Origin of the sequence: Clostridium magnum DSM 2767 (assembly GCF_001623875.1) — a bacterium.
GTDB lineage: Bacteria > Bacillota > Clostridia > Clostridiales > Clostridiaceae > Clostridium_AM > Clostridium_AM magnum.
Genome location: NZ_LWAE01000012.1, coordinates 1 through 115,343, shown reverse-complemented (window position 1 = coordinate 115,343; position 115,343 = coordinate 1). Strand labels below are relative to the sequence as shown.

Below are 115,343 nucleotides of genomic sequence, written 5' to 3'. Positions count from 1 at the left end.
TCTAAATATAGAATCAACTATACTCCTACTTTCACTAGCATATCCAATAGGAGTTACTATTGGAAGCAGCTCATTTTCCTTAAGATCTATTGCTTTGGCAAATTCCCCTTTTTTAAAGGTTCCTCCCAGCCAACAGGTTCCAATTCCTAGAGAAGTACAGTATAATACTAGCTTTTCAAGTTCATATCCTAGCTCTTCCATGTTTTTATCTGCCTTTTCTACTGCAGCAGCTATAAAAAATGAAGTTCCTTTTATAACACCATAAGTGCCTAACTTTATACTTGAGTCATGGGACATCTCATTGCTGTTAAACAATTTAAATCTTACTTTTGAGTTAAAAGGCCCCTCTATATTAGTATAAAAATTTCTTAATTTTTCTTCTATTTCTTTTGTGATAGGCTCCTTTTTATAGGTTCTGACAGATGTTCTAGCTTTTATAATATCTGAAATAGATCTATCAAGTAGTTGAAATTCTTCATTCGCCATATTTATTCACACCTCCCTATATATCAAATTCTTTTTATATACACACTTGTATTTAATATGTTTCATAATGAACTAATTCACTCAAAGGCTTTCTGTTCTTACTTAGATTTGCTCCAGCTTCATCTGCAGCGTAACCTATAACTAATATATTTATAGCTTCTACACTGTCTGGAAGGTTAAACTCTTTTTTTACCAGACTTGGATCAAAGGAGCATACCCATACTGAGCCAAGGCCTAACTCTGTAGCTTGAAGCATCATATATGTAGTTACTATACTTGCATCTATATCAACTACATCTTTGTTATCTTGTCTTCTCTTCCAGGTGGCATCATGATCAGCGCAAACGATTATTACAAGAGGCGCTCCAAAAGTATTGGTTGAACATTTTTTAAGTTTGTTCATTCCCTCTTCTTCCTGCACAACGATTAGTCTTTGGGGCTGAAAGTTTACTGCAGTTGGCGCCATTCTTCCTGCTTCAAGAATTCTAAGAAGCTTTTCCTCCTCTACCTTTTGGATACCATATTTACGCACTGAGTATCTTTTCTTAGCTAGTTCTAAAAAATCCATAATATCATCCTTTCTTACATTAAAAGATTTATTACTATACCTTTTCTCTAAGGGTTATTATTAACTTGTAAGGCTCAGTAAACATATCATATGTAGAATTTTCAACTATACAATGTTTAGGTGTGAATAAAAATGAATTATTCACCGGGTAAGTTACTTCTTTTGTGTTAAGTATTACAAGAATTTCATCGTTAGTTAACTCCTTTTCTATATTATTCTCTGTAAGTACCTCACCATTTATGTCCTTGAATTCAAATACTACCTTCATTTTTTTACTCCTTAAAAATCTAGAAATTTAACTTTATTTATACTATTTATATTATACGATAGATTCCTATCTTTTAAAGTATCTTATATAACTATATCACTGCACTATGCTAGCCTCTCCAAGGTTGATTTTCAAGACTGGCTTTTATATTTTTTGAAGTATCCTCGTTATATACATAAATATAGGCCTCTTGAATTTCATTATTACAATTTACCACTTTAACTAGTTTTCTTATATATAGATCTCCTTCCTCCTCAAGCACATCTAGCCTCTTTAACGTATTGATATCTATTGCATATAGTTCGCCTTTTACCTTTTTGCCTTTATAACCAATTACTCCAGGATACTCTCCTAAATCATATAGGACGAAATCTACTGCTGTAAAATCACTTATGAATTTTGCATATGATTATAATTCTATAATTTCTTTAAATATCCTGTATAATAACAAAATAAAAACTATTAGAATTCGAAACGAAGACTAATAGCTATTTAATATTTTATCATTTAAAAATACTGCTCTAAATCCTTAATTTATCTTAAAATAGGAAAAAGGCCCTAACCTTTTGCGTCAATGCTTCCTTGTTTCTATCAAACTGATTCCTTCTATGACCATTGGCCCAGAGGGATGAGGAAATCCAATCAGACACTGATTTTCCTCGATAATACCTAAATTAATAAACCTAATCAGTATTTCCTCTATGGATTTGCCTAAGGGAACAATTAGTGCTTTATTAAGTGATTCTATTTGAGGATAAAAGTATTTATCTATGTATTTTAGTAATAGCTTACTCTTTAATATTTTAGGACTGTGCCCATTATAATTTTTACCGTCTACAAAAACAGCGTGGGGAATTAATGATGTAGTATGGATTAAATAATCCTTATCTTCAAAAAGCTCCATACACTTTTCTATACCAAGTACTTTATTTAACTCCAGTTGATCTAACATATCTGTTATGTTTCTTCTAAGGATTCCATAAAACCTGACCTCATGTTTGCAAATGTAGGGAATCTCACTTAGCGGTATATTTTCTTCTAAGCACTTTCTGGCTATTACTATCGATCTATTCATTTGCTGAAAGCCAGGAGTTATGCCTATAATAAAAATCTTTGCATTTGGATTTATATATTCATTGTGTGTACAATAGTATATCTCCATGTTCTCTTGCTTTTCTATTAAGAAATCTTTAGTCAACAATTCATCCTTACTGTAGCTTTCCTTAAGTGGAAGCCTTAACAGATTACTGTAGTAATGCTCAATATCTCTGAAATTCATATAGCTTCACCTTTGATCAATATTTTTAACAGAATCATTTCTTAATTTACTACCTTCAAATGTAGTAAAAGGCATAATTTTTCTACGATATGCTATTTATTATGGCTACTACTATTGTCATCTACTAAAGAAATGTATTCCTCATATCCTTCTTCTTTCATTTTTTCAAGGGGAATAAATCTTAACGCGGCAGAGTTGATACAATATCTTAATCCTCCTTCTTCTATAGGACCATCATTAAAGACGTGACCAAGATGAGAATCAGCATGCTTGCTTCTAACTTCAATTCTATGCATATTATGACTAAAATCAGCTTTTTCCTTTATAAACTCTCTGCTTATAGGCTTTGAAAATGCTGGCCATCCACATCCAGAATTAAACTTATGAGTAGAGGCAAATAAAGGTTCACCAGAAACAATATCAACATATATACCTTTTTGAAAATGACTATTGTAAGTGTTATTAAAAGGCCTTTCCGTTGCATTTTCTTGTGTAACCTTATACTGCAGTTCATCAAGCTTTTCCATTAATTCTTCTTTGCTGGGCTTTTTATAATTTTGTGCCATAAAATCACTCCTCTTCATATCTATCATCTTATAAATGTATTATTGCAATTTTATGATTTATTTATATTAGTAATAATATATTTTAAAAATATTATTATTAAGTTATAATAATAGATGTTATTATAACTTAATAATAAAACTTATAAAAAAATAACTTAATGGAAGTGAATTTATGTTTAAATTTGAAGATATACTTTCGGGGGATTTTTCAAATTACCCAGAAGATGTTCAGGAATATATGAAAAAATACACTGAAAAGCTTAGGGAATCTATAAGAGCAGAACTCACCAAAGACTTGGCCCACAGGATGTTGAAGGATGTTGATAAAAGCAATGAAACCTTTATTAATATCTTAACGGAAATATTAGATAATGGCTGTAAGGGCTACAATAATATGTCCACAAAAGCATTATTAGATGTATACCTACAAAAGAAAAATGAAGAAGATTTTATTAAGCTTATAGAGAAAATCAAAGTATAGCAAGATCCCCAATTGAGTATAATTGGGGGGACTATTTGTCTTTTACTTTAAATCAGTATGACGGAAAATAATTAGCATCCATACTCCCTTAAAAGTTATCTTTAAATTAATACATTATTTCTTTCGCTGGCATCCTATTATTTATCAAACCTATCTATTTTAAAAAGCTCTAAATCTTCCTGTTCTTCTCCAAAGTATAGTTTGCTGAGCATCATTCCTCCTAGTACAGCAAATAGAATACCATTTGCTCCATACCCTAAACAGTACCATAATTTTTGATTATTTGGGTCCTTTCCTAGAAAACCCAAGTTATCTTGAGTAGATGCAAAAGCTCCGCAATATCTATATTCTATCTCTATATTTAGACTTTGGAACAAATTTTTAAGTCTTTGCTCTAATTTATCATACTGTTTACTGCATAATTCTTCATTGAATATATCTGGAAGAAAGTTTATATCCTCTCCACCAATTATTATTCTGTTGTCACTAGTTGTTCTAAAATAATTGTATGGTTTTTCATTATCTCTAATTACTACCTGTTTATAGATACTATCTATATTGCTAATAGGCTTGGTTGCAACATTAAAAGCTGTAGCTTTTGTTCCAAAGGCCCTTTCGGTAAAGAGCTTAGTGTTATATCCGGTAGCCACCATAATAATTTTGCCCTTTACTTTATGGCCATATACAGTTTCTACAGTAACACCACTTTCACTATACCTAACACCAATAACTTCTGTGTTTTCATATATCCTTAACCCTTTCTTACTGCTTACCTCAAGCAAAGCATGAGTAAATCTATAAGGATCTAGCTTAGCTCCACCACCCTTGCTTAATACTCCAGCCTTTACATCAAAGGAAAAGGGATTATTTTGTTCATCAATAAGTTCTACAGGAAATCCAGCTTCTTTTCTAATCTTATACTCTTCCTCAATTTCCTTCTTTTCTATATTTTTAGCTGTGTAAAGAAGACTATCTGTTCTTTCAAAGTCACAGGTATTCCCATACTCATTTATGAATTCTCCAATCTCATCCAGAGCTTTTATTCCTAGCTGATATGATCTTATAACATTCTCTATAGAGGTATATTCCTTTAATTCCATTGCTTTACTGTCAAGCTCATACTGAAGCAGGGAAGTTGTTATGCTGGTACTGCCATGAGCTATTCTTGATTTTTCTAGGATTACAGCATTAATATTATTTTTCGTAAAATAGTATCCTAGTATCGCTCCAGTTACTCCGCCACCTACTATTATTACATCTGTATCGATATCATCAGTTAAATACTCATACTGCTTAATCAATTTATTAATTCTGGTGAAAATACACTCTCCTTGTACATACTGTATGTTCATAATAACTACCTACTTTCTTATGGCTTTTTAATTATATTCTAATAATAAACAATAATATTATTTACAAAATCCTATGTAGTATGTACTTATAACATCATTTTGCCATTCAATAGAGGACATTTATTACTATAAAGAAGATCACTGTTAATATATTGTTTTATTTAAAACTCACTACCTCTACACCTTCATCTTCAACTATTTTGCTTAACTCCCTTAAGTATTCCTTACTTGGAGTTTTATATTGTCTTGATGGCTTTTCCAAACCAAGAGCTTCATACTTGCTATCGCCAAAAGAGTGAAATGGTAATAGCTCTATTTTAGGTTGATCTACATTAGCTTTAACAAATTCAGCAGTCCTTCTAATATTCTCTATATCCCCATTTACACCGTCAATTACTGGTACGCGAACCACTACAGGTATTTTCAATTCTTTAAGCCTTGATATGTTGTTTAATATCTTTTCATTGCTGACACCTGTATAAAGTCTATGTTTACTGTCGTCCATATGTTTTACATCTATAAATATTAAATTTAATTTTTCCAATATATCTTTTACTTCCTCAAATTCAAAGTAACCGGAAGTTTCAATAGCTAAATCTATTGCTTTATCATAAAGCTTATTTACAAGTTCTCTCAGCATATCCTCCTGCAGAGTTGCTTCCCCTCCAGAAAAAGTAACACCACCACCAGAATATCTATAAAATATCCTCTGTTTTTCTATTATATTTAATATTTGTTCACTATTATACTGATAAATTAAGTTTTTTCTGCTATTGGTTGGGCAAGCCTCTGCACAAAGTCCACAGGATATGCACTTTTTTCGCTGGAGAACATCATTTAAACTTCTTCCTATTTCATATGGACACACCCGCACACACCTTTGACATTTTATACATGTTTTTTCATAGTATGCAATCTTATTAAAACTTGTACAACTTTCTGGATTAGAACACCATTTACATTCTAATGGACAACCAGCAAAAAAAATAATCGTTCTAATTCCCTGTCCATCATTAACTGAAAAATTCTGCGGTTCCAAAAAATATCCACTTATGTTATTCATAAACTTTCCTCCTACCTTTGAATTAAATATTAGGACTGTTGCACTACATAGATAAGAACATCGGACACTTAACTTATGCGCAGGTACATGTTGCCAAAACTGAAGGCACATATAAAAACTTTTTTATTATTCTTAGCTCAGTATTGGGGAAAATCTTAGAACTATTGATATGTCCGAGGTACGAGTTTATCAATAGTTCTTAGATTTTGCCAAATGCTGAGCTTTAGAATAATTAAAGGTTTTTATCGTGCTGAAGTTTGGCAACATGTACCGAAGTATAAGTTAAGTGTCTGCCATGTTTATCTGTAAGTGCAACAGCCCTATATTAATAGTTTTTATGCTCTGTTCTTGCAATGATTGCATCCTGCATTGATCTTGATAGATTAACAAACTGTGTACTGTAGCCAGCAACTCTAACTAATAAATCTTTGTAATCTTCAGGATTACTTTGAGCTTTACGCAATGTTTCAGTAGATATGGTATTAAACTGAACATGAAAGGCTCCTAGGGAAAAGAAGGATTGAATCATAGAACCTAAGTTGCTTTGCCCTCTCTTCGTATTTACTAAGTCTTCATTTAATCTTAAGTTTAATAATGTTCCACCAGAATGCACATCCTGGTTAAGCTTTGCCGCTGAACGCATGGCTGCTAGTGGTGTAGAAGTATCTGATCCTGCAAATGGTGATACCCCTTCAGATAATGGCTCTTTAGCTTTTCTACCGCAGGGAGTTGCTCCAACAACTTTTCCTGTAGGCAAGTAGTTAGAAATCCCCATAAATGCTGTAGTAAAACTATTACCGTTTATGTCTTTATATTTGTGCACTTCTTTATAATAGTGATTTGCCATATTTATAGCAATATCATCAACATATTCAATATCATTGCCATACTTTGGCACTGCAGCAGCTAATTGCCTTAGTTCCTCATAACCTTCCCAGTTTGCATCAAGTGCCTTTATCATAGTATCCATTGTTGCAATTTTATCTTCAAAAACAAGTTTCTTGATTGCGGCTAGTGAGTTAGATGTAACTGCAAGACCTATTCCTGTAAGTACAGGTCCTATATTATATTTTGCACCGGCATCAACTAAGTCTTTACCTTTTATCATGCACTCTTCTATACAAGAAGATAGGAATGGTCTTGGAACCATTTCCTTATGGAGTTTTTGCGCTAATAAGGTAGCTATAATTGAGTGTTCAATTAAATTATCAAATTGTTTGTAGAAAGCTTTTTCAACTTCTTCATAGGATTGAAAGCTACTTGGATTTTTTTCGTCCAAACCTATTTTCTCGCCATTAATCCTGCTTTTACCTTCATTTAGTGCAAATTCTAAAGCTGCAGTAAAGTTTATGTTTACCGCTGAGGTCCATTCACCAGTTTTACGGAAATGAGGCACTACACAGCCACAGTTATTCCAATCTCTAGCATCTTCTGGTTCATAGCCTGCATTTATAAGCATTTGATAACCTGCCGCATCATTATGGATTGCCGGAAATCCAGTACCTTTACTTACTAAATGGGTAACCCCATCTAAAAAACTACTAGGGCAATCTTGATGAATTCTAACGCTTAGTCCTGGTTGGTGAGTTTTCACTCTTTCAGTAGCTTTTAAACACATATAAGAGAGATCATTGATAGCATCCTTTCCTTCTCTTGTTTTGCCTCCTACTGTCAGATTCTGAAATTGATTGTATCCTGCAAAGAATTCAGCAGTATTTGCAGAGATTGTCCAAACCCACTCAGATAATTTTATCCAAAGTGCTTCAATAAGCTCTTGAACTTGATCCTTTGTCATTATTCCTTTATCTATATCAGATTTATAGAATGGATACATAAACTGGTCAAATCTTCCAACATTGAGTGCCAGTGGATTTTCAGATATTATTCCACCAACCTGTGTAAACCAAACAAATTGAATGGCCTCATAAAAAGTGACCGGAGGATTTTCTGGTATTCTACTACATATGTCAGCTATTTTTAAAAGTTCATGTTTTCTTGTAGAATCACTTTCTATAGCAGCCATTTCTCTAGCTTTTGCAGCATATCTATTTGCAAGTATAATGATTCCTTCAGAAGTAATTATTATAGAATCGTAAAAACCCTTCTTTTTCATATCTTCTGCTGAAGTAAGAGAAAGCTTGGAGATATTTTCTTTTGCCTCATTAATAATACCACCAAAACCTTTTTTAAATAGAACATCTTGATAATCCGGTGTTATTTCACCAACAGCCTGTCTCCATTTTGAATCATTATCAACGAAGCCCGTATCTACTGCAACTTTTGCAGTTTCTTTAGGTAGTTGTGCTAAAAATGCTTCTTCTAAGGATTTTCCTTTCCAATATGGGAATATATTTTTTCTAACGAATTCCCTTTGTTCATCTGTCATAACATATGGATCTTGGACTCTTTTATCGAAGTTATCCATTTCTCTATCTACCCAAGTCCATGAGAACTCAGGAGTTAAGATACCGCATTTTCTAAATTCACCAATGGCACCAACAATAAGTTCTCCTTCGAAAATAGTAACTTCAATCTGTTCACAAGTATCTTTAAATGCCTTGGCCCTTCTTATAACAACTGATTCCCCTTCTGTTTTTTTGTGTGACTCTGTCCAAATTCTTGCTCTTTCATAGGAAATTGCAGGCTTTGCATTGATATAGTTCTGTCTTGCAAATTCAATTCTTTCTGTAATCATAGTTATCTCCTTTCACCTTTATGTATTTATTTTATGACATACTTTGTGCGTTATAACATATTGAGTTTTTAAAATTAATCCAGAATATATTTTTATAGAGAACTAACCCAGAAGTTAACCTATTGTTTATGTAAGCTAACTTTCAACCCTAATTCTCTATTTAACACTCTGGATTGAAGCAAGATCTTAATTCAGATGGGGATTCTTTTACCCCATCTGAATTTTAGAGCTGCGAATGCATGGCTTACTTGGCGTTGAACTCCCACTTAAGCAGAGAACCAAAATCTATGATTTTGTGTGAATCGCTTACTCCTCTGACGTTAGGAAGAGGAGTTTCATATAAAGTGAGAGACTTACACCAAGTTAGTCAGGTTAAAATTCTAATATTTAATTATATTTTGAAATATAACTTCAGTATCATATGGATTGCTGTAAGTGTGATTCTTATTTGGTTTAAACCTCAATGCTGATGGAGCAGTAAGCTCAAAGGTCTGTTCATCCACAGTGAGCTTTAAAGTGCCTTCTGTTACTACAATGTATTCTTCTACTGAACTTTGATGAGGTGTAGAAACATGTTCAGCACCTGGAAGCAGTTTAATATAAAAATATTCAAAGCCTAACATTGGATTGAAGGGAAACACATCATATAATACCATCTTGCCATCGGATTCGTATACCGGTTCTATATCATCTATTGATACCGCTTCGTAATCAGTACTTTCACTGCCTAAGAGCTCTGAAAAAGAGATCCGTAACCCCGTAGAAATCTTCCATAATACTGATATTGTAGGATTTGATTCACCTCTTTCAATTTGACCAAGCATCGCTTTGCTTACTCCAGTTAGATTAGATGTCTCTTCTAAAGTCAATCCTCTTTCAAATCTCACCCTTTTCAAAACTGAACCTATATTGTATGTTGGATTCTTCAATTTATATCAACCTTTCTTAACATTGCCATTTTTACAATATATACATTATAACATATATTGTACATTATAACATACCTTGAATCAAAAATAATAAATGAAGTGAAAACTTGAATCAGATAGGGTTTCAACCCCCACCTGATCCTTAGTTGAACGAATCCAGTATCGGAGCAGGTACGTCATCAGATAAAAGCTTAGTGATCTATACGTTACATTGAGGTGATATCGATAACCTCTAACGCTGCAATTCTAATCTGATATTAAACTCTTTTTTAAGTTCGATTTTTATAGCCTCAACATAATGCTCATCAGCACTATGATTAATTGTAATATGATGAATGTCATCTGATTTTATACAAATTATAGGGTTTTCTTCACTATCTTCGTCTTGAAAATCTAGTAAAGTTTCTTTTTCACAATTTTGAAAGAGTTTGTAATCAAGATTCCTATATAATTGATTTGTAATTATATCATTACTAGTGTTTATTAAAACTTGTTTTCCTTTAAATTCTTGTAATGCTTTATCTAATCTTGCCATTATCTCACTTTGTTCTTTTGATAATCCCTGACTTGTTTCTTCCATAATTATTTCCTCCTATTTAGTTAACACTGTATTTTTGATAACCTAAACACTTTCTTGGGCTATTTTTAAGCTCACTTTGTTTGTAGTTTTTTAAGGGGTGTTAACAAACAAAGTGAGACAACTGTATAATTGTATTTTTTATTGAGTTTTTAACGATATAAGTTTAGTATTGAACCTTCATTTATATAACTATAGGATGCTATTAAGCTTTTATTATAGACATCTAGGATATTAACTCCAGCTGCTGTAAATGGATTCCTTGCAATTGAATCTGAATAATATTCAATCTTTACTGCTACTCTTTGATATCCATTAAAGGTATCTTTTACTGTCTTTATATCATTTTCTATTTTATCGTTAAGTTTCTTGTTATCTACAGAAAGAGTATGGTCTTCATTTATAGTAATACCCATTTTCTCTAAGCTACTTTTATTTCTATCAATAAGTGAAGTTATTCCTTTTAGTGCATTACTATTATTCATACCGTTACTATTAGTAGCTTCAATAAGGTTATTATAACTTTCCACAAAATCATTTATATCCTCTGCGATTTTGCTGCTGTCTTGTTTTACTGTTACTTTAACTGCCTCCGTTGTTGAATTCTTTAGAGTAAAGGTTACCCTACCTCTATCTGTAGTTACATCATTGCTATTAGCAGTGTAGGAAACATTATTTATCTCATATTTAGCATCTACTGCCTTTGAACTAATATTGTCTATTCCTGTACTTGCTACTGCATTTCCAGTTTTATCAGTAATGGAAAAAATATTATTTGTACCAGTTTTATCTGAAGTAAGTTGTAGGTTAATATTATTATTAGAACTGTTTTTTACTACTACTGCTTTTACTCCAGCCTGCGAATCATTGATTGCCTTTGCCATTTTATTCAATACTGCTTCATTACTGTCTCCTGCAGTTACTGAAAAGCTTATATCCTTAGACTTACCAGCGGCTGCAATTGTAATTGTATTGGTTCCTGCTTGTACTGAACTTATCTGGTTTTTATCTACTGCACCACCAGTGTTTACTTGTGCTGTGGCTATTTGATCTACCTTAATTTGATAAACAGTGTTATAAACACCATTTTCAGCAGTGGCTGTAACTTTAGTACTGTCTTCTGAGGAAGCAGATTTTTGTGCAAAAGTTCCGCTATTTGTGTTATTAGTAATTTTTTTTGCACTATTTACTAAGTCTTCTGCATCTTTTTTCAAAGTCAATGCAGAAGTTAACCTACTCATATTGTTTGCAGTTGAACTGCTGCTTTCAGTATTGCTATATCCACTTTTTACAACCTGATTTATTGAATTAACCATAGGAACATTTGATGTGGATCCATTATTGTTCCATAACCTTGAATAATAACTGTACACCTTTACCATATTACTAATATACATACTCTTCCCCCCTTTCTTTTTTCACCCCTAGTATTTTTATCGTGTTTTCTATGGAAATCATTACTACATTTTCGTTATGATTTTCCTATTTAGAAGCTATCTTTGAATTTTTCTTTCTTTTGAAATATATCTTTTAATGTTTCTGTATATGGAGCTCGAGCTATCCCGTACTCTGTTACAATCCCTGAAATCAAATCATTATCAGTAACATCAAAGGCTGGATTGAAAACTTTAATTCCCTCTGGAGACATTCGTTCTTTATACCACATTTCTGTAACTTCTTCCGCCGGTCTCTGCTCTATTTTGATATCAGCACCTGTCTTAGTACTCATATCAATAGTAGAGGTAGGCGCACAAATATAAAAAGGTATATTGTATCTTTTTGCCACAATAGCCACTACAGAAGTTCCGATTTTATTGGCCGCATCACCATTAGCAGCTACACGATCACACCCTACAAATATAGCCTTAACCCAACCATTTTTCATTACTGTAGCTGACATATTATCGCAGATTAATGTAACATCAAGCCCAGATTCAAATAACTCAAAAGCAGTCAATCTAGCTCCCTGAAGAAGAGGTCTTGTCTCATCAGCAAAAATTTTGAAGTTATAACCTCTTTCATGGCCTAAATACATAGGTGCAGTTGCTGTTCCATATTTAACTGTAGCTAATTGTCCAGCATTGCAATGAGTTAAAATACCATCTCCCGGTTTTACAAGGGTCAGCCCAAATTCTCCAATTTGTTTACACACCCAAATATCTTCTTTCCTTATAGCTATTGCTTCATTATGAAGTAACTCCTTGATTTCTGATACAGATTTCCCCCTATTTGCTTTAACAACACTATCCATACGGTTTAATGCCCAGAATAAATTAACAGCTGTTGGTCTTGATGAAGCCAAGTAATCTTTCGCCTGGTCAAACAGCTTATAAAAATCATCAAAATCATCTGCCTGAATTTCTTTAGCTGCCAAGTATACCCCTATAGCCGCAGCAACACCAATGGCAGGTGCTCCTCTAACCTTAAGAAAGTAAATGGCTTCCCATATATCCTTTTGATTTGTCAGTCTTAATATCTCCATTTTACCTGGAAGCTTTGTTTGATCAATAATTACTAAGGCACTATTTTCATCATCTAAAGCTACCGTATCATAATTCATGATTAATTTTTTACTTTCCATATTCTCTTTTCCTTTCTTTTACACTACTTATGACAAAAAGTCTTCTATTTACGAATATAGTTCAATAACTTCATTAATGGCTTTTCTATAGTCAGCTCCAGTATTGAATTTTTCTCTATTAATTATATAATTCTTAGCCAAAGTAATTACCATCTTTTCTACCATAGTTCTTTTGTCTTGATCCAGAATTGTTGTAATATCCTTGACATTAGCCATACCCACAGTTCTTCTTATAGATTCAAGACCTGCAACTCCTGCTGTGTCAGCTAAAATATTACCTAAATACCAATCCAGAAAACCTTCTCTTTTAGCCATTATATCCGCTGCACTTTCTCTAAATTTCACTTTGAATTTAGCTATAAATTTATCAACAATTTCTTCTATGGTGTCAATAGCCCAATTGCAGAACTTCTCTCTTTTTTCTTTATTTTCAATAGTTGCATATCCATTACACCAGGTAAAAAACATATTGGCGATAACATTGCCCACATCATATCCAATAGGACCATAAAAAGCAAACTCAGGGTCAAATATAAAAGTATGTTCTTTATTTATGAATATGGAACCAGTGTGTAAATCTCCATGAATTAAGGCTTGGGCATTATTCATGAAATCAAATTTCAACTTTGCTACTTCTAGGTGAAGTTGTTTATCTTCATATAATTCCTTTTGAACAAAATCTGCTACTGGCGGAAAAACATTATTTCTATGATTATAATCAATATATGGCTCGCTGTAGACTAAATCCTCTGTAATTTCACAAAGATCTGGGTTGATAAATTGTTTAACTAATTCTTTTTTTTCCTTATGATTCATCACTACATCTGTTGTAGGTAATAAAGTATTTACCATAAAAGTTGTTATATGTTCTGCAAATTTTGGATATATTTCATGATTCATTAATCCAGTACGCATCATAGTATGTCCAATCATATCTTCCATAATAATGGCGCACATTACTCCATCGTAAAGATATACTTTGGGAACAAGTCCATGAGCATATTTATTTTGCGTTTGCAATATTTTAGCCTCTATTCTACCTCTATCAGTAGATACTTTCATCTCTTTTGATATCCTCAGAGCTTCTCCTGCTTGCTTCACAATAATGGACTTACCAGATTTAGTATCCTTTATTCTGAATACATAATTTAAATTGCCGTCGCCTATCTCTTTTGATTCCAGTTTTACATCATCTTCAAAAAAATGAATCTTCTCTTGAACGTATTCTTCAACATCTTCAGTTTTCATTAAAAAATAAGTATCAAATCGAGACATAAACAATCACCTTACCTTTCTTAAGTATATGAAGTGGAAACTTGAATCAGATGGGGTTTCGTCTACGACCCGGGGCTTTGCCCGTTAAATGCCATTTAGGCATTTAACCCCCATCTGATTCTTAGTTGAACGAATCCAGGGACATAGCCGATCTTTACTCTCACTTTGGAGAAGATGGGAGTATTAGAGCGGGTAGTCATCGGATAAAAGATTCTATATAAATTAAGATAAAAGAAATCATAAAGATTTCTTTTTTAAGTATCCTTTTTATTAACGTAAGTAAGTGCTAAAGCTATTGCAAGCACTGCACCCTTTATAATATCTATCGCATAATATGGAACAGACATCATAATTAATCCATTTTCAAGCATACCTACCAGTACCGCTCCTGCCAAGGTACCAAAGGCATTTGGTTTACCTGCTCCAGCAACAGAAAAGCCAATATATGCTGCTGCCACCGCTGGCATTAGATAAGCAGCACCAGCATTAACCTGAGCGGTACCAACTCTTGCAGCTATCAGTATACCTCCTAAGGCTGCAAAACCTGCAGATAATAAATATGCAAATATTTTATACTTATTAACAGCGATACCTGATAGCTTTGCTGCCTCTGGGTTTCCTCCAACGGCATACATATATCTTCCATACTTAGTATAGTTTAAAAAGAAATGTGCAAATATAACTACAACTATCATAATTACTATAATCCATGGTTCCTTACCTAAACTTCTAAAGGCAGGGGATACTAAGCCTACAGATGCCTGCCCACTTTTCATCATCATGCGTTCTGTAATAGCACCGCCATTAGAATATGTCATTGCTACACCCTGAAACATAAACATTGTAGATAAGGCTGCAACCATATCTGGTATCTTCATTTTTACAATAAGAAAACTATTTATTAACCCAATAACTAGACAAACTATTATAGTAAGAACAATAGATGAAAATATATTCATACCATACCAAACAAACATTGACATAACTAAAAAGTCTGCAAAATTTGCATTAGCACCAATTGACAAGTCCATCCCTTTGACAGTTAATGAAAAGGTCAATCCAATTGCTATAATTGCTGTAATTGCTATACTTCTAATAATTGTAATTATGTTATCATTAGTTAGGAAAACACTTGAATTTTTACTGGTACTCCAATTGGCAAAGGTAAAAAATATAAATAGTACCACTATTGTTATTAAAGTTCCCCATTTGGTAATAAACTTCATTAATTCTTTACTTTTCTTATTTCCATCAACTACTTGTTCCTTCACTTGCTTCTCCCCCCATTGAATAATATAACAGTTCTTCTTCATTGATATCTGCAATACTGTTCAATTCCTTAATAATCTCTCCATCAAACATCACATACACCCTGTCTGCAATTGATAGTATTTCCTGAAACTCACAGGATGCATATAATATGCCTTTCCCCTGCTCTGCCAGCCGTTCAATTAGCTGATACATTTCACGTTTTGCACCAACGTCAATACCTTTTGTAGGCTCATCGAAAATATAGATTTCCGATTCAGAATTGAGCCATTTTCCAAGTACAACCTTCTGCTGATTACCTCCTGACAATAATGCAACTACTTGCTCCTCTAATGGAGTCTTAATTCCAAGATCACCAATCATTACACGGGCATCCTTCTTTTCTTTCTTTTTATCTACAATTGAAAAAGCTTTAGTATATTTCTTTATGGATGCAATGCTAATATTGGAGTATACAGGGTCAGTAATTAGTACTCCTTCCTTTCGTCTTTCTTCAGGAACAAGAGCAAATCCGCATTTTACTGCTCCATGGGGATCCTTATATTTAAGTTTTTTGCCATTTAGTTTTATATTACCGCTCTTTTGCTTTAAGGCACCAAAAAGGGTTTTACAGAGCTCAGTTTTTCCAGCACCCACTAGCCCTGCTATTCCAACTATTTCTACCTGATTAATTCTTAAGTTTATGTTTTTAACCAGATTATTTTCCTCTGTAAGATCTTTAACCTCTAGTAATGTAGGCCCAATGTTAACTTGCTTTTTTATATATTGATCCGTCATTTTTTGTCCAAGCATTAATTCAACTACTTTTCTCTGCTCTAATTCTGACTTAATAGGCATACTTGTAACAACTTGTCCATCACGCATTATGGTAATTGAATCACATATTTCGAATAATTCACTAATTCTATGGGATATAAATACTACAGACACACCTTCTTTAGCTAGTTGACGAACGATTCTAAACAACTCTTTTGTTTCTGAATTAGACAATGGAGCGGTGGGCTCGTCTAAAATCAGTACTCGGCACTTTTCAACTACACATCTAGCAATAAGCACCATCTGTTTTTCTGACAAGGTTAAATCTGAAGCTAATCGTTTTACATCAAGTTCTACATTTAATTTTTTTAGAATTGAACTGGCTGCAGCCCGTATGTTATTCCAGTTAACTAGTTGTTTTTTTTCCATATTGTTTACAAGATAATCAAACATAACATTCTCTGCAACAGAAAGATAAGGGATTAAAGCTGTATCTACCTCCTGAAAAACAATCTCAATGCCAAGATTTTTTGCATCTTTAGGGGATCGGATTTCAACCGATTCCCCATCTATAAAAATCTCACCAATATAATTTGAGTTGGCGCCTGCTAGAACCTTCATTAAAGTTGATTTGCCTGCGCCATTTGCACCAATAAGCGCTTGAATTGTTCCACCTTCAAGGTCGAAATCAACGTTAGATAAAGCTTTAACCCCTGGAAATTCAACTGAAACATTTTTCATTTCTAGTTTTATTTTATCCATTTGCTTCACCCTCACATATAATTACATAATGATTGTTACTATCTAAATTACTTGCCATTAATCTTTTTCACTTCGTCCATCCAAGGCTCATTAAGTGAATCTTCTTTTGAAGTAGCATCACCCCAACCATTAATAACTGTTATAAGATTTGTCATGCTTATGTCTGAGGATAATTGTGAAGTTTTAACTAAATTTGCTTTTAAATTAAAGTATTCTGGAGTTTCTAAGTTTAAAAATTTCTTAGCTAAAAGTCTAGTATCAACAATACCGATTAATTTAGGGTCAACTGCAGCTGTAGATTTCCATACATCTTTGTTTTTAAGCATTAACTGAATATCATCATTAGATATATCTATTGTATACATAGGGATGTCCGTTCTTTTAGCATCGTTTAATGACTGTAATACACCTTTTGCAAGTTCATCATAACAACCCCAGATAGCATCTACAGATCCTTTTGAATACTTAGGAAGAATAGCAGCTGTCTTGTTAGTCATATCACCACGAACGTTTGCTGTATCCGATGGAGCAATAACTTCAACAGTTTTGATCTTACCTTCTTGTTCTAGCTTAGTATAAACAACATTACGTCTATCTAAAGGTGGAATTCCAGGACCCATGAATGTCTTTAGAACTTTCATATCGAACTCTTCCATCATAAAGCCAAGTGATAAACTTGCCAACGCATTATCATCCTGTGCTGTTGAAGTAATATCTTGAAGTAACTGTCCTTTAGCGTCACCGTCTTTAAGAGGCATACTATCAAATGTAACTACTTTTATGCCCTTATCTATATCAGGTTTTAACATGTTATATGCATAAGATAACTGAGCATGGGAAATTATTAGTCCATCATACCCTTTTTGGATACATTGAGCAGTAACCTCCTGTGTTCTAGCATCATCACCATCTGTTACAAAGGTATCAACTGTAAATCCAAGTGCCTTACCCTCTGATACACAACCATCTAAAAATTGTTGTGTATGATCACCTGCTGCAAGATTACGAACAACTGCAACCTTTTTCCCCTTAAGAGCCTTAGCATAGGATGCCGTATCTCCTGCTTTTACTGCAGAATCTGATCCGGATGTAGTAGCATTACTTCCACCTCCACATGCAGACAAGGACGCACACATAAGCGCTGTCAACGTCAAAGCTAATAACTTTTTCATAAAAACTTTACCCCCTTCTAATTTACCCCTAATTTAAGCTTAATTTATTCTAATAAATACCATAATATTACAATATTTCACTAAACGTTTACACTCCTCTTATACCTTATATTTCCGAATATAAAATAATTGATATAAGAAAAAATTGGATTAAGCAAAAAATCTCGGTTTTATGAAGTTAAAACTTGAATCAGCTGGAGTTTCAAACTCCAGCTGATTCTTAGTTGAACAAATCCAGGGACGTAGCCGCTCGCAACGTACACTTTGAAGAAAAGCAGAGAACCAAAATCTATGATTTTGTGTGAATCGCTTTCACAGAGTGCGTATGGGAGTATTAGAGCGGGTAGTCATTGGATAAAAAGAGACTGTATATAAATTGGTTTTTCACACAAATCTATATACAGTCCTAAATATTTTTATCATATTAATTATCTAATTTACGTTTGGTATTCAATAGTTCTTCAACTTGATCATGAGAAAGTTCGTTTTGTTTTCCAATTATATAGCCTGTGTACATAAGTATATTAGCATAATACTCAATTGATTCCATTCTATAAAAGGCTTGATATATATCCTTACCCCAGCTTAATGCACCATGATGTGCCAAAAGCACACCATTATGTGTTTTGCAAAAGGGTGCAATTGAATCAGGAATACCTTGTGATCCGGGCGTAGCGTAGGGAGCTATTGGAACTGTCCCCAATTGAACAATTGCCTCCGGAAGAATTGCCTTATCTAAGCTGATTCCAGCAATTGCAAAAGAAGTAGCAACAGGTGGATGTGCATGTGTAACTGCCATAACGTCAGGATTTTCTTTATAAACACGAAGATGCATTTTAAATTCAGATGATGGCTTCAATTTTCCATCTACTATTTTCCCATCTAAATCCATCTTTATCATCATATCTTCCGTCATATACCCTTTAGAAACACCTGTGGGAGTTATCCATATGGTATTAGAATCAACTTTACAACTAATATTTCCATCATTTGCTGCTACAAATCCTTTTTCATATATTCTTCGTCCAATATCTACCAATGATTTCTTAGCTTCAGAATCAGAAGGATAATTAACACCTTCAATATTCATTTTATATCACCTCTTAATAGTTTTTATGATACAGATCTATACTTTTCTTATACCTTGTCCTATTTATTTATGTATAACACTAACATTTAATCATTATTTTGTAAACTATTACACCTACTTTTTATTGGTTTTAATGCTTGTCAAATAATCTATACTCTCAATACCTAGTCGTTAGATATTAATATCACTTATTCTATAAGCTTTTGTACTATTAGAAGACAATCGCATCTATAAGCTACTGATTTTATTGGATAACATTACTAGTCATATATCCCTTGTACAAGGACTTTAATTATGTTATTATAGTCTCACAGCAAGGAAATAACTAATTTAAAGATAGAATTCGTGCTAGATGGGGAGCTAGCGGTGCCCTGTAACCTGCAATCCGCTACAGCAAGATTGAATTCCCTCTATAGGCTTTAGTCTGTTGGGTCTGCCTGATCAAAGTAGTATTGAGAATTGGGTCCCATGCGACAGAAGCTCATGAACTCCGTCAGATCCGGAAGGAAGCAGCGGTAAGTGATCACTTCTGAGTGCCGTGGAACAACCTGGTTTGAGCTAACTTGATCTGTACCGCCAGTAGGGTAACTGTCGACAGAGGGTGCACGATATACATAGACCATATTTCTGAAATACTCGCTAAGCTCTTATTTTGAACCTACATTTAAGCTTCGGGAGTCCAATATTTAGATGAAGAAATGTACTTTCTTGTGAGTCCTTTTACGGCATTGAAGGCGATTGAGGCATCTGTGAGGACACCCACCTATCGAGAGATAGGTGTCAAAATAAGAGTACTGATATTTTGGATGATTTATTTTAGAAATTTTAAGCCAATGCTTATTATTGTTAAGCATTGGCTTTTGATCTATTTAAGTATTATCTTCCCTCATTACCCCTTCTAACTACTTTGCTTCCTGATGCTGTTTCTTAAGAAGAATTCCACCAGCTAAACCAAGCATTGAGAATATAATCGGGATAATAAAACCGTAAAAATATCCAACATTACTTGAAGCAGTATGGAAATGGTCTAGTACTTTTCCAAAAATACTTGGTAATAAAACAGCACTTAAAAATCCTCCCGTATTTGCAAATCCTGAAACAACACCTACTTCTTTTATAGGAAAAGATTGCCTGACAGCTGCAAATGTCAAAGTACTCGCTCCATTACAATAACCGATAACTAGGAAAAGGATAACTAATATAAAAAATGGAGGTTTTCCATGGAATAAAATAAAAGTACTCCAACTCACAAGGTTAATAAAATGAGCAATAACATAAAGGATTTTGATAGATTCTAATCGGCTAGAAATCAAACTAGTTAAAGGAGCACCAATAAGACCGCCGATAAGGCCTATCATGATGAGCTGACTTGCACCTGAACGGGTCATTCCATATACATGCATTCCATATGGCACTGCCCAGGAGCCAATAAAACCAACATATGTACCTACAAGACCAAAATGGCATAAGAATGTTGCCCAGGCCTGACGCTGGGAAAATATGCGCCTTAAGATAACAATAGTTTTTTCACGTTTATATTCCTTCTCCCTAGGATTGATTGCAGAATAGTTCTTTCCCATTTGTTTTGGTTTCCTAATAAGAACAAAATAAAGAAGAATGGCAGAAAGACATAAAATAATTCCTGTTACAAAAAACGGAATTCTCCAACCAGATAAAGAAATCCATGCTGAAAAAGGAACAGTTGCCGCTAAGAACCCAAAGCTTCCACTCATTCCAGCTAAACCAAGCAATCCAATAAACTCTCTTGCTTTAAACCACTGACTTAAAATCAATACTAAGTTAATCCAAATCGCTGCATCTCCCATTCCATCCAATAGTCTACCAAGAAACAGAACCAATACATTTGTTGCAGCACTATAAATTAAAGTACCTAAACCACTAAGTAGTGTCCCTGTAATAAGAAAAAAATTGGGGCCATAACGATCTGACAATATTCCAATGGGAATTTGTAAACTAGAATAGGCCAAAAACTGAATACTGGCCAATAATCCAATTATGGATGATGTCACATTAAAATCTTTTATTAATTGATCTGAAATTAATCCCGGTGCTGTTCTTTGACTTACGATTATAAAATAAGAAAATAATACTGCGCCAAAAACAACCCACCTATACTTGTTTTTTTGTTTTTCCAATTAGCCTCTACTCCTATCTATTTTCTTCTTTACTATTATAAACTTTTTTTAGTAGTTTTTGTACTCTTATAACTAGCTACCTTGGTTTAATTTATTTAACATATCATAATTAAAACTTTTCTTCTTCCAAATAATACTGTATAATATAAAATATTAATAAATAATTTATATTAATTAATATTCTATATTATAAATTTTATATAAATAGTTATTTTTAGGAGGGTTATCATGGAATTGTTTAGTAACTTAAAAATGAAACAAAAATTGTTATTAGGATTTCTATTTGCATCACTATTTGTTTTAATCGCAGGTATAATTGGCGGAACTAGTATGAAAAAGATGACTACAGTATCAAATGCATTATATAATAGTGATTTGAAAAATCTAAAAAACTTGGAGGAACTCAATGCTAATACAATGCATCTAAGGCTTGAAATAATAAATCTTGTAGAAAGCAGAGACAGTAATAAAACTCAAGTTACAATAAACACTAGCACTATGTATAGAAATAAGAATAATGAAATTATAAGTACCTATAAAAAATCCAATCTCACTGCTGAAGAAGAAATCTTACTGGATGAACTGGACACTGAGCTAAAAGATTGGAGAAATATATGCGATGAAATATTCAATCTTATGTCTCAAGGAAAATATGATGAGGCAATGAGTTTAAATAAAGAATCAGCATCTTATAGAAGTAAATTAACTGAAACTGTTGAAAAGTTAGTTAATATTACTGTAAAAAAAGCAGATAATAGAAATAATTCAAGTTATATGACATATAAAACTTCTCTTTTGATTATAGCCTCTGTTACTTTAATAAGTTTTATTATATCTATATTATTAGGATTGAAAATTACTAACTCTTCAATAAGAGAAATTAATAAAATTTTAAAGTTCAGTGAAGATTTGAGCAACGGAATTTTAAATAAACCAATAAAACTTAGCAGTAAAGACGAAATAGGTACGATAGCTCAAAGGTTAAATCATGCAACTGACAGTATAAAAGCTCTAGTAAAAGAAATAATGAACAGCACAGAGCATATGAATTCTACAAGCCAGGAATTGTCTGCAACTACAGAAGAAATTTCATCAATAATGTCTTCTGTAAATGAAGCAACAGATCAAATAGCTGAAAGCTCTCAAAATTTAAGCAGTGTTACAGAAGAAATAAGTGCATCCACTCAGGAAATAAACGGAAACATAAGTAAACTTTCCAATAAAGCAAATGATGCAGCACAGTCCTCAAATGAAATAAAAAAACGTGCAGTTGATATAAAAGAAAAAGCTTCTAAGAATATAGAAGAAGGTAAAGTCATATACGATGAAAAGAAAAAAAATATTATAAAGGCAATTGAAGATGGGAAGGTTGTTTCTGAAGTTAAAACTATGGCAGCATCTATTGCAAATATATCAGAACAGACAAATCTTCTTGCTCTAAATGCAGCAATTGAAGCAGCAAGAGCAGGAGTACAAGGAAGAGGTTTTGCTGTTGTAGCTGATGAGGTTAGAAAATTATCTGAAGAATCTTCAAAGGCAGTTCAGAGTATTAACAAAATGGTACTTGCAGTAGAAAAGGCTTTTAATAACATCTCTAATAGTGGTACTGAAATGCTTGATTACATGGCAAATGTAGTTGTACCTAACTATCAATTGCTTATGGATACAGGAATTCAATATGAGAAGGATGCTGAAATGATAAATAGTATGTCAAATGATATAAACGACTCCTTAAAACAAATAAAAGAGATAGTATCCCAGGTAAATATCGCCGTTGAAGATGCCGCTTCCACAGCAGAACAATCTGCATCCGGTTCCGAAGAGATACTTGGAAGTGTGAATGAGGTTGCTAAAACAATTGAAGATATAGCACATTCTTCACAAAGCCAGGCTGAGCTTTCACAAAAAATTGCAAGTATAGTAAATAAGTTTATTGTATAGTCATAACGGGGATACTACATGGTGAATTCACAAAAACAAACTTTACATTTTAACAATTTGTTAATTAATGCATATTTATTTTATTAATATTGCAATATTTTTATAAATGATATATAATAATAATTGTCCTAAGTTAATATAACTTGGAGGAAATCAAACTAAAATTGTAGACCAACCCTTTTATACAAGCATTAGTAGAAATACTAGTGCTTATTTTTTTATCCGATGACTACCCTCTCTAATACTCCCATACGCACTCTGTGAAAGCGATTCACACAAAATCATAGATTTTGGTTCTCTGCTTTTCTTCAAAGTGTACGTTGCGAGCGGCTACATCCCAGGATTCGCTCAACTAAGAATCAGATGGAGTTTGAAACTCCATCTGATTCAAGTTTTCACTTCATTAACTATTAAAACTTAGTAAGCCCGGGAGGACTTGCCTACCGAGCTTACTTCTTATATTATATCTTCCTATTTGTGAATACTTACTTGGTTACGTCCATTTAATTTTGAATTATACAAAGCCTTATCTGCATCTTCTATAAACTCATTTATAGAGTAATTGACCTTTGGTACAATTGTTTTAATTCCTAAACTCAATATAACATAAGGTGATACAGAGGAGTGTTCATGAGTAATTCGCAGCGCTTCTATATCTTTTCTTATTGTTTCCGCTATAACCATTGCTCCATCTTCATCTGTTTCAGGTAATATTACAGCAAATTCTTCCCCACCATACCTTGCTACAAAATCTAGTGGTCTCTTTATACTTGATGCCATAGCTTTTGCGACTTTAATAAGACATTCGTCACCTTTGAGATGACCATAATTATCATTATAGTTTTTAAAAAAATCTATATCAGCCATTATTAATGATATTGGCTTGTCCGATCTAAAGCAATTTTTTAAGCTCATATCCATATAATTATGAAAACTTCTTCTATTTGAAATACCAGTAAGCCCATCTAATGTGGAAAGACTCTCTAATTTGAAATTAGCTTTCTGGAGCTCAGACAATTCTTTAATCTTTAATTCCAGTAATCTAGTTTGTTCCTCTACTAATTTCTTTTGATTATAAAGTTCTAGAAAAACTTTAACTTTACTTTGAAGAATAATTGGCTCTATAGGCTTAAAGCTTCATTCCCTGACGTTGCCTTTATAATATTACAATCCATATCTTCAAGTAAACTTTCTAGAACAAGTAAGTTATCTTGTCTATCATCTACAATTAATATATTAATATCACTTTTATTTTTCATTTATATCTCCCACTAATTCAATTAGCTTATCACTTATTTTATTTAAAGAAAGTATATAATCTACTTCTGTAATCTTTATAGCTGCCTTTGGCATAAAATCTACTTCTGCAGTACTTAGATCTCTAAACATTTCCGTAACATTAATAGAGAAATCAGATAACAATGCTTTAAAAAATTCTTTATCATATAATAATTTATATTGCATCTCTGAAATTCTAGTCAATCCTTCTTTAGACATCCTCCTAAGAATACGCCTTTTCATATGAGCATTTGAGTAATTTCTAAAATCATAACCATATTTTAAATATATTGCCTGCAATAGTAGCGATATCTCGATATCTTCACTTTCAATTCTTCCTTTTATTTCATCCTGATTCATTTATACAACCACACCCTTAGAAGTGAAATAAGTTTATTAATATCCACAGGTTTTGTTAAATAGTCATTGGCTCCAGCTTCAATACACTTTTCTCTGTCATCCTTCATTGCTTTAGCTGTAATAGCTATAATGGGAATATTTTTAAATGTTTCTTCTTTTCTTATTTTCCTCATTGCAGCATATCCATCCATTTCAGGCATCATCACATCCATTAAGATTAAATCTGTATCAGGATTCTCCTGTAGTTTTTTAATACCCTCTACACCATTACGTCCAACAATTACACTTATGCCCTTTTCCTCAAGAGCACTTGTTAGAGCAAAAACATTTCTCATATCATCATCCACAATAAGTATTTTTTTATTTGTTAAAGAGCTTTCCTTTTCATGGGTAGATCTTATATGTCTAATTTGCTCCTTATCTATCTTTGAATCTACACTGTGAAAAAATAGATTTGCTTCATCAAGAAGCCTTGTAACGGAACTCTTTCCTTTTATTATAATACTTTCTGCGTATTTCTTTAGTTGCGCTTCATCTTCCTGCGTAATATTATTCTCTGTATGAATTAGAATAGGAAAATTTATCATATCTTCATATTTTAATTTATTTAGAAGCTCCATCCCACTCATATCTTTAAGTTTTAAATCTAATATCATGCAATCAAATTGTTCAGCCTTCAGTAAGTTATATGCATCTAATCCACTTTCTGACGTTGTTACCTGAAACCCTCTCTCCCTTAAACTATCATATATTATATTAGTTTGATCTTTATTTTCATCAACAATAAGAAGCTTCTTAAGGTCCTTTGATATGTTATTTTCAATTTTATCAAATAAATTGCAAAGTTCTTGTAAATTTACAGGCTTTTTAAGATATCATACCAAATTTTCTAATTTCTTATGAGAATCTTCATCCTGTTTGCCTGAGATTACATGAACAGGAATATCTTTTGTACCTTGTATATTCCTTAACTTGTCAATAACCTTCCATCCATTGATATCCGGTAATCCAATATCGAGCAAAATAGCATCTGGTTTATATTTTTCTGCTAACTTAATTCCTTCCTCACCGTTACTTTCAGTTAGAACTTCATAACCTTTTTTATTAGCTAATTCAGATAGTATGCCTAATAACTTTTCATCATCTTCGATTATTAAAAGCAGCTTTTCATCTCCTCTTTGAATCTCTTTATAGTCAGCTTTCTTCTCTAAAGAAACACTATTATTTTTTGATAGATTTACTTCTTCTAAAACAGTGCTAAAAGATTGATCTTCCTCTTGGTTTTTCTCTGTATTTAGCTCCACAGCATCACCATTGCTATTCAAAATAACTAAAGTAAATTCACTGCCCCCTTCCTCATTACTTTTTAAATAAATTGTTCCACCAAGTAAATAGGCAAGCCCTCTTGAGATGGATAACCCAAGTCCTGTTCCACCATATTTTCTACTAATTGTCCCATCTACCTGTCTAAAGGAATGGAAAATTAATTTCTTCTTATCTAATGGTATCCCTATTCCAGTATCCTTTACTTCTATACTTATTAGCTTTTTAATATCACCCTTAACACCAAACTTTACTATATCACTTTCTTTAGGCCTACATATGTTCATTGTAACAGATCCATGGTCAGTAAATTTGAAAGCATTGCTTAACAAATTATTTATTATCTGTTGAAGCCTTTGTCTATCAGATACTATTTCCTTCGGCAACCCTTTTTCAATTTCAATCTTAAAGTCAAGGCTTTTTTGTAAGGCTATAGGACTAAACAATCGTTCTATATCTTCAGCTAATTCTACTAGATTTACTTTTTCAAAATTAATATCCATCTTACCAGCTTCTACTTTAGATAAATCCAGAATATCATTAATAAGTCTAAGCAAATTTTTACCTGATGCATGTATAGTTTTAGCATATTCTAGCTGTTTCTCTGTTAAAGGCTCGTTATCCTTCTTATTTTCAAGTAACTGTGAAAGAACTAAAATACTATTTAAAGGAGTTCTTAGTTCATGAGACATATTTGCTAAGAATTCGGATTTGTACTTATTTGCAACTTCAAGCTCCTCCGCTTTCTCCTCTATTTCAGAATTTGCTTTTCTTAATCTTTCATTACTTTCAATTATAGCTCTTTTTTGCAGTTGTAATTTTCGAGTCTGTTCTTCAAGCTCTTCATTTGACACCCTCAATTCTTCCTGTTGAGTTTGCAAATTCATTTCAGATTGTTTCAAAATTTCAGCTTGCTCCTCTAATTCTTCATTATTTTGTCTTAATTCCTCCTGCTGAACCTGCAATTCCTCAGCCTGTACTAAAGTCTTATCAAGAAGTTCCTTCATTTTTGTTTGCGCTTTTGTTGAATTAATACTTATAGCTATATTTTCACTAACTTGTTGAATAAATTTTAATTGTACATCAGTAAATTCATTAAATGAACCTAGTTCTATAATACATTCAACTTCATCATGGTAAATACAAGGAGCAATTAAAATATTTTTAGGAACTGCTCCACCAATTCCTGAAGCAATTTTCATGTAATCCTGTGGTACATTTTTTATTATAATAGTCTGCTTTTCCAGAGCTGATTGTCCCACTAATCCTTCACCAACATTGAATTCATTAGGTAAATCTTCACCACTGTTGTAAGCATAACTGCCATATAATTTAAATGTATTGTCCCCTGTCTTAATATAGAACGTGCCAACTTGAGCATCTATATATTTGCAAATATAACTGATTATCTCTAGGCTTAATTCATTAATTTCTTGTACTCCCCGTATCTTCTCGCTTAATTCTGCCCTACCTGCTGTTAGCCAACCTTGATTTCTATTTTCATCAATTAACTCCTTTAACTTAGCCATAAATATGTTAAAATATTTAGCCATTTTACCTAATTCATCTTCAGAATGAATCCTTAACCTAGCTTCTAAGTTTACATCATCTTCTGCTATTTCTTTAAATGTTTTTGTTACAATTTTTACCGGGTTAACAATCATTCTAATTACTAAACTTGCTATAATAACTGCAGCAATAGTTGCTAAAGCTCCACCTATTAGCATGATAGCTCTTGTTTCTTTTTCCATTTTTATAAGATCTATATTTTTACTTTTCAATAGCGCTTCTTCTTTGTTAACTTCTTCAAGGATTGAACGTAAATTGTCTGTCATTGCCTTGCCCTCACCAGATTGGACAATAGCAATTAGATCTTCTAACTTTGCCTGTCCTGAAGTAACCTTCTGTCTATTAATTATTATTTTGGTTTTTTCCCATTCTAACCACTGTTCATATTGTTTTTGAACATCAATTAATCGTTTTTGCTGTTCAGGGTTATCTGCAGTAAGTTCTTTGAGTTTACTATAATGTTGTTCATAGGAAGCTTTTCCTTGATTAAATGGCTCGAGAAAACTTTGATTTCCAGTAATTACATATCCTCTTGCCCCTGTTTCCATATTTATTAAACTGGTAAGCAAATTATTAGACTCCTGAACTACTCTATATGTGTGAACATTCCATTCAATAGCTTCTGATTCTTTAGAAAAATTCACATAGCTGTTTCCTATCACCGTTACCATTATCAAAATAACTATACCAAAACCTAAAAACATCTTTTGAGCTATGCTTAATTTTTTTATTAACAATATTCTCTCCCCTTTATAAAGATCTTTCCATAGTCACTTAGTTTGCACTCTGAAGTAAACTTTCCTGTTTCAACAAAGTTATCTATTAATTTTGCTGTTTCCCACTTATAATGTATTTCTTTATGTTGATGTGGTAAAATAACAAAGTCCTCCAATCCCTCATAATATACCGAGTTTATTGTGACTCTTCCATCATTTTCTTCTTTTAATAATTTTCCTAATAAAAGTTTATTATTTTTTCCTGCAATAGCACCTATTCTGATTCTTTCATCATTGATAAAGTTAATCCTTCTTACATTTTCCGTTTTCAAAGATTTTAAAGTCTTAAAAATATAAGTAAGAACGTTAAAATAATTGGACGCCATATCTGCTAGTTCACTACCATTATTAGGTGTAGCAATCAAAATACAGCTATTTATTCTATCTCTATTTTTAGGCTTTAATAAATAATTTCTTATTATTAACCCTCCTGTACTGTGTCCAATCAGGTTAACTTTTTCATCTTGCCCTATTTCTTTTAAAGTTTCCTCTACAATTTCTTCGAATATGAAAGCAGCATGATCAATTTCCTTATATGTTAAAGGCAAATTTACTGAAATACACTTGTGATTTAACTTTTTCAGATTTTCCGATAGAGTGCTCATATCATTTTTATTCTTATTGTATCCATGGATTAGAATAGAAATCTTCTCTTTCAAGTAACTTCTCTCCATTCAATTTTAACTTATTTTAAATTAATATTATCTACTGAAGATGTTCTTTGATCATAATCTTACTATTATTATACGATAAATCTGTAGCTTTTACTTAATCTTTATATATAAAAAGATACGGTAAAAAGTACTACTTCTCTAAAGATGAAGCACTTTTTACCGTATCGTTTTTTATTTGAAACCTTTGATAACTATATTACTAACCTAAAGCCCTAAGTACCCTATACTCTTTAGCATAGATTTAGGCATTACAAACCTTGCAGTTTTTTTCGGATCAACAATCTGACATATTTCGGTTTTACCTACAAGACTAAAGAGCATTACAACTTCTTCATCTTTAATTTCTGTTTTTCCTCTAAGAATATAGAACATATCTGAAATTGATATCTCCACAGCTTCATCTAAATCCTCCGAAGCAGCTATAGTTGATAAATATTCATCATTTTCCAGCATTGGATTACCAATTTTTAGACCTTTTACAACTTCCAGCTTTACAGTTACCTTTGCACTAACTTCTGCCCCAGTTACACCTATTTCACCATCTCCCATAACAGCATGAACATCTCCTAATGCAAATAATGCTCCTTCAGTAGCAACAGGAAAATAAATCATAGCTCCCTCATTGATCATATTATTGTCCATGTTTCCGCCATGGCTATCTGGAGCCCCACAGCTTATTTCACCACTTTCCGGTGCTACACCAATAACTCCAATCATAGGCTTTATAGGAATTTTAACAGCTTTATTAAAGATAAGCCTATCCTCTTCTATCTTTGCAACTTTAACATAGGATTTTCCAAATTCACTTTGAAGAACTCCCATATCCTTACCTGTAGCTATAACGGCGGTGCCTTTAACCTCTATTTTTATTATGGTAACTTTAAGAGCATCTCCTTTTTCTGCACCGTTAACATATACTGGACCTGTAGCAGGGTTAATTCTATCCCAGTCTAACCCCTCTATCTCATAGTTGTCTTCCTTTATTTGTCCAGCAAAACAATCTAAGGTTTCAAATTCAACCTCATCACCAGAATTTACTGATAGTACACTATGATTTTTCTTTGAAAACTTATATATTACATTCTCATTCCCTACTTTATGTAACATTGTATCCCTCCAAACAATCTATTATTACTCTACAAATTATTCATTAGCTCAATTACCTGATCTGTTGAAAGTATTTCACAGTATATTTTATTGATAATTTTTAATTCGGCATTATGGACATCTTCTGTAGCAGCTGCACATCCATCTTCAATTACTACTACATTAAATCCCTCATCTGCCAGCCCTCTAACAGTAGAGGCCACACATTGGTCTGTTACTATGCCTGTTACAACCACAGTCCGTATTCCCATGTTCCTAAGAATGCTGCAGTAATTAGTTCCTACTGTTACACTATCCGTAGTTTTATTTATTACTATCTCAGAATCTAAAGGTTTAAGTTCATCTATTATCTCTGCGCCATAAGAGTCTTGAGTAAGTAATATATTATTCCAACCAGACCTTTTTTGTACCAATGACCTATCCCTTCCATCCGTATGGTGACAAGCTATCCTTCCATAAGTCACTTCCATTTTATGACTTCTAAATAAATTAAGTAATTTTTTATTATTAGGCACTACAATGTTATCCAATCTATCATGGAAAGGAATCCACTTATCAAAAATCCCTTTTTCCTTGAATACAAGCGCATCACCATAATCTCTTAAAACAAACTGCTTTTGTAAGTCTACTATTAAAAGAGCAGTCTCCGACGGTATGATTTGAAAACTAGTTTCCAAAGGTTCACTCTCATAGTACAACGTATCGTTAAATTTATTATCTAATGCCATAACCTTCACTCCTCTTACTTATTCTTATAAATCTTTATTTTTGACTAAACTCCTTATATTTCTATGCTTAGGCCATCAATTCGTATATTGAATTAGATATAAATAAATGTATAATATCTTGCTCATATGGATTATATATATATCCAAACTCAGGATGAAAAGAAAAAAGTATCAATTTACCTTTGCCGTAAGTTGTCTTTATTGCCGCTGGCCTATCCTTCATGTAGTAGTTAAACCTCTCCTTATTTAAGGGATTGCACCAGTTCATCATATCTACAGCAACGGAATTACTACTTACATCCCAACCAGGCTTCTCACTGCCAGAAGCTACAAACTCATCATAATAAGCGATAACTTCTATAGAAGAACTGTTTGCTTTGAATATAGGACCCTCCCAGTACATTACATCCATAGTTGTCTTTCTCCCATAGCATATTCCATAGGCTACAGGTTCTTTATCTTTTACAGATATCCTTACGAGGCCAGCTCCTGTTCTCCAATAATCTAGGCCATCATTTTCATCTGCATCTACTATATTTAGCCATATCCTGCTTTCAGTTGTCTCTTCTTCTGATGTAAGAGGTAGGTAGGAACCTGCACAAGACCCTAAGTAACTTCCACCACTTTCTATAAAATTTCTAATTTCCAAGAACCCTTTTTCTCCAAGACCTGCATAATAAGATTCACCGGCATCAGGCCCTCCAGGCACAATTAGAAGCTTAATACCTTGTAATTTCCCATTTCTTATATCTGCATCGTTTAGCTCTATATATCTAAAGCCCATACTATCAAGAAGATTCTTGTAAGGCTTCTCACAAAACTCTGCACTATTTAATCCAGAATAAAATCCAATTCCTTCTATGCTCCCAAGAGGCCTGAATTTATTCTTCTGATCAAGTAACTCAGAATTACTCGTAACATCAGTAAAGTACTCATGCGCTTCATAATTGTAATCTTCAAAAATATAGGTTCCTGAAGGATAAATATGTCCTTCAGGAAACATTTTTGTTACTAGTTTTACATCCTCGGTGGTCTGAAAAATCTTTCTTTTCTCATATAAGTTTGAATTTATGAATCTTACTGCACCGTGGACATCCTTTTGATAACTAGAAATCCCCATGCGCTCTAAAGACAGTAAGTACATAATCTATTCCTCTAGTCTCATTGCAGAAACTTTAACTGAATTTTTATCTTTTGAAGTATTCTTCGCCAATATAAATATTCCTGCAGCTATCCAAGCTAAAACTATATACGGGAACAGATTCACTGGATATGCTGGTACAGGATAAATATTAGAATAGAAAGTATATGATAATACAACTACTGCTATGCCAGGTGCTACAAGATTGAAGCCCTTCCATACTTTTATCTTTGTGAAATATACTAATGCTCCTATTGTAGTTAATAGATAAGCTAAAAGTAGAGCTAATACTGCAATTGTTCCAAGATATCCAAAAACCTGTGCTCCAGTGTTTTTAAACATTACTATAACTAGTACAATAGAAACTGCCATTATTATATTAAGACTTACATATGGGGATTTATATTTAGGATGAACCTTTGATAAAATAGCAGAAATATTACCATCTCTACTCATTGAAAACAACATTCTTGATCCTGCAGATGCACTACCTAATGCACAGGAAAAGGCAGAAAGTGCTGCTCCAAGCATTATCATTATTGCAAAAGCATCCGATATAAATTTAGAAGATAAGTCACCTAGAGGTGATGCTGATGATGCTAGCCCCTTTATCCCCTCTGGATTAATTCCAAAACCTATAACTTGAATATAACTTATTAATAAATAGAATAAACCGGTTGCGAAAACTGCACTTAAAATTGCTAGGGGTATTAGCTTCTTTGGATTTTTTGTCTCTTCCCCAAGACTTGAAGCTCCTTCAAATCCAGCAAAGGACATAAACCCGAAGACTACTGCTAGGGCAATTGAAGATCCGCCATTTCCATTAATCTTAAAAGGAGCAAGGCTTAGGCCAGTGGTTGTACCAACCTTAAATAGAACAACAATTGCAAGAACCAATATTAAAAGTATTGATATACCTTCGAATATTAACATGATTCGTGTACTTAACTTTACATCCATGTAGGAAATTACCCATATACCAACGATACTTAATAATGCAATAGGTATCCAACTTACTTTAATACCTGCAATACTAAAAACACTCTCCATAAAAGCTCCAACCTCTGCAGCAGATGCAGCAGTAAACATCATATAGGTTAAGAAAAGAAGCCATCCCGAAATAAACCCAACCTTTTTGCCTAAAGACTTTTCAGTAAAGGTGTATACAGATCCAGCTGTTGAAAAATGTTGATTAAACTTTATGAAAGCAACTGATACACATCCTATGACAACAGTAGCTATAATGAATACAAGTGAAATAGAATATGATGACACACTTGCCATTAGAGAAACATTTAATGCCATTGCCGCTGTAGGCGCCATTATTGCTACAGATAGAGCTATGGTTTCTAGATAGGTTAGATGATCCTTTTGTAATTTATTATTTTCCATGATTTAATTCCCCCTCTTTTTAATATAAATTTACTAATGATTTATAGAGCTCCGGCCTTCTATCCCTAAAAAAAGTGTAATACTCTGCTCTTAGTCTTCTAGGCAAATCTAAATCTAACTGTGCTGAAATTATGCCTTCTACTTCCTCATTTAATTCTTTTATAGGTTTACCTATAGGGTCTATAATCTTACTGTGTCCAAAAAATCCCAAAGACCTGTCTGTTCCTATTCTATTTGCTGCAACTAAATACATACAATTATCAAAGGCTCTTGCTCTTGTAATCAAGTCCCAATCTTCCGAATAAGGTTTTTCCCAATTTGTATTTACTACAAGTAGATCTGCTCCTTTCAAAGAGTATGATCTTGCAACCTCAGGAAAAGCAGTATCCCAGCAAATCATAACTCCAATTTTCCCAAAGTCAGTATCAAATACAGGAAAGTCACAGCCTGCCCTAAAATAGCTTTTTTCCGTATCAAATAGATGAACCTTTCTATATATCCCTGATACTTCACTATTTCTGTTAATATAAACCGAAGAGTTATATAATACGTCCTTCATATTTTCATCTCTTTCAGGAAATCCATATATAATATTGGTACCATACTTCTTGGCCAACTCCCCTATTACTTTCATACTTTCTCCGCCGGGAGCTGTTTCAGCAATATTTTGAAACTCCCTGCCACATTCATAACCGGACGTTATTAATTCAGGAAAAACTATAAGATCTGTATCTTTGTCCTTATCCATTACTTGATGAATAAAATCACACATCTTTTCAATATTTGCCTTCACGTCATACAGTTTTGGTTCCATTTGAACACATGCAACTTTTACATTCATTTTCTCACTCCCTTTTTATATCCTATCTGCTTCTTTTAATTTGAAATAATTTATAATTTATTAATTTCAACCCCTATTCAATACAAATTTATCATTAATAACTATAAATAATTAACAATTCATCAAATATTATATAGATAATTTACCACATCGTTAATTTTTTTCATATGTCCACTATAGACAAATATAAAAGCGATTTTTTGTATACTGTAAACAAATCCTTGCCATTTAACATTGTTCTATAGGAAAGTGAATAAATTGTAATAGCCTTTGTTATGTCTAAAATCCACTCTCTTAGTCTATCTATTGGCATAATTTGCTTTAGAATATTTATTTTTAATAAGAAATAAAAAGAAACAGGAAATGAAATTTGCTAATGCCAATTTCATTTCCTGTAGATAAACTTACCACTATTTTTTTAAAATATTTCTCCAATTTCTTATAATACAAGATGCCCTTGCCTTTTTAGGCTTTGATATATTTCCTGCGAAATCTACTGCTCTTACTTCATAATTAAGCCATTTGAATTTATCCCTTAAGGTCACCTTATCTATATAACTCATTACAAGTTCTTCCTTTTTTCCTGTTTTTCCTTTGAATATTCGATCTAGATTAGTAGTGAAAATTAGTTTTTTGTTTCTATAAACTTTATAACCATATATTCCAATATTATCATGGGCTGGAAGCCAAGAAATTAAAAACTTACTTCCCCCATCTTTTTTAACTTTGACTTCCTTTGGAGGTGTTGGTTTACGGTTTTCTAATCCACCACTCTTAACATAATTTAAGTATGTTTCATGGAAGCCTTTATCAATATTATTAGGACTATAGTAATGACAATATGCGAAAGTTATAATGTTATCTACATATGGTTTTTCAATTTCCATCTGCCTAACAAATTGATTAAGAGGAACGCTGGACCAATTTAAATGGTTAAAGGTCTCTGTATTAGCCCAAAATAATAACCCTGGTTTAGTATCTACAGCTTTTCTTAATTCTGCAAACCATTGATCTACTTGATCTATTTTTAGTCCCCCTCCACCAACAGAATCTTGAGGGCAAAATATATCACCCTGCCCTAAATCTGTATGCTGAAATAAATAAGCCCAATTTTTTGCATATTCTTCTGCCTTTCCATAAATAGAATTCATAAAAGGTGATAACATAAAGGGTAATCGATGTTTTTTTCCTTTTAAATGTTTTAAATTGATATTAATTGCTTGAGACAGTACAGAAAAATCATCCTTTGTTCTAAAATTTAAATTATCTACCTCATACACCCAATACCATCCATGAAAAGCGTTAGGATATTTGGAATAGTATTTAGTATATAATTCGTCGGCTATCAGATTCCCTCTTTCCATTTGAGCATAAAGCCAGCTAGGATCTCTAGATCCTTTTTTCCACCACTCACTATTAAAATTAATGCCTAAAAAAATCTTCATACCTGTTTTTTCTGCATTTCTAAGACACATGTCAACAATGTCCACTGATGGATATTCCATTTCCCCTCCAGGAATTTTCGTTGGGTAGATAGTTTTAGTTAAATCACCTTCAGTAATCGAAGTACTCATAATAACGTAATGCATATTAACTTCTTTTAAATAATTAAATTCACTTTGCCATTTCGAATCATTCCACTTTTCCACCATATCAGCTTGTATAAATGATCCGTCTGCTATCGGATATTTTTTGTTAGAATTGTTCATATTACGTAGGTTTAACATCTTTAACTTACTGGTTACTCTATTAGAAACATCTTTTAAAATTCCCATAATATCTTTTAATTCCTTCTATTTAATTACCTGTAGTATCAATAGTATCAAGCTGAAAATGTCCCTTTAGTTCGTTATATTTGAAGGTATAAGTGTATTTGTAGGTTTTTACTGAAGACTTTCCATTGCTATATATATTGTAAACTTCTTGTGTAGTTATAGTTCCGGATTTATTATCATCACTTAGCGTATAAGGAAGTATATTAAAACTCAAAATAGTATCCCTTATACCTCTGCTATAGGTGCTTGGAACATAGCTTTTTTGGTCGTAATAAAGCTTACTTCCTGGATATAAATAATCCTCTACCATCTGAAAATTATTATAATTTACAGCCTGTGTAAAATAATAAGTATACCAGCGTATAAGATCATGTAGATCGCCTTCTATATTTCTAGCAATGTTTTCAGCGTTTGTAAAGGTTAAATTAATATTACTATCACCCTGCCCAACTATATACTCATCACTTTTCATAGTTTTACCATCTCTAGTAACAGTAGCATATATCTTTGTATTACTATTTAAAGGCCCAAAATTTTCAGCATCAGCAATTTTAACCCCTGTATCTTTACCGTCTACAAAAAGTTCAGCATCCTGGTATTGACTTTATACATCTATATAGCTAAGCTTTGCAAGTACATCTACATTAGCCTTACCATTATTAGCTACAAGATCAATATCCCATGGCTCATTTTAAACTGCTCATCTTGTGAAGGTTGTTCTGTCTCCACATTAAAATCTTCAACTAACCTTGCACCGCAAGCGGTGCAAAATTTATCTCCATTCTCAACCTGTTGCCCTCATTTGTGGCAATATGCCATACTAATCTCTCCTTAAAAATACTTTTACACTTTAATATTTGTATTCTATACAAGCGTAAAAAATTACCTAAAGCACCCTTAAACTCACTAATGTTTTTAATAAAAATTGGTATTTAGAGAAACAGTAAAATATAAAAAAAGCGCAAATAGATTTGGATTCTCCAAAACCTATTTGCACTTCTAAAATATATCAAACTAGTTAATTCATATATTTATTTACATTACTGCTATCTACTTTTTCAAATGGTACCCATATATACTTGCCGTTATCAGCTACATTTTTTATGTTAGATAAACTACCGCCTGACCCTATTTCAATAGCGGCTTGTACCGCACTTTTGCTTTGGCCTTCTGCTGGTTGGTAAATTGTAAGCTTCATACTGCCATCAACAACAGCTTGCTTTCCTACACTTGTAGCATCAACTCCTAGAATTGGAATTGATGAAGGATCAATATTGTTTTCTCTAAGTGAATCTACTACCCCAAGTGCCATCTCATCATTATTAGCAATTACACAGTCAAATTTTTTACCTGTAGATAAAAATACATTAAACATATCTTTTGCTGTCTGTCTGCTCCAATTTGCATTATCTTCAAAGACATACTCAGCATTTATCCCTTTCTCTTTTAAAGTCTGTTTTGCCGCTTCTGTACGTCCTTTTGTAGCTGGATGTCCTTTCTCTCCTTTAAGTAAAACTACTTTAACATCATTTTTACTTTTTAAATAGCTTGCTATATACTCTGCTTGATATTGACCGGCCACTTTTTCATCTGAACCTACATAAACATATTTATTCTTTTCTAATAAACTATCCTTCGGATTACTATTCAAAAATACTATTGGAATTCCTTCCGCAGTTTTCTCAAGTTGTAGAGCCGTATCTATATTTACTGGTGCACATATTATTGCACTATATCCACTTGTAACCGCTTCTTTCATATTTGATACCTGTTTTTCTATAGACCCAGCTGCATCCATCACTGTTAACTCAACATTTTGACTTTTAGCATAATTTTCAGCATATTTTGCTAGTAACTTACGAAAGTTATCTGAACCGTCCGAAAGTGAAAATAGAATTTTCACCTTTTTATTTGAAGATACGCTGCCTTTTAAGCCACATCCTGAAAAAATAGCAAGCATCATAATTACAGTTAGAATTATAGCTATTTTTTTCTTCATACATACATCCTCCTTAGAACTTTTATTAAAGCTACTTATATCTTAAACATTTGAATTTGTTTACTAATCTCATCAGATGTGCTTGACAATTTCTCTGCGTCTCTAGCTACTTTTTCGCTATTTTGGGTAATACTACTTGATTGAGTAACCATAACCTCTGAAATTAACACGAGTCAGCCCTTCATTATACCATACTGAATTAAGTAGATTTTTATCAGATTTATTAGATTTTGTTGCTTTTAACAGTTTTCCACTTTCATCAGCAATGTAAAACCCTTCTGGATAGTTATTGCTATATCCATAATATATATCCAAGTAGTTTTGCAATTTATCGTCACTTAAAGATGAAGTTTCTAATGTAGTTTTTACTGCCTTAAATGATGCCAAGTTTTCATTTAACCATGATTCAATTTGGTCAACTTGTTTTTGGCTTGAAGTTTCTAGTAACTGATTAGCTGAATTAGTTATTATACTTTTAGATTTAGTATAAGAAATAATAATGAGGGTTGATATTACTATAACCATCATCGGAATAATAATTCCAATCAGCTTTGTTTTAATTGACACTCTATGGGTTAAATTTGCTTTTTTTACAACAATCTCCTTTCTATACTATATGGCATGTTAGGTTGTATGAGTATCAGGTTATTTGGACATAGATATTTAATAATTAGTATCAGTTTCATAATACAATTTCCTTTTCGTCTACTTTTTTCGACATTTTTCTATATTTTTCATGTGTTTTTGACGGTTATAAAATACAAAAATAGGAAATAAAATTCACTAATGCCAATTTCATTTCCTATTTTTAAAATTTACACCTCTAGGTTCTTGCTATAATTTTCTAAGTGGATTCTACAGCACTATGCTTAGTAATAAAGTCAACAAATTTACTTACAACAGATAGCTTTAATGAGGATTTTCTAAAATTCATCCAGTTATCCCTTTGTAGAGGTTTTCCACTTTCGTCACAGAGCTGAAGGATATGTAGATTATCATGTTTTTCTATAGAAAACTCTGGCATGATGGCAAAGCCAAGACCATTCTTAACCATTTCTTTGCAGGTACCGCTATAGTTAACATCAATATTTATCAAAGGCGATGTAGTAAAGTTGTTTTGCCACCAATTTTCAATGGAATTCTTTAGAAAAGGATTTTTAGTGTATTTAATCATTGACAGGTTAGGTAAGTCCTTTATATCTATCTTGTCTTTTGAAATAAGAACAATTTTCTCTTTGCCCATTGGCACCTTTGAACCTTCCCAATCATACCCTACATTTTCTATTCCGATGTGAACTTCATTATTGAATAAAAGGTTAATTACTTCACTACTAGTGCCTGTTTTTAGCATGATCTTAACTTTAGGATAAGCCTCTAGAAAACCTTTTAATATAGATGGAAGTTTGTACTGAGCATAACTATTAGACACCCCAAGTCTTAAAGTACCCTTTACTTCACTGCCAACATTCATAATAGTGTCCCTTAATTTTTGCTCCTCTAACAGCATTTTTTCAGCATATTCAACAAGCTGTTCTCCTTCAGTTGTAAACTGAATATTTTTATCCTCAGTAAAAAGAATATTTATTCCAAAATTCTTCTCCAATTGACGAATTCTATATGTTATAGCAGGCTGTGAGATAAATAGCTTTTGCCCTGCTCTTGTAAGATTTTTTTCCTCATAAAGTATTTTTAAGATTTCCCAATCTCTAGTATCCAAGATATATCCCCTCATTTCCTCTGGAAATTTTTCCAAGACTAATTTATCCGATAGCTACCCGCTTTAACCTTACGCCAAGTAAGCCATGCATTCGCAGCTCTAAAATTCAGATGGGGTAAGAGAATCCCCACTGATTCAATTTTCCACTTCATTATAATCTACCATAATTAACATGTAAATTGTAAAAACTCATAAAGAAAGATAATAAAGAATTTCAAAAGCTCTTTCAAATAAAACAACAGATGTAAAGAAAAACTTTTTTTAAGAACCACAAAAAATCTTTTATTTTATATTAATTATTTCCAAGAGTATAATAGGCAATATCAGGATATATGCTTTGTAAACCCTATCTGAAAATTATAAAGAGTTTAGCATGGAGGTAAAGTATGGACATTATTAAAGTAGGAATATGCGGTACTGTTGAATCAAGTGATATTACAGTAATTATAGAACCAAACCCAAACAAAGGCATTGAAATCGAATTAGATAGCTCTGTGGAAATACAGTTTGGAGAACAAATTAGAGAGGTAATTACGAGTACACTATTGGAGTTAAATATTGAGAATGCTAGAGTGGTTGCCAATGACAAAGGAGCTCTAGACTGTGTTATAAAGGCAAGAGTACAAGCTGCAGCCTACAGAGCTGCTGGTAGTGTAGATTATAAATGGTAAGGAGTGAGATTTGTGGAGCAAATTAAATTAAGAAGAACTATGATGTACGTTACTGCAAGTAATCCAGCAATAGTTAAAGATGCTCATATTTATGGTTCAGATTCTATTATGTTTGACCTAGAAGATTCTGTATCAGTTAATCAAAAGGATGCCGCAAGGTTTTTAATATATAATGCATTGAAAACTGTTAATTACAGAGGAAAGGAGCTTGTTGTAAGAGTAAATGGATTAGATACTCCCTTTGGCATAGAGGATTTCAAGGCTATTGTAAAGGCTAAGCCTGATATCATTAGACTTCCAAAAACAGAAACTCCAGAAGATGTAAGAGAAGCAGATAAACTTGTAACTGCTATAGAAAAAGAAGCAGGTATGGAGACGGGAACGGTAAAGCTGATGGCTGCTGTAGAGAGTCCAATGGGAATTATAAACTGTTTCGATATAGCTAAATCAAGTCCAAGACTGGTTGCTATGGCTATAGGGGCAGAAGATTTCGTTACAACTATGAAAACTGTTAGATCTCTAGATGGAGAAGAACTTATCGTTGCCAGAGGACAGCTCCTTATCGCTTGTAGAGCTGCTGGAATTCATGCTTTAGATACAGTTTTCTCTGATATAAATGATGAGGAAGGTTTCGAAAATGAAGTGAGGAAAATTCACAAACTTGGCTTTGATGGAAAATCCGTTATACATCCTAGACAAATACCTATAGTTCATAAAGTTTTCTCACCAACAGAGAAACAAATTCAGTATGCTTTAAGAACCTTTAAAGCAATAGAAGAAGCAGAAAGAAATAATTCCGGTGTTATAGCTCTAGATGGAAAGATGATTGATAAGCCAATGGTAGAGAGAGCAAGAAGAGTAATAAGCCTTGCAAAGGCTTCTGGCATATATAGAGGTGGTGATTTAGATGATTAAGAATAAAGTAGGAAGGTTAATTCCAGAGGAAATTGGAGGAAGAAAACTAGAACCTTATGGAGGCCCTTTTGAAAAGGAACCAACAGCAAGAAGATTTGGAAAACTGCAGAGAAAAATGGAACCAGGTCAGAGCAAATTAAAGGATAGTATTAAAGAAGCAATTTTTGCGGCAGGATTAAAGGATGAGATGACAATATCCTTCCACCATCATTTTAGAGATGGTGATTATGTAGTACTTAAAGTACTTGAGGTAATTAGAGAGCTTGGAATTAAAGATCTAGTCTTAGCACCTAGTTCCTTAACCGATGTTCATGATCCAATTGTTAGTTATATTGAAGCTGGCATTATAAGGAGAATTGAAACTAGTGGCTTAAGGGGAAATCTTGGGCAAGCAATATCTAGAGGCATACTAAAAGAGCCTGCTATAATACGCTCTCATGGTGGAAGAGCAAGAGCAATAGAAGCCGGTGAAGTTAAAATTGATGTAGCCTTTTTAGGAGTTCCAGCTTGTGATGAATATGGGAATGCCAATGGCTATTCAGGTAAAAGTGTATGCGGTGCTTTAGGCTATGCCTTAATAGATGCTAAATACGCAGAGAAGGTAGTACTTTTAACAGATAACTTAGTGCCTTATCCATGCTCACCTATAAGTATAGATCAGACTAACGTTGATTATGTAGTTGTGGTGGATGAGATAGGCGATGGATCAAAGATCAGCTCAGGGGCAGTTAGAGTTACCAAGGACCCAAGATCACTTTTAATCGCACAAAGTACTACAGATGTTATTGTTCAGTCCGGTTATTTTAAAGAAGGTTTTTCTATGCAAACTGGTTCTGGAAACATATCTATAGCTGTTACACAGTTCTTAGGCGAGAAAATGAAAGAGCAGGATATCAAAGCTAGTTTTGCTCTTGGTGGAATAACAGGAGCCTTTGTAAAACTCCATGAAGAAGGATATATAAATACATTAGTAGATACTCAAAGTCTTGATCTAGAAGGCTGCAGATCTATAAGGGAAAATAAGAATCACATAGAGGTAGACACAAGCTTTTATGCAAATCCGCATAACGGTGGCAGTATAGTAAATAAGCTTGATGTTGTAATACTAAGTGCTTTAGAGATAGATGTTAACTTTAATGTAAATACTTTGACAGGAGTAAATGGAGAAATAAGGGGAGCTGTTGGTGGACATCAAGATACTGCAGCAGGAGCTAACTTGGCTATTATTGTAGCACCACTGGTTAGAGGAAGAATACCTTCTGTAGTTAAAGAAGTCAATAACATAAATACCCCAGGTAAAACAGTAGATGTGCTTGTTACCGATTATGGAATTGCCGTAAATCCACTTAGAAAAGACTTAATTGAAAGATTTAATAAGGCACAGCTTCCTATAAAGACTATCCATGAACTTCAGAAGGAAGCGGAGGAAATTGTAGGCGTTCCTAAGGGAATTAAGTATGCCGAGGACATAGTGGCTTTGGTAGAATATAGGGATGGAACTATAATTGATGTAGTTAAAAAATTAGAAATTGAAAATTAATAGTCCTCATACAGCGAACTGTCAGAGCGTTAGCAAAGACTGTTCGCTGTTTCTAACCCCCTATAACTTTTAGATGCTATAAGGGTTTATAATTTTAACTACATGTCTAGAAACCTTATCTTTTTTCATATTTTAAAATCAAATCTATATTATATCTTTCAATCTTACTTAGTTCCTCATTGTTACCCTTAAAATTCGAATTTGGCTTGTACCATGATTTATTCTTAAAATAGCTTTTATAAGGCTCTGTTTCAAAAACATAACCATGTCTTGCAAAGATTTCATTCCTAGCTAGAGCAAGCTTTTCCTTACTTAAGGAAGATAAATCTGAATCTAAAAGCTTTTTACTTCCGCTATTAGAGAACATATAGTCATCCTTAGAACTTATTTTATCTGTACCGTGATTTGTACTCTCATCTATCTTACTATCCTTAGATTGATTTTTATCTGCAGATTTATTAGTTGCATCGCTTTTAGAATCATCATTTGATTTTGGCGTTAATTTAGAATATATATCAGATTCTTTTATATCACTAGTTGATAAGGTTAAGGAGCATATATAATATGATCCAAAGCCTACTAATAAAATTGCTAAGACTGCTAAGACTCCAACTTTAATTGGACTATATGTTTTTTCACTTCTGCTATACTTTTTAGCCCTATTTCCAGTAGCTTGTACATTTTCATGATTATCTTCTCTGGAAATTCTTTTTTTTATTTTACTTATTAACCCCTTTTGTTTAAAACCACATTCATGGCAGAATTTAGCTCCATCTGCTAATGCAGTACCACACTTACTGCAATAATTCATAATAACATCATCTCCTAACAAAACTCTCAATAAGTATTACGATATAGCAAACGAATTTTATGAGGGTATGCTAAGAATTTTATAATATTATTTTGTGTAAATGAAAATAAGCCTAAGCACTAGAAGAAAAATTGTTGGTGTTACTTAGGCTTTAATATTGTTGATGTACCTTATGACTATTGTAACTGAAATAGAAAAAGTAAGCAGTGGTGAAGAGAATTTAGGTTATCACCTAAATGAACTTAGTTCTGGGAAGGATAGATGAATTTAATTTACGCTTATAGGATTAGTTCTGTATAGAAATATAGCCACATAATTTTTCTTTATATTTACTTAAAAAATCAAAATTAGCTTTCTATACACCCTTGTAGATACATAGAAAGCTAACTGAAGGAATTTTCACTGAGGTTATAGTAGCAAACCTCTTTCTATAATTACTTATTTTACAAATCTGAGATAACCTCTGTTGTTTTAACAAAGTCATATTTGAATCTATCAAACATGTAACTTAAAGCGTTCTCCATTGATTATCTGCGAACAAACATATATTGGTGTTTCATCTGCTGTGAAAGCAGTACTATTTGTTAAAAGAAGTGGATGGTTTTTTCGTACGTTAAGTAACCTTGATTCTTTAGTGCCGGCACGGCAAATTTCAATTACCTTGCGAGATATGGCAATGTCAATGTCACGTTTTTCCTTCAAAACTGCAAACAGTGATTTATCTAAGGGTTCATTCAGTAGGAAGGCATAATCCAGTGAAAAATAGCTATCTTCAATAATCATAGGTTCACCGTTCACGTACCTTAACCTTGATATAAAAACAGTTTGCGAGTTCATTGGAAGTCTCAGCATATCTAATATCTCTTGCTTAGGCTTTGCAAGTTTCTGCTCTAATAATTTAGTGCCTGGTGTAAGCCCGATATCTATACAAGACTCACTAAATCCACGAATTCTTGTATAATCTCGTTTATACTTAGATCTGGCTACAAAGGTACCCTTTCCTCGCCTTTTTTCTACAATACCAATGGCTGCAAGCTCATCCATGGCCTTGCGTGCTGTTACAACACTAACATTGTTTCCCTTTGCCATTTCTATTTCCGAGGGAAGCTTTTCTCCCTGTTTATAGACACCCGCTGCTATTTCATTTTTTAGTTTATTCATTAATTGCTCATACAAAGGAATAACTTCATCTGATTTTAACATTCCATCACACCTCTAGCCCACTTTCTATTTTATAAATATAATTGAAGGATTGATTAATACTCTAACTTCCACATATATCTTCTATAATCCATTGAATGACCGCGAACTTTTGCCATTTCTGATACGAAGAAACGCTCAATAGGAATCATGATTACTGAGTTAAAGAATTCAGCCACACTTTCATCAATTACATCAATGCCAGTATCTTTCGCATCAATTACTATATAACGATCTGCATATTTTTTCATGAATTTAAGTGTTCTTTCATCCATAGCACGAGTACGTCCAGTACTCATTAAAAGTATCATTGCTAAATCCTTATCTGTTGTTTCAAAAGGACCATGAAAATATTCACCGCTATGCACCAAAACTGCATGCTTACACTGCATCTCCATAAGATGACAGCTCACCATTGTATAAGCTGTACCATATAGCGGACCACAGCCTAGAACATAAAGTACACTATCATCCTTAAATTTTTCCGCAAAGGCTTGGGCAGCTTCCTGCATATTATCTTTGGTATTATTAACAATGCTGTCTATGTGTTTATATGCGTTCATAGCTTTCTCGTAATGTTCATAGTTTTCAAATTGGTATAAAATTTCAAAGCACAGTTTTAGTGCTAGAGCTTGATTAGCCTTTGAGTAAATTTGATTGTCTCCATTTGAATATATAACTGAGTACTGCCCGTTTTTTGCCATCTCAGTATCGGGAGAACCAGTCATTGCTATTGTAACTGCACCTTTTTCATTAGCAACTTTAACCGCTTCGACTGTTTCTGCAGTTGCCTTTAATGAACAAATAATACAGATACAATTTTTATCTAAGGATTTTGGGGTAGTGTGGACAAATTCATTGCTGCTATATATCTTGGTAGCAATATTTTTAGCATCACTATCCAGAAGATATTTTCCGGGATAAATAGCTGCCATAGAGCCGCCACAAGCCACAAAGTAAACTGCTTTTAATCCTCCATTAAAATCCATTTTAGCTTTTATTTCACTTATTATTTCTATTATATCCATCTGTATTCCTCCTAACTTTGAATGCCCATAAACTTTACTATTTTCTTACATAGGTGTTCTCTATAGATATACCAGAGTTGTACGTAAGAATACCATCAAGATTTTTAAAGCCTTCTACAGTATCTTTGCGAGCAAAGCATTGCTCACGATAATTGATAAATACAAATGGTGATAAATCTAAAATTCTCTTCCTAAGTTTATCATATATTTCTGCACGTTTTGCCGGATCTAGTGTAGAGCGACCTTCATTTAAAAGCTTATCTACTTCCTCATCTGCAAACCATGCTGCACTGTTCATTCTTGGGTTTCCACTTGCAAAATAGTTTGTGCACCAATCCATATCTACTATATTTCCAGCTGTTCCGGAAACTAAAATTTGATAATCTCCCTTGTTTGAACGTTCAATACGTGTAGACCAGTCTGGAAGTTCAACTTCAGCATCTATGCCTATTTTCTTTAAGCTATCTTGTATAACAAGGGCTGTTTGCTTATGAAAATCATAGGTTGAGCTTGAAAGTATCTTAACCTTGAAACCGTTTGGATATCCAGCTTCAGTTAAGAGTTGTTTTGCCTTTTCCTGATCAAATTTAAAGTAATTATCATATTTTCCATCATAACCATTTTGTCCACTACGAGTTGGAAAACCGTAAATTGGTGTGCCACGTCCCATAAAGGCAGTCGTTATAACGCTTTTACGGTCTACAGCATATGCAATGGCCTGTCTAACCTTTGGATTGGCCAAAGGACCTTCCTTAGAATTAATCTGTAAACACATAAATGGAGCCTCTGAAATATCAACTTTTATACCTTTTTCTTTTTCAAAAGCAATAACATCTTTTGAAGCAACATAGTCTATTAAATCAACCTCGCCTGTTTTTAATGCGTTTGCACGAGTTGTCGCGTCAGGAATGATAACAAAACGTACTCCCTTAGTTTCAGGCTTACCCTTCTTATAAAAGTCGCTGAAGGCACTAAGTGTAATCTCACGTCCCTTATCCCATTTACCAAATTTATATGGTCCACTTCCCATAGGATTAGCATTAAGGTCGTTATTATGACTTTGACACCATGCCTTTGAAACTATAACTGACTCTGGCAGTGTTAAAAGGTCTATAAATGGAGCACTCGGCTGCTTAAGAATAATTTTAACTGTTTTATTATCTACAACCTCGCATTTATCCAAAATGTTTTTGAAGTCTGAACGAAAGGTTGCTCCAACCTTTTCATCAAGTATACGTTCCATTGAGAACTTTACGTCCTCAGCATTAATGTCACTTCCGTCATGGAACTTTGCATTTTGTTTAATTTTGAAGGTATAGGTTTTGTTATCCTCAGCCACTTGATAGGACTCTGCTACTTCATTACCTATTTTACCATCTGGCTGGTAGGCAAGTAATCCACGATATAGGTTCATTTTAATTAAACGAGTTGCTTGGCCAGATTGAACCATTGGATCAAGAGTAGACGGATCAGCACTGATTCCAACAACCAGTTCATCCGCTTTTTGAACAGAACCACTGCTTGAGGAATTCTTACCATCAGCATTTGTGCCTTCCGATTGTTTATTGCCACAGCCTACAGCAAGAAATATAGTTAAAACTGAAGCAATTGCCATTGAAAAAAGTTTACGATACGAGTATTTTTTCATTTAATAGCCTCCTCTTATAATAATATATACGCCTATTCTTAGCTGTCAACTTTTTATTTTTATTGAATCAATGATTAAAAGCTATCCTTTAGCTTAGGGTCTAGGACATCACGCATAGCATCGCCCATCAAGTTAGTTGCAAGAATAGTCAGACTTAAAAAAAGGGATGGCCATATAGTATACATTGGAGAAACAGTCAAAAAGGCACGTGCATCACCAATCATTTGGCCCCATGATGGCTGCGGTGGCTGCACACCTAACCCAAGAAAGCTCAATCCTGATTCAATTAAAATTGCATTAGTAATTGTTAAGCTTATTTGAATAATCAATGGAGAAAATATATTTGGAAAAATAGTCTTTGTCAGTACATGGAATATATCTGCCCCAATAGAAATTTCATTTTCAACATACTCCATATTCCTTACCTTTAGGGTCGAGGAATATGAAATACGTGTAAAATGCGGCATATAAAGAATAGCCACTACTATAGTAAGATTACGTACACCAGCACCCCAAAGGCATACTACCATCATTGCCAGAAGTATAGGGGGAAAACAAAGTATTATGTCCACTATACGCATAATCCCATTCCCAGTCTTTCCACCTAAATAGCCTGCTACAATACCTAGAAGAGATCCAAAAGCAAAGGAAAAAAAGGTGCCAACTAGAGCTACAACCATAGAAGGGCGTATTCCAATAAGTATTCTAGAAAGAATACATCTTCCAAATTCGTCAGTTCCTAAAGGGTACTGACTTGATGAAGGAGCAAATGTATTTGCTGCATTCATCTCAATAGGGTCATTAGGAGCAATGATAGGTCCAAATATAACCATTAAGATTATTGGAATTAATATAACCATACTAAACATAAACTTCTTACTTTTCATAAAACTCTTTAATATTTTCATTTTGCTCCCCCTATCTTACCCTTGGTTCCAGTATGCCATATAAAATATCAACTACTAAATTTGTAATAATAAATACTGCAGACATAATCAAAACACATCCCTGAATTAATGGGTAATCACGTTGATTTATAGCTTTTACAAGCAAAGTAGCTAAACCAGGCCAGTTAAATACAGTTTCAGCCAGTACTGTTCCTCCAATCAAGCTACCCATTTGAAGGCCAATAACAGTGATTACAGGAATAAAAGCATTACGAATAACATGTGTTACAATTACCTTTCTCTCACTAAGTCCCTTTGCTCTTAATGCTCGAACAGATTCACTAGAAAGTGCCTCCAGCATTGATGAACGCATCATTCTCACTATGGAAGCAGCAAGTCCTAAAGCAAGTGTAATTGCAGGCAGAATAAGCCTAAGAAAATGCCCTGATACACTTCTTGATAAATTCATATATCCACTTGATGGGAGGGAGAAGCCTAGCCCCAATGAATCTAAAGAGAATATAATTATTAGCATATATCCTACCACGTAAACAGGAATTGATGTACCAATTGAAGCGACCGTTGTCATAAGAAGATCTGAGATTTTACCACGACGTAGTGCAGAAAATACACCTAATGGAATTCCCACTAAGCAGGATAAAATCAATGATACAAAAGCTAACTCCAATGTTCTTGGCAGCCTTGACGCAATTGACTGTATTACTGGAATATGCTCACTGTAGGAGGTTCCAAGGTTTCCTTGTAAGGCATTTATCAGCCAAGTATAGTATTGCACAAGGAGTGGTTTGTCAAAGCCTAGCTGCTTTCTAAGACTTTCAACAGCTGCAGGATCTGGAGTTGAATCTGTACCCAACATAAGCAAAACTGGATCTCCAGGAATTAGATGTATAAGCAAAAATACAATAGAGGATACAATAAACAAAAGAACTAAAGTAGTAAGTAATCTTTTTAGAATGAACTTCTTCATATTTTTCCACCGCCTTCTTTATGTAGAAAACAAGCAACCTTGTAATCGCTGCCTAGACTTTCTAACTCTGGACGCTCCTGCATGCATTTATCCACTGCCAGTGGGCATCTAGTAGAAAACAGGCATCCCTTTGGTGGATTTACTGGACTTGGTATATCACCCTTGAGAATGATTCTTTCTTTATTTTTCTTTGCTTCTGGATCTAATATGGCCGAGAGCAACGCCTTCGTATAGGGATGCTCAGCATTATTATATAGATCCTTACTATCTCCAATTTCTACTATAGAACCTAAATACATTACTGCAATTCGATCTGCCATGTGTTTTACTACTGAAAGATTATGAGAAATAAAAATATAGGTAAGTTTAAATTCTTTTTGCAGATCCTTTAGAAGATTTAAAATCTGTGATTGAATAGAAACATCTAATGCAGAAACAGGTTCATCACAGATGATAAGTTTAGGCTCTAAGGCCAGTGCTCTTGCAATACCAACTCTTTGCCTTTGTCCTCCTGAAAACTCATGGGGATAACGATCTATATAGCTACTGCTGAGCCCCACATAATCCAATAGTTCCAGCACCTTTTTTTCAATCATCTGGTTACTATATTCGCCCCTTCTATGAATTTTAAAAGGAGCTGAAATAGTTTCACGAACAGTCTGACGAGGATTTAATGAATCAAAGGGCTTTTGAAAGACCATACGCATATTTTCACGCTGCTTTCTGAGTTCTTTGTTATTCATTTTCATAATATCTTTACCCTCAAAGAGAATCTGTCCCGAATCTGCCTCAATAAGCCGTAGAATGGTTCGTGACAAGGTGCTTTTTCCGCAACCAGACTCTCCTACAAGGCCAAAGGTTTCACCCCGTCGAACCTGAAAGCTTACATTGTTTACAGCATGTACCACACCTTTAGAGGAAGAAAACATGCCGCTCTTTACCGGGAAGGTCTTGCTGACTTTATCTACAACTAATAGCAAATCACTATCCATTAATTTGTACTCCTCCTTCCTTTTGTGGTTCTGCTTTGTAACACCTGACAAAATGTCCAGGTTCAATTTCTCGCATTTCGGGCTCCTCTACTCTGCATCTTTCTTCTACTAAAGGACAGCGTGTGCAGAAACGACAGCCCTTTGGCATATTGCGTATATCTGGCACCATTCCTTCTATGCTATACAACCTATCAACAGATTCAGAAAGCTTTGGCATTGACTTTATAAGACCAGCAGTATATGGATGACTTGCCCTAAACATTATTGTTTCAGTAGGTGCTTCCTCCATTGATTTTCCTGCATACATTACTATTATCCGATCAGCGATATCCGCCACAACACCAAGGTCGTGAGTAATAATTACGATTCCCATGTTATATTCATTCTGAACCTTTTTTAAGAGGTCTAATATCTGAGCTTGTACCGTAACATCTAGAGCAGTGGTAGGTTCGTCAGCAAAAATCAACTTTGGATTACAACTAAGTGCAATAGCAATCATTACCCTTTGGCACATTCCCCCAGACAACTGAAATGGATAAGAATTAAATACTCTTTCAGAATGAGGGATTCCTACAGATGCAAGGAGCTTTATAGCCCTCTCCTTTGCTTCTGCTTTACTTACCTTTTCATGAGCAAGTATTGCCTCTACAATTTGATATCCTACTGTGTACACTTGATCTAAGGACATCATCGGATCTTGAAATATCATAGAAATGTACTTCCCACGAATCTTTTGCATATCCTTTTCCTTTAGGGCAAGTAAGTCTGTACCTTCAAAATTGATTTTCCCAGTGCCTATCTTTCCTTGATTAGGAAGCAGATTCATGACAGAAAGTGATGCCATAGTTTTTCCACTGCCGCTCTCCCCTACAATGCCTAATGTCTGCCCAGGCTTTACAGTAAAACTCAGGTTATCTACTGCAGTAAAGGTCCTACGCTTGTTTTCAAAGACCATTGACAAATTTTCTACTGACAACAAAACATCAGACATCATATATCATCTCTCTTCTCTTAATGATCTAGTTTCATCTTCGTTTAATACATAAGTTCCATTTTTCATTTCCACAGAAACTCCATAAAGCTTTTTCGCCATATCTACAGATACCTTATCTTCAATTACATCAATCAGCACATTATAAGGATCTCTGGTCATTGGATCTCCATAACCTCCTGAGCCAGGAGTATAAACACTTACTATATTGCCTTTTTTAAGTGGTATATCCGTACACTTAGAAGGAAGCCTTTCCTCGCTGCAGCCTTCTTTGTAAAGGTAGTAAGCCCCACCAGCACCGCTGAGTCCATCTTCTAAACCCCATGGTGGGAATTTCTGACGGTCCCCAAGTCCTGTATAGGATATTCCATCATACATTATTTCGAATTCACGAACTATGCCTAGTCCGCCTCTGTTTCTGCCTGCGCCGCCACTATCTTTTCGCAGAGCATATTTGCGAACCTGCACTAATGGGAATTCCATCTCTAGCGCTTCTACTGGCAGGTTAGAGGTATTGGTCATATGCACTTGAACTCCACTAAGACCATCTGAGTTCTTACTTGCACCAGAACCTCCTGCAACTACCTCAAGATATACAAAAAATCTATTTTTATCCTTTGGATCAGTACCAGAAAAAATTGCTGAAGTAACTGAACTATTGCAGCAAGCTATAGCGCGTTCTGGAACAGCAGGAGCAAGTGCACCAAAGATAACATCTGCAATACGCTGGCAAGTATCTATACGTTCACCTACTGGTGCTGGATTTTCTGCATTTATAAGGAGCCCCTGCTCACAAACCACATTAAAGGCACGGTAGATACCAGCATTAGATGGTATGCTTGGATCAATTAATGCTTTTAAGGAATAAAAAACTGTTGCAAGCAATCCATTATAAGTAACATTTATTGGTCCCTCCACCTGCTTATCTGTTCCATTAAAGTCTAAGGTCATATTATCTCCACTTTTAGTTATAGTCACACTGATTTTTAATGGGTCAGGGAAGGCAACGCCTGCATCATCCATATAGTCGTTAAATGTATAGATACCATCTGGCAAGCGAGAAATTCCAGCTTTTAGCTTTCTTTCAGCATAGTCCTGAAGCTGATACATACTTTCTATTAATACATCTCCATATCGCTTGTAAGTTTCAAGCATACGACGGATACCAACACGATTAGCTGCAATCTGTGCTTGCAAATCTCCATATCTTTCATTAGGAATACGACTGTTTGCCATAATGATTTTTACAATATCGGTGCAAATTTCACCGTCTTTACAAATACGAACTAATGGAATTTTTGTTCCCTCTTGAAATATGCTAACTGCATCACCAGAAGTTGATCCAGGTACCTTACCACCCACATCACTATGGTGTGCAAGATTAGCTACCCAACCTATTAGTTTACCATTTTCAAAAATTGGTGATACAACAGTTATATCTGGTAAATGAGTACCGCCTCCATTATAAGGATCGTTTCCTATGAACATATCCCCTCCTTTTATATCTTCTCTATTAAAGTTTTTATATACTTCTTTAACAATACCTAGAAGCGAACCTAAGTGCATTGGTACGTGTTCTGCTTGAGCAACCATGTTTCCCTCAGGGTCAAACACAGCTGTAGAAATATCCCGTCGCTCCTTTATATTGGTAGAATATGCGCTTCGTATAATGGCAAGTCCCGTTTCCTCCGCAATAGATAAAAGTAAGTTTCCAACTATTTCTACGATTACAGCATCAACTTGCTTATTCATGATCTTCACCTCCATTGTATCTTACAATAAGATTGTTATAGCAATCGTTGTATGCATGCCAATTTGGCGGAATTACAGATGTTGAATCCATCTGCTCTATAATAGCAGGACCAGGAATGGTGTACCCACATGGTATATCTGAACGATTGAATATATTTGTATCTATATAATTTTTATTTCCTTCAAATCTCACTTTTCTCACATCTATTGGCTTTGGCTCTACTATATTATCTTCTATAGTATTCTTTTTAAGAGCAGGCTTTTCAATTACTCCTATTGCACCAACTCTATAGTTAACTAACTGGAGCTTTTTTGTGCGATCACAATACCCATAGGAACGTTCATGTTCCTTATTAAAGTTTTCAACAAGCTCAGCAAGTACACTATCATCTAATTCTCCAACAGGTATGTTAATTGTAATTTCATAGTTTTGACGCTCATAACGGCAGTCTATAGCAAAATCAAACCTTCTCTTATCTTCAGGAATACCTTCGTTTTGAAGCATTTTCTCTCCCTCTGTAATTAGTTGTGAAAAGATATCATTAATAGCCGAGAAATTTTCAACTTCTGCAAGCATTATATTAGAACGACTCAAGTCAAAACGAGTATCTGCCATAAGTAATCCCAGTGAGCAAAGGGTTCCTGGAGCTGGTGGTAAAAGCACTTGTTTAATGCCAAGCTCTTTTGCAACTTCACAAGCATGAAGTGGACCTGCTCCACCAAAGGCCATAAGTGTAAATTCACGGACATCATAACCTCTCTCTACGGATACAAGACGAATTGCACGGATCATATTAGAGTTAACTACAGATATAATACCTGCTGCTGCATTTTCAATATCAAGTGTTGACTTACTGGAAATCTCATCCCTTATCACCTTCTCTGCAAGCTCTAGTTCTACATCCATACGGCCACCTAATATTTTATGTTGATTTAGTTTACCTAAAACTATATTAGCATCTGTAACTGTAGGATTTTTTCCTCCCCTCTTATAGCAAGCAGGACCAGGCGCAGCTCCGGCACTCTTAGGACCTACCTTTAAGGCTCCTCCTTCATCAATAGCTGCTATGGAACCACCGCCTGCACCTACTGTTATAATATCTATCATAGGTATTCTTGCCGGATAACCTTCAACAAATCGTTCAAAAGATACCTGTGCCTTTCCATCTTCAATCAGACTTATATCTGCACTTGTGCCTCCCATATCAAAGGTAATTATCTTATTGATGCCACACTGCTCACTTATGTACCTTGCACCTATAACACCTGCAGAAGGCCCGGAAACAGCGGTCTTAATAGGACAATCAACGGTTTCTGATATTGAAATAATTGATCCATTAGATTGAGTTACATAAGGTGCAACTTCAATACCTGCTTCCTTAACACATTTTTGAAAATTATTAACGTATTTTTTCATAACTGGACCTAGATAAGCATTTAGCACAGCAGTACTCATTCTAGGATATTCTCGAAACTCATTAACAAGTTCGCTTGAAATAGAAACATAAGCCTCTGGATATACTGTATTAATAATTTCTTTTATACGTTGCTCATGTACTGGATTTATAAAGGAAAATAAGGTACATACTGCAATGGTAGAAACATTCTGACTTCTTAGATAATTAACTACCTCAATAACCTCTTGTTCATTTAGTGGAACTTTTATAGAACCATCAAAGCAAACACGTTCAGTAACCTCACATTTAAGCCCAGGTGGTATTAAACTTTGCGGTTTTTCCTTTAAAAGGTCATAAAGAGATGGTCGCTTTTGATTGCCAATTTCCATAAGATCCTTAAAGCCTTTTGTAGTAATAAGTCCCATTCGTGCACCATTTTTTTCAATCAGTGCATTTGTTGCCACTGTTGTTCCATGAGCAAGATATACTACTTCTGCGGGGTCAATATTCTCACTTTCTAAAATATGCTTAATACCATTTACAATAGATATGGATGGATCTTCAGGAGTTGAACTGTGTTTAAAGTGAAATAATCTTCTTTTTTCTGAATCAAATACAGAAAAATCTGTAAAGGTTCCTCCTACGTCTACACCAATCATGAATCCCATTATTTCTTCACCTCTCATTATTATTTATAAAACTTGTTAAACAAGCTTAGTACCATGTTCAAATGCTCCATTCACCATACAGGTTTGAGCTGATAGCCTTGCTCCATTTTCTAAGGAACCTTGGATTAATTCATTATAGGCCTTACTTCCTTTCGGTGGAGCATTATACTTTGTGTATTCAATAAAATTCATAATAAAACCAGCAGCAAAGGAATCGCCTGCACCAAGAGTATCTATAGCACTTACAATTTTAGGCTTAATTCCATAAAAGCTGTTTCCATCATACAAAATAGCACCTTCACTTCCCCTGGTCGCAATTCCTATACAGCAACCCCAATCATGCATCTTAATAAGCTGAATCTTTATCTCTTCCTCAGTGATGTCAGAGCAAGAAATAAATCCAATGTCTATATACCCGCAAATTTGGCAAGTTCGTTTTTCATCCTTCCATGAACTAGAAAAATCATAAGAAAGTCTATTGTCAAGAGAAGCAAGCTTGGGAAGTTCTTTATCAAGATAACTGTTATTGCTTGTATGAATAACATCAAAGGAGGCAATATAATTAATGTCCTCCTTAGTAAATTCTAATGGATATAGACGGAGAACCCCACCTTTATTGCTAGTTACAAATACACGTTCACCATCTCTAATGTTTACCACTGCATAACCATTTTCTCCGAGATAATGTCTTGAATGAGAAAAATCAATTCCAATTTCTTTAAGGGTTTCAATAATATGCTGTGCAACTCCATCACTTCCAAAGGCGCCTATGTAAGCTGCATCATTATGTTCTTTGCAGCAATAGACAGCAAAATTTAGTGCTTGTCCACCAGGAAACATCTTTTTAAGATGCTCATATTTATCACAAACATTATCTCCAATGCCAATTGCTCGAATCATCTTGTACCCCCTCCCCTAAATTTACTGCTTAAATATAAACCTATATAATATAATATTCACTAATATGAGTTTATATTAGTGCAGTAAAGAAAATCAACCCAACTTACGTTAAATGTATATGATAATATATTATTCCATTTTTGTAATACTTTCAACACATTTTCAAAATAATTACCACATGTACTTTACAATATTTTGGATGCATTCTTGAAGAAAAATTATGTATATTGGAGAACAAATTATAGAGGTAATTACTAATACACTATTGGAATTAGATATTAAGAGTGCTAGAGTGGTTGCCAGTGACAACGGAGCTCTATACTGTGTTATAAAGGCAAGAGTACAAACCGCAGCTTACAGAGCTGCTGGTAGTGTAGATTATAAATGGTGACGTAAGAGAATCGGATAAACTTGTAACGACTATAGAAAAGGATGCAAGTATGAAGGTTGGAACAGTAAAACTGATGGCTGCTGTAGAGAGTCCGCTGGGAATTATAAGATGAAGGAAACTGGAGTAACAATAATTCATTTATCTTCATGTATTAGATCTAAGTGTCCTTGGTATGATGATTTTATACAGGAACTCTCAAAGTACTTTGAAGTGATAGGTTATACCCACGGAAGTAAAGATGGTAAGAAAAGGGGGCTGTTGCACTAAGAAATTAGTACAACAGCTTTTTTCTTTCAAAAAATACGATTCCCGGGCTTAAAAAAGCCCGGGAAAAGGTGTAAAATTTATTTATGCAAATAACAAACTTAACACAAAAAGATTATACCACTCGTGGTAGCCTTTATCAATTAAAATTACCATTAAATATTGAATACATAATTCCAAAAGATGATGCCGTAAGGCTGCTGAGTCAGGTTGTAGAGGAGATGGATTTAACAGAATTATACCAGACTTATTTCCGTGTAAGGAAAAATCAAGCAACCCCAAGACAGATGCTTAAGATTATATTATACGCGTACATGAATCATTATTTTTCTTCACGTAAAATTGAAACTGCATGCAAACGTGATGTCAATTTCATGTATATTCTTGAAGGCGCGCCAGCACCAGATTATTCTACTATTGCTAGATTTCGAAGTCTTCATTTTGCTCCAGTTTCCGAAAAAATTATGGTTCAAATGACAGAATTTCTAGCTCAAAATGGAGAGCTTTCTTTAGAGAATCTTTTTATTGATGGCACAAAAATTGAGGCGGCAGCCAATAAGTATTCTTTTGTCTGGAAAAAGTCAGTAACTAAAAATCAGCAAAAGTTACTGGACAAAATCCCCACTTTTATTTTGAAGGCTGAAAATGATTTCGGCATTAAAATTTTGTGCAAAAACATTGTTAAAATTCATTATCTTAAAAGACTTCGTAAGAAACTAAAGAAGATAGAAAAAGATGAAAACATAACTTTTGTTCATGGTGCTGGTAAAAGAAAAAGTTTACTTCAAAAGACACTAGAACAGCTGGATGAATATCTTTGGAAACTTAAAAAATATAATTACTATATTCATATTGCAGGTGATAGAACTAGCTTTTCCAAAACAGACCATGATGCAACTTTTATACGTATGAAGGAGGATGCTATGAAAAATGGACAACTAAAACCTGCATACAATACACAATTTGGTACTGATGCAGAATATATTGTTTGGATTAGCGCCGGACCTCAATGTACAGATACTACGATATTAATTCCCTTTTTAGAAGGCTTACGCCGAAATCAAAGACGAATTTACAAAAATATAATTGCAGACTCTGGATACAAAAGTGAAGAAAACTACGTGTATCTTGAGGAAAGTAATCAACTTGCATTCATCAAGCCTTCAAATTATGAAATTAGTAAAACCAGAAAATATAAGACCGATATCAGCAGAAAAGAAAATATGACTTATAATTCAAATGAAGATGTTTATATATGCATAAATGGAAAAAAACTCAAAGTATGTGGTACTAAAAACTCAAAAAATAAAACTGGATATGTAAGCAAAAAGACTTGCAATACCAGCAAGGCCTGCGGCGGATGCCAGTTGAAATCAAAGTGTATCAAAGGCATAAATAGTAACCCCCCATTGGAAGAACGTACTAAACATTTAGAAATCTCCAAGTTGTTTCAAGAAAAGCGTGAAAAGTCTTTAAAAAGAATACTTAGCTATGAAGAAATAGCATTGAGAATGAATAGAAGTATTCATTCTGAAGGAGCTTTTGCTGAAGTAAAACAAGACATGGGATTTCACATAATGTAAATAAACTTCATAATAAGATACAAAATGAAAGATGTGGTTCCTATATTCATCCACTAAAAACAGCATAAATTTTAGATTTTATCAGGTAAAATTTGTATAAAACTTACCATTTATTTTGTGTACACCTTTTTAAATATAGAAGCCCAAAAAGATAATTTTGCTTATAAAATTATCTTTTTAGGGTAAAAACGGAGCTGTTCATAGGGATTTGGAAAATCGCTAATGCAACAGCCCCATAATTTTCAACTTCTATTTGATTAAATACTTCTTTTAAATCAGCATTTTAAAAGAATTTAGATATGTTGCAAGATATACGTACTGTAAAAATATCCAACAACTATGAGGATGCCCAATTACCAAGTAACATCAATTTCATAATAATGTTCATTTATTTGCTTTATACTAAAAGTCCTTACCCTTTTATTGAACATTTCAAAGTAACCTAAAATTACCCCTTCATTAAAATCTTTTGGTTGACGTGTTGTATGGTGTAAAATCATATGCCCTTCTTCATATTTTATTAATTTAAGCTTTTCATTTTCATGTAAACCTACGATAGTTTTTTCATGCATTTGTGGATACGCTTTTAAAAGTTTTTCAAGCGAATCATACCCCTGCTCATTAATAAAAACATTTTTTCCTGCTAAAATTATAGATTTCCCAACTTTTTTTACAACTATTGGACTAAGTTTTCCTGATATATCATTTAGCATTTTGGTATACAAGTCCCAGGAATACCAATCATCATCTTTCATTTCGTCTACTATTTTTTTATATTCAGGAAAAAGAGTTTTACCGCTAAGTAAGGAATTAATTGTAGATTTCATAAATACCCCTTTTAGCTTTGCCATCTCTAAACACCTCCTTTTAATAACATTGGATATTCCCATATATTAATACAATACTAAATGTTTCGGTATTCCATTTTCATATTTAATGTTTACTTCACCTTGTATTAGAGGTTTTAAATACTGAAGCATTTCATCTGTAATATTCATTCCACTAGCAGTAATGAAATTAGCGGGAACCTTTTTTTCTTTATTTGCTACCTTTGATATTGGTACGGACTTATATTCTATAGTGTAAGGCTCGGAGCACTTTCTAACAATTGAAATAAACTCACCAGTTACTCCCTCCAGTAGACACTGCACTGCCTTTCGTCCTGTCATTTTTGCTTCATTCAAATCAACTTGACTGGCAATGTGACCAGCTGAACGCTGCATTAAGTTTAATTCAATTGAACGCACCTTGCATCCTATTTTCTCTCTAACCAAATTTTCTAGTACCCGTCCTGCACCTGCAATATATTTGTGCCCAAAGTTATCCTGAAAATCTGATTGAACCATTTCAGAAATATAAACTCCCTTTTTATCCATAATTCCTTCACTTATAGCAACTAATATAGCATTATTTACAAGTAATTTTTCTTTCACAGCCTCTATAAATTGTTCCACATCAAAAGCTGTTTCACATAAATATATCAAACTTGGTCCTGTTCCACCATTTAACCTGGATAAGGCGGAGGCTGCAGTAAGCCAGCCTGCATTTCTACCCATAACCTCTACTATTGTAACTGCAGGATCATCATAAACCGAGATATCTCTTTCTAATTCAGCAAAGGTTGTTGCAATATATTTAGCTGCAGAACCAAAACCAGGGCAGTGATCTGTTTCCTCCAGGTCATTATCTATAGTTTTAGGTGCTCCTATTACCTTAATATCTTCAATACCTTTTTCCGCGAAGTACTCTGATAATTTCCAAACTGTATCCATCGAATCATTGCCGCCTATTAATACAAAGTAGGTAATATTATATTTACGAAAAACATCCGTTATTTTCTTAAATTGATGATCATTTTCTCTCCAGTCATTCAGCTTAAATCTGCAGGATCCAAGGGCGGCTGCAGGTGTATAACCCAGCAATTCCGTATCATCCGTATTTTTTACAAGCTCCTCTAACTCAATAAATTTTTCTTCAAATATTCCCTGGATTCCATTAACGGCTCCATAGATTTTATCAATTTTAGAGCTAACCTGTGCCGCTTCTATTATTCCTGTTAATGTTGAATTAATAGCAACAGTTGGTCCTCCCGATTGTGCAACTAATATATTATTCATAAAAACCTCCATTTCGCTGCAGCATTAAGCTACTATAAGACAGATTTAACTGCAGCAATTACATTTTCAGTTGTGAATCCAAATTCTTCAAACAAGTCCGCTGCTGGTGCTGATGCTCCAAATCCCTGCATAGTAACATAAGCACCATCGATTCCAACATATTTGCCCCAGCCAAATTCAGCTGCAGCCTCCACAGCAACTCTTGCCCTTACACCCTTTGGAAGTACACTCTCCTTATACTCTTTTGACTGTACTTCAAAAATTTCCATAGAAGGCATGCTTACCACACGGACATAAATTCCTTCTTTCTCAAGTTGTTCTTTGGATTTTATTGCAAGTTCTACCTCAGAGCCGCTTGCTATTATTATGGCATCGGGAACATCTTTAGCTGCTTCTGCAATAATGTATCCGCCCTTCAAGGCGGCTTTACTGCTTCCTAAAAGCTGCGGCAGGTTTTGACGGGATAATACTAGAGCTGTGGGTGTCTTTTGGGATGTTATCGCATGGTACCAGCCGGCAATTGTTTCAGTTGCGTCTGCTGGACGAAATACTGTAAAGTTTGGTTGAGAACGAAGCATAGCTAACTGTTCTATTGGTTCATGAGTAGGCCCATCCTCTCCCACACCAATACTGTCATGAGTAAGAACATATATTAAAGGCAATTTCATTAATGAAGACAACCTTGCCATTGGTTTTACATAGTCACTAAATACAAAGAAAGTAGATACATATGGATGAAGTCTACTGAGGGCAAGGCCATTACCAATACCTGCCATAGCAAGTTCCCTTACTCCAAAATGTAAGTTACGACCTCCATAGTTATCCTTTGAGAAGTCACCTTCATTCTTCATATAGGTCTTAGTGGAAGGTGCCAGATCAGCCGACCCACCTATTAAACCTGGAACAAGATCTTTTAATCTGTTAATAACCATTCCAGAGATGTTTCTCGTAGAATCCGGTTTGTTCTGATAGGACCAAAATTCCTCATTCTCTAAAAGCTCCTTAGCAATATCTAAATTATAGTACTGATTCCACAGCTTCTTCATCTCAGGATAAGCATTGCAGTACCTTTCAAATATTTCATTCCACTTTTCTTGAGCTTCTATATTTTTACTAGCAATTTTCTTGAAATGCTCATATACTTCTCCTGGTACATGGAAAGTTTCATTAGCTGGTAATTTTAAATATTCTTTTAATGCTTTTACATTCTCTTCCCCCAGAGGTTCACCGTGGGCACTTGCCTTTCCTTCCTTAGCAGGACATCCATAACCTATTTTTGTTTTTACAATAATAAGAGAAGGTCTGCTTTTATCCTCCTTTGCGGCTTCAATAGCAGCACCTATTTTTTCTAAGCTATTACCATCTTCTACTATTAAAATCTGAAATCCATATGCCTCAAATCGTTTCTGTATATCTTCAGTGAAGGCAATATCAGTATCTCCTTCAATTGTGATTTTATTAGAATCATAAAGCACAATTAGTTTATTTAATTCTAATGTTCCTGCCAATGAGAATGCCTCCGATGAAATGCCTTCCATCATACATCCATCACCACCAAGTACAAAGGTATAATAATCGACTATAGGATAGCCTTCTTTGTTAAATTTAGTTGAAAGATACCTCTCAGCTATAGCCATTCCAACGGCTGTTGCCATTCCAGCACCTAATGGTCCTGTGGTAGTTTCTACTCCCACTGTATGACCATATTCGGGATGTCCCGGTGTCAATGACCCAGACTGCCTGAATTGAGACAAATCATCAATTGACAAACCTCCATAGCCAAATAAATGTAATAAGGAATATAATAAAGCAGAACCATGCCCTGCAGATAAAATAAACCTATCACGATTAGACCATTTAGGATCCTTAGGATTATGCTTCATATGCTTAGCCCACAGCTCATATGCCATAGGCGCAGCCCCTAAAGGAAGTCCTGGATGACCAGAATTGGCCTTCTGTACAGCATCTGCCGATAGCGCACGAATAATATTTACCGATAAATTATCAATGTTACTCATTTTAAATCTCCATTCTTATATTGGATTTTACAGCCCTATTATTTCATTGTACTGTCTTCAATATTACAGATAGCCTTTATCTTTGGAGTAGAGCTTCCATCAACAAACTCCAGTTTAATCCACTCACTAACCAGACGTTTTGCTAGCTCCTTACCAATTACTCTTTCCCCCATGCACATAATGTTTCCATTGTTGCTTAATATGGAACGTTCTGTGGAAAAAATATCATGACATACAGCTGCTCTTATTCCTTTAAATTTATTAGCAGCCATAGCCATACCAATACCTGTCCCACAAATTAAGATACCTCTTTTCTCATAGCCACTTTCTATAATTTTATTGCACACTTTTTCCGCAATTAATGGGTAATAGGTTGGATCCTCTGCAGAGTTACAGCCTATATTCTCCACTTCTACTCCCAGAGTTCCCAGGTGCTTTATTATTTCATTCTTTAAATCCACTGCTGCATTGTCACATCCGATTACAACTTTTCTCATTATTTTATCCTCCAATTTCTTTATTTATATTTGATTTTTCTTTCTTTAAATAAGGGCATTACCATATGTATGATATTACTGAAATTCTCAGCATTCCACGCACTTCTTCCTATAAAGAGACCATCTATATTTTCTTTTTCTATCAATTCCGGTGCATTTTGATTATTTACACTACCGCCATAAAGCACCGGTATTTCACTGCCTGACTCCTCACCAAATAACTCCATCAAGCATCTCTTAATTACAGCCTGCTTCTCATTTGCATATTCTGCTGAAGCAGGTTTTCCATTTACACCAATTGCCCATACAGGTTCATAGGCAATCCAAAGCTTTTCAGCCATAGCTTTTGTTACATTTTTTAAACCACATTTCAGTTGAACTCTAAGTATCTCATCAGAAATCCCGTTTTCCTTCTGCTCTTCAGTTTCTCCCACACAGAGAAGTGCTGTAAAACCATGTTCTATGGCACTAATTACCTTCTTATTTTCTTCCAAATCCCTTTCACAAAAAATATGCCTTCTTTCTGAGTGGCCAATCATCACTAGATCAATGCCAATTTCCTGGAGCATAATTGGGGAAATTTCACCGGTATATTGTCCTTGTTCCTCCCAGCACATATTTTGTGCTCCCAACATTAGCTGCTCCTTTGAAACAGTTTTTCTTGCGTTATTCAAGGTTGTAAAGGAAGGGATAACAAACAGCTCCATCTCCTCTCTATTGATATCTGCTGTAAGTTCATATAGCTTTGAAACAAATTCTTCAGTATCCTTGATTGTCTTATACATCTTTGTGTTAGTGCCAATATAAAGCTTATCCAATCTTTCCATAACACTTTTCCTCCTGCTTTCAATAATATCTCTAGTCATCTATTGTAATTATATCTCCATCATTGGGAATCCATATGTTCCCGTCATAATACCTTCTACTTTCCTCACTGTAAAGCTCTCTTCGCCTTCCATAAGTTGTACTATCTTCAGTATGCCATAGAACTAAATTCTTCACGTGATATTTTCTGGCATTTTCACTGGCTTCCTTTACTGTACTGTGGGAATATTCGTATGGGGTATGAATTTCACGTTCAGAGTATAAACAAAAGGCTTCAGCCAGTAACCAGTCTGCGTTTTCAATATATTTCTTTCCACTTTCAGACAAAGGCTCATCCCCTAAGAATACAAGCTTTTTGCCTGCTTCATCAATAAGAGAAAAACCAAATTGCTTGGCCTTAAGGGATAAGATATCAAAGAATGTTACTTTATAACTTGAAACTGAAATAGTCTCACCATCATAGACTGAAACTAGAAAAATACGTTCGTCAAATAGAGCATATTCCTTAGGATTAAGGCACAACTCACATATTGTTTTAACAGTTGTCATCAGCTCTTCATGACCGTATAAAAGAAAATTTCCTTTATATTTTCCCTTTATAATTTTAAAGGCTATGTTTCTAATAACCCATATCATCCCCAACAAATGATCTGTATGGTTGTGACTTAAAAAGGCATTATGTAGTTTTGTCCAATCTAGACCTTTTTTCTCAAATTGCGTCAGTATTCCATTGCCGCCAGTTCCATCTACCAGAAAATATTCCTTTCCATTGTCAAGTACAAAGCTAGTATTATGATACTTTGTTACAATAGCGGTGCCTGTACCTATAACTATAAGTTTATTCACCTTAATTACCCCTTTTTTTAACGGATAAACTTGCAAGCTATCAAGTTTATCCGCTTTTTATCAAAATCAACTTTTTATTAGTTTTTGCTTTTGTACTTACACAGTATCCGAAACTTCCTCTACTTTTTTACCCTCTAACATATTTCCTATTTTCGTTCCCATAATATGCGAAGCAAATGCAAGTATGTTTCCTACAATTAGGGCTATAATTACGCCTTTTGCATCAAAATTTGTTCCAAAATAACAGGAACAGCCTGCAAAGGCGCCTGGTATAAAGTTTAGAACGGAAAAATATGATTGCATGCACATTACGATTACTATAAGGAATACTGTTACTCCAAGAGGATATGGTATTGGAAGTGTCTTTGAAATTAAAACTATCATCCATCCCCAGAATACACCTGAAAGGTTTGTGGCCATGGATCTTATAAACCCATCCTTTCCACATCCACTTGCATAATAAGATAACATTGCTACAAAACCTACCCATGTCACTACACCAAGGGCACCACCAATTTCTGTTAATAGTGCTGCCAGAAGTCCTGCACTAATCCCTATACCTAATGTTTGTTTCATACATTCCCCACCTTTTCTGAATATTTACCCAATAACGTTTTCAATATCACGGTACATTCCTTTTTTCCACTTTCCATCGATCATGTCACTCATAATCTTATTACAAAGGTCACCAAAGGCTGGTTCAACTATATTCATGTCAGCTATAATAAAATCAAGATTTTCATTATTTTTATCAAATTCTTTCTCGAGAATTGAACGCATTAATGTAGAACGTTTTGACCATCTTGGTTCCTTTTCATCAGGAAGCCACTGAGGTGCGTCTCCATTTCCTGCAGCCCAGCCTCTTTCATTAGTAGCAACTTCTGCACTCTGATCATATGCAGACCAGCCCTGCATAGGAAGAACGAAAACAGTAGGTCCTTTGGTTGCATTTAATTTTTCCGTATAGTAATGTGATAAATCTTCTATTTCTTCTAGGGTAGGGTACATGATAGATACACCTGCATTGTGCATAAATGGTAATCCTGTATCCTTCCAAGGTCTTCTTTTTCCAGTCTTAAAATCATCTAGGAATCTCTGTGGTATAGTATTAATTGGCCCGCAAGCAGCTTGATCGCATCCACCAGGAGTTACAATTTGAGGAATTCCCATTTCTGATGCCGCTGTTAGTCTTACCCCGTTCCAGGTAGAAGGGATAGCATACAAACTTTCATACATTTCATTAGTTAACTCTCCAGTAGTTAGATCTATAATTGCTGTAATATCACCATTGCGTATTAAATCTTCCATAGTAGCACCAGTACCAACCTGATGAATAACAATCGTATCCCAGCCTTTTTCATTGAAATATGCACTGCATTTATTTACAGTCTGAGTTGTAGTACCATAGGCTGTAATAGCCATTAAAGGTTTGGAATCTTTAGTTTTTGCATCTCCCACCTTTGCCATAGCTACCACTGCTGCAGCTCCATTTGCTATCATCTTTCTTGTAACAATATTTACTCCCTGCTCTGCTGTAGGATTTACAATATAAATGTCCTTATTTCCCAGCCACTTACTTACATCACTAGATGCCATATCTGTAAGCATAACCTTTGGCACACCAAAAGGTAGTGCTCTCATAAGATATGTAACAGTTGTAGTTCCCATGGAACCAGCCCATGAAATTATGCCGTCAACTTTTCCTTCTTCATACATATGCATAACCTTCTTTGCACCAGCTTCGCCAACAGTTTGAACTGCAGTTGAACGGTCCATTTTAAAGATTTCGTCCTGTTTCATGCCTATTGTATCTAGTACATCCTGCAGTGAAACATCTGCAAAATCTATTGGATGTCCACACCCAACATTAATAATAGTTACTTCTCCTCCAGCCTTTTCTACTTCTGATGCTAAAAACTTTAGTTCAGTAAATTTCGTATCACACATTCCTGCCACAATAACTTTAGGTTTGCTAGACATATTTAATTCCCCCTGCTCATATTTATTACCCCATTAGTATTTTATAATTTTATAATTTGAGTTCCTTATATTCCTCAGTTGCTGCTAAAACTGCTTTTTCAATTGGAACTCTCTCTGCTGCAGAACCACCGATGAATCCCTGTGCATCTGTATGCTCAATAACATATTTAACCTCTTTTGGTCCTTCGATTGGTCCACCATGGGCAAACAATATTACATCTGGATTTACTTTTCTTGCAGCATCGAAGATTTTTTGGCTTACCTCACATGCTTCATCTAAACTTAGACTACTCTTCGCCCCTTTTAGTCCTCCAATGGTTGAACCACAATGTGAAGCAATTGCTGGACATCCTACTTCTGCAAGAACTGTAGCTTCTTCTGGAGTGAATGCATAGGCTAAAGAAAACATGTCCATTTTATGTGCCTCCCCAACCATTTCTACTTCACGATCCCAACCCATTCCTATGTTTGACATCTGTTCCATTATTGCTTCTCCATAGATTTTCATCATAAAAGGATTAATTCCTGAAATACCTGCTTCCCAAAGCATAGTAAGGTGTTTCTTGTGAGGTAAAAGTGGATTAGTTGCGCCAGATAAGGATAGTATTGGAGTATTTTGAACATTTGCTACAACCTCAGGTGCTAAATCAAGGATAATTTTATTAATATCTGAATATGGCATCAGTGGTGATAATGATCCTTGTCCCTTCATCCTCCAGTAGCTTGTGGCAGATACACAAATAAGATCTGCACCGCCCTTTTCTTGAAGCTTTGCTGTTAAACCGCAGCCACAATTTGGCATAAACAGCGCTTTCTTAGCCTCGATTTGCTTTTTTAGTAAATTAATAACCTCATCTTCTCTAAAACGTTTTGCCATTTTATATGCCTCCCTAATTTTATTTATATAATCCCAAATTTTTTTACAAAAACTTGAGTATTATCTTCAAGATCCTTTAGAATCTCTGTTCTATGTTCCATTAAATTCATATTATCTACTGTCTGCTTCTGGGCATAGAAAGGGTAATCGGACCCAAAAAGCAGATGACTGGATGTTCCACACCATTCAAGAACAGTTTGAAATAGTTTTTCCATGGGTTTTGTTCTGTATTCTGATGCTTTGCTGAAATTTGTACTAATGTCTGCATATATGTTTGTATGTTTTCTTAATAAAACCGCTAACTCCTCATACTTGAGCCTGCCAGCATGTCCAAGTATTATAGGAAGCTCTGGGAAATCACAGGCCACATCATCAAAATTTGATATCTGCCCATAACAGTCCCTGTATGCTTTAAGTCCAATTCCACCTGTGTGAAATAAAATGGGTTTATGATAAGACTGCATAACCTTATAAATTTCATAAAGCCTTTTATCATTTGGATAAAATCTTTGCATATTTCCATGAAGCTTAAGCCCTTTAAATCCTTCCTCTTCCATGCATTTTCTTAACATAGTTATAGATGCTTCACCTCCAAAAGGATCAACCGTGCAAAAGCCTATAAGTTTACCATCAGAAGCTGCTACTGCTTTCCGCACATATTCATTTATTTCATGAATGTTATCCCAGGACAAGTCATGACTATAAGCAAGTGCCGAAACAATCGAATATTCTATTCCAGCCTGAGACATTGATTCTAACAAGCCTTCAGCAGTATACTTTTTTGGATCTACCTGCTCATTACCTTTTCCTACAAAATAAGTCCTAATAGCTTCCGGCATAGCTTCAAAGTCCCATAAATGGGTATGAATATCAATCATAAATTCTTCCCCCTCAGCTTTAACTCTTTACATATCCCCATAGATCAATAGCAGCCTTCAGTTCCTTATGATCCTTGACTGCTTCCTCCATAGGTATTTTATGCATGGATGCCTCAATAGCCTGAAGCATGGCATGTACTCCTGCTGCTGCTCCCATCGGGTGTCCCTGTACAGCTCCACCTGGTGCAAGCATAATATCAGTACCAAGGTCCTTAATAAATTTGCCTACAATTCCAGGATTAACTCCTCCACCACAGGATGTTAGCGTTGGTTTTATTTCCTTCAGCGGTAGTGATAGTTCATGGTAAGTACGCAAATACTTCTGTCTTTCTAAAGGATAGCCTCCATAAGGAGTATTAATCATTACCCCATCTGCTCCCGCAAGTCTTGGAAATTTACCTACAGCGATAGGTGAACTCATGCCCGTCTTTGGACCTTCATAATAGGGACCTGTACCTGCATAATGACCAAATATAGGTACCTTTATAGTTTTTGCTAAAGCATGCAGCGTGCTGTATCCAACTGCAGAAAAGCTTACCATCACCATTTTTGCTCCTGCTTCGATTACCTTTGTCGCATTATCAAATATCTTATCCACACTATCAGTAATATTAGGAATATAGATTGTTCTTTTCCCTGTTACCTCATATGCTGCTTCAGATGCCTTATTATAAGCCTTTACCCTATCTTCAAGAGGGCAAAAGGAAGGATTTCCAAGAAGTTCATCATCCTTTATAAAATCCACACCACCAAGAGCAGTGTCATAGAAAATTTTTGCTCCAGTTTCAGGTGAAAACCCTGTGCATGGCTTTATCATATTTAGAAGAAGCGGCCTGTCTTCAACACCGCAAAGCTTCCGCAGACCTTTCACTCCAAAGTTAGGTCCTTTAAGTTCATTGATAAAGCTATCTGGAAGCTGCAAATCAACCAGCTTAGCCTGCGACGATGTTGATGCATCGTTTCCAAGTAAGGTTGTTATCATCATAGGAAAATTTGCTTCAAAATTAATTACTGGGTATGCAATTTGAAATATGTATGATCTGATGTTATCATCTGGTTTCTGCGTAGTTAAATCTGCTGGAGGAAAATCAAAAATCTGTACCACCTTACCCATATGATTTCTACGCATTTCATCTGTTATGCCTGGCACTGGCACCCATGTACCGATTGTTTGTCCAATTGCAAAGGTCTTTGCCTTTTCATAGGGGTCAATAGAACAATCCAATTCAATGTAGTAGGATGCAATAGCATAATCTTGATCTCTAATGTCTTCCATTAAGCCATATACAAAATTATGTTCCATTTTTACTCACGCCTTTCAAGTGTTAATATGTTTTTTCTACAAATCTTTTATCAATAGATTACCCTACTTTTTTTCCTTTCCGAATTTATTACCTATAACGATTACCTATAACGATTACCTATAACGATTACCTAACTACCATTGATAGTGGTTATGTAAATAATGCTGCTAGTTTAAGCATATAAAGTTTTATTAAACTTATTATTCTAATATACTCACTACTAAAACACTTCTTACAATTGTTATTTTAGATCAATCAAACATCAATGTCAATGTTTTTTTGTTAATTTTAACTCATAATAAACATTTTTACGCATAAACAAACATATACTTCTTCAAAACCAACATTAAATAACATTTTATGTTCATATTTAACATTTATATGTTTATTTTCTTAATTGTTATATTTTAATTACTTTTTATACTATAGTGAAACAAACACATAATGTTTACAAATTGAATAAAACGATGTATAATGGTTATTAATAACATATAAATGTTTATTTAAAACATTTATAATTCTAGGATAAAGGTGTTTTAGTATGAATAATAAAGATATACGATTAAATCAATTGGTTAATATCGTTAAGGAGAATAAAAAAGTTACAGTAAAGGAATTATCCAAGATATTAAAGGTATCTGAAATGACTATACGACGTGATTTAAATCTGCTACAAAGCAATGATATTGTTAATAGAAGCTATGGAAAAGCAACTTACATTGCAAATACTGCTAACGATAGCAGTAACGATAATTACGAATTAGATTATGAGCAAAATATAATGAATGAAGAAAAAGAAAGAATTGGAAAGTATGCTGCAAGTTTGATAGAGCCAGGGGACGTTCTTATTATCGACGGTGGCTCCACTACGGATAAGCTTGCAAAGCATCTGCCTGAGGATTCAGAAATTACTGTGCTTTGTTATACTTACAATATTCTTTCCCATTTGATTAAGAAAGATAACATGAATTTAATTTTTAGCGGCGGCTATTATCATCGCAGAGATCAAATGTTTGAATCACTTCAAGGTATAAACTTGATTGAAAACATAAGAGCAACTAAGATGTTCGTTTCTACATCTGGTATACATCATAAATTAGGGCTAACTTGTTCTCAGAGCTTTGAAGTACCAACAAAGCGAACTGCGCTGCAATCGTCTCAAACAAAAATACTAGTTGCTGATTCAAGTAAATTTAGTAAGGTTCGAACAGCATATTTCGCTCAATTAAACGAAATTAATGAAATAGTTACCGATACCGGCTTAAGTTCAGAGTGGAAGGATATTATTGAAAGTATGAACATAAGACTTCATATTGTCTAAAATGATTTAATGGAAGAATGTCCGCGAATATTAGCATTCTTCCATTAAAAATAATAACTATCTGAAATTCTAACTCATGCTTTCCCTTACAATATATACTTCTTTGTAATTTGATTTATAAGATATTCCTTTATAAAAAATACTTTTAAAACTAGTTTTGAACTCCTCTTCTATCTTCCTCAGCTTTTATAAGACTAACATTATACTCTTCTATCCTATTTAGTGTCACATTTTTACTAATAGGAGTATACCAACTTTGAGAGTTAAAATATTTTATATATTTTGGTGTGCTAAATATATAACCATGTCTTGCATAGATTTCATTTCTAGCAATTCCTAATTCATAATTAGTTAAACTAGATACTTGACTTGAGGTGAGATAAACTCGATCACTACTTGGAAATACAAAACTTCCACTATATACATGTATTTGCGATGGCTCTCTTATAACTACTACATCTGGTTTACTAGGAGTTTGAGGCACTTCATTAATATTAACATTTACCGTTGGGTTATCGCCAGTATTTTGATCTTGTTTAACGCCTTCAGTTGATTTATCAACTGTTGATACTGACTTATTCTGAGCACTCTGTTCCTGTTTAACCTCTTCTTGAGCTGACTTATTATCTGAACCAAAGCTAATGTTAACACCGCCGCAGCCTGCAAGGGTAAAAGCCACCAAACTGCAAAGTACACAACTTACTATTATTTTCTTCATTAATACTCCTTTTAATTCCAAATTAATACCGTTATCATTATATGATTCACCTGCCTTAAGAGGAACCTAAATGCACTTATATTATTAACAGATAGTAAAGCAATAACCTCAGACGTTGCTGGAGAATTAAATAGATTAAAGACCAAAAATGTATTTATTATAGGTGGTACTGGATCTATATCTAACGATATTGATCATCAATTAGGCATGAGGTATTCTTTAGTATTCTATGTGCAAATGCTAAATTAACTAATTTTCAATATAAAAAGAACTATAAACAGGTTAGTTGTTAAAAATTTGCTTATAGTTCTTCTTTATATTACATATAATAATCTAGTTAAATTTGTTTCAAAGGAGATTAATAAGTACGATGAATGTGACTAAGAAGAGAAAATTTGATTTTAATGATTATTTCGAAGCTGCTTTATATATTCTAGCAGCAGTATGTTTTTTATACTTTTTACCTAAAGGAAACAAACCCAAAATATTTCAACCCATACTAATTATTACAGTGCTTGCTTTGATAAAAGTTATAAAAAATATCTTAAAGCTAGATTTCTTCCCTGCTTTAAGATTCTCAATGTTAGCTTTTATTTTTGTTGCCATGTTTTTAGCAAATGAATTTGATTTTTATTCTTTAATCCCAGGACTTGATAAAATAGAGCATCTATTTTCAGGAGTAATACTTGCCTTCATTGGCCTTGTTGTTTTTGAATACATAAACAGAAATGAAAGAAGCTTAAAAATATCCCCCTCTACAAAACTACTTTTTAGTCTGTTTTTTTCTATAGCTATGGCTGGATGCTGGGAAATATACGAATTTACTACTGATCATCTTTTTGGACTTAGATCACAAAATAATAGTCTTTTAGATACAATGACAGATGTTATCTGCGGCACAGTAGGAGCTATAATTGCATATATATATTTACGTTATAACAATAGCAAAAAATCAAACTCCAACCATTAGTTTATAAGAATTACTAAAAGCATTTCCACTTCATGTACAAAAACAAAGACTTTTAACACACTAAAATATTGTGTTAAAAGTCTTGTTTAACTAAAGGTTATTTTCTTAAGAACTTTTTATCAGAACAGTTCATCTAAAATCAAGATTAAGTGGAAACTTCAATCAGATGGAGTTTAATATCTCCATAAACTCATCTCCCATTATAGTTTCTTTATCAAGAAGATGAGATGAAATCTTGCAAAGTGCCTCCCTATTATCTTTTAAAAGACTTACTGCCTTTTCATAACAGCTGTTTATGATTTGAAGAACTTCTCTATCAACTTCCGTAGAAGTTTCAGTAGAACAAGTCTGAACTGGTCTTCCATCTAGATATCTATTTTGCACTGATTCCAGCCCCATCATACCAAATTTATTTGACATACCATACATAGTTACCATCTGCCTTGCCAGCCCTGTAGCTCTTTCAATGTCATTTGAAGCTCCTGTAGTTGCTTTATTAAAGATAACTTCCTCAGCTGCTCTACCAGCTAAAAGAACTATTATTTGCTCTATTAGCTCATCCTTAGAAACGAGAAATTTTTCTTTCTCTGGCATCTGCATTGTATAACCTAGTGCTCCCATTGTTCTAGGAATGATGGTAATCTTATGCACTGGCTGTGTTTGCTTTTGTAGTGCAGCGGCAAGTGCATGGCCTACCTCATGAAAAGCAACCAAACTTTTTTCTTCCTCCGTCATAATCCTATCTTTCTTTTCCTTACCAGCAATAATAGTCTCCACAGCCTCAAACAAATCATCTTGTCTAACCACATCTCTGCCCATTCTTACAGCTCTCAAGGCTGCTTCGTTTACCATATTAGCAAGATCCGCTCCCGCAGCCCCTGCAGTAGCTAATGCTATTTCTCCTAAATTTACCCTGCTGTCTAACTTAACATTCTTTCCGTGAACCTTAAGTATCTCTTCTCTACCTTTAAGATCAGGCTTATCTACAATAACCCTTCGATCAAATCTACCAGGTCTTAAAAGAGCTTTATCAAGTATCTCTGGTCTATTAGTTGCGGCAAGTATGACAACAGCTTTTGAAGAATCAAATCCATCCATTTCCGCCAGTAGCTGATTTAATGTCTGCTCACGCTCGTCATTTCCACCAAGCTTACTATCACGACTTTTTCCTATTGCGTCGATCTCATCAATGAACACAATACAAGGAGCATTTTTCTCAGCTTGTTGAAATAAATCTCTAACTCTAGAAGCACCAACCCCTACAAACATCTCTACAAAATCTGAACCTGATAGAGAAAAGAATGGTACATTCGCCTCCCCTGCTACTGCTTTAGCAAGCAATGTCTTACCTGTACCAGGTGGCCCTACTAATAGTGCTCCCTTAGGAAGTTTTGCCCCAATGTCAGTATATTTTGATGGTTTATGAAGAAAATCTACTATTTCATTAAGTGATTCCTTTGCCTCTTCCTGTCCAGCTACATCATTAAAAGTAACACCGGTCTTTTTCTCAATATATACCTTTGCATTACTTTTTCCAAAAGACATAACACCGCCGCCGCCCATTTTCTTGCCTAAGGATTTCATTATGAATGATCCTAGGAAGTAGAACATAGCAAAAGGTAATATCCATGAAAGTATAAAGGTTACAATAGGTGACTGAATATCTTTAACAGATGTTGAGAATTTTACTCCAGCAGTATGAAGCCTTTCTACTAGTTGAGGATCATTTAAAGCTCCTGTATAGTAAATCTTCTTATCACTAGCTGAAGAATTCTCATTAACTTTTGGAGTTATTAAAAGCCTATTAGCTTCAATCTTCACCGATTCTATCTGCTTATTTTGAATCATTGTAAGAAATGTACCATAGTCGATTTCTTTGGAAGCAGACCGAACAACCCATGCTATAATAATATTTATTATCAACGTAACGATTAGAGTAGCCATAAAAAAACTTGCTAACCCCTTTTTCTTTTGTAACATATTTTTCCTCCTCGAAATTTATTTATTGATTCTATCCTATTCATACATATTATCTCAGCGGTTTCATTGGCAAGTACTTTTGGGTTTGATAATATTAACATACCGTCCACAGGGTATCTATGAGTGATTATAATATAACATAGTTAATGATATTATTAAATAGAGTAATTGTTAATTTTTTTAAAAGAAGAAGTTAATATTATAAATAGTTCAAATAAAAAAGAATTCTTGATGCATAGAATAGAGCGTGCTAAATAAATTTGACAACTAAATTAGGTATATATATAATTAGCATAAATTACAACAGATTCTAATTTAGTAATAATAATAGGAGGTATCTCTATGTCAATAATATATAATGATCTGCACCAATTTAGTAACTACATTCCACCTATTGACCTTACATTTCATCAATATCTACTATTAACTGATGAACCTGTATTAGTTCATACAGGCAGCATACAGCAAGCGGAAGCTCTGATTCCACAGTTAAAGTCAACTCTTAACGGTAGAGCTTTGAAGTATATTTTTATTTCTCACTTTGAATCAGATGAATGCGGCGGACTGTCGCTAATATTAAAACATTTCACTGAAGCTAAGCCAGTTTGTTCTGAAGTTACAGCCAGACAGCTAAGTGGCTTTGGAATTACTAATGATGTTATTATTAAAAAACCTGGCGAAAAGCTAATAGCAGGTGATTCAGAGCTTGAATTTATCAGCTATCTTTCTGAAATGCATCTATGGGAAGGTTTACTGCTTATAGAAAACAAACGGGGCATATTCTTTAGCAGTGATTTGATGTTCCGTCTTGGAAAGGCCGACGGTTCAGTAATAGATGGTAATTGGAAAGAAGAAGTTAGTAATATTAGTCATATGCAGGTACCAGATCCGGATAAAAGATTAGAACTTCAACAAACTTTGGAAAAATTAAACCCTAAGTTTATAGCTACTGGTCATGGACCATGTATTCGACTTTAACAGACTCATATAAAGTAAATTAAGTTACATACCAAGAAAGTACAGATAAATATGGAGTAGTTGAATTATTAATAGATAAATGTTAATGGACAGAGACATGTTCATTGCTACAGTAAATCACTTGGTCAATCCAAGTGATTTACTTATATAGCTCAAGTGGATAGCACTACATACCTTAACTTTGGGGGATTAACCCAACAAACTTGCTAACCCTCTTCAATAAGACTATCAAATCCAGCACCCTTGCCCCAGACAGATATAACAGGAATAACATTTACAAAGGCGTTTACATCCTTATGGGCTATAAATCTTTTGATTAACATGCTTTCACGTGGAGAGCAAATAGTAACCATCTTAATTCGAGTTAAATTCATGTATCCACCTTTAATCTGATAGGTACTAACCCCTCTTTTTATTTTATGCAATATATAGTCTGTTATCTCCTCATGTTTTTCACTTATTATTTCTATTTGAACCTTTTTAGACCCGAATCCGAAAAGAACTGTATCCATTGCCTTCATAAATATTATCTGAGAAATAACTGCATACAAAGCTATGTTCATGCCATAAATAATGGCTGAAGATATAATTATTACCGCATCTATGCCAAGCAAAATTTCACTAATACTAATAAAAGGAAAAATTTTATGATGAAAGATTTTCGCTAAGGTGTCAGTTCCACCAAAAGAAAATCCTCTTTTTAATATAAGTCCACAACCTAATCCACTTATTATTCCATAGTAAATTGAGGCTAACATTAAATCATTGTGTATAGAAGAAATATGTAATCTATCAAAGATAATTAGAATTACAGGAAAAAATAGAGATACTGTAATTATTTTAAATCCTTCTCTTTTTCCGAGGGCTAGCCATGCAATAGTAAGTATTAATATTGATAGCACATAGTAAATGTAGGTGTATTTTATGTGCAGTAGTTTGTCCATCATAATTGATATACCAGTAATTCCTCCAGTAATTAATCCATTTGGTTTTAAAATTGAAGTAGTTGCAAATGCACAAAGTATACACCCAGCTATTAAAAACATTAAGTCTAGTGTAAGTTTTTTGTAATCAATTGTTTTCACTTTATCACCTTCCATAATCATTTCATACCTAACTAGTATATTATAGTACATTTTAAGTTAACATATATGAAATATTAAAATTATGTTAAATATTTTTTAATGGACTCTAAATGGGGAACAACCGTAGTTTTAATTTAGAAAAACTACGGTTGTCCCCCTATATGTATTTCTATCATTTCATCCTGTCTGGATATATCTTTTATCCGATAACTACCCGCTCTAATACTCCCATCTGATTCAAGTTTCCACTTCATCTATCTGTCATGATCGGAACCTGATTTCCTATCAGGCCTTTCAGAATTACTATCTAGATTATTTAAATGATTACTATCAAAATCAGGTCTCATCCTATCTGTTTGTTTTACGTTTGTACCGATACCTCTTTCATTTTTGCCACTTGCGCTATAATCGTTACTAATTAAAATTTTTCCTGTAATCATACAAGTAAACAAAATAGCTACAATACCTGCTATAGCTAGGTTTCTTTTTTTAGATTTTAAAAAATTAAACCTTTTACTGTTATATTGTTTTGTATATTCTTTTCTACTTTTTCTTGTCATATAAGAATTAAAGTTAGTACTAACACTACTATCATTAACGCTACTGTTGTTAATGTTGCTGCTATTAATATTACTATTACTATTGTTAATATCTTTTTTTATGTATGAATCATAAGTCAGGTTATATTTCCTTCTACTTTCTGAATCACTTAGTATTCTATAGGCCTCATTTATAGCCTTCATTTTTTCATTTGCTTCATCTAATTTATTTAAATTTAAGTCTGGATGATATTTCCTTGCTAAAGACCTATAAGCCACTGTAATTACATCTTGTGCCGCATCCCTATCTATCTCTAATATTTTATAATAATCTTTAAAGCTATCATTATTCATATGTTACTCCTCTTTCTATCCTAGAATAATATGTCTAGATTGTACTTTTACAATCATCTATTCCGTATATTTTTACTTAGTTGATAGCTTAATGATATATTACCAATGTCACATTAATATAACAAAAGTATGTCGAAAATATGTATATACTGTTAATTTTTTTTGAATGAGTACACAAAATGTTAAATTTACTACAACTTTGTTATTAATCAGTAATCAATGAAGCAACAACATCAGTTACACATTTAGATGAGGAAAAAAATAATATCATAACTAGAGTAAGCAGTACCTCTTCACTAGCAGATGAAATAAGCGCTTCATCAGAAGAGATGTCAGCTTCATCAGAGGAGTTATCTAGCTCTGCAGATGAGTTAGCAAAATCTGCTTCTATTTTAAATAGTGTTACAGAAGAGATGATAACATCTGTAAATAGGTTCAGTTGGAGGGCTCAAATATCCTTTACTAAAACAAATTTATAAAGTCTGTGTACTCCCTAGCATATATTTTTTATTATATCCACATCGGAGTTTACACAGACTATTTTATACTTCTATGTTTTTTTAGAACCGATAAAGTTATATTAGGATCCTTGCAGTTTCCTCTCAATAAATCCTTAATATTATGCTTTACATGTTTTTTGCCAAATTTATTTACAAATAGATACTTTTGATCACCAGGAACTTCCATTAAATATTGAATTAAAGGCTCAACTATAACTGGAGGTACGTGTTTTTCTTTGCTGTCTCCAATTATAATAACTTTTTTCTCTATGTTTACATTTTCTTTTTTAATATCCAAAATTTCAGTTTCATTAAATCCAGCATAGGCTATAAGCATTAGAATTATTGAAACCTTAAATTTTCCTTTTAGAACTAACTCTTGAAAAAAATTCTCTATATATTTTTTATCTACCAGATATTTATTTTCATTTTTTAATCTTTCCGCTTCTGAACAGGGTATTCGTCTATGTCCCCAATAGTTTTTATAACTTTCAATTTTATTACTATTACACCATTTAACTATAGTGGAAGGAGCTGCTCCAAATAATTCTGCAAACTGTTTAACTGTAAGCATTTCTTTTATTTTTTTATTTGTGTAGTCCTTTTTTCTAGTTGAGTAGCCCAGTATTTCATCTATTTCTTTTTCGCTGTATCCTTGAGATTTAAGTTTTAATATATAAAAGTTTCTTAAATTAGTTATGGTTACATTAGGATTAGAACGATTCTTTCTAAGTATCCAGTGTATTCCTGTACTAGTATATTTCATATCTCTTTCATTTGTAAATAAATAATCTTTTATTATCTCTTCATCTCTTAAATATAGTTTCAAAGAATTTTCTACTGCTGAGTTCATTGCTATATCCCTTTTATATTTACCGCTTATATAAATTTTCCTGTTATCAAAATCTATATCTGTTAACTGAAGTTCAACTACTTCACTAGGCCTTAATCCTGCATAGGCTATTAGGCAGAGCATAGTAGAATTTTTAATACTGTCATTTGAACAAACTTCCATAAGTAAAGCTTCAACATCTCTTTCACTTATTTTTACCTTTTCAACTTTTTTCTTAGGAGTTTTTATTATTAAGTCGTTAGTAGCAACCATTTTTTCTTGTATGCCTTCATTTATGAGAAATTTATTATAGGATACTATAAATTTAATATAGCTATTCACATAGCCTGTACTATACTTTGATGATAAGTATTGTATATATTGTGTCACTGTACTTTTTTCCAGCTTACTATGACCAAGAGGCCTTTTCATTTCTTCCTGATGCCAATGCATAAATTTCTTAAGATAATATTGATATAAGTTTAGAGTATTTTCACTATAGTCCTGTTTCAATAGATAACTATTATACTTGATTATTAAGCTCATTATTTCCTCACATTATTAAATTTAATTCATGCTTTCCTTAATAAAACATTGTTTATATTACTGAAACAACAATAGGTATCGTAATTATGGATAAAACAGTAGTTAAAAAGACACATTTTGAAGCTGTAACTTTGTCTGAATCATATTTTTCTGCAAAAACTCCTATTAAACTTGCAGTTGGCATTGATACTAAAATTACACATATTTGCAAAAGAGTCTTATCACTGCCTAATATTTTTAACATAGCACAAACTAACAATGGTGCAACTATAAGTTTTACAAAATTTAAATAGTAGACATCAAAACCTTTAAATACATCTTTTAATCTAACATCTGCCAACATTGCTCCTATTATAAGCATTGAAATTGGAGTTGTCATATTTCCTATACTCTCTAAAGTTTTAAGTAATGGTGAAGGAAGCTTTATAGAAAAAAGAAATATTATAATGCCTAAAGCAGTAAATATAAGAGGCGTGTTTATAAGATTCTTCTTTATACTTTTGAAGTCACTTTCACTTGAAAAAAGCATAACTCCATAAGACCATATAAAAACATTAAAGGAGATTAGAAAAATTGATGTGTAAAATACTCCTATATTCCCAAATATACCTTGAGTTACAGGAAATCCTACAAATCCACAATTTGAAAACACCGTTGCAAATTTAAATGCACTTTTCTTAGAATTCTCGAATTTAAAATATACTAATTTACTTAAAATTATTAAAATAATATGTATTGCAATAGAATATAAAAGCATCATAATGCCTTTTTGTAACATATCAGTTGAAAACTTAAAATTAAAAGAATATAGAATCATAAAAGGTAATGTTAAATTCATTAAAATATTTGAAAGCCCCTTACTTACCTCATCTGTAACTATTCTTTTTTTTCTTAAAATAATTCCTACTATCAGCATAAGCATTAGTATAGTTATCTGATTTATAATAGTAGTATTCAAAATATTCCCCCCTGTACTTCTATAAAAATATATAACTCCCTCTAACTGTATTATACGTTATAATATGTCAAAATCAAAGTTAATTTATTAAATGAGCAAAAGTGCCTTTAATTTGTTTATATACTGAAGGCACTTTTGTAGACATTGAAATAATTTAAGGCTAGATATGAAGAGCAGCTTGGAATGCCTGGTTCACTGCTGTACCGATTGTACCAACTTTCTGACAGTCACCAACTATATAAACATTGGTTTCAGGAGCACAGTGGCGAAGTTCTTCTACCTTATCTGTTCTTGAACGCATTCCCATAGCAAGCAGTACCGTATCTGCTTCGTACGTAGCAGTCTTTCCAGTTTCAAGGTTATCACAGATAACCTTATCATCACAGATTTCTTTAAGACGATTGAAGTATTTTATAGGAATACCTTTGTCTTTAAGTATAGTCTGAAATTCCATAGCACTGGTACCTGAACTTTCCATAAGCTTGAAGAAGCTCTTTTCTGGATCCTCCATTTCAATAATAGTTACATTTTTTCCTTCATCATGAAATTCAATTGCAGCTTCAATACCAACAGCACCGGCACCTACAATAACAATTTTATCTCCAACAAGATTCTTGTCAGCTTCAGCATCAGGAGCCCAGTGTACATGCTTCTTATCAATTCCTGGAATACTGGAAGGAATGATAGGATCAGAACCAACTGCAATTATAATTGCATCATAATTCTCAGTATCAAGTATATCTTGTGTTGCATCTGTATTAAATAAAATTTTTGCACCTGCAGCTTCGCACTGTGCAGCTGTATGTTTAAGCCATTTTAAATAATCCTGGCAATCAACTTTAAAAGGAAGAATTGCAGCCCCTTCTACATTCCCACCAAGTGAACTGGATTTTTCATAAAGAGTTACATCGTGTCCACGGTCAAGCAATGTCTGTATTGCCTGGATTCCAGCAGGGCCTCCTCCTATTACGGCAACTTTCTTCTTAACAGGCACCTTTGGAACAACACCATCTCTAAGTTCACTTGTCATTCCTGAAATAGGATTAACGGCACAATAGATTGGTTTTGGAATAAAAAGATGTTTTACACAAGTATCGCAGCGCAAACATGGACGTCTGTCTTCAGGACGATTCTCAGCATACTTTCTAGGCATATCAGGATCTGCCATAAGCGGACGACACATAGCAACAAAATCAGCCCATCCATTAGCAATAATTTCCTCCGCATATTCAATACTGGTAATAGAACCTACTGTAGTCACTAGAAGATCAGGATAAGCCTTCTTTACATCTCGTGCAAAATGAACATTAAAGCAGCGGTCCATCATATAGTTCTGGCACCAGTTACGGTAATATTTCATATTGAAGTCACTGTGAAGTCCGGCAGAAACGTGAAGAATATCAATATGATCCTTCAATAATCCGATAAGTTCAAGTGTTTCTTCAAAATGCATACCCTCTTCTGCGATTTCATCAGCAGAAATACGAAATTCGATTACGAAGTCTTCACCCACTTTTCTACGGATAGCATCACATACTTCAATAGCGAAACTTGCCCTGTTCTCAGTTGAACCGCCATATTTATCTGTTCTGTGATTGTAAAGAGGGCTGGTAAACTGTGAAATAAGGTTACCATGTCCACCATGAACAAGACAGATATCCATTCCTGCTCTTTTCATCCGTGCAGCAGCATCAGCATATTTTTCAACGGTTTGTGCAATTTTTTTATGTGTCATTTCAATTGCTGGAATAGGATCTCTTCCGAGGGTTGCAGCACGTGTAGCTTCACTTGAAGAAATGTTTGGTGATGAGCTGTAAGGAGGGTGTCCTACAGTCTCAAAAGCGGTATTTTCACCATTATGATTAATTTCAAAAGAAGCATGGCAGCCATACTGTTTGCCCATATCAGCATATAATGTTAATGGGAAAATGCATCTGTCATCGCTAAGGTCAAGCTGAAAAGCTTCATCTTTACATTCTGTAATATCAATAGAACAGTTGCCCACATACAATGTGCATACGCCACCACGTGCAAACATACGGAACCAGTCTACAAATTCCGGTGTAACCAGACCATCAGTACTGGCAAGATTAGGAGACGGTGGTGCAAGAACGATACGGTTTTTAAAGTCTATACCTCTTATTTTAATAGGCGAGAAGACATGGGTAAATTTTGATCTCATTTCATTCATCCCCTTCTACTTAAAAATTTACGTCTCCGTAGCCCTTACGAAGGCTTGTCTAAGATTGTTTTAATTTAATCTATATGCTTCTGAAAAGCCTGTAGATACTGCATTTGCAATTCTGCCAATTTGTGCAGAATCACCAATTTTAATTACCTTATCAAAGTTTGTACTTAACTCTTCTGCTAAAGTCTGATCAGCATATACTCCTAAAGAAAGCACTACATGCTCAGTTGAAAGTTTCTCTTTTTCACCATCTTTCTTTTGTAATATAATCGAATCATCTTTAATTTCTACCAGTTTATAGGATGGCATAAAAATCGTATTCATTTTTTCTAATCTACCTTGAACGTCAGTTAAGTTTTGCCAACTTGCATCAGGACCAATTCTATCTGCCATTTCCACAACATAAACCTTGTTATTCATTGTTCCTAATAATTCCGCTGTCTCTAGTCCCGTCATGCCAGAGCCCACAACTACAACTTTTTTATTTGAAACCTTTACTCTTCCTGACAAAATATCTGAACTTGTACAAACATTTGTACCTTGCACACCAGAAATGGATTTTGGTACTACAGACTTAGAACCGGTGCCTATAAATACTGCATATGGGTTCAATTCCTCAATAGCTTCTATTGTTGCTGGAGTATTTAAACGAACTTCAACTCCTAATTTTTTTAGCTGAACTTGAAAATACTGAATAAGCCAATTAATTTTTTCTTTGTGAGGTGGCTTATTTGCTAAGCATAATTGTCCACCAAGTTCTGCATCTTTTTCAAATAATACTACCTTAAACTTACGCTCTGCAAGGATACGTGCCGCCTCCATTCCAGACGGTCCTCCTCCGACAATAACTACCATACGCCCGTTTCCATCTTGTCTAATATCATTATAAAACCATTCGTGAGCAGTCCTTGCATTAATTGCACAGGAAAATGGTTCGCCTATCATACCGTTAGACTGCATAGAATCCATACAATTTAAACATGACATACATCTGCGGATTTCATCTACTCTGCCTTCAGCAGTTTTCTTTACCCAATCTGGATCAGCTAATAAGCCTCTAGCAATGGTTACACAATCTACTTTTCCTTCTGAAATAATTTTTTCAGCAAAATCTGGATTACGGATAGTACCTACTCCAAATACAGGCACATTAACAGCCTTTTTAACAGCTTCTGCTAAATATATTTTCCAGCCTTCTTGGTAAGAAGTAGGCTCCCATGCCTTATTCATTGTTTCATAAATTCCAGCAGATACATTTACAGCATCTAAACCAAAAGGTACAAGATACTTGCAGATCTCTACAGCTTCATCTAATAATAATCCATCCTCTTTAATAGGGAATACAGAATCTCTTAAAAATTCATCAGCAGAAATCCTCATAATTACTGGGTACTCACGGCCAACTCGCCCGCGAATTCCTTCAATTATTTCTTTAATAATACGAGCTCTATTTTCAGTAGTTCCACCATATTCGTCAACTCGTTTGTTTGTATATGGGGATATAAATTGATTTAGCATGTATCCATGGGCTGCATGAAGTTCAACGCCATCAATGCCAGCTTTATAGCATCTTTCCGCTGCATTCACAAAATCCTGTACAAGGCTCTTAACTTCTGCGTTTGACATTTCACGACATTCTGCTTGTGTCAGCATACTCTTTATACCACTTGGGGAGATTGTTGGCTTTCCGCCAATGGCTTCACATACAGTTTGACGTCCTGGATGATGTAGTTGAACAAAGATAGCACCATCATAATAATGTACTGCATTTGCAAGCTTTCTAAGTCCTTGGATACATTCATCGGTGGCTGCAGAAGTTTGACGGGGCATCATAATTCCAGTATCATTGTTTACTCGTGTAACCTCGGTAATAATAAGCCCTGCTCCTCCTTTAGCTCTTTCCGCATAGTATGCACATTCACATTCAGAAACAGTTGCATTATCATTTGCTGTTCCTGACCCCATAGCACCCATTACAACACGATTTCTTATTTTTAAGCTTCCAATATTAATCGGAGACAGTAAATTCTCATAACTCATAAGTAAAGCCCTCCTAATACTTTCTATTAATATGCATCATAGATTTGTCCAAGTAATCCTGGAATCATCTCGTCTGTTACAGTAACACCTCCAAAGTTGCGTAAAGGTTCGTTACGTACATAATCTGTACAACTTAAAATATCTTCCCGTGTAATTCCTAGTTCTTTACAAGAAGGAACACCTAGTGATTTCATAAATTTACGCACAGCATCTGCAACTGTCTTTCCAATGACAGATTCATCTTCACTGTCAACTGTAACACCCATGATTTTACCTATTTTTTTAATTTTTTCAGAAAATGCTGGAGCCGTTAACTCTATTACAACTGGTGTCACTAATGCACATCCTATACCATGGACAATATGGAATTGGGCTCCTAAAGAATGCGCAATAGCATGACCAACATGAACCGTAGAATCATTAAAGGATTTGCCTGCAAAATTACTTGCTAAAGCCAGGTTATCTCTAGCTTCATAATTATCTAGCTCTCTACATGCAACAGGAAGCCATTTTACAATTCTTTCAATTGCATCATAAGCTAGTAAATCTGAGTGCGGATTTGGCTGCATACTTGTTAATGATTCAGTACAATGAGAAAAGGCATCCATGGCTGTATAAACTGTTATATTATTTGGCAGGCTAAGAGTAAGTTCTGGATCCAAAATTGAAAAAGATGGTGTTGATGGGCATCCTAATTTTTCATGATTTTTAGTGTCTGTAATAACTGCTACAAATGTACTTTCCGAACCAGTACCGGATGTAGTAGGTATTAAAATAAATCTTATTGGTAGATTTTTCATAGGTCCATTGTGAATCATATCATGGATTGTAATATCATTTGTAGCAAAACAAGCTATTCCTTTTGTCGTATCTAGGGCACTTCCTCCACCTATACCGATAATACCGTCAACCTTTTCTTTTTTAGCTATATTACCACCAGCTTCTACTATGTAGTCTGGTGCATCCATCTTTACATCATTAAATATAATAGTTTCTATATTTACCTTTTTTAAACTATCTATTACTTTTTGGCAATATCCTAAAGCCTCTGCATGTTTACCGGTTACAATCAGCACCTTGTTAAAACCTAACTCTTTAGCAATTTCTCCTGTTGAATTGACTGCACCAGCACCGTAAGCTACTGTACAGAGTTGACCATATCTTCTTATCATTTTTATTCCCCCAATTAATTTTGTTATTTTTTTATCAACTTTAACAAAATTATATCATCCATTATCTTCAATTTCTTCGTCCCATATTGAGATTTTCACTACTATACTTTGTAATTTTTTACAACTATGAGAATTTCATATTTATTATTGTGTAATTGTTTACCTCACTAATTTTTGATATGATTATATTAGTATAAATAGTAAAATATTAGCAAAAGGAGGTGTGATATTTTGCAGGACTTATTTGATATGCAGGTTAAGATAATTAATTTTACAAATAAATTATTAGAACTTTGTCAAAAAGGAACAACTGTGCAGCAACTTTTGGATGTAGGATATGAAAATCTAGGTAACCCCTTGCTATTAGTAGATGTATCTCTTTGTTTTATGGCTCATGCTGGAGGAAATACAATAAAAAATGAACCACTGTGGGAATGGACGCTTTCAAAAGGTTATGTGACTGAGGAGTATGTTAATTCAGTTATGAAAAATGATATAGATCAAGATTGGGAAAAAGAGCATAATCCAAATTCTAATTTAATTTTGTGGGAATCTGGATTATTAAACCATAGCCAATTGGTAGGCAGAGTTTTAAGAAATAAACAACCTTTGGCCTATTTAAAAGTTCTAGAATATAATAAACCAATTACTGAATTTGATGAACAAATGCTAATCACTCTCTGCAGATTTCTTTCTTTAAAAATTGGGGATTCAAGCGAAAATTTTTCATCCACTAATCCTTTAGTAGATTCATTTATTGCAGCACTGTTAAATCAAAAATTATATGATCATGATGCAATAAGTGAACGTGCAAAATTATTCAACTTAAAACTTTATGATAATTTATATGTTATTACTATTGAGTTAAATGATATAAATAAAAATCAAGACATACTTTACCACTTGAAGAGAAAGCTGCAAAATTATTTTAACAGAGATACAATAATTATTTATGACGAACATATTGTAATTTTGTTTGATGTTAAAGGGGAAAATATATTCAATGAAAATGAACTGGCTTTATTTAATCAACTATTGAAAAAACATAATTGTAGAGCGGGCATTAGTAAAGTTTTTCATGAATTATACGATTTATCAGAGTATTATAAGCAAACCATTACCAGTTTATCAATCGGAAGTCAATTAAACAGTTCTGAGCGGATTTTAAATTATAATAATTTTATAGTTACACATATGATTTTAAGCTTTGGAGACAAAACACGTCTTGAAATCCTTATTCACCCAATTGCAAAAACTTTAATTCATATGGACGAAGGAAAAAACAGTGATTTTTTTGAAACATTATGTGCTTATTTAAAGCATAATCAAGATGTTACTTTAACTGCAAAAGCCCTCCACATTCATTATAATACCTTAAAATATCGAATCAGACGTATTATCAAATTGACGAACATTGACTTTAAAGACAGTGAGCTGTTATTCCAAATACAATTATCAGAAAAAGTTTTAAAATTAATAAGGCAATAGATATGTTAAATAATGAGTTAATGATTCATCACTTACCAGAAAGGTGGTAAATTTGCGGATAAAAAGGGACAAGTACCAAACTGTCCCTATACCCGACCTTTATATAAATTACAAACGGCCAATGTTCCTTGCTATCATAAATGCCTCACTGGTAGCACTTGTAATGTTTCTAGGAGTTACACAGTCCCCTATTTGATAGAATTCTGGTGCGCAGAAATTCATTGCTATGGCTTCTTCACGTAAAGGTTTCTGACCTACTGCATAAATTATTGTATCTGCCTTTAATGTCTTCTCACCATCTGCATATTCACATACAATACCATTTTCTTTGATTTCTTTAGCCTTTGTATTAAAGTCTATCTCCAGACCACGTTTATTAATCTCAGTCTTAAGGCCTAGTATGTGCAAAAAATTGCCCCCATCGCTTATATGATCTGTTATTTCAATAATTTTAACTTTTTTATCCTTACTAATCAGGTGTAAGCCTAATTCAATACCTACCAGCCCTGCGCCAAGGATTACTACATGTTCGCCAATCTTATCAGTTGCTGTATAGGCATCCTGTACTGACATAACGTTTGTACCATCAATACCTGGTATTGGTGGCTTTACAGACTGTGCACCTATTGCTGCAATAATAACATCTGCATTTATTTTCTTTGCATACTCAGCAGTTACCTTTGTATTAAGATGGAGCTCAATATTAGAATCAACGATTTCTTCAGCCTGCTGGTTCAGATAATAGTCTAGCTTTTTCTTAAAGTCAACATCTTGCTCACAGCGAAGAACTCCTCCTAGACGGTTGCTCTTCTCACAAAGAATAACTTCATGGCCTCTATCAGCACAGGTCAGAGCTGCCTTCATTCCGCCAACCCCTCCACCAACTACCAGAACTTTCTTCCTAGCAGCTGCTGGAATATCATATTTCATCTCCAGTTCACGACCACTTTCCGGATTAATTGCACAGTAAGGTTCTCCATTTGTCAACTCACTTGAGAAACATGAAAGACATCGCATACATTTTCTTGCTTTGTCTTCCTTACCACTGCGTACTTTGTTTGGAAAGTCCGGATCTGCTAGCAGTGCACGTGCTGCTTCCACTATGTCTGCTTTTCCTGAAGCGATAATTTCTTCCATTAATTCCGGGTCACTTAAGGCTCCCACAGTTGCAACTGGTGTTTTCACATGCTTTTTAATTTCTGCAGCATATTTAACATTACATCCATCTCCAAGGAACATACTTGGGTGTGTAACAGCAAATACTTCTTCTACCTCATGGTTTCCAGCAGACACATGGATTAAGTCTACATGGCCGTCTAACTGTTTTGCAATAGCAATACCTTCATCTAAATCATAACCATCTCCATAACATTCTGAACCACTGATACGAACTTCAATAGGGAATCCAGGACCAACTTCCTTACGGATAGCATTACATACTGCTACTACAAGACGTGCACGATTTTCAATATCTGCACCACCCCATTTATCAGTTCTTGTATTCGTTTTCGGCGACAAGAATTGGTGAAGCAGCCAGCCATGACCTGCATGTACTGTAACCATGCCAAAGCCGCATCTTTTAGCCAGTGCTGCTCCTGTCGCATATTTCTGGATAGTACGTTCAATAATTTTCTCATCCATAGGACGAATGGTTCTTCCTGCTACTTCACATTCTACCGGTCCATAGGCGATCCCCTTGGATGCAGCACCGAAGAAAGAAAGATCCCGGTTTGCAAACATCCCTGTATGCTGAAGCTCTAAAGAAGCAACTGCTCCATAGCTCTTGATTCCATAGGCAATTCTAGAAAGTCCCCGACCGATGTTTGGAGTATCCAGACAGATGTGGGTAGCTCCGCCCTTTCCAAATTCGCCATCTACAATACCTTCGAAAGTCGCAACACTAGCTGCACCTCCTCTGGCTTTCCTCTCATAGTAAGCTGCAGCTCCATCATTTAAATAACCATCTCCATTAAGATTCTGATAACCAGTTGGAGATGCAAATATACGGTTGCGGAATAAAGTGTTACCCAAAATAATAGGTGTAAAGAGATGTGGATATTTACAGGTACTCATTTTAATTGCTCCTTTCAGCTTTTTAAGAATAAATAGTATTCTTAAAAATATCATATCACGCGTATTTTGCTAAATCCCCTTACACATTGACTAAATTTTCCATAGAATTTTATACATCATGTATTTCTATTTAACTTCTTAAAAAACTCATACTATATAAATTGTACACAGAATCTTAAAATCTTTTTTCAATTGAAAAAAGCCCTTTTAGGCTAAAAATTAAAAGACTGCTGACAAAATATATTTATCAACAGCCTGCCCTCCATCTGGGAGTCTTGCTTTTTAATTTAGGTTCTATTAAAATCTAACTAACTGCTTCTGAAATGCCACCAACTGCTTTTGGAATGTCAGCCTGTCTTTTATCTAATAAACTAGTTAATAAGAAAGTTATTAAACAAATAGGCCATTCTAAGAATATCGGATGTGAAACAACGTGGGTAGATGGTACGAATACCCATAATACAAGAATCAATATTCCTACAAGTAAAGTGGCTATAGCAGCACTCTTTTTGCAAAGTTTTGGTGCAAACATTGTAAATAGTATTATAATTGTAAATGCTGTAGTTAATGATAGCCCTATAAGTATAGTATTTAAGATTCCAACTACAGTACTAGCAAGTACATAAGTTAAAATACTAACAATTAAAACTACAATACGGGAACACATTAACTCTTGTTTTTTACTAAAATCTGATTTTACATATACTTTAACAATATCATTAACTACTAATGTAGAGCTTCCTAGAAGCATACCTATAGCTGTTGAAACATCTGCAGCCCATAGCCCTGAAAGAGTGAATCCTGCTATATATGGATTAAGGCCCATAACAACCTTTGGTAAAGCAAGAGCTGGATTCTTAAGTCCCGGGAACTGAACAGCAGCAATAATGCCATATATCGCTGCGATAAATCCTACTGGGAATATTATCAATCCTGCTAATAAAAATCCTCTTCTTGCAGCTTTTTCATCCTTGGCAGCAAATGATATTTGTACAACTGCTTGATTAGACAAAGCTTGAGTAATCATAACAACAAACCAAGCTAAAACTATAGCACCACCTACGCCAGAGATAGAATCAAACCAAGGAACACTAGGGTTACTTTCTAAAGCTGAAACTATTTGACCCATTCCTCCTGTATTATGAATCGCGGCTATAGCTCCCGCAATAAGACCTCCATATATAACTATTACATTTATAATATTGCTTAGCCCAGCTGCCCAGTAACCGCCTATTAAAGTAATACCAACAAAAACAACGGCTGTTACAAGCATTCCTGTTTTAAAGGTAAATATCCCTGGAAGCATTGCTGTCAATATTGATCCCCCAGCAACATATTGAAGAGCTGTTATAGTTATCTGAATAACCAATTGGCCAATTACGCCAATTAACTTTCCTGTTTTACCATAGCTATTACCTAGTAACTCTGGAACCGTAGTTATCTTCATGTTTCTAAATCTCTTAACTACTAATAATCCAGCTACAACAGCACCAGCAGCCCAAGCTGCATTATACATGCCAGCTGAAATACCTTTCCTATATGCACTTTCAGCAACTCCTACCGTTGAGGCTCCGCCTACTGCTAAACCTGCAACCATAACTGCTATTATAATACTTGGCATTCCTCTATTTGCTAATAAGAACCCTTCTGCCCCTCCATCTTTTTTAGATAATTTTGTAGAGTACCATGATACTCCGAATAACATTACTATATAAATGATAACAATAATTAATGGTATATTCATAAATTAGCCCCCTCTTAAATTATAAATCTATTTTCATCAAACTGAGCATGCATTGCTCATCCCACATCCATTATGATGTGTTTTCTCTGTCCCCTTATATAAACTTCATATCAAACTCACCTCCTTAATTCTATACAATTCTTAATTCCTTATAAACCTTTCTTATTACCCCAGATCAAATACTTGGTTATAAAGATTTTAGAATATATCAAAAAAAAAATTAACCGCCCTTTGAAATTTCAAAGGACGGGTTATTACCGTGTTACCACCTAAGTTTATCAACAACTCACGCTGTCGAACTCAATAAGTATCTAAATAAATACTTTACATTTTTAACGGATGTTACCGACACCTTCTACTTAGAAAATCAGTTCAAAGGGCAGCTCATAAGATGAATTCAGAAAATCTATTCCACGCACCTCTCATCAACCGGTTGCTTTCTGTGAGGAAATTTTGTTTTTCTTACTACTTCTTAGTCACAGCTTTATATTTCTTTGTTTTTTATTATGATATCTTTTTATTATAACTTTGTCAATACTTTTTTGAGATTTATCTAAGTTTTTTAAATTACTAATACAATTGGTCTTATATTACAAACTGCCTTAGAACTATGGTATAATTTAATAAACTTTATGAAGGGATGTGGAGATATGGCAGTTTACTTTATAACTATTGGAATTGAAATAGAAAAAGTAAATAGTGATGAAGAGAATTTAGGTGATCGCTTAAATGAATTCAGTTCTGAAGGCGATATTGGACTTTATAGAGAAAATGAATTTATAGATAAATTAAGTAAAGATGAAAAATTTAAATATTCAATGAATAGCATGTCTAATGAAGAGATAATTAATTTATTAAAGGAAAAATGTTATAATCTTATAGATGAATTTAGTTTAGGATTATAGGATTAGTTCTGCGTAGAAATATAACAAGTGGTACTGAAATCCTTCACTTGCTTCTGAGATAAAATTAAAGGTGATAGCCATAAAGAATCTTTACATGATATTTTTGGTACTGATTCTACATTTTATTACTATGGTATTGAACACCTTTTTATAAATCTACTACCTTATATAAAACATGGGGTAGAAAACGATGAAATTATAACTGTTTCTTTAGATAAAGATATATTTGATAAATTAATGGAATTGTTAGATATCCATGGAATAAATAAATCTAGAGTAATATTTTTCCCAGTAAAAAGCATGGTTATCGCTAATAATAAAAATGGTATTGATGGTTTAAAACAATTAATTCTAACTTTGTTAAAAGAAGCTGAAAGTAACAATTATAAAGGGGCAAGAATCATTGGACAACCATCCTTTGCTATAGGGGAAACATCAAAAGAAGACTTCCTTAAGTTAGAAGAAGTATTGAGGTATGCATTTATAGGAATGAAAGCTTCTGGACTTTGCATATATGATGCTTTTGATTACATACATAATAGAGATCTTATTGATGAAGATATAATAAAAAATTCATTAGATACCCATTCACACCTCTTATCTAACAATTGTTTAAATAAAATTAAAATTTAAAAAACAGCGAGTTAAATGTCTTTGAATTTATTGGATGCCTCTCTTTTAACTTTTATTTATTGATTAGTTTTATTTAGTGTATAGACAAGTTTAAATTAGAGAGGTAGTGGCCATTATAAACATGTCTATATCTTTCCTAATTACTGTTTTTTTCATATCTTGCACAACGCTAGTAGTATTTGCAATTTAATTTAAAGTATATTTAACGCCGTTGTCTGTAAATATACCAATCTTACCCATAAGTGTTAAACGCTTTTCCTCGTCAAATTTTATATTTTTAGTATTCGTCGGTTTACTTGCATTTGAATAAGATAACGTTACATGTGGAATTTCTCCTTTAAAATATCTTGCATATTCTTCTGGTAGAACCACTTTATAGCCTTCATTTTTATTATTATTTCCATAGTTAGTTACTTGTATTTCAACTTCCTTCCCTAGTATTTCTCTTGGTATTACTTTTGGTCTAAATTCAAGTGTAACATGGGGAATATCCACTTTATTTTCTAATGTTCCACCTAAGTTTTTATCATTTATGAAAATCCCTAAATATATAACATTCACGTCCAACCCCTCTTTTTTATATTCTATATTTGTTTTGAAACTACATAATTATTGTATATCTTAAAAACGTACAGTTTATACTTAGTGTATGTAAAATCTTCATTTATATTATTAGTTTCATTTTTGTTTGCACAAATAAAAAAACACTAGGTGTCAAAACCTAGTGTCTTCCTGTTACTTACCTGGCGACGACTTACTCTTCCACACAGTCTCCCGTGCAGTACCATCAGCACTGTAAAGCTTAACCTTCGTGTTCGGAATGGGTACGGGTGTTACCTTTACGTCATAATCACCAGATTTTATTTAGTTGAGAGTTAAGAATTAATAGTTAAGAGTTATGGTTGTTTCCCTTTTGACCACGGATCTTATCATTCGTAGTCTGACTGCTTTGATTCAAGTATATGGCATTCGGAGTTTGATAGGGTTCAGTAACTGTTGTCAGCCCCTAGCCCATTCAGTGCTCTACCTCCATTACTCATTCAAAACGCTAGCCCTAAAGCTATTTCGAGGAGAACCAGCTATCTCCGAGTTCGATTGGAATTTCTCCGCTATCCACAGCTCATCCCATGGTTTTTCAACACCAACATGGTTCGGTCCTCCACGGAATTTTACTTCCGCTTCAACCTGTCCATGGATAGGTCACCCGGTTTCGTGTCTACGACATGCAACTTTCCCAGAACTTCGCTGGGTTCGCTCAACAAAGTTGAGCATCATCGCCCTATTCAGACTCGGTTTCCCTTCGGCTCCATACCTTAAGTATTTAACCTTGCTACACATCGTAACTCGCTGGCTCGTTCTACAAAAAGCACGCCGTCGCACATAAAAGTGCTTCGACTGATTGTGGACACACAGTTTCAGGTTCTATTTCACTCCCCTTCCGGGGTTCTTTTCACCTTTCCCTCACGGTACTGCTTCACTATCGGTCACCAGTTAGTATTTAGCCGTGGGAGGTGGTCCTCCCTGCTTCCCACAAGGTTTCACGTGTCTCGTGATACTCTGGATTAGACCTGACTGCTCTTCCTTTTCACTTACAGGGCTTTTACCTTCTACGGCGGAGCCTTCCAGCTCTCTTCAGTTAAAAAATCGCAGTATTTATGGTCTATCCGCAACCCCAGGAACAAGTTCCTGGTTTGGGCTCTTTCCCTTTCGCTCGCCGCTACTTAGATGATTTGACGTCATCCCCACCTTCCTCCCGGTTAACCCGGGCAATCTCACTAGAGTGCTCAACTTAATGGTAGCAACTAATGATAGGAGTTGCGCTCGTTGCAGGACTTAACCTAACATCTCACGACACGAGCTGACGACAACCATGCACCACCTGTCTCCCTGCCCTGAAGGGCTTCATGCATCTCTGCACTATTCAGGGGATGTCAAGTCCAGGTAAGGTTCTTCGCGTTGCTTCGAATTAAACCACATGCTCCGCTGCTTGTGCGGGCCCCCGTCAATTCCTTTGAGTTTTAATCTTGCGATCGTACTTCCCAGGCGGAGTACTTATTGTGTTAACTGCGGCACAGAAGGTTGGACCCTCCTACACCTAGTACTCATCGTTTACGGCGTGGACTACCAGGGTATCTAATCCTGTTTGCTACCAACGCTTTCATGCCTCAGCGTCAGTTATGGTCCAGAGAATCGCCTTCGCCACTGGTGTTCTTCCTAATCTCTACGCATTTCACCGCTACACTAGGAATTCCATTCTCCTCTGGTGATACACCCGACTTGATCTTAACTACAGTATAAGCATAAGAATTATTAAAGAAAAAAATTATATAGATAAAATATTTAAGGTTTTGCCAGATAATGAAGATATGTATAAAGTAAAAAGGGCTTTAAATCAATATGTAGAAAACCCCCTTAAATAGAATACCTATTTAAGGGGCAAAATGCTCATTAATTACAAAACAGTAATATTTTCTGCTTGAGGTCCCTTAGGACCCTCAGTAACATCATAAGAAACCTTTTGACCTTCCTGAAGTGATTTGTAACCTTCTGAATTTATTTGAGAAAAATGTGCAAAAACATCAGTTCCATCATCTCCTGTAATAAATCCATATCCTTTTTCTCCATTAAACCATTTTACTGTACCAGTCATATTATACGTACCTCCAAATTTTATTATTTTTAAACTCATGATAATAAAATTCCCTGAAGATACTATATTTATTATAAATATTTGATTCCAAAATGCGCCAAGTTATGTATTAAAAATGGATTAAATGTAGATACCACCTATATGTATCCATTTAAACGGTTAAAAGAAATACATATAGGCTGTTATTAACGTAATAAAGGTGTAATAATTATTTTAGAATTTCCACTTTACAACGACGCCAGGTGTATCAATATAAGAAATTATTAATATAATTTCAAATACCGTAGGAAACTTAGCTTAATTTTAAATTATAGTTTATTATTCATCTTATAAATTTTTTATTCATGATATCATATTCTTCGCCGCTAAAAAAAGTGAGAGGCTTACGCCAAGTTAGACAGGCGAAAATTGGGATATCGCCAAGCGGTAAGGCACTAGACTTTGACTCTAGTATTCGTAGGTTCAAATCCTGCTATCCCAGCCATATGGTTTACTAGCTCAGTCGGTAGAGCACATGACTTTTAATCATGTTGTCCGGGGTTCGATTCCCCGGTAAGCCACCAAAAAATTAAATCCTTTTAAAAGTTGTTCATTTAAATTATCCGTGGAAAGATGGTCGAGTTGGTTTAAGGCACCGGTCTTGAAAACCGGCGTACGGGTGACCGTACCTAGGGTTCGAATCCCTATCTTTCCGCCACAAAACTTTGGGCGCATAGCTCAGCTGGGAGAGCACCTGCCTTACAAGCAGGGGGTCACAGGTTCGATCCCTGTTGTGCCCACCAATAAAATAATAGCATGGCCCCTTGGTCAAGCGGTCAAGACACCACCCTTTCACGGTGGTAACAGGGGTTCGATTCCCCTAGGGGTCATCATAAAAAATATGCGGGAGTGGCTCAGTGGTAGAGCGTCACCTTGCCAAGGTGAACGTCGTGGGTTCGAATCCCATCTTCCGCTCCATATATAATAAAAAGATACAGCCATCTTTAGTATATCGCTAAAGATGGCTGTATCTTTTTAACAAGTTTCGTTATTTTCTACTGATTTGCTGCCTTTCTTCATTATAAAGTATAATGGAATTCCTATTATTAGTGCTCCAAGTCCCCATATAATTTGAACTTTAGTTGCTTGAGTTAAAAGCCAGCAGCTAATACCTACAGATAGTATAGGAAGAACTGGTCCAAAAGGTACCCTAAAAGTAGATTCCAGCCCCGGTCTCTTTCTTAAAACTATAACAGCAAGACAGGTTGGTATATACTGTGCAAATCTTGAGATTGCACTTATTGCTGCAAGTTGTGTGAAACTTCCTGATAAAGCAATTGGAATAGTTAAAACAGCCACTAACACAATTGCTATATAGGGAGTACCTGCTTTATTTTTTTTAGCAATGCTTCTAGGTAAAAGCCCATCCTCAGCTAAAGCTACAGCGGATCTTGGAAGGATAAAAGATTCTGCTGCATTTATACCACCTATGGATACTAAAGTACCGATTGTAACTAAAAGTCCGCCAAAACCTCCAAGAAATATAGATGCTGAATCTGCTACAGGAGTGGTGCTAGATGCAAGCTTTACTCCTAAAGTTCCTATAGATACTGCTTGGACTAATATATATATTACAGATACTAAAAGCATAGTAAGTAAAATTGCTAAAGGCAAGTTCTTTTTAGGATTTTCCATATCCTCTGCTGCTACTGCTATAGATTCAAAGCCAGTAAAAGCAAAGAAGATTAATATTGCTGTAGCACCAAAACTTGATGTAGTTACTTTAGTAGGAAACATAGGCGTAAAGTTTCCACCTTTTATAAAGAAGATACCTACTGCTACAAATAATATTAAAGGCACAAGCTTACCTATGGTCATTATATTATTCAAATGTTTTGCAAAGTTAACCCCTAACATATTTATAATTGATAAACCTACAATTATACCTATTTGTATTGAGTTTTTAACTAAAGTATTAGATGCTGCTGGCCAAATACTAGTTAGTGCAGTGGTAAAGCCTACTGCAAAAGTGGCCCAAGCTATCATACCTATTACTAACTTCATAATGCCTACTTCAAAACCTATAAATTCTCCAAAGGCTTCCTTGGCATAAACATAAGGTCCTCCATTCTTATTAAATATACCTGCAACCTCTGCAAAGCATAATGTCATAGCCATAACCAATAGCATATCAAAAAAATAAACCCAAATACTTCCCGGACCCATAAGTTTCATAGCTTTTCCTGGAAGCAAAAATATACCTGTACCTATAACTCCATTAATTCCAAGTAGTATTATACTCCAAAATCCTAGTTTTTTCTTATCTCCCATTATTCTTCCCCCTTACATTGTTTAGTAATTCTTTAAATAGATTAAGCATCTTAGGATCTTTTTTAGCCATCATTTCAGGATGCCATTGTACACCTATTATAAAACCCTCTTCCTTTTCTATTGCTTCAATAACCCCATCCTTTGCTTTCGCTGAAACTTTAAAACCAGAAGCAAGTTCTTTAATTGCTTGGTGATGGAAACTATTTGTAAAAGTTCGTTCACCCAGTATCTCATATAGTTTTGTACCCTTTATTACATTTACAGTGTGACTTGGTACATCAGGCCTCGAATCTTGATGGTGCTTTATGTAACTTTCTTCAATTATTGATGTATCTTGATATAAAGTTCCTCCTAATGCTGCATTTAAAATTTGAAGCCCTCTACATATACCAAGTATTGGCTTCTTTAATTCTAATGCAATTTTAATGACTTTAATATCATATTCGTCCCTTTCTGGACACAAAAATCCCTGCTGCTGTATTGGTTCTTCTCCATATATTAAAGGATTTACATCATACCCTCCAGAGATTATTAAGGCATCCATACTTTCTATTTGCCTTTTTATACTTTCATAATCTGATATTAAAGGAAGTATAAAGGGTATACCTCCAGCCATAGCAACAGTTTGTACATAGTCATTATTTACATATGCTCTTTCATATCCCGGAAACATTCCTCCTTGATCAATTAATAAGTTTCCTATAATTCCAACTAACGGTCTATCCATATCTGTCCCTCCAATGTAACCTCTTAACAGTTTTAACAAGCAATTCTCATGCCAAATAATCTCACTTTAAGGATATGTTAAAAAGGAGGAAAAAATCGTTATTCCCCCCTCTTTTTATTGGTTAAACAGGTTATTAGTTCACCCTGTTTTTTACCCAGTTTATAAAATTCTTTCCCTTTATAGTAATTTCGCTGCCCCTTCTTCCTATACTTGATGTAATTACATCTAATTCATTCAGAAGTGTTAGAATCCTCCTTACCTCTGCTTCGGTAATGTTTATAAATCTACTGTTTAATATCTCCTCAATATTTTTTCTTCCTACCCCCATGTTATTTCCATTTCTCTCTTCAATAATCTCCAATATTTCCAAAGCATTTCTAAGATCACATTTATCTTTTAAATACTGATATTCTCTTTTATAGTCTACACTATGGTTTAAAATATAGAAGGGTATGTTTTCTATCTTAACCTCTTCTTCACTCATTAGTTCAATATAGTCCGCCGCATTCTTAAGTTCTCTAACGTTACCGGGCCAATTATAATTTAATAATAATTCCCTTACTTCCCTTGAAATTTTTAGATTTTGTTTTGAACTTAGATAGCTTTCTAGAAATAACATGATGTCCTCTTTTCTCTCTCTAAGAGGTGGAATATTTATAGGCAGCACATTTAATCTATAAAATAAATCCTCTCTAAATTTACCCTCATCTATCATCTCCATCAAGTTTCTATGTGTAGCAGCAATTATTCTTACGTTAATATCTACAACGCTTTGAGACCCTATCCTCATAACCTGTCTCTCTTGAATTACTCTAAGCATTCTAGTTTGAAGTGACAGGGGCATGTCCCCTATTTCGTCTAAGAAAATGGTGCCATTATGTGCCTGTTCAAACAGTCCTATTTTCCCTTCCTTTAAAGCCCCGGTAAAGGCTCCTCCTTCATAACCAAATAGTTCACTTTCCAGTAAACTCTCTGGCAAAGCAGCACAGTTTATCGCAACAAAAGGCTGTTTACACCTATTAGAAGCATTATGAATAGACTGAGCTAAAACTTCCTTACCTGTTCCACTTTCTCCAGTAATTAATACAGTAAGATCTGAACAAGCAGTTCTTTTGGCAAGGTTTATACACTCTTTCATTCTCACTGAATTAGTAATCATTTCCTGAAAATTATACTTAGCTACAAGACCATTATGTCTAAGCTTTTTACTTAAGTTTTGTTCTAGCTGCTTAATATAAGTTACCTCTTGTATATTAAAACAGAAGCCAATAGTTTGGCCTAAGGATTTTACAACTTGCTTATTAATATTTATATATATGCCTTTCAATTCTAGTATTTCGTCTTTAATAGTTTCTTTTCTTAATAATACTGCTACTTCCTTCTCTAACACATCTTCAATTTTTTTATCTTTAATATCTTCTCTAATAGAAAAAATGTTTTTAAAAGCATTATTATAAAAAGATATTCTTTCTTCATTATCTATGAATAAGAAACCATCCTTTGAAGAATTAATTATAATATCTAGCTCTTCATTTTTCACAAAAAGCTGTTTATAATTTTCTTTTATTCCGTTATTTAAATTTATAATGCTTTCAGAATAGTTTATAATTCTCTCACTCAAACACTTATCTTCTATGTTTAGTTTACTTGCTATTTTTATAAATGTGCTGGTATCTATCCACCTATTGCCAACATTTATTATTGTTTCTATGTATTTCGGTATCTTTTCTTCTTCATCTGGAGTTATTGCAATTTTAATATCTTCATAGATCTTACTTGGATCATAAGGAATAAGCTCTAGGTTATTTATTCCTATTTGATAAAGCAGTGATACAGTTTCTAAAGTAGTTTCCTTGTTATCATTTACAACTAATGCTCTAGTGTTCTTTGGAAGAGTAAATAACTTATATATTTCACTGTCCTTTAAGGTTCTTTCTATTATCACTATATTTTTTCTATTTAGCACATGTTTCTCACATTCTAAAGCCTTTTCTTTTATCATAAAGAGCACTACATCTTCTTTAATCATAGAGTTCTCTTTTAGTGCATCTATATAATAATTATTTACCTGTGCAAGGCCATTAAAAATACTGTTTAAGTTATTTTTCAAAAATTTTGCTAGCCTTGAATTACTATTTGTTACTACTGCTATGGTTTTCATTAATTTGCTACCTCCAAACTATTATCTATATAAAACTTTAACTAAAATACTATAATTTATCAATAAAAAATCATTATAATAGAGTTGGTACATTTCTTGCTTATTTGTATTAAGCATAAATATAACTAGGGGGTTTTGTAAATGGACTGTATAGAAATTACAAAAGAACTTATTAAAATTGATAGTTCAAACTTAGACGGAGCAAATAAAGCAATAGTGTTTTGTGAGAACATATTATTGTCTAATGGACTGAAACCTAAAATATTGGAGAACAATGGATTTAAAATTTTAGTATGTAATATTGGATCTGGAGATAAAAAAATAATATTGAATGGTCACCTAGACATTGTACCGGGAAAGGCTGAGCAGTTCATTCCCTATATAGATGATGGAAAACTTTATGGGAGAGGCAGTGCTGATATGAAATCTGGAGCTGCAGCTATGATTACTGCAATACTAAAGCTTAAGGATAAAAATTTACCTTGTGCGGTACAGCTCCAATTAGTCACAGACGAAGAAACTGGTGGAGCTAACTGCTCAAACTATTTAGTTCAAAAGGGATTTACAGGAGATTTTGTAATTTGTGGTGAATCTACTCAGCTGGGAATTGGTGTACAGGCAAAAGGCATACTGCAAATTTACTTAGAATTTTCTGGAAAATCTGCTCACAGCAGCAGACCATGGCAGGGAGATAACGCTATAGTGAAGGCTTTTGAAGCCTTTAAAATAATAGAGAACTTACCCTTTACTAAAGAAAAATCAGAGCTTTATAATTCTCCTTCTGTTAACCTATCTAAAATAGAGGGCGGAGATGTATACAATAAAGTACCTGATTACTGCAAGATGTGTCTTGATATAAGATTTCTTCCAGAACAGAATCCTATGGAGATACTAAAGCAAATTAAAGATGCAGCTGGCGTTCAAGTACATATTTACGCTATAGGCAATGCTGTAAAAACCAAGATTGATGACGTTTATGTAACAAAACTACATCATTCAATTAGTAAAATAACTAGTAATAAAGCTGCATTATTTGGCCAACATGGCTCAGCAGATACTAGATTTTACTCCAAATATGATATACCTGCTGTAGAATTTGGACCTATTGGACAAAACTGGCATGGCAATGACGAGTTTGTAATAGTAGACTCAGTTTACACATATGAACAAGTACTTATAGATTTTATATTAAATTTAGGTTCTAATTAGAATTGAAGTCTTCAATATTCTAAACCGATATTATAATAAAAAGGCTATCTTCTCAAGATATGTAGAAGATAACCTTACTTTTGTTACTCTTTTTCCGTATACCTCTTTCCCCAACTTTAGGATCATAAAAGTTCTTTACCATTTCTTTAACCTCACTTTATATCTGGCATATAAGTAGCCTGTTTGGCATAAGCATTAGCTAACAATATAGCATTAAACATTTTATTTTACAAATGTATTTTAAGAAAAAACAAAAAATTATTACCTGCCATAGTAATTAAACTATAACAGGCATAACTTTTAAATTAGCACCTAGCAATTCAGTCTTAAGTTTTATAATTCTAAACTTGTTCAAGTAGCTCAGTTAAATCACTGATTTGGTAGTCTGCTTCTGATTGATCAATATAATAATCTCTTGGTACTAAAGCTCCGACTGTTAATCCTGCCGACTTCGCTGCACGGATCCCTAATATCGAATCTTCCACCGCTAGTGCTTCTGCTGCTAATGAACCTAACACTTTTACAGCTTTAATGTAGATTTCTGGATCTGGTTTGCTTTTTCTGCACTCTTCTCCACTGATCACAAAATCAACATACTTATTTAGCTCACATTCTTCTAACATTCTTAAAATTTCACTTTTTTCTGATGATGAAGCAATCGCTATTTTCATATTTTTATCTTTCAGTTTGCTAAATACTTCTTTTACTGAAGGATTTAATACTTCTGGAAAGTAAACTGCATGTTCTCTACAATAATTAGCATATCCTTCTCTTAGGGTATTTCGTCTTTCTTCATCCTTAGGCACTAGTATTTCCCAGATCATTTCATTAGTTAGTCCTATAAAATCTTGAATTTTTCTTGTGGTTGGCTCTATTTTTAACTCATCAAAATATTTCATTCTTCTATTAAAATAAAAATGCTCAGTATTCACTAAGACTCCATCCATGTCAAAAACTACAGCTTTTTTCAAACTGCCACCTCCTTCTCTAATACTCTTATATGGTTCAAGTTTTCTTTTCACTAATCACTAAATACAATATCAAAAATTAGTCGAAGTTCTAAATCTGATATTTTTATAGTGTATTCTTTTTCAATTTCACTAAATGCATACCCAATAATTTCTATCTTTCTCTTTTCTCTCTGTACAAATTCTTCTATATCCTCCTGCATGTCCGCATCTTCTTTTCTTAAAATTCTCTCTACCATGCAAGAACAATGAAGATAGAGAAGAAAACGCTTGTTATTAGATAGCTTAATTCCTAACTTTTCCTCCACCTTATCAACTGCATCCTGCACAAAATTAAGTACTTTATTCACATCTAAAATTGTAAGCTTCTCAATTATTTTCTTTATGGAAAAATTAAATATTAAATCCTTCTTCAATTGTTCTTCATCAATCTTAAAATTAGATTTTAAAATATTAATAAATGCTTCAACATCTTCTCCACCAATCAAATGGTCTAAGCCTATATATGGAACACTCTCTATTTTAGGATCTACAGTTCCTATAATAGCTACTACATCATATATCTGAAAAGGCAGTTCTTTTTGTTTATTCTGCTGCAGTTTATGATAGTCATAAGGTGTAATGGCAAGGGAGGAATCTTCTTGTTTTAAACTCTTCTGTAATATATCCTGAATTTGAATGGCGCTTCCCATACCTGTATAGCAGCAGGTTAAAATACACTTTTTCTTCTTTTCAACTGGGTAAACTAATTGTTTGTTGATTTTCACATTCTTTATTATCTCTTCATTAATTTCGATTATATTTTTATGCTGTAAAAGCATACTTCCAATTTCTAAAACTAATGGTGTAGATACAAAATCTATTAACAATAAAGGCCCTTTAATTTTCTTCTCTAACCGTATTCTTAGATCAAAGAGTGAACCCATGTCCACTAATAAAATCAACCCGTTTTCTGTGCTATTATTGTCAATAAAATCTAATACTTTACCTTCTATGTAATCAATAGTGGTATCAATTGGCATATCAATAGCTTGGAAAAAATTTTTCTTCAACATTCTGTTTGCTACATTTGCCATGCTGCTTGCTGTAGAATAGCCGTGGGCTAGAACAATACTTTTAATTTCATTTTTTACACCCTGTATATTCATACTATTTAAATAAAATGAAATGAAAATTAGGTCTTCATCAAGAACTTGAGAATCCAACCGCTCACTTAAATGTGCTAACATACGTTTAGCAAGCCATAATACATTTCCCATATGGTTTTGAATAAATGCAGTAAGTCTTGGCCTGATACTATACCACTCTGGATGATTAATTAAAATTTCCTGTTCTTCTTTAAAATAAAGCAAATGTGCTATTGAAAGAATTTTATTCCCATCCTGCTCAAGGCCAAAATTCTCCTCCATATATTTAAAAGTAGATTTTATATTAAATGTTAATACAGAAAAAAATGATTGGTTATTATTAACTTCTACATTAAACATTAGTTCATCAACTAAAAGATTTACATTATTCATCATCTCATTAATATAGTGTTCAAATGTAACCGTCCCAGCCTCAACCTGCTTAAATCCATCAACAAATTGAAAATAGGTTTTTTTAATGTTTTTCTGCTCACTGTTATTAATATCCAATAACTCCGGATGCATATAATCATATACTCTGTCCTGATATCTGTTTGATATCTGATGGTATAGATTTTCCTTTAGCTGTTCTTCACTTCCAACAGGCAAATCAGTAATACGGACCTTAATAACTTTCTGATCTTTCATTTTAGTATAACTGCTTCCACAACTATACTTAACAATGTTTTTGATTTTCCCCACATTACCTTCATAATTGCTAAAAAGCAAAAATGACATCACCTGTTTTGTAACCTGAATAGTACGCTGTAAAATTTCACTTTCCTTTAAAAAGAAGCTATCAATTAAGTGAATTCTCTCCTGTTGGGGCCTTTCTGCAAAACTAGGAATATTCACAATAACCGGAAGTCTACGGATAAATGTGGGTAAAAAAGCAGACTGAATAGATTCTGTAGTGGCAAAAATTAGTCGTACCTTTGCCTCTTTTTTAATACTGTTATCACCAATAGGAGAATATTCTCGTGAATCCATAAAGGTAAAAAGTTTTTCCTGTCCTTCTTCTGTTAACCTGTGAACTTCGTCAAGAAATAAAACACCGCCATCAGCACTTTCAAGAAGTCCTATTTTATCTCTATCTGCTCCTGTAAAAGCTCCTTTTGTGTAACCAAACAACAAACTTGATAGAAGCTCTGGGTTATGATAGTATTGGGCACAATTCAAGGAAATAAACTTAGCCTTTGGATCTATTAGTTTTTCCCCGAAACAATAGTCATAAATACATTTTGCTAAATAGGTTTTTCCTGAACCACTTGAACCAAGGAGCATTATTGGGAGGCCATTTTCAGGGTAAAGGACAGCTGTTTTTATTTGTTCAATTTGTTCCTTTAAGCTTCCCTTTGAACCAATTACCTTGCTCCATGTGTCTACTTTTTTTATTTTAGAACCTTCCTGCCATAATTCATCAAAAGTATCATATTCATTATGCATTGGAGTAAAATGTACATTAGAAAAGGTTTCTTTATCTAAAAAGATTACTGGATATTCTTTAATTTTTATAATCGTACCCCGTTTGCATTCTTTATTAAGGTAACTGCTTACTGTGCTGCGACTCAATTCAACAATTTCAGCAATTGAATTAGCTGAAAACTGCTTTAAATTTTCTTTATTAAATTCTTTGGTGATTTCTTTTAAATACCTAGATATATCTATCCCCATCTTGAATGCACCTCCTTCTTTAGTAAAAGACAAACCCTATTTTACAACATACCTTTAGAATAATAAAGCAAAGAAATCGAAAGCTATTCGATTTCTTTGTCTGTGTTAACTTTTGTGCCAGTAATAAATTTAATATGTAATAAATTTTTATTTTAATATTCTAGTTTCCACATATATCTTCTCTTAGTTAACGGATGTTTACGTGCATAAGATAGTTCTTCAGCATATACACGGAATACTGCTGTAAGTAACATTGGATTAAAATAATCAACAACTGCCTTTGGAACTGCTGATGATAATCCGTAATCTAAAGCATCTACAACTGTTGTTTTTGTATCAAAACGTTGTAAGAAAGTTAGTGCACGGGAATCAATTGGACGAGTGCTTCCTTCATTCATTAATAAGATAAACGGTACATCTTTATCTACTATTTCAAATGGTCCATGGAAGAACTCTCCTGAATGGAAACTTCCCGAATTAATCCACTGCATTTCCATCATTAAGCAGATTGAAGTAGAATAAGCAACTTCATTTGTTGCACCACTGCTCATAACATAGATTACTGGATCATTTTTATAAGCTTCAGCAAATTTCTTAGCATCTTCTATTGCTGATTCTGCTGCTCTTTGTGATAAATCATAAATTTTACTGAAAGCAATCTGCATGTCCTCATAATGTGCATAACCTTCATACTGCTCTAAAATTTCTACTGCAAGTTCAAGTGCATAACCCATTTTTTCTAGTTTTGCACCATAGTTTTCAGCAAAACGATGACAGATGACATAGCTAGCATCCTTTGTAAGAGCAGAGTTAGCTGCATTTGTTAATGAAATTACATGAGCGCCTCTTTCCTTAGCTTTAGCATTAGCTTTTACTGTTTCAGGAGTACTGCCCCCTAAGGAAGCTGAAATAACTATGGCAGTTTCATCTAATGAAGCTGGTGTCTTATAGTTAAACTCATTCGCAGTATAGTGACTGATACGTAAGTTCTTTGCATTACTATCTAAAAAGAATTTTGCTGGATATAATTCTGCTTTTGAAGCACCACAGCCTACAAATATAACACTCTTAATTTCTTCTTGTTTTCCTTTGATTTCTTTAATAATTTGTTTTGGATTCATTATAAATCCCTCCTATTTTTGTTTTTTACTTTGGTTTTTTGTATTTATTTTTAAATTTTTATATTTTTATCTTTATTTTTTATTCTTTTGAGGAGTATTTTTTATTTTATTTGAATATACCTAATACACTCAACAGTATTCCGCCTAGGATACAAATAGTAAGCATCCATCCTGTTGATACTTTCTTTTTTAGTAACCAGTACATAGTAAAGGTTGCACCCAGGGGAATAGCTTGTGGAACTATTCCATTTAATATATCCTGTAGAACAAACTTTCCACTAAATTGAATTGGAGTAGTAATTCCAATCATACTTGCCATCATGGACCCAATAACCATAAGTCCTACAATAGAACAAATGTACATTACCTTATCCATAAGTCCTTCATTATAAAGTTTTGTCAAATACTTATTACCCATTGAATAACCAATTTTCCCACCGTAGTAAGTAACAAGGAAAGATGGAATTAGAGAAATAAGTATTGCTAATATTGGTCCTAAAATGCTGCCTTTCTGTGCTAGGTTAATACCTAATCCAAAAGCTAATATACGTATAGTTCCCTGAAAGAAGGAGTCACCGATTCCAGACAATGGTCCCATTAATGAAGTTTTCATAGCATTAATTGATTCTGGATTAAAGTTTTCTCTATCTTCATAATATTGTTCTTCCATTGAAGCGCTCAATCCTAAAACAAAAGAACTAGTTTGAGGTGTGCAGTTATAAAAGTTCATATGACGTTTATAAGCTTCCTTTTTCAATTCCGCATCTTTAGGATCTTTATAAATTTTATCTAGAATAGGAGCAATTCCATATAAAAAGCCCATATTCATCTGTCTTTCATAGTTCCATGAAGCCTGAATAGCCCAAGAACGCCAAAAGAACTGCATATATTTCCACTTATTTGGATCCTTTTGTTTTTGTGTACTTTGCATTTTTATACCTCCCATCAATCTAAATATCTAATTCATCAACTGTTTTCTCATTTTTGAATTTAAATTCAGCTAAAACAAATGCGATAATACAAGCAAAGATAGCAACACCAGTTACACTTAAATTTGAATATGCTGTAACAAAGAATCCTGCAAATAAGAATGGTAACATGTTTAGTGATAACATTGTATTAAGCAATAACGCAAATCCATAAGCTGTTAGAATCTTACTTGATAAATTTAGACCATTTGTTACCCACGATGGAATAACTTCTACAATACTTTTTACTAAATCTGTTCCAAAATAGATTGCTAAAAATATTGGAATAAAATACATTAGTGAGTACATAAGCGTTGCCCATACAATATGAATATTACATGCTCTTTTGTATTCTCCCTTTTCAATTAAGGAATCAGCTTTATGAGTTAGATTGGCAATTATAGTTCTTACTAAAACCCCTAGCATTTGTCCCAGTACTGCTATTGGAATTGCAATAGTTAGGGCTGCCTGTGAGTCTGCATTTGATAAAATTGCAAAAGCTGTAGCAATAATAGAGGCCATATTCATATCTGGTGGCTGAGCCGCCCCTATATTCACTAATCCTAAAGAAATTAACTCAAGGGCAGCTCCAACCATTAGTCCTTTTTGTATATCACCTAAAGCAAGTCCTACTAATGTGCTAACTATTAATGGTCTTTCTAAATTTAATCTACCTAAAAGCCTGGAATCTAAGATACAAATAACACCAATAAAACCTAATAATATTGACTTAATTAACATTTTGTATCCCCCTTTTATATTTTAGATGTTAAGTCTTCCCTCTTAGAAGTAGGAACCTGCTGCATATATAAGTGGATTCCCATTTCTTTTAACTTTTTACTATCTTCCAATTCTTGTTCATTCAAGAAAATAGCATTGCTGTACTGCTTTGAATTTGCCTTATTAGCAATTCCACCGTAATTAATTTCAGTAATCTTAGGGTATCCTTGGCAAAATTCTAATGCTCCTTTAGTTCCGCTAAAAACAATCATGATATTATCTTTTAATTGTTCTACTTTAGGCATCTTTTCCAAAACATCTTTTACTGAAAATATGTTTAGGGTTACCCCAACAGGTTTTGATAAATTTAATGATACTTTTTTCATTTCATCTTTGGCAGTTTCATCATCTACAACGATAATTCTTGAAACACCTAAGGTCTTTGTCCATGAGAAGACAACTTGTCCATGTAATAAACGATGATCAATTCTTAATAACTTAATCATAGATCTCCCTCCTGCATATTTTTACATTCATTAAGCAACTTATTACAGTAAACTATACTCTGCTGGCTGTCTTTGATAATCTGCTGTAGTTCATTTTCAGAAACTTCATCTGTTTGAGTAGCCAGTGAAATAACTACAGGTAAGTTCATACCTGAAAGAACATGTATTTTAGGATATTCTTTAATTAAAGACATCATTTCCGTGTTAACGCTTCCGCCAAGAATATCTGTGAGAATGAAGATATCTCCCTTGTCATACTTTTCCTTTATTATTTCTTCTACAGCATCTCTAACATTCACATCTTCATCTCTATAGGATGAAAAAGCTTCAACCATGGATACGTCTCCTATAATCATATTCAGGGTATCTTTCATCCCCTTTGCTAGGTAGCCATGACTAGCTAAAATAATTTGTGTCATTAGATTAACCTCCTTTCTCTCTATGCCATTATTACTAGCAATAATCATGCCAAAAGATAGTTAATGTAGAAAAATAAGATAACATCAACCATTGTGACGTACATTGATGATTAAAATCAACAGTTAAAAAAAGAAAATTCAGAGTGTTGAGTAAAGTGTTGAAAAAATAGCCTATTGACTGCTATATCTGCCAATAGGTTATTCTTTCTCAAACTCCTGTAAGTATAGCTAGAAAATTTTCACTTGCCATTTGGGTTTGAAATAGTGTAAAGTGGTCATAGATGGAACATGATATTTTAATATCACTAAAACTTTTTCATTCTATAAAAAAATAGTTAATCAAGGTAGGTGGGTCATATTATGAATAGAATTAAAAATATCTCCATTCGTACTCGTATTATGCTTTTAGTTTTTTTTGCAATGTTTATTTCAAATGTATCTATAATACTTACTGTGTCCTATAACCTTTATCACAATCCTTTCCACATAATAACCGGACAAGTTGTTACTAAAGCCATAGTATTTTTTATAGTCTTTGAAGCACTTGCAGCTTCATTCTCTGAATTTCTTCTTGTAAAGCCATTAAAGAAGGGTATTCTGCTTGCGGATTCAATTGCAAACAATGATCTTTCTGTTAACATTGAAACTCTCCAACAGGGAGAAGCAGGTCAGATGATAGAATCTCTTCTAAAAGCAAAAGAAAATCTAAAGAATCTAATTTCAACAATACAAAAATCTTCTGGAAAAGTCACCCTATCTTCTGAAGATTTGAATAATATAATTATTGAAGCTAATACTCAGGTAAATGAAATCAATGAAGGAATTAAAAGACTTATATCTAATTCCTATCAAAATGCAGAAAATATAAAGCAAACTTCAATTGCACTATCTAGTATTACTGATAATTCTCAGAAAACTGCCGAACTTGCTTCAAGTATTGCGGAATATACAAAATTAGTAAAGGATTCCGCAGAAGGTGGTAAAAATTCTGTTGATTCTATAGTGGGAGCGATAAATGATCTTGCTTTGAACTCTAAAAACGTAAGTAGTGAAGTACTAGGCCTTGAAGATCAGAGTAATAAAATTACAGAAATTGTTAATATTATTTCTCAAATTTCAAGTCAGACAAATCTTTTAGCTTTAAATGCCGCTATTGAAGCCGCAAGAGCGGGAGAGGCAGGTAAGGGTTTTTCTGTAGTAGCCGAGGAAATAAGAAAGCTTGCTGAAGACACAAATAATTCCTTGCAGGATATTGGACACCTTATCAAAGATATGAATATGAAAACTGGAAATGTAGTATCTGCTGTTGCTGCAACAAAAGAAAAAGTTGAACTTGGTGTCGCTCAATCAAATGAAGTGAAGAACAGTATAAATAAAATTATTGATAGCATGGAAAGCACCTTTGCCATGCTTACGGATATAACTGATGGTGTTACCACTCAGGCAGCTTCTCTTGAAGAAATGACTGCAACCATAGATGACATAAACATGACTATTGAATCTGGACTTAATGTTTCAAATGATATTAAGGAAAAACTCAGCATACAGGAAAAACTCTTTAATAAGATTGATAAGACTTCTGATGAGTTAGTTGTTCTATCCGAAAATATGAACGAGCTTACAAATGTTTTTAAATTATAGAATAACTTTTGCAAATAAAGTGAAACTTGGATCAGATGGGGTTTTAACCCCATCTGATCCTTACTTGAAAATTCATTTTAAGGAACATGAATTTTAAGCCTTCCTTACATCTATCTTAGAACTGGTTTATATCATATATGTTTATTTATATAATTTTAAACTCTCTCCTTGGCTGTCAATCCACATCTCCAACAGTTCTTTTAATTCCTCTATTTTCTGCTTTTGTGTAGTACCTTCCTGATGTTTGAGCTTTTCCACCACTTCAAATGTAAATGCACCTTCTCCGTAGGTGTTCCAATCCTTTTGTAATCCTTTCACCTTAAATGTTCCTGTATTTAATCTAAATTTTATTCCTTCAAAAGGTTTATATAAATTATTACATGTATCTACAAAGGAATATCCAGTAACTGTATTATGTAATTTAATTATCCCCATCTCTACCTCTTGCTGCTTATATCTGTTAATAAGTTCTTTTCTATTTATTTTGTCCACGGTATTCTCCTCATAATTCTTATAATATTTGCTCCCATCTTTCGTTCTATTTAAATATCCATAATCAATCAAATAGCGGCGTATAGTTGCATCATCCTCGTAAATAGTTTTAATAAGTCTTTTTACCTCACTCTCTGTATATTCTTTATTTGGTTCAAATAGAGCAGCGAACCTAGGTAATAATGCTTTTCTTTTCCCTTCTCTAACAGGAAAAACTCGAAGTTTAGGTGGTGTTAACGTTGGAATTTTTTCTTCAGTTAATTCTATAACTGCAAGAAAAGCTCTTGCCTGCCTTGCTCTTTCCCTTAAAGCAAATCTCATGTTTCTTACTGTAGATTCTGTACAAGCAAGCTTCTGGGCAATTTCTTTATCACTATATCGGTTTGACATCATTGTTAAAAGCTCTTTCTGAATTTCGGTTAATCCAGTATACTTCTTATCTAGCAAAAGTAGCCTTTCAATTGGATTTCCATGCTTTATTATATGCGTATTTATATCAGTGTCGCTTTCACCAATTTTTTCACCACATATTAAACAAACAAACTGAGCTTCTTTAATACTCCAATTATATCCTCTTTTAAAATCTTCAATAGTTGCATTACGAATTAGTTCTTCCACATTTACCCCTCCTGTCTACCAAATTCATAGACATATTAACATTATCACTTGCTACTGTCAATAAAAAATTCCGTTATAGAAAGTATAAAAATATAAATAATAAGTTATATTTTGTCTTAATGAACAACAAAAGCAAAATTTCATTATTTAATTTAAATATATAAATAGTTATCCTTCACACGTTTAAAGTTTTTATCACCATAATTGTATCCAAGTATCGGCTGCCCATCTATAGCAATCCCTATTACAACTCCTAATAAAAGTTCTTTTATTATCAATCTTTCTTGGTATTAACAATTCTATTTCATCATAATATCGCAGTGTTTTTATTGGAATATTGCATATTTTAGATACTTATCCTATCCGATAAAATTCTTTAATTTCGTCCATTTTATGGTGGAATAAAAAAACTTATGCATAAAGCAAATAATCCTTATTCAGCATATTATGATTAGAAATAATGTAGTTCATTGGAGGAAATCATATGATAGAAATGGAAACACAACAATATATACCTAGCTCTATAAGTGTTGATGATTTTTTTAAGCTGCTAAATCAAGAGCAGATTAAATATATTATATTAAGATGGTTTGATAAATTTCCAAAAATTAAAAAAGGAGAAGCTATTGATTTACTTGTCCATGATGATGATTTAGTTAACATTAGTAAGCATGTTTCTCCCCATTGTGAAGATAATTCTATTACATGTAATATTTATAGTATTAGTGGTATTACTGGAACCAATTACAACGGACTCCCTTATTATCCTATTCACTGTGCTCAAGAAATGCTTGATAAAAGAATTCTTTTGCATAATAAATATTTTGTACCAAATCCCAAACATTATCTGCTAAGCATGGCCTATCATGTTGTTTATCATGAAGCAGAAAATTCAGGTTTGTCTCGAGGTATCAGAGAAGAAGTTAATGAATTAGCCCACAATAATAAATATAGAAAAACACTTCGCACTCTGTCTAATCGGTGCGGCATAAAGATAAAATTCACCTGGGTTGATTTACAAAAGTTTTTGGATGAGAATAACTGGACTCCAGAATTATCAGAACTAAAAAAGCTTTCTGAAAAGAGCAACTGGTTGAAAGATTTATATTATTTAAAGCTCCATGACCAGCAAAATACAGGTGAAATTATGGCATTTATCGTTAGAGAATGGGCCTATGAAAACAACTTAACCGATTGGATAATCAAGTGGTTACAGACTCACGGTCTACACATATTAAATATTTATGAACTTGATAAAGATCATAAAGAAGAGGCAACACGTACTTTACGAGGAGGCAATTGGGGAAATGAAAAATGGGAAAAAAATGAAGGAAGCGGAAAAACCAGCTGTTTTAATTATAGCTTATGATTTCTATCCAGTTCCATTAGACAAGAGGTATAAAAAGTATTATCCATATGTGTCAAACAGAAATTTCCTTTTGAAAATAAATCTGCGAAATGAACTGAATAGGAATCAGCCTCGAAAAGAAATAAGAAGTATCATCCACTCAAGTGATAATACCTTAGATGCTTTAGAATTCATTAATACTTATACCCAGAGAACTTCCTGAATTTTAAACAAATTACCTTAGGCAAAGAAATATAAAAAATCAAAATGAAAGAATACTTGATCTTCTTTCTATTTTCTTACCCACTTAGTTGCCAACTAAATGACAATGAGATAATATCAGAAAAACCCACGACTTTCCTATCGTGGGTTCATTAAATTTACACCCCTGTGGTGTTTGCGAAGGCTTGCCTGAGCTTGCTATTAACATTTTGATATGTTATTTAATTATTTACATAATAAAAAAACACTAGGTATCAAAACCTAATGTCTTTCTGTTACTTACCTGGCGACGACTTACTCTCCCACACAGTCTCCCGTGCAGTACCATCAGCACTGTAAAGCTTAACCTTCGTGTTCGGAATGGGAACGGGTGTTACCTTTACGTCATAATCACCAGATGCCATGATTCTTAAAATCTATGATTTTCTAGAAGTATGGTACTCCTCAGCTCTGCTGAGTGAGTTTCCTTATAAAATTGCTATAAACTTCGCATCTCTGCGTCAAATCAATCGCTGCGGTACTCATTTACACTAGTAAACTCTGTTCCTCGCTCAGTCGCTTCCTTGTACTGCTCGCTTCTATCAATTTTTATTTTAAAGGATACCGGGTAATTCTTAACGCTAACTATCGTTAGCTAAATTACCCGGCAAATGTCATTTAGACCTTTGCCCTCAAAATTGCACAGTGAAAATTAGGTCAAGCCCTCGACCTATTAGTATTAGTCAGCTGAACATGTTACCATGCTTACACCTCTAACCTATCAACCTTGTGTTCTTCAAGGGGTCTTACTAGCTTATGCTATGGGAAATCTTATCTTGAGGTGGGCTTCACGCTTAGATGCTTTCAGCGTTTATCCCGTCCTGACATAGCTACCCAGCTGTGCTCCTGGCGGAACAACTGGTGCACCAGAGGTCAGTCCATCCCGGTCCTCTCGTACTAAGGACAGCTCCTCTCAAATTTCCTACGCCCGCGACGGATAGGGACCGAACTGTCTCACGACGTTCTGAACCCAGCTCGCGTGCCGCTTTAATGGGCGAACAGCCCAACCCTTGGGACCTACTTCAGCCCAGGATGCGACGAGCCGACATCGAGGTGCCAAACCTCCCGTCGATGTGGACTCTTGGGGAGATCAGCCTGTTATCCCCGAGGTAGCTTTTATCCGTTGAGCGATGGCCCTCCCACGAGGAACCACCGGATCACTAAGCCGACTTTCGTCCCTGCTCCACTTGTTTGTGTCGCAGTCAGGCTCCCTTCTGCCTTTGCACTCTTCGAACGATTTCCAACCGTTCTGAGGGAACCTTTGGGCGCCTCCGTTACTTTTTTGGAGCGACCGCCCCAGTCAAACTGCCCACCGAGCTGTGTCCCGTGACCAGTTTCATGGCCGCCGGTTAGAATCCCAGTACTGTCAGGGTGGTATCCCAAGGTTGACTCCACAAAGGCTGACGCCCTTGCATCGACGTCTCCCACCTATCCTGTACAGACAATACCGAAATTCAATGCTAAGCTACAGTAAAGCTCTACGGG

General features: G+C 34.0%; 99 protein-coding genes, 6 tRNA genes, 2 rRNA genes, 1 other RNA gene, 4 pseudogenes and 3 other annotated features (1 of these 115 running past the window's edge). Of the genes and pseudogenes, 27 read left to right on the top strand and 85 right to left on the bottom strand.

All coding sequences use genetic code 11. From position 1 onward, the window contains the following. The 6 genes and pseudogenes from CLMAG_RS27390 to msrB form a co-directional block, all read right to left on the bottom strand. Positions 1-486 carry the 5' portion of a nitroreductase family protein gene (locus CLMAG_RS27390; RefSeq protein ID WP_066630315.1) on the bottom strand. It extends 378 nt beyond the left edge of the window, so 486 of the gene's 864 nt are visible here — the first part of the coding sequence; the start codon lies at positions 484-486; the stop codon falls past the left edge of the window. A gap of 52 nt (positions 487-538) precedes the next feature. Further along, entirely contained in the window at positions 539-1,054 is a 516-nt protein-coding gene (locus CLMAG_RS27385) for a nitroreductase family protein (protein WP_066630313.1), read from the bottom strand. Positions 1,055-1,088: 34 nt separating this feature from the next. Continuing rightward, positions 1,089-1,322 carry a hypothetical protein gene (locus CLMAG_RS27380; protein ID WP_066630311.1) on the bottom strand — a complete coding sequence of 78 codons (234 nt, stop codon included), beginning with the start codon at positions 1,320-1,322 and terminating at the stop codon, positions 1,089-1,091. Between the two features lie 109 nt (positions 1,323-1,431). Then, entirely contained in the window at positions 1,432-1,716 is a 285-nt protein-coding gene (locus tag CLMAG_RS31195) for a gamma-glutamylcyclotransferase family protein (RefSeq protein WP_082832115.1), read from the bottom strand. A gap of 145 nt (positions 1,717-1,861) precedes the next feature. Beyond that, positions 1,862-2,601, bottom strand: a pseudogene (locus CLMAG_RS27375) (uracil-DNA glycosylase family protein). Between the two features lie 92 nt (positions 2,602-2,693). Beyond that, positions 2,694-3,167 (bottom strand): peptide-methionine (R)-S-oxide reductase MsrB, encoded by a 474-nt coding sequence (gene msrB / locus CLMAG_RS27370; RefSeq protein WP_066630309.1) that lies wholly within the window; start codon positions 3,165-3,167, stop codon positions 2,694-2,696. 172 nt (positions 3,168-3,339) lie between these two features. On the opposite strand from msrB, the gene CLMAG_RS27365 reads away from it, so the two are divergent. Further along, the gene (locus CLMAG_RS27365; RefSeq protein ID WP_066630308.1) at positions 3,340-3,648 is read left to right on the top strand and encodes a hypothetical protein; all 309 of its coding nucleotides are present in this window, start codon (positions 3,340-3,342) and stop codon (positions 3,646-3,648) included. A gap of 137 nt (positions 3,649-3,785) precedes the next feature. Here CLMAG_RS27365 and CLMAG_RS27360 read toward each other — a convergent pair whose 3' ends face one another. The 12 genes from CLMAG_RS27360 to CLMAG_RS27305 all read right to left on the bottom strand — a co-directional run bounded on the left by CLMAG_RS27360 (position 3,786) and on the right by CLMAG_RS27305 (position 19,169). Then, positions 3,786-5,000, bottom strand: coding sequence for an NAD(P)/FAD-dependent oxidoreductase (locus CLMAG_RS27360; RefSeq protein ID WP_066630307.1), 1,215 nt, complete (start codon positions 4,998-5,000; stop codon positions 3,786-3,788). 157 nt (positions 5,001-5,157) lie between these two features. Then, positions 5,158-6,063 carry a glycyl-radical enzyme activating protein gene (locus tag CLMAG_RS27355; RefSeq protein WP_066630306.1) on the bottom strand — a complete coding sequence of 302 codons (906 nt, stop codon included), beginning with the start codon at positions 6,061-6,063 and terminating at the stop codon, positions 5,158-5,160. A 325-nt stretch (positions 6,064-6,388) separates the two neighbouring features. Beyond that, the gene (locus CLMAG_RS27350; RefSeq protein WP_066630305.1) at positions 6,389-8,758 is read right to left on the bottom strand and encodes a glycyl radical protein; all 2,370 of its coding nucleotides are present in this window, start codon (positions 8,756-8,758) and stop codon (positions 6,389-6,391) included. Between the two features lie 380 nt (positions 8,759-9,138). Next, positions 9,139-9,687: a helix-turn-helix domain-containing protein gene (locus tag CLMAG_RS27345; RefSeq protein WP_066630303.1), complete on the bottom strand. Its 549-nt coding sequence runs from the start codon at positions 9,685-9,687 to the stop codon at positions 9,139-9,141. A 232-nt stretch (positions 9,688-9,919) separates the two neighbouring features. Further along, complete coding sequence (locus CLMAG_RS27340) at positions 9,920-10,267, bottom strand: hypothetical protein (protein WP_066630301.1); 348 nt, start codon at positions 10,265-10,267, stop codon at positions 9,920-9,922. Positions 10,268-10,416: 149 nt separating this feature from the next. Then, positions 10,417-11,661, bottom strand: a complete 1,245-nt coding sequence (gene fliD, locus CLMAG_RS27335; protein WP_066630299.1) for a flagellar filament capping protein FliD — start codon at positions 11,659-11,661, stop codon at positions 10,417-10,419. 89 nt (positions 11,662-11,750) lie between these two features. Then, on the bottom strand, positions 11,751-12,845 hold the full coding sequence (mtnA, locus tag CLMAG_RS27330; protein ID WP_066630297.1) for an S-methyl-5-thioribose-1-phosphate isomerase: 1,095 nt from the start codon (positions 12,843-12,845) through the stop codon (positions 11,751-11,753). 48 nt (positions 12,846-12,893) lie between these two features. After that, the gene (gene mtnK / locus CLMAG_RS27325) at positions 12,894-14,120 is read right to left on the bottom strand and encodes an S-methyl-5-thioribose kinase (RefSeq protein WP_066630295.1); all 1,227 of its coding nucleotides are present in this window, start codon (positions 14,118-14,120) and stop codon (positions 12,894-12,896) included. Positions 14,121-14,374: 254 nt separating this feature from the next. After that, on the bottom strand, positions 14,375-15,391 hold the full coding sequence (locus tag CLMAG_RS27320) for an ABC transporter permease (RefSeq protein WP_242873151.1): 1,017 nt from the start codon (positions 15,389-15,391) through the stop codon (positions 14,375-14,377). Then, positions 15,372-16,907: a sugar ABC transporter ATP-binding protein gene (locus CLMAG_RS27315; RefSeq protein WP_066630291.1), complete on the bottom strand. Its 1,536-nt coding sequence runs from the start codon at positions 16,905-16,907 to the stop codon at positions 15,372-15,374. Before CLMAG_RS27315 ends, CLMAG_RS27320 begins: the two co-directional genes overlap by 20 nt. Before the next feature lie 47 nt (positions 16,908-16,954). Beyond that, a complete protein-coding gene (locus CLMAG_RS27310) occupies positions 16,955-18,079 on the bottom strand; it encodes a sugar ABC transporter substrate-binding protein (RefSeq protein ID WP_066630289.1) in 1,125 nt (374 codons plus the stop codon). Between the two features lie 424 nt (positions 18,080-18,503). Continuing rightward, positions 18,504-19,169, bottom strand: coding sequence for a class II aldolase/adducin family protein (locus CLMAG_RS27305; RefSeq protein ID WP_082832113.1), 666 nt, complete (start codon positions 19,167-19,169; stop codon positions 18,504-18,506). A gap of 343 nt (positions 19,170-19,512) precedes the next feature. Between CLMAG_RS27305 and ffs the strand changes: the two genes are divergently transcribed. Then, an RNA gene (gene ffs, locus CLMAG_RS27300) (signal recognition particle sRNA large type) lies at positions 19,513-19,778 on the top strand. 293 nt (positions 19,779-20,071) lie between these two features. Here the strand turns inward: ffs and CLMAG_RS27295 are convergent. After that, positions 20,072-21,325 (bottom strand): MFS transporter, encoded by a 1,254-nt coding sequence (locus CLMAG_RS27295; RefSeq protein ID WP_066630287.1) that lies wholly within the window; start codon positions 21,323-21,325, stop codon positions 20,072-20,074. A 228-nt stretch (positions 21,326-21,553) separates the two neighbouring features. On the opposite strand from CLMAG_RS27295, the gene CLMAG_RS27290 reads away from it, so the two are divergent. Continuing rightward, entirely contained in the window at positions 21,554-23,266 is a 1,713-nt protein-coding gene (locus CLMAG_RS27290; protein WP_066630285.1) for a methyl-accepting chemotaxis protein, read from the top strand. Between the two features lie 471 nt (positions 23,267-23,737). Here CLMAG_RS27290 and CLMAG_RS27285 read toward each other — a convergent pair whose 3' ends face one another. The 17 genes and pseudogenes from CLMAG_RS27285 to CLMAG_RS27215 all read right to left on the bottom strand — a co-directional run bounded on the left by CLMAG_RS27285 (position 23,738) and on the right by CLMAG_RS27215 (position 39,946). After that, a complete protein-coding gene (locus CLMAG_RS27285) occupies positions 23,738-24,283 on the bottom strand; it encodes a GGDEF domain-containing protein (RefSeq protein ID WP_066630283.1) in 546 nt (181 codons plus the stop codon). A 104-nt stretch (positions 24,284-24,387) separates the two neighbouring features. Continuing rightward, entirely contained in the window at positions 24,388-24,525 is a 138-nt protein-coding gene (locus CLMAG_RS32045; RefSeq protein WP_139264224.1) for a response regulator, read from the bottom strand. Next, positions 24,515-24,904: a protein-glutamate O-methyltransferase CheR gene (locus tag CLMAG_RS27280; RefSeq protein WP_066630281.1), complete on the bottom strand. Its 390-nt coding sequence runs from the start codon at positions 24,902-24,904 to the stop codon at positions 24,515-24,517. The genes CLMAG_RS32045 and CLMAG_RS27280 overlap by 11 nt, the downstream gene beginning before the upstream one ends. Then, the gene (locus tag CLMAG_RS27275) at positions 24,901-25,689 is read right to left on the bottom strand and encodes a response regulator (protein WP_278331812.1); all 789 of its coding nucleotides are present in this window, start codon (positions 25,687-25,689) and stop codon (positions 24,901-24,903) included. The genes CLMAG_RS27280 and CLMAG_RS27275 overlap by 4 nt, the downstream gene beginning before the upstream one ends. Positions 25,690-25,779: 90 nt before the next feature. Beyond that, positions 25,780-28,533: a CHASE3 domain-containing protein gene (locus tag CLMAG_RS27270; protein WP_066630277.1), complete on the bottom strand. Its 2,754-nt coding sequence runs from the start codon at positions 28,531-28,533 to the stop codon at positions 25,780-25,782. Then, entirely contained in the window at positions 28,527-29,231 is a 705-nt protein-coding gene (locus CLMAG_RS27265; protein WP_066630275.1) for an esterase/lipase family protein, read from the bottom strand. Before CLMAG_RS27265 ends, CLMAG_RS27270 begins: the two co-directional genes overlap by 7 nt. A 219-nt stretch (positions 29,232-29,450) precedes the next feature. Further along, on the bottom strand, positions 29,451-30,353 hold the full coding sequence (locus CLMAG_RS27260; protein WP_066630273.1) for an acetamidase/formamidase family protein: 903 nt from the start codon (positions 30,351-30,353) through the stop codon (positions 29,451-29,453). Between the two features lie 29 nt (positions 30,354-30,382). Beyond that, complete coding sequence (locus tag CLMAG_RS27255; RefSeq protein ID WP_066630271.1) at positions 30,383-31,081, bottom strand: cysteine hydrolase family protein; 699 nt, start codon at positions 31,079-31,081, stop codon at positions 30,383-30,385. A 67-nt stretch (positions 31,082-31,148) separates the two neighbouring features. Then, on the bottom strand, positions 31,149-32,225 hold the full coding sequence (locus CLMAG_RS27250) for a BPL-N domain-containing protein (RefSeq protein WP_066630269.1): 1,077 nt from the start codon (positions 32,223-32,225) through the stop codon (positions 31,149-31,151). Positions 32,226-32,228: 3 nt separating this feature from the next. Beyond that, positions 32,229-33,614, bottom strand: coding sequence for an APC family permease (locus CLMAG_RS27245; protein WP_066630267.1), 1,386 nt, complete (start codon positions 33,612-33,614; stop codon positions 32,229-32,231). A gap of 19 nt (positions 33,615-33,633) precedes the next feature. Next, the gene (locus CLMAG_RS27240) at positions 33,634-34,455 is read right to left on the bottom strand and encodes a carbon-nitrogen hydrolase family protein (RefSeq protein ID WP_066630266.1); all 822 of its coding nucleotides are present in this window, start codon (positions 34,453-34,455) and stop codon (positions 33,634-33,636) included. A 410-nt stretch (positions 34,456-34,865) separates the two neighbouring features. Then, the gene (locus tag CLMAG_RS27235; protein WP_066630265.1) at positions 34,866-36,230 is read right to left on the bottom strand and encodes a DUF4434 domain-containing protein; all 1,365 of its coding nucleotides are present in this window, start codon (positions 36,228-36,230) and stop codon (positions 34,866-34,868) included. Between the two features lie 22 nt (positions 36,231-36,252). Next, positions 36,253-36,660 (bottom strand): TcaA NTF2-like domain-containing protein, encoded by a 408-nt coding sequence (locus CLMAG_RS27230; RefSeq protein WP_423231099.1) that lies wholly within the window; start codon positions 36,658-36,660, stop codon positions 36,253-36,255. Further along, a pseudogene (locus tag CLMAG_RS35115) lies at positions 36,658-36,822 on the bottom strand (TcaA 3rd/4th domain-containing protein); the annotation flags it as partial. The pseudogene CLMAG_RS35115 and the gene CLMAG_RS27230, both read right to left, overlap by 3 nt. Before the next feature lie 426 nt (positions 36,823-37,248). Further along, complete coding sequence (locus CLMAG_RS27225) at positions 37,249-38,229, bottom strand: substrate-binding domain-containing protein (protein ID WP_066630260.1); 981 nt, start codon at positions 38,227-38,229, stop codon at positions 37,249-37,251. A 132-nt stretch (positions 38,230-38,361) separates the two neighbouring features. Then, on the bottom strand, positions 38,362-38,796 hold the full coding sequence (locus CLMAG_RS27220; protein WP_066630258.1) for a hypothetical protein: 435 nt from the start codon (positions 38,794-38,796) through the stop codon (positions 38,362-38,364). Between the two features lie 277 nt (positions 38,797-39,073). Then, a complete protein-coding gene (locus tag CLMAG_RS27215; protein WP_066630256.1) occupies positions 39,074-39,946 on the bottom strand; it encodes a LysR family transcriptional regulator in 873 nt (290 codons plus the stop codon). A 386-nt stretch (positions 39,947-40,332) separates the two neighbouring features. On the opposite strand from CLMAG_RS27215, the gene citD reads away from it, so the two are divergent. The 3 genes from citD to citF are packed head-to-tail and all read left to right on the top strand — an operon-like array spanning position 40,333 to position 43,072. Then, the gene (citD, locus tag CLMAG_RS27210) at positions 40,333-40,617 is read left to right on the top strand and encodes a citrate lyase acyl carrier protein (protein ID WP_066630255.1); all 285 of its coding nucleotides are present in this window, start codon (positions 40,333-40,335) and stop codon (positions 40,615-40,617) included. A gap of 39 nt (positions 40,618-40,656) precedes the next feature. Next, entirely contained in the window at positions 40,657-41,532 is an 876-nt protein-coding gene (locus CLMAG_RS27205; protein ID WP_066630323.1) for an aldolase/citrate lyase family protein, read from the top strand. After that, positions 41,525-43,072, top strand: a complete 1,548-nt coding sequence (gene citF / locus CLMAG_RS27200; protein WP_066630253.1) for a citrate lyase subunit alpha — start codon at positions 41,525-41,527, stop codon at positions 43,070-43,072. The genes CLMAG_RS27205 and citF overlap by 8 nt, the downstream gene beginning before the upstream one ends. Before the next feature lie 115 nt (positions 43,073-43,187). Here citF and CLMAG_RS27195 read toward each other — a convergent pair whose 3' ends face one another. The 11 genes from CLMAG_RS27195 to CLMAG_RS27145 form a co-directional block, all read right to left on the bottom strand. Beyond that, positions 43,188-43,883, bottom strand: a complete 696-nt coding sequence (locus CLMAG_RS27195; RefSeq protein WP_066630251.1) for a YARHG domain-containing protein — start codon at positions 43,881-43,883, stop codon at positions 43,188-43,190. A 495-nt stretch (positions 43,884-44,378) separates the two neighbouring features. Then, positions 44,379-45,059: a GntR family transcriptional regulator gene (locus CLMAG_RS27190; RefSeq protein WP_242873150.1), complete on the bottom strand. Its 681-nt coding sequence runs from the start codon at positions 45,057-45,059 to the stop codon at positions 44,379-44,381. A gap of 80 nt (positions 45,060-45,139) precedes the next feature. Beyond that, positions 45,140-46,111, bottom strand: a complete 972-nt coding sequence (locus CLMAG_RS27185) for an SIS domain-containing protein (protein ID WP_066630247.1) — start codon at positions 46,109-46,111, stop codon at positions 45,140-45,142. A gap of 37 nt (positions 46,112-46,148) precedes the next feature. Beyond that, positions 46,149-47,759: an ABC transporter substrate-binding protein gene (locus CLMAG_RS27180; protein WP_066630245.1), complete on the bottom strand. Its 1,611-nt coding sequence runs from the start codon at positions 47,757-47,759 to the stop codon at positions 46,149-46,151. 74 nt (positions 47,760-47,833) lie between these two features. Next, on the bottom strand, positions 47,834-48,667 hold the full coding sequence (locus CLMAG_RS27175; protein WP_066630243.1) for an ABC transporter permease: 834 nt from the start codon (positions 48,665-48,667) through the stop codon (positions 47,834-47,836). 10 nt (positions 48,668-48,677) lie between these two features. After that, positions 48,678-49,634, bottom strand: coding sequence for an ABC transporter permease (locus tag CLMAG_RS27170; protein WP_066630242.1), 957 nt, complete (start codon positions 49,632-49,634; stop codon positions 48,678-48,680). Then, entirely contained in the window at positions 49,631-50,626 is a 996-nt protein-coding gene (locus CLMAG_RS27165) for an ABC transporter ATP-binding protein (RefSeq protein ID WP_066630241.1), read from the bottom strand. Before CLMAG_RS27165 ends, CLMAG_RS27170 begins: the two co-directional genes overlap by 4 nt. Then, the gene (locus CLMAG_RS27160; protein ID WP_341421076.1) at positions 50,619-51,620 is read right to left on the bottom strand and encodes an ABC transporter ATP-binding protein; all 1,002 of its coding nucleotides are present in this window, start codon (positions 51,618-51,620) and stop codon (positions 50,619-50,621) included. Before CLMAG_RS27160 ends, CLMAG_RS27165 begins: the two co-directional genes overlap by 8 nt. A 3-nt stretch (positions 51,621-51,623) precedes the next feature. Then, positions 51,624-53,369 (bottom strand): hydantoinase B/oxoprolinase family protein, encoded by a 1,746-nt coding sequence (locus CLMAG_RS27155; protein WP_066630240.1) that lies wholly within the window; start codon positions 53,367-53,369, stop codon positions 51,624-51,626. Then, complete coding sequence (locus CLMAG_RS27150; RefSeq protein ID WP_066630230.1) at positions 53,362-55,434, bottom strand: hydantoinase/oxoprolinase family protein; 2,073 nt, start codon at positions 55,432-55,434, stop codon at positions 53,362-53,364. Before CLMAG_RS27150 ends, CLMAG_RS27155 begins: the two co-directional genes overlap by 8 nt. Before the next feature lie 36 nt (positions 55,435-55,470). Beyond that, positions 55,471-56,334 (bottom strand): PfkB family carbohydrate kinase, encoded by an 864-nt coding sequence (locus CLMAG_RS27145; RefSeq protein ID WP_066630229.1) that lies wholly within the window; start codon positions 56,332-56,334, stop codon positions 55,471-55,473. A 220-nt stretch (positions 56,335-56,554) separates the two neighbouring features. On the opposite strand from CLMAG_RS27145, the gene CLMAG_RS31190 reads away from it, so the two are divergent. From CLMAG_RS31190 to CLMAG_RS27140, 3 genes and pseudogenes are all read left to right on the top strand, one after another. After that, positions 56,555-56,725 (top strand): hypothetical protein, encoded by a 171-nt coding sequence (locus CLMAG_RS31190; protein ID WP_082832109.1) that lies wholly within the window; start codon positions 56,555-56,557, stop codon positions 56,723-56,725. A gap of 87 nt (positions 56,726-56,812) precedes the next feature. Continuing rightward, positions 56,813-56,992 (top strand): annotated as a pseudogene (locus CLMAG_RS32040) (CGGC domain-containing protein); the annotation flags it as partial. Positions 56,993-57,075: 83 nt separating this feature from the next. Continuing rightward, positions 57,076-58,572: an IS1182 family transposase gene (locus CLMAG_RS27140; RefSeq protein WP_341421071.1), complete on the top strand. Its 1,497-nt coding sequence runs from the start codon at positions 57,076-57,078 to the stop codon at positions 58,570-58,572. A gap of 353 nt (positions 58,573-58,925) precedes the next feature. Here the strand turns inward: CLMAG_RS27140 and CLMAG_RS27135 are convergent, their stop codons facing one another. The 11 genes from CLMAG_RS27135 to CLMAG_RS27085 all read right to left on the bottom strand — a co-directional run bounded on the left by CLMAG_RS27135 (position 58,926) and on the right by CLMAG_RS27085 (position 69,913). After that, positions 58,926-59,423, bottom strand: coding sequence for a hypothetical protein (locus tag CLMAG_RS27135; protein ID WP_066630228.1), 498 nt, complete (start codon positions 59,421-59,423; stop codon positions 58,926-58,928). Between the two features lie 42 nt (positions 59,424-59,465). After that, positions 59,466-60,689, bottom strand: coding sequence for a 6-phosphofructokinase (locus CLMAG_RS27130; RefSeq protein WP_066630227.1), 1,224 nt, complete (start codon positions 60,687-60,689; stop codon positions 59,466-59,468). Positions 60,690-60,721: 32 nt separating this feature from the next. Continuing rightward, complete coding sequence (gene tkt / locus CLMAG_RS27125; RefSeq protein ID WP_066630222.1) at positions 60,722-62,707, bottom strand: transketolase; 1,986 nt, start codon at positions 62,705-62,707, stop codon at positions 60,722-60,724. 38 nt (positions 62,708-62,745) lie between these two features. Beyond that, positions 62,746-63,204: a ribose 5-phosphate isomerase B gene (gene rpiB, locus CLMAG_RS27120; protein ID WP_066630221.1), complete on the bottom strand. Its 459-nt coding sequence runs from the start codon at positions 63,202-63,204 to the stop codon at positions 62,746-62,748. Positions 63,205-63,224: 20 nt separating this feature from the next. Beyond that, positions 63,225-64,031, bottom strand: a complete 807-nt coding sequence (locus tag CLMAG_RS27115; RefSeq protein WP_066630220.1) for a triose-phosphate isomerase — start codon at positions 64,029-64,031, stop codon at positions 63,225-63,227. Between the two features lie 31 nt (positions 64,032-64,062). Next, on the bottom strand, positions 64,063-64,875 hold the full coding sequence (locus tag CLMAG_RS27110; RefSeq protein WP_082832108.1) for an MBL fold metallo-hydrolase: 813 nt from the start codon (positions 64,873-64,875) through the stop codon (positions 64,063-64,065). A 96-nt stretch (positions 64,876-64,971) separates the two neighbouring features. Beyond that, positions 64,972-65,451 (bottom strand): DUF1097 domain-containing protein, encoded by a 480-nt coding sequence (locus CLMAG_RS27105; RefSeq protein WP_066630219.1) that lies wholly within the window; start codon positions 65,449-65,451, stop codon positions 64,972-64,974. A gap of 24 nt (positions 65,452-65,475) precedes the next feature. Beyond that, positions 65,476-66,855 (bottom strand): Tm-1-like ATP-binding domain-containing protein, encoded by a 1,380-nt coding sequence (locus CLMAG_RS27100; protein ID WP_066630217.1) that lies wholly within the window; start codon positions 66,853-66,855, stop codon positions 65,476-65,478. A 49-nt stretch (positions 66,856-66,904) separates the two neighbouring features. Next, positions 66,905-67,732 (bottom strand): phosphoenolpyruvate hydrolase family protein, encoded by an 828-nt coding sequence (locus CLMAG_RS27095; protein WP_066630214.1) that lies wholly within the window; start codon positions 67,730-67,732, stop codon positions 66,905-66,907. 23 nt (positions 67,733-67,755) lie between these two features. Further along, a complete protein-coding gene (locus CLMAG_RS27090) occupies positions 67,756-68,610 on the bottom strand; it encodes an amidohydrolase family protein (RefSeq protein WP_066630208.1) in 855 nt (284 codons plus the stop codon). 19 nt (positions 68,611-68,629) lie between these two features. After that, positions 68,630-69,913: a RuBisCO large subunit C-terminal-like domain-containing protein gene (locus CLMAG_RS27085; protein ID WP_066630206.1), complete on the bottom strand. Its 1,284-nt coding sequence runs from the start codon at positions 69,911-69,913 to the stop codon at positions 68,630-68,632. A 542-nt stretch (positions 69,914-70,455) separates the two neighbouring features. Here CLMAG_RS27085 and CLMAG_RS27080 point away from each other — a divergent pair. Further along, positions 70,456-71,235 carry a DeoR/GlpR family DNA-binding transcription regulator gene (locus CLMAG_RS27080; protein WP_066630204.1) on the top strand — a complete coding sequence of 260 codons (780 nt, stop codon included), beginning with the start codon at positions 70,456-70,458 and terminating at the stop codon, positions 71,233-71,235. 151 nt (positions 71,236-71,386) lie between these two features. Here the strand turns inward: CLMAG_RS27080 and CLMAG_RS27075 are convergent, their stop codons facing one another. Further along, positions 71,387-71,953 carry a YARHG domain-containing protein gene (locus CLMAG_RS27075; protein ID WP_066630202.1) on the bottom strand — a complete coding sequence of 189 codons (567 nt, stop codon included), beginning with the start codon at positions 71,951-71,953 and terminating at the stop codon, positions 71,387-71,389. 69 nt (positions 71,954-72,022) lie between these two features. Between CLMAG_RS27075 and CLMAG_RS34805 the strand changes: the two are divergent. Further along, a pseudogene (locus CLMAG_RS34805) lies at positions 72,023-72,202 on the top strand (hypothetical protein); the annotation flags it as partial. A gap of 121 nt (positions 72,203-72,323) precedes the next feature. After that, entirely contained in the window at positions 72,324-72,923 is a 600-nt protein-coding gene (locus CLMAG_RS27070; protein WP_066630197.1) for a DUF2238 domain-containing protein, read from the top strand. A gap of 162 nt (positions 72,924-73,085) precedes the next feature. Here CLMAG_RS27070 and ftsH read toward each other — a convergent pair whose 3' ends face one another. Beyond that, positions 73,086-74,903 carry an ATP-dependent zinc metalloprotease FtsH gene (gene ftsH / locus CLMAG_RS27065; protein WP_066630196.1) on the bottom strand — a complete coding sequence of 606 codons (1,818 nt, stop codon included), beginning with the start codon at positions 74,901-74,903 and terminating at the stop codon, positions 73,086-73,088. A 342-nt stretch (positions 74,904-75,245) separates the two neighbouring features. On the opposite strand from ftsH, the gene CLMAG_RS27060 reads away from it, so the two are divergent. Beyond that, positions 75,246-75,881, top strand: a complete 636-nt coding sequence (locus CLMAG_RS27060; RefSeq protein ID WP_066630195.1) for an oxygen-binding di-iron domain-containing protein — start codon at positions 75,246-75,248, stop codon at positions 75,879-75,881. 206 nt (positions 75,882-76,087) lie between these two features. On the opposite strand, the gene CLMAG_RS27055 is transcribed toward CLMAG_RS27060, so the two are convergent. Together CLMAG_RS27055 and CLMAG_RS33310 are read right to left on the bottom strand one after the other, a co-directional pair. Continuing rightward, a complete protein-coding gene (locus CLMAG_RS27055; protein WP_082832116.1) occupies positions 76,088-76,966 on the bottom strand; it encodes a YitT family protein in 879 nt (292 codons plus the stop codon). A gap of 254 nt (positions 76,967-77,220) precedes the next feature. After that, a complete protein-coding gene (locus tag CLMAG_RS33310) occupies positions 77,221-77,859 on the bottom strand; it encodes a DnaJ domain-containing protein (protein WP_066630191.1) in 639 nt (212 codons plus the stop codon). A gap of 329 nt (positions 77,860-78,188) precedes the next feature. On the opposite strand from CLMAG_RS33310, the gene CLMAG_RS32715 reads away from it, so the two are divergent. After that, a complete protein-coding gene (locus CLMAG_RS32715; RefSeq protein WP_161487041.1) occupies positions 78,189-78,338 on the top strand; it encodes a hypothetical protein in 150 nt (49 codons plus the stop codon). A 58-nt stretch (positions 78,339-78,396) separates the two neighbouring features. Here the strand turns inward: CLMAG_RS32715 and CLMAG_RS27045 are convergent, their stop codons facing one another. The 5 genes from CLMAG_RS27045 to CLMAG_RS27025 form a co-directional block, all read right to left on the bottom strand. Then, positions 78,397-79,737, bottom strand: coding sequence for a tyrosine-type recombinase/integrase (locus CLMAG_RS27045; RefSeq protein ID WP_066630189.1), 1,341 nt, complete (start codon positions 79,735-79,737; stop codon positions 78,397-78,399). Between the two features lie 52 nt (positions 79,738-79,789). Further along, complete coding sequence (locus tag CLMAG_RS27040; protein ID WP_066630187.1) at positions 79,790-80,695, bottom strand: AEC family transporter; 906 nt, start codon at positions 80,693-80,695, stop codon at positions 79,790-79,792. 160 nt (positions 80,696-80,855) lie between these two features. Then, positions 80,856-82,877: an oxidoreductase gene (locus CLMAG_RS27035; RefSeq protein WP_066630185.1), complete on the bottom strand. Its 2,022-nt coding sequence runs from the start codon at positions 82,875-82,877 to the stop codon at positions 80,856-80,858. 69 nt (positions 82,878-82,946) lie between these two features. Further along, the gene (locus CLMAG_RS27030) at positions 82,947-84,923 is read right to left on the bottom strand and encodes an oxidoreductase (protein ID WP_066630183.1); all 1,977 of its coding nucleotides are present in this window, start codon (positions 84,921-84,923) and stop codon (positions 82,947-82,949) included. Positions 84,924-84,949: 26 nt separating this feature from the next. Further along, positions 84,950-86,095, bottom strand: coding sequence for an iron-containing alcohol dehydrogenase (locus tag CLMAG_RS27025; RefSeq protein WP_066630181.1), 1,146 nt, complete (start codon positions 86,093-86,095; stop codon positions 84,950-84,952). 231 nt (positions 86,096-86,326) lie between these two features. Between CLMAG_RS27025 and CLMAG_RS27020 the strand changes: the two genes are divergently transcribed. Further along, the gene (locus CLMAG_RS27020) at positions 86,327-87,583 is read left to right on the top strand and encodes a PucR family transcriptional regulator (protein ID WP_066630179.1); all 1,257 of its coding nucleotides are present in this window, start codon (positions 86,327-86,329) and stop codon (positions 87,581-87,583) included. Between the two features lie 108 nt (positions 87,584-87,691). Here the strand turns inward: CLMAG_RS27020 and CLMAG_RS27015 are convergent, their stop codons facing one another. Together CLMAG_RS27015 and CLMAG_RS27010 are read right to left on the bottom strand one after the other, a co-directional pair. Then, a complete protein-coding gene (locus CLMAG_RS27015) occupies positions 87,692-89,710 on the bottom strand; it encodes an oxidoreductase (protein WP_242873149.1) in 2,019 nt (672 codons plus the stop codon). A 250-nt stretch (positions 89,711-89,960) separates the two neighbouring features. Continuing rightward, positions 89,961-91,400, bottom strand: coding sequence for a sodium:solute symporter family protein (locus CLMAG_RS27010; RefSeq protein ID WP_066630175.1), 1,440 nt, complete (start codon positions 91,398-91,400; stop codon positions 89,961-89,963). A gap of 239 nt (positions 91,401-91,639) precedes the next feature. Then, positions 91,640-91,889, bottom strand: a binding site (T-box leader). 143 nt (positions 91,890-92,032) lie between these two features. Here CLMAG_RS27010 and CLMAG_RS27005 point away from each other — a divergent pair. Continuing rightward, positions 92,033-92,305 carry a hypothetical protein gene (locus CLMAG_RS27005; protein ID WP_139264226.1) on the top strand — a complete coding sequence of 91 codons (273 nt, stop codon included), beginning with the start codon at positions 92,033-92,035 and terminating at the stop codon, positions 92,303-92,305. Positions 92,306-92,368: 63 nt separating this feature from the next. After that, positions 92,369-92,938 carry an MEDS domain-containing protein gene (locus CLMAG_RS27000; RefSeq protein WP_082832107.1) on the top strand — a complete coding sequence of 190 codons (570 nt, stop codon included), beginning with the start codon at positions 92,369-92,371 and terminating at the stop codon, positions 92,936-92,938. Between the two features lie 186 nt (positions 92,939-93,124). On the opposite strand, the gene CLMAG_RS26995 is transcribed toward CLMAG_RS27000, so the two are convergent. Together CLMAG_RS26995 and CLMAG_RS26985 are read right to left on the bottom strand one after the other, a co-directional pair. Beyond that, positions 93,125-93,499, bottom strand: a complete 375-nt coding sequence (locus CLMAG_RS26995; protein ID WP_066630171.1) for a hypothetical protein — start codon at positions 93,497-93,499, stop codon at positions 93,125-93,127. Positions 93,500-93,641: 142 nt separating this feature from the next. Beyond that, positions 93,642-94,910: a sequence feature (most likely nonfunctional fraction of RNA operon), on the bottom strand. Between the two features lie 74 nt (positions 94,911-94,984). Then, positions 94,985-95,240 (bottom strand) — a sequence feature (16S ribosomal RNA rRNA prediction is too short). Positions 95,241-95,390: 150 nt separating this feature from the next. Continuing rightward, positions 95,391-95,588, bottom strand: a complete 198-nt coding sequence (locus CLMAG_RS26985; protein WP_066630169.1) for a cold-shock protein — start codon at positions 95,586-95,588, stop codon at positions 95,391-95,393. A 409-nt stretch (positions 95,589-95,997) separates the two neighbouring features. Between CLMAG_RS26985 and CLMAG_RS26980 the strand changes: the two genes are divergently transcribed. The 6 genes from CLMAG_RS26980 to CLMAG_RS26955 all read left to right on the top strand — a co-directional run bounded on the left by CLMAG_RS26980 (position 95,998) and on the right by CLMAG_RS26955 (position 96,545). After that, positions 95,998-96,072: transfer RNA gene (locus CLMAG_RS26980), tRNA-Gln, on the top strand. Positions 96,073-96,075: 3 nt separating this feature from the next. Continuing rightward, positions 96,076-96,151: transfer RNA gene (locus CLMAG_RS26975), tRNA-Lys, on the top strand. A 43-nt stretch (positions 96,152-96,194) separates the two neighbouring features. Next, positions 96,195-96,285: transfer RNA gene (locus CLMAG_RS26970), tRNA-Ser, on the top strand. 9 nt (positions 96,286-96,294) lie between these two features. Beyond that, a tRNA-Val gene (locus CLMAG_RS26965) sits at positions 96,295-96,370 on the top strand. A gap of 15 nt (positions 96,371-96,385) precedes the next feature. Then, positions 96,386-96,457, top strand: a tRNA-Glu gene (locus CLMAG_RS26960). A gap of 13 nt (positions 96,458-96,470) precedes the next feature. Beyond that, positions 96,471-96,545, top strand: a tRNA-Gly gene (locus CLMAG_RS26955). Between the two features lie 57 nt (positions 96,546-96,602). On the opposite strand, the gene CLMAG_RS26950 is transcribed toward CLMAG_RS26955, so the two are convergent. The 3 genes from CLMAG_RS26950 to CLMAG_RS26940 form a co-directional block, all read right to left on the bottom strand. Beyond that, the gene (locus tag CLMAG_RS26950) at positions 96,603-97,898 is read right to left on the bottom strand and encodes an APC family permease (RefSeq protein WP_066630167.1); all 1,296 of its coding nucleotides are present in this window, start codon (positions 97,896-97,898) and stop codon (positions 96,603-96,605) included. After that, entirely contained in the window at positions 97,888-98,625 is a 738-nt protein-coding gene (locus tag CLMAG_RS26945) for a gamma-glutamyl-gamma-aminobutyrate hydrolase family protein (protein ID WP_066630165.1), read from the bottom strand. Before CLMAG_RS26945 ends, CLMAG_RS26950 begins: the two co-directional genes overlap by 11 nt. A 133-nt stretch (positions 98,626-98,758) precedes the next feature. After that, positions 98,759-100,786, bottom strand: a complete 2,028-nt coding sequence (locus CLMAG_RS26940) for a sigma 54-interacting transcriptional regulator (protein ID WP_066630163.1) — start codon at positions 100,784-100,786, stop codon at positions 98,759-98,761. A gap of 141 nt (positions 100,787-100,927) precedes the next feature. Here CLMAG_RS26940 and CLMAG_RS26935 point away from each other — a divergent pair, with 141 nt between their 5' ends. Next, positions 100,928-101,995 (top strand): M20 family metallopeptidase, encoded by a 1,068-nt coding sequence (locus tag CLMAG_RS26935; protein WP_066630161.1) that lies wholly within the window; start codon positions 100,928-100,930, stop codon positions 101,993-101,995. A 341-nt stretch (positions 101,996-102,336) separates the two neighbouring features. Here CLMAG_RS26935 and CLMAG_RS26930 read toward each other — a convergent pair whose 3' ends face one another. From CLMAG_RS26930 to CLMAG_RS26900, 7 genes are all read right to left on the bottom strand, one after another. Continuing rightward, on the bottom strand, positions 102,337-102,966 hold the full coding sequence (locus CLMAG_RS26930; RefSeq protein ID WP_066630158.1) for an HAD family hydrolase: 630 nt from the start codon (positions 102,964-102,966) through the stop codon (positions 102,337-102,339). Between the two features lie 50 nt (positions 102,967-103,016). After that, positions 103,017-105,764, bottom strand: a complete 2,748-nt coding sequence (locus CLMAG_RS26925; protein ID WP_066630156.1) for a sigma 54-interacting transcriptional regulator — start codon at positions 105,762-105,764, stop codon at positions 103,017-103,019. A 152-nt stretch (positions 105,765-105,916) separates the two neighbouring features. Next, positions 105,917-106,885 (bottom strand): SIS domain-containing protein, encoded by a 969-nt coding sequence (locus CLMAG_RS26920; protein WP_066630154.1) that lies wholly within the window; start codon positions 106,883-106,885, stop codon positions 105,917-105,919. Between the two features lie 106 nt (positions 106,886-106,991). After that, positions 106,992-107,816, bottom strand: coding sequence for a PTS system mannose/fructose/sorbose family transporter subunit IID (locus tag CLMAG_RS26915; protein WP_066630153.1), 825 nt, complete (start codon positions 107,814-107,816; stop codon positions 106,992-106,994). Positions 107,817-107,835: 19 nt separating this feature from the next. Next, a complete protein-coding gene (locus tag CLMAG_RS26910) occupies positions 107,836-108,594 on the bottom strand; it encodes a PTS mannose/fructose/sorbose/N-acetylgalactosamine transporter subunit IIC (RefSeq protein ID WP_066630152.1) in 759 nt (252 codons plus the stop codon). A 14-nt stretch (positions 108,595-108,608) separates the two neighbouring features. Next, positions 108,609-109,079: a PTS sugar transporter subunit IIB gene (locus tag CLMAG_RS26905; RefSeq protein ID WP_066630151.1), complete on the bottom strand. Its 471-nt coding sequence runs from the start codon at positions 109,077-109,079 to the stop codon at positions 108,609-108,611. Next, positions 109,076-109,498 carry a PTS sugar transporter subunit IIA gene (locus CLMAG_RS26900; RefSeq protein WP_066630146.1) on the bottom strand — a complete coding sequence of 141 codons (423 nt, stop codon included), beginning with the start codon at positions 109,496-109,498 and terminating at the stop codon, positions 109,076-109,078. Before CLMAG_RS26900 ends, CLMAG_RS26905 begins: the two co-directional genes overlap by 4 nt. A gap of 360 nt (positions 109,499-109,858) precedes the next feature. Here CLMAG_RS26900 and CLMAG_RS26895 point away from each other — a divergent pair, with 360 nt between their 5' ends. Continuing rightward, on the top strand, positions 109,859-111,139 hold the full coding sequence (locus CLMAG_RS26895) for a methyl-accepting chemotaxis protein (RefSeq protein WP_066630144.1): 1,281 nt from the start codon (positions 109,859-109,861) through the stop codon (positions 111,137-111,139). 141 nt (positions 111,140-111,280) lie between these two features. Here CLMAG_RS26895 and CLMAG_RS26890 read toward each other — a convergent pair whose 3' ends face one another. After that, complete coding sequence (locus tag CLMAG_RS26890; protein ID WP_066630142.1) at positions 111,281-112,249, bottom strand: DUF2087 domain-containing protein; 969 nt, start codon at positions 112,247-112,249, stop codon at positions 111,281-111,283. Positions 112,250-112,401: 152 nt separating this feature from the next. Further along, the gene (locus CLMAG_RS34520; RefSeq protein ID WP_278331813.1) at positions 112,402-112,527 is read right to left on the bottom strand and encodes a hypothetical protein; all 126 of its coding nucleotides are present in this window, start codon (positions 112,525-112,527) and stop codon (positions 112,402-112,404) included. Between the two features lie 206 nt (positions 112,528-112,733). On the opposite strand from CLMAG_RS34520, the gene CLMAG_RS26885 reads away from it, so the two are divergent. Together CLMAG_RS26885 and CLMAG_RS26880 are read left to right on the top strand one after the other, a co-directional pair. After that, positions 112,734-113,618, top strand: a complete 885-nt coding sequence (locus CLMAG_RS26885) for a hypothetical protein (protein ID WP_066630140.1) — start codon at positions 112,734-112,736, stop codon at positions 113,616-113,618. Further along, a complete protein-coding gene (locus tag CLMAG_RS26880; protein ID WP_066630139.1) occupies positions 113,557-113,820 on the top strand; it encodes a hypothetical protein in 264 nt (87 codons plus the stop codon). Before CLMAG_RS26885 ends, CLMAG_RS26880 begins: the two co-directional genes overlap by 62 nt. A gap of 280 nt (positions 113,821-114,100) precedes the next feature. On the opposite strand, the gene rrf is transcribed toward CLMAG_RS26880, so the two are convergent. Together rrf and CLMAG_RS26870 are read right to left on the bottom strand one after the other, a co-directional pair. After that, positions 114,101-114,217, bottom strand: a 5S ribosomal RNA gene (rrf, locus tag CLMAG_RS26875). Between the two features lie 294 nt (positions 114,218-114,511). Continuing rightward, positions 114,512-115,343: ribosomal RNA gene (locus CLMAG_RS26870) — 23S ribosomal RNA — on the bottom strand; the annotation flags it as partial.

Bases quoted from the DNA above. Each gene is read 5' to 3' on its own strand.
- CLMAG_RS27145 (WP_066630229.1), bottom strand. From the start codon at position 56,334: ATGATTCGAGCAATTGGCATTGGAGATAATGTTTGTGATAAATATGAG.
- CLMAG_RS27140 (WP_341421071.1), top strand. From the start codon at position 57,076: ATGCAAATAACAAACTTAACACAAAAAGATTATACCACTCGTGGTAGC.
- CLMAG_RS32045 (WP_139264224.1), bottom strand. From the start codon at position 24,525: ATGAAAAATAAAAGTGATATTAATATATTAATTGTAGATGATAGACAA.
- CLMAG_RS27090 (WP_066630208.1), bottom strand. From the start codon at position 68,610: ATGATTGATATTCATACCCATTTATGGGACTTTGAAGCTATGCCGGAA.
- CLMAG_RS26935 (WP_066630161.1), top strand. From the start codon at position 100,928: ATGGACTGTATAGAAATTACAAAAGAACTTATTAAAATTGATAGTTCA.
- ftsH (WP_066630196.1), bottom strand. From the start codon at position 74,903: ATGTTACAAAAGAAAAAGGGGTTAGCAAGTTTTTTTATGGCTACTCTA.
- CLMAG_RS27240 (WP_066630266.1), bottom strand. From the start codon at position 34,455: ATGAATGTAAAAGTTGCATGTGTTCAAATGGAACCAAAACTGTATGAC.
- CLMAG_RS27195 (WP_066630251.1), bottom strand. From the start codon at position 43,883: ATGAATTATTGCAGTAAGTGTGGTACTGCATTAGCAGATGGAGCTAAA.
- CLMAG_RS27100 (WP_066630217.1), bottom strand. From the start codon at position 66,855: ATGTCTAGCAAACCTAAAGTTATTGTGGCAGGAATGTGTGATACGAAA.
- CLMAG_RS26950 (WP_066630167.1), bottom strand. From the start codon at position 97,898: ATGGGAGATAAGAAAAAACTAGGATTTTGGAGTATAATACTACTTGGA.
- CLMAG_RS27380 (WP_066630311.1), bottom strand. From the start codon at position 1,322: ATGAAGGTAGTATTTGAATTCAAGGACATAAATGGTGAGGTACTTACA.
- CLMAG_RS26985 (WP_066630169.1), bottom strand. From the start codon at position 95,588: ATGACTGGTACAGTAAAATGGTTTAATGGAGAAAAAGGATATGGATTT.
- CLMAG_RS27290 (WP_066630285.1), top strand. From the start codon at position 21,554: ATGGAATTGTTTAGTAACTTAAAAATGAAACAAAAATTGTTATTAGGA.
- CLMAG_RS27060 (WP_066630195.1), top strand. From the start codon at position 75,246: ATGTCAATAATATATAATGATCTGCACCAATTTAGTAACTACATTCCA.
- CLMAG_RS27045 (WP_066630189.1), bottom strand. From the start codon at position 79,737: ATGAGCTTAATAATCAAGTATAATAGTTATCTATTGAAACAGGACTAT.
- CLMAG_RS27135 (WP_066630228.1), bottom strand. From the start codon at position 59,423: ATGGCAAAGCTAAAAGGGGTATTTATGAAATCTACAATTAATTCCTTA.
- CLMAG_RS27355 (WP_066630306.1), bottom strand. From the start codon at position 6,063: ATGAATAACATAAGTGGATATTTTTTGGAACCGCAGAATTTTTCAGTT.
- CLMAG_RS27305 (WP_082832113.1), bottom strand. From the start codon at position 19,169: ATGAATATTGAAGGTGTTAATTATCCTTCTGATTCTGAAGCTAAGAAA.
- citD (WP_066630255.1), top strand. From the start codon at position 40,333: ATGGACATTATTAAAGTAGGAATATGCGGTACTGTTGAATCAAGTGAT.
- CLMAG_RS27360 (WP_066630307.1), bottom strand. From the start codon at position 5,000: ATGAACATACAGTATGTACAAGGAGAGTGTATTTTCACCAGAATTAAT.
- CLMAG_RS27115 (WP_066630220.1), bottom strand. From the start codon at position 64,031: ATGGAAAGATTGGATAAGCTTTATATTGGCACTAACACAAAGATGTAT.
- CLMAG_RS27250 (WP_066630269.1), bottom strand. From the start codon at position 32,225: ATGTACTTACTGTCTTTAGAGCGCATGGGGATTTCTAGTTATCAAAAG.
- CLMAG_RS27095 (WP_066630214.1), bottom strand. From the start codon at position 67,732: ATGGCAAAACGTTTTAGAGAAGATGAGGTTATTAATTTACTAAAAAAG.
- CLMAG_RS26900 (WP_066630146.1), bottom strand. From the start codon at position 109,498: ATGACACAAATTATTTTAGCTAGTCATGGCTACCTAGCAAAGGGGATG.
- CLMAG_RS27315 (WP_066630291.1), bottom strand. From the start codon at position 16,907: ATGGATAAAATAAAACTAGAAATGAAAAATGTTTCAGTTGAATTTCCA.
- CLMAG_RS26910 (WP_066630152.1), bottom strand. From the start codon at position 108,594: ATGTTAATTAAGTCAATATTATTAGGTTTTATTGGTGTTATTTGTATC.
- CLMAG_RS26905 (WP_066630151.1), bottom strand. From the start codon at position 109,079: ATGATTAAGTTATTAAGAATTGATCATCGTTTATTACATGGACAAGTT.
- tkt (WP_066630222.1), bottom strand. From the start codon at position 62,707: ATGAGTAACATTGATAATTTATCGGTAAATATTATTCGTGCGCTATCG.
- CLMAG_RS26945 (WP_066630165.1), bottom strand. From the start codon at position 98,625: ATGGATAGACCGTTAGTTGGAATTATAGGAAACTTATTAATTGATCAA.
- CLMAG_RS27185 (WP_066630247.1), bottom strand. From the start codon at position 46,111: ATGGATATAATAGAAATAATAAGTGAAATAAAAGCTAAAATGGATTTT.
- CLMAG_RS27310 (WP_066630289.1), bottom strand. From the start codon at position 18,079: ATGAAAAAGTTATTAGCTTTGACGTTGACAGCGCTTATGTGTGCGTCC.
- CLMAG_RS26885 (WP_066630140.1), top strand. From the start codon at position 112,734: ATGATAGAAATGGAAACACAACAATATATACCTAGCTCTATAAGTGTT.
- mtnA (WP_066630297.1), bottom strand. From the start codon at position 12,845: ATGGAAAGTAAAAAATTAATCATGAATTATGATACGGTAGCTTTAGAT.
- CLMAG_RS27085 (WP_066630206.1), bottom strand. From the start codon at position 69,913: ATGGAACATAATTTTGTATATGGCTTAATGGAAGACATTAGAGATCAA.
- CLMAG_RS27180 (WP_066630245.1), bottom strand. From the start codon at position 47,759: ATGAAAAAATACTCGTATCGTAAACTTTTTTCAATGGCAATTGCTTCA.
- CLMAG_RS27245 (WP_066630267.1), bottom strand. From the start codon at position 33,614: ATGGAAAATAATAAATTACAAAAGGATCATCTAACCTATCTAGAAACC.
- CLMAG_RS27080 (WP_066630204.1), top strand. From the start codon at position 70,456: ATGAATAATAAAGATATACGATTAAATCAATTGGTTAATATCGTTAAG.
- CLMAG_RS27280 (WP_066630281.1), bottom strand. From the start codon at position 24,904: ATGAATCAGGATGAAATAAAAGGAAGAATTGAAAGTGAAGATATCGAG.
- CLMAG_RS27035 (WP_066630185.1), bottom strand. From the start codon at position 82,877: ATGAGATCAAAATTTACCCATGTCTTCTCGCCTATTAAAATAAGAGGT.
- CLMAG_RS27160 (WP_341421076.1), bottom strand. From the start codon at position 51,620: ATGATGTCTGATGTTTTGTTGTCAGTAGAAAATTTGTCAATGGTCTTT.
- CLMAG_RS33310 (WP_066630191.1), bottom strand. From the start codon at position 77,859: ATGAATAATGATAGCTTTAAAGATTATTATAAAATATTAGAGATAGAT.
- CLMAG_RS27170 (WP_066630242.1), bottom strand. From the start codon at position 49,634: ATGAAGAAGTTCATTCTAAAAAGATTACTTACTACTTTAGTTCTTTTG.
- CLMAG_RS27005 (WP_139264226.1), top strand. From the start codon at position 92,033: ATGAAGGGATGTGGAGATATGGCAGTTTACTTTATAACTATTGGAATT.
- CLMAG_RS27255 (WP_066630271.1), bottom strand. From the start codon at position 31,081: ATGGCATTAGATAATAAATTTAACGATACGTTGTACTATGAGAGTGAA.
- CLMAG_RS27165 (WP_066630241.1), bottom strand. From the start codon at position 50,626: ATGGATAGTGATTTGCTATTAGTTGTAGATAAAGTCAGCAAGACCTTC.
- CLMAG_RS27340 (WP_066630301.1), bottom strand. From the start codon at position 10,267: ATGGAAGAAACAAGTCAGGGATTATCAAAAGAACAAAGTGAGATAATG.
- CLMAG_RS27385 (WP_066630313.1), bottom strand. From the start codon at position 1,054: ATGGATTTTTTAGAACTAGCTAAGAAAAGATACTCAGTGCGTAAATAT.
- CLMAG_RS26895 (WP_066630144.1), top strand. From the start codon at position 109,859: ATGAATAGAATTAAAAATATCTCCATTCGTACTCGTATTATGCTTTTA.
- CLMAG_RS27030 (WP_066630183.1), bottom strand. From the start codon at position 84,923: ATGAGTTATGAGAATTTACTGTCTCCGATTAATATTGGAAGCTTAAAA.
- CLMAG_RS27105 (WP_066630219.1), bottom strand. From the start codon at position 65,451: ATGAAACAAACATTAGGTATAGGGATTAGTGCAGGACTTCTGGCAGCA.
- CLMAG_RS27205 (WP_066630323.1), top strand. From the start codon at position 40,657: ATGATGTACGTTACTGCAAGTAATCCAGCAATAGTTAAAGATGCTCAT.
- fliD (WP_066630299.1), bottom strand. From the start codon at position 11,661: ATGTATATTAGTAATATGGTAAAGGTGTACAGTTATTATTCAAGGTTA.
- CLMAG_RS27350 (WP_066630305.1), bottom strand. From the start codon at position 8,758: ATGATTACAGAAAGAATTGAATTTGCAAGACAGAACTATATCAATGCA.
- CLMAG_RS32715 (WP_161487041.1), top strand. From the start codon at position 78,189: ATGTCAGCTTCATCAGAGGAGTTATCTAGCTCTGCAGATGAGTTAGCA.
- CLMAG_RS27010 (WP_066630175.1), bottom strand. From the start codon at position 91,400: ATGAATATACCATTAATTATTGTTATCATTTATATAGTAATGTTATTC.
- CLMAG_RS27150 (WP_066630230.1), bottom strand. From the start codon at position 55,434: ATGGGATTCATGATTGGTGTAGACGTAGGAGGAACCTTTACAGATTTT.
- CLMAG_RS26880 (WP_066630139.1), top strand. From the start codon at position 113,557: ATGAAAAATGGGAAAAAAATGAAGGAAGCGGAAAAACCAGCTGTTTTA.
- CLMAG_RS27075 (WP_066630202.1), bottom strand. From the start codon at position 71,953: ATGAAGAAAATAATAGTAAGTTGTGTACTTTGCAGTTTGGTGGCTTTT.
- CLMAG_RS27365 (WP_066630308.1), top strand. From the start codon at position 3,340: ATGTTTAAATTTGAAGATATACTTTCGGGGGATTTTTCAAATTACCCA.
- citF (WP_066630253.1), top strand. From the start codon at position 41,525: ATGATTAAGAATAAAGTAGGAAGGTTAATTCCAGAGGAAATTGGAGGA.
- CLMAG_RS27260 (WP_066630273.1), bottom strand. From the start codon at position 30,353: ATGTTACATAAAGTAGGGAATGAGAATGTAATATATAAGTTTTCAAAG.
- CLMAG_RS27175 (WP_066630243.1), bottom strand. From the start codon at position 48,667: ATGAAAATATTAAAGAGTTTTATGAAAAGTAAGAAGTTTATGTTTAGT.
- CLMAG_RS31190 (WP_082832109.1), top strand. From the start codon at position 56,555: ATGTATATTGGAGAACAAATTATAGAGGTAATTACTAATACACTATTG.
- CLMAG_RS26925 (WP_066630156.1), bottom strand. From the start codon at position 105,764: ATGGGGATAGATATATCTAGGTATTTAAAAGAAATCACCAAAGAATTT.
- rpiB (WP_066630221.1), bottom strand. From the start codon at position 63,204: ATGAGAAAAGTTGTAATCGGATGTGACAATGCAGCAGTGGATTTAAAG.
- CLMAG_RS27130 (WP_066630227.1), bottom strand. From the start codon at position 60,689: ATGAATAATATATTAGTTGCACAATCGGGAGGACCAACTGTTGCTATT.
- CLMAG_RS27155 (WP_066630240.1), bottom strand. From the start codon at position 53,369: ATGAATAAGCAAGTTGATGCTGTAATCGTAGAAATAGTTGGAAACTTA.
- CLMAG_RS27070 (WP_066630197.1), top strand. From the start codon at position 72,324: ATGAATGTGACTAAGAAGAGAAAATTTGATTTTAATGATTATTTCGAA.
- CLMAG_RS26920 (WP_066630154.1), bottom strand. From the start codon at position 106,885: ATGAATCCAAAACAAATTATTAAAGAAATCAAAGGAAAACAAGAAGAA.
- CLMAG_RS26915 (WP_066630153.1), bottom strand. From the start codon at position 107,816: ATGCAAAGTACACAAAAACAAAAGGATCCAAATAAGTGGAAATATATG.
- CLMAG_RS26940 (WP_066630163.1), bottom strand. From the start codon at position 100,786: ATGAAAACCATAGCAGTAGTAACAAATAGTAATTCAAGGCTAGCAAAA.
- CLMAG_RS27235 (WP_066630265.1), bottom strand. From the start codon at position 36,230: ATGGGAATTTTAAAAGATGTTTCTAATAGAGTAACCAGTAAGTTAAAG.
- mtnK (WP_066630295.1), bottom strand. From the start codon at position 14,120: ATGTCTCGATTTGATACTTATTTTTTAATGAAAACTGAAGATGTTGAA.
- CLMAG_RS27025 (WP_066630181.1), bottom strand. From the start codon at position 86,095: ATGATAAGAAGATATGGTCAACTCTGTACAGTAGCTTACGGTGCTGGT.
- CLMAG_RS27015 (WP_242873149.1), bottom strand. From the start codon at position 89,710: ATGATATTTTTAAGAATACTATTTATTCTTAAAAAGCTGAAAGGAGCA.
- CLMAG_RS27225 (WP_066630260.1), bottom strand. From the start codon at position 38,229: ATGAAGAAAAAAATAGCTATAATTCTAACTGTAATTATGATGCTTGCT.
- msrB (WP_066630309.1), bottom strand. From the start codon at position 3,167: ATGGCACAAAATTATAAAAAGCCCAGCAAAGAAGAATTAATGGAAAAG.